The following is a 115,343-nucleotide window of genomic DNA, read 5'->3' as shown; positions in this document are numbered from 1 at the left end:
AGTAGATTTACTCATTGGAGACCCTACAAAAGCACAACAAAAACTAGGCTGGAAACCAAAATATAATTTGCAACAACTTGTTACAGATATGATTTTGGCTGATGTAGAATTATTCAAAAAAGATAAATATTTACAAGAAGGTGGACATAGAATTATGAATTACTATGAATAGTCAGTTATCAGTGAGCAGTTACCAGTAATCAGTTAAATACAGGGTTAGGTTTTATTAAGTCATATTACTTAGTAAAACGTAATTCGTAATTTTTAATTCGTAATTGATATACAAATGAAAATATACATTGCAGGACATCGTGGAATGGTCGGTTCGGCTATCAAAAAAGAGCTTGAAAAACAAGGTTATACTAATTTTGTAGAACGTACTTCGAAAGAACTTGACCTTCGAAACCAACAAGCTGTAAACGATTTTTTTGAAGCTGAAAAACCTGACTGGGTATTTTTGGCAGCAGCTAAAGTAGGTGGAATTTGGGCAAATAATACTTACCGAGGTGAGTTTATTTATGATAATTTGATGATGGAAGCAAATGTCATCGAAGCAGCACGAAAAACCAATGTCAAGAAATTGATGTTTTTGGGTTCTTCGTGTATTTATCCAAAACTTGCTCCTCAACCTCTCAAAGAAGAATATTTATTGACAGGACTTTTAGAGCAAACCAATGAACCTTATGCCATTGCTAAAATTGCAGGAATAAAAATGTGTGAAGCATACAGAAGTCAGTATGATTGCAATTTTATTTCGGTTATGCCTACTAATTTATTTGGAGAAGGCGATAATTATGATTTGATGAACTCTCATGTGTTGCCTGCACTTATCCGAAAATTCCATTTAGGAAAATGTTTGGAGCAAAACAACTGGGAAGGAATTAGAAATAATTTACGTCATTTTTTGGTAGAAGGAAAAGATATGAGTGAACTTCCTGAAAGTGAAATTTTGGAAGTTTTGAATAAATATGGCATTCGTAAATCAAAAGACGGAAATAATATTGAAGTCGAAATTTGGGGAACAGGTTCTCCAAAACGAGAATTTCTTCATGCTGATGATTTGGCAGAAGCCTGTGTTTATTTGATGCACAATTACGACGACCCAACTCTTGTAAATATCGGAACTGGCGAAGATTTGAGTATTAAGGATTTGGCTTTGCTGGTAAAGAAAACTGTCAATTTTGAAGGAGAATTAGTTTTTGATACTTCAAAACCAGACGGAACACCAAGAAAACTAATGAGTGTAGATAAACTCAATGGTTTGGGATGGAAACACAGAATTTCTTTAGAAGAAGGAATTAATAAAGTCTATCAAAATGTCTTGGCAGATATAAAAGTATAAAAAAGGAATAAACCTCGTTGAATAGTAAGTTCAATGAGGTTTGTTTTACCAATTTTCTTAGTGTTTTAGTGTGTCACATCAACAAAAACACAATAACAGAATGCAGGAAGAAAAACAACCCATAAAATTACTCCTTACAGACGACCACCAAATGCTTTTGGATGGCATTCGTTCGTTGTTGCGTAAAGAAACTGATATTGAAATTATAGCTGAGGCAACAAACGGAAAAACTGCTTTAGAGATTTTACAAAAACAATCTGATAATAATATTCCTATTGATGTTTTGCTGACTGATATTAGTATGCCTCAAATGGATGGTGTAGAACTGACACGACTAGCTAAACTTCGTTTTCCAGATTTGAAGGTATTAGTTTTGACAATGCACGACGAAAGAGCTTTAATAGAACAGATTTTGGCAGTAGAAGCAGAAGGTTATATTTTGAAAAATATTGGTAGAAAAGAACTTATAAAAGCAATCAAAAAAGTAGCAGAAGGAACTTCGCATTATAGTCCAGAAGTTTTGGAGGTTATTATGCAAAAGAAAAAAGAACAAAATCAAGAAATTCCTACAAACTCTCTTACCAAACGAGAAACTGAAATTGTACAGCTTATCTGTAAAGAATATTCAAGTGCAGAAATAGCTGAAACTCTTTTTATTAGTACAAGAACCGTAGAAACGCACCGAAAAAATATTTTGCAAAAAATCAATGTAAAAAATGTAGTCGGACTAATAAAATTTGCTTTTAAACATCAGTTGGTTTGATTTCTAAAAATTTTAATCTAATTACTTACTCAAAAATTCCTACCTTTGCAGATTAATAAATAATTGATTCTTTTATCAATTATGCAATTTGCTCAAAAAAATTATTACAATTATCTAATTGAATAGCAATTAACTGGTTATTAAATAACTGGTTACTGATGACTGTTTACTGATAACTGAAAAACTGATAACTGACAACCGATTTGGATTCTCCTAACTTCATAGATTACGTTAAATTATTTCTTCGCTCTGGTAAGGGTGGAGCTGGTTCTACACACTTTCGCAGAGAAAAACATGTTCCTTTGGGTGGTCCCGACGGTGGCGATGGTGGACGAGGTGGACATATTATAATTCGTGCCAATGCTCAACTCTGGACACTTATACATTTGCGTTATCAAAAACACGTATTTGCAGAAGATGGAGGAAATGGAAGTGGACAAAAAAGTTCGGGCAAACAAGGCGAAGATACCATTTTGGAAGTTCCATTGGGAACAGTTGTCAAAAACTCTGAAACAGGCGAAAAAGTAGCCGAAGTTTTGGAAGATGGACAAGAAGTAATTTTATTGAATGGAGGAAGAGGGGGATTAGGTAATTTTCATTTTCGTACTTCGGTTAATCAAGCTCCTGAGCATTCTCAACCTGGTGAGCCGTGTCTTGAAGATTGGTTTACACTAGAACTAAAAGTTTTGGCTGATGTTGGTTTGGTAGGTTTTCCAAATGCAGGAAAATCGACATTGCTTTCCGTGGTTTCGGCAGCCAAACCAAAGATTGCAAATTATGCTTTTACTACGCTTGTTCCTAATTTGGGAGTTGTTCCGTATCGTGATCATCGTTCGTTTGTGATGGCTGATATTCCAGGGATTATTGAAGGGGCAGCAGATGGAAAAGGCTTAGGTGTTCGTTTTTTAAGGCATATTGAAAGAAATTCTATGCTTTTGTTTGTCATTTCGGCAGATACAAAAAATATAAAAGCAGAATATGATATTTTGGTTGGCGAACTTGAAAAATACAACCCAGAATTATTAGATAAAAAACGTCTTTTAGCAATTTCAAAAATGGATCTGATAGATGACGAACTCAAAACAATGTTAGCCGATGATTTGCCAAAAGAAATTGAGCATATTTTTATTTCAGCAGTTGCTCAAATGAATTTAGATACATTGAAGGATAAAATTTGGGAAAACTTGCAGAAGTAAATTTCGTAGTTTTAATCAAAATTGTATTTGGAATACAAAACACACAGCAAGATGCCAAATATATAGCTCTCATTTGCAAGGAAGTAAATGAGAGCTTTTTTGTATTTTGTGAGACTCAGCAGGAGGTGAATCAGTTGCCAGTTAATATACTAATTTTTACTTTCATTATAAATTCTATTATGTTCTTCTTAAGCTAAATCAGCATTTTCGTTAAAAATATAACCTACATTCAGACTATCAGAATTATCAAGGTTTTGCCCAAAAGCAGTAAAAGAAATGAGTAAAAAGAAAAAACTCAATAAGATGATTTTCATAATTTTAGGTTTGAATTAATAAAAATTATAGCACTCTCAAAACTCTAATAAACCTTTTATAAGACGTTCAGTAGAAAACACAACTTTTTGTCATAAATTCTATTTATTCTTTTGATAAATTAGGCAGTTTAGTTTTATATTTCTAGTCATCATAACTTAATCTCATAAGTGCTTCTGTTGCATCACCATCTCCTTGTTGAGCAGCTTTTCGATACCATTTTATGGCTTCTGTATAATCTTTTTCTACTCCCTGTCCATCTTCATACATCATTGCAAGATTATACTGTGCATCAACATCTCCTTGTTGTGCTGCTTTTAAATACCATTCTGCTGCTTTTGTGTCATTTTTTATAAAACCTTTGCCCTCTTCATACATTATTGCAAGATTATATTGTGCATTGGCATCTCCTTGTTTTGCTGCTTTTAGATACCACTCTACGGCTTTTTTATAATCTTTTTTTACTCCTTGTCCGTGTTCGTATATATACCCAAGGCTATTTTGAGCTATAGTGTGATCTTGTTGAGCAGCTTTTCTATACCATTTTATAGCTTCTGCATAATCTTTTTTTACTTCTTCTCCATATTCATATATTTCTCCAAGGCTATATTGTGCGTTAGCATTTCCATTTTTAGCAGCTTTTAGATACCACTTTTTTGCTTCTGTATAGTCTTTTTCTACTCCTTGCCCATATTCATACATAAACCCAATATTATATTGAGCATCGATATCCCCCTGTTCGGCAGCTTTTCTATACCACTTTATAGCTTCTATGTAATCTTTTGTGATACCTATACCATCTACATACAGCATTGCAATATTATATTGAGCATCAACATTTCCCTGCTTTGCTGCTTTCAAATACCATTCTGCTGCTTTTGTGTTATCTTTTTCGATTCCCTCTCCATCTTGATACATCATAGCAAGATTATATTGAGCATTTGCATCTCCCTGTTTGGCAGCTTTCTGAGACCATTTTATGGCTTTTTTATAATCTTTTTCAACTCCTGCTCCATCATAATACATATTCGCAAGATTATGTTGTGCTTCTGCATAACCTTGTTCGGCAGCTTTTTGATACCACTTTATAGCTTTTGTATAATCTTTCTTAGTTCCTTTTCCATTATAATACATATTTCCAAGGTAATATTGTGCCTTTGCATAATCTTGTTGAGCAGCTTTTTGATACCACTTTATAGCTTTTTTATAATTTTTCTTAGTTCCTTTTCCAACATAGTACAGGTTTCCAATGTTATTCTGTGCTATTGCATAATCTTGTTGAGCAGCTTTTAAGCCCCATTTAAAGGTGTTTTTATAATTTTTCTCAGTTCCTATTCCTGCTTCATACATATATGCAAGACTATTTTGTGCAAATACATGACCTTTTTCAGCAGCTTGTTTCATTAGTGAGAAGGCAGTTTTGTATTTTCCTTCCTCATAAAACTGTTTTGCTTCTTTGTAGATGCTCTCTGCTGTGATTTCTTTCTGCCCAAAAGCAGTAAAATAAATGATTAAAAAGAAAAAACTCAATAAGGTAATTTTCATAATTTAGATTTGACTTAATAAAAACTGTAACACTCTCAAAACTCTGACAGACCTTTCACAAGGCTGTCAGTAGTTTGAAAACAACGATTTTCATGCTTAACTATTGTCAGAGTTATTTTGGATTACCAAAAAACCACTGACAAAGTTTTGATAAGTATTTTTTGATAAAACTAATCCACCACAGCCATTCCAATTTCATAAAGTTGTCTTTTGATTTTACTTTTAGCTGCTGTTTCATTATTTGCGCTTTTTAGAAGCCAAATGACATCATTTGTCATGTCATTTAGATTTTCTAACGTAATTTTTTGAGTTGTTGCAGTAAAGTCTTTTACAAAAAAAACAGTTAGTTCTTTTGCATTTTTGATGGTGTGAGAAATGGCAGAATGAAGCTGAGAATCTAGGTTTTGGATGACTTCTTCTACATTAGGCTTCAAAAGAAAAGAAACTGGAAGTTTGTATAAAATGGTTTCTTCATTTTCAACCTTTACAAATACACAAAAAGGATTTTGATTCCCTTCTGATGCTACAATATTATACTCTTTTCTTGCTTCTTCAAAGGTAGTTTCATCAAAAAAGATAGCTACTTTTTCTTTGTTGTGATAGGTCTCTTCTAAAAGCTCACTTTCTAGTTTTTTGAATACTTGTCTGAAAAAATACGGTCTTTTGGCAGTATGAACTCTACAATTTAGCGATTGATAAACCAAATAGGTCATAAAATCAGTAGGCGAAAGACCAATTTCGGCAGCCTGTCTAAAAATGAGTGAAGTAGGCGACATCCCAGGTAAGGTATTGATGTCGATGATTTCGATGGTGTTTTCATCTGTATAAAAACCGTCAATTCTTGCACAAGCATCAAACTTGAAGGTTTGAAAAATCTCCTTACACTTTTCTTGAATTTCTATGATTTTATCCGTCGGAATATCTATCGGAATGCGTTTCTGACTTGCATTTGGTAAATATTTGGCTTCAAAATCATAAACTTTTGCAATCGTGATTATTTCTGTTGGAGGAAGTGCAATAGCTTCTAAATTTTCATTTTGAATTACACCACAAGAAAATTCTTTTCCTGATAAATGCTGCTCAAACAAAACCATATCTTCACTTTCAAAAGAAAAAAGCATAGCATCTTCTTCAGAATAAGAAAAGAAATCGTTTAGTTTTTCGATGAGTTTGATAGGAGAATAAATAATTTGCTCTCCCAAATTTCCACCTAAGAGTGATTTTTCTTCAAAAATAACAGGTAAACCAATACCTTTTTCTAGGCTCATCAGTCCATTTACATATTCTTTGCGTTGTGGCTCTGTAAGCTGAGTCCATTCCTCTTTCGAAATCTGACGAGCAAAAAGGGACGTATTGACAGCCTTTATAAAAGTATCTAAGTCATCCTTTTTCAAAATAGAAACTCCAATTGAAGAACCTTGATAAGGAGCTTTTATGACAATAGGCAAACCTAATTTTGATTTTAGTTCTTCAAAAAGCTCACTTCTATCACATTTTTGCCAATCATCTTTTCGCATCATGTGATACTTTCGACTGCTTCCTAAACTCAATTTTTCATTTACAACTTGCTGCAAATGCTTATCAATAGCAAAAGAAGAAGAAAAAATTCCACAACCCGAATAAGGAATTTGTAACCACTCAAAAAGTCCTTGCAGCATACCATCTTCTGCAAATGTGCCATGTAGCATCAAGAGTGCAAAATCTATATGTTCAGATAATGTTTCGGTAGGAATTGGCGTTCCTATTTCTTCCATTATTTTTCTGTGTTTTTCTTTTGTCAAATCTTCAAGCGTTTCGATATAGACAGGCGAAAACTCGTCGTATTCTTCTGGAATAGATTCTTGCGTAGGATAAAAATGAGAAATGGCTTTATGTTCAAACTGAACAGGATTTATTTTGATAAACTTTCCCAAGCTATCTACCAAAATATAAACAGGTTCGAAAAGTGAACGATTGAGCGTTTGGGAAACCGTTTTTGCTCCTGAAAATGAAATTTCACGCTCACGAGAAACCCCACCAAAAAAAACACCTATCTTTATCATAAGTAGTGAGTTGTTGTATTAAAAAATGTGTACTTTTTGTGTGTAGAAACTAGCACTACAAACATAAATTCTGAATTAATAAGACAAATATAAATGAATTAGTATCTTATTTTGCTCAGTTTTCGAAATTAATTTTGCTCTTCTGAGTCGTTAGTTTTTTTAAGGTCTTTTTCTGCTTGTAGTTCTTTTATTAGTGCAGTTAGTTTGCGTTCTTTTTCTTCTGCTTCAATAAGCATTTGACTAATAATTTTTTCTTTGCGTTCCATTTCTTCTTGTGTAGCTTGAAGTTCTTCTACATTTTGTCGCATTTCTTCTTCTTGTGCCGAAACAGCTTCACGTTGCATTTGAGATTCTTCTAAAAGTTTTTGCGTGCGAGTAGCATTCTGAACAGAAATAATAGAAGATGTTATATTTTCACATACTTTTTCTACAAAATCTATTTCATAATTCTCTAAAGTTCTGAATGCAGCTAATTCTAAAATACCTATATTTTCATCAGAAATGGTTAGAGGGACAAATAAAAGTGAAATAGGTTTTGCACTTCCTAAAGCCGAACCAATATGCAAATAATCATTTGGCAAGTTTTCTAAATAAAGAATTCGGTTTTCTTGATAGGTTTCTCCAATTAGTCCTTCTCCTATCTGAATAGTGTTTTTTCGGTTTTTATGAGAGTCATAAGCAAACCAAGCTTTTAATTCTAACTCTTTTTCAGAATGTATATCTTGATTTAATAAATACAAACTAGCTTGTGAGACATTCAAATATTTTACTAATTCACTTACAAAAATTTGTGTTAGTTCATCAATATCTTCACTAAAATCTCTTAATATTTTGGCAAAATGAGCTTCTCCAGTTACTGCCCAGTTGAGTTGTTCGTCTTTTTCAGCAATCATTTTTAGGCTATCACGCATATTTATGAATGCTTTTCCGACTTCTCCATTTTCATTAAAAGGAATCACTTTTGTATCAAATTTCTCACTTCCCACATCTTTAGCAAATATTTTTAAACGTTCCATATCGTTTGCTAAATGATTGAGAGCTGTTTCTATTGGCGTTACTTCATCATTTTCATTTCTCTTTATTTGGTTAGATAGATTTCCTTTTGCAATCTGACGAAGAGAGTGTTTTATAACATGAAGACGAAGCAATAATTTATGATTGATAGAATAAGCCAACCAAACACAAACTAAAGTCAAGATAATCATCCAGCCTGGCAAAACAATAACCCAAAGATTTTGAGTGTGAAAATTAATAGCTGCTTTAGCTCTGTCTATTTCTTCATTTTGAATATTGATAATGAGTTCCAAAACGGCACGTACATCATCAGTTAGGAGTTCTAATTGATCGACTTGTCGTACTCTTTCTGTTTTCGAATCTTCTTTCAAATCTGCATTTCTAGCAAAATATTTTTGTTCTACATTGTTTTGTTCTTTTCTCAAACGATTTGCTTTCGTTCGGACATCATAAACAAGCGAAATAACGGCTTCATTACGCCATTGGTCAGTATAATTACTAAGTGCAGCTAATGCAACCTCACAATCTTTCCAAACAGTTTCTCGTTCGGTGCGATATTCTTCTTCGCTAGTTGCTAAATAAATAGCCGTCAGACTGGTACTACTGCTAATGCAATCTTCAATTACTTTTGAATAATACTGAGTAGGAGCTGTATTATCAATAATATGATTGTATTGATAAATAACTTGACTATTCATATACCACCATGTTCCGATAAGAGTGAGTGTTGCCAAAACTCCCATCATAGTTATGCCCATGGTAATTTTACCACGAAAGTTTTGTGGAGATAAATAGAGCCAAACGATATTTTTTTTCTTTGCACTTTGTTTCTTTGCCATCAAAAAATTTTCTTTGAAGTTTGTCTGAATTTCTTTTATTTTTCTATTTTTGAAAAATATAGGGTAAGATACTTTTTTTTATTGAATTTTTGAGGGATTTTTTGAAAATTTCGATAGATTTAGTTTTTGTAGATAAACTGTGATAGTAAAATCAAGTTTTGAAAACATCAAAATATGGAAGTATTTATATGAAAGATGAGTCAAAGTTTTGGTGAAAAATCAAGAAGTAAGTAACTGAACAAAATAAAACATATCTAAAAAAGAATTAGAAACTGGAAATTTAAACTGTCAAGACACCTTTGAGGTGTCAGACAGGTTTTGTTAACCTATAAATAATTTGCCCAGTTACTTAATGCAGAGGGATTTGCTCTTCGTTATAATTATGATAAATGTAAATATAGAAGGAAATTTATTTGTTGTTGCAACAATAGAAGAGCTAGAAAAAGAACAATTAAACATACTAACTATACACTATGAAAACTACTTTCGGTCTGCTCTAACAAAACTAACCTACTTTCATCAAGGTCAGTCCGAAAGGGCAGCACCGAAGATTAAAAAAAAAACATAATCCATTGTTAATCAATAATATATGTGCAGGTCATGTTGTTTTTTTATACTACTAGACATTTTATTAATTATTGTATAGGTCAGCTTCGTAGAACAGACTGTTTATAGTCAATCTTGCTTGTTTTTAGTTTATAGACGGTCTGCCCTCTGGGACTGACCTATTTATTTGAAAATGTCTAGTAGGATGGTTATTTTTATTGTTGAGCTTGTGGAGCTTGAGCAAATACCCTTTTCATTAGGTCAGTCGAACGAGCCGAAATATTACTACGAATATTACTTTCTTCTTGTGCCACCAATTTAAAAAGACCTTCAATGGCTTTTTCTGTTGCATAATCGTCTAATTCTGGATTTACATTCTTTACAAAAGGAAATGTATTATACTTCTTTACCAAATCGCCATAATAACGAGTTGCATTTACTTTCTTTAAGTTCCTAGACATAATGGGCTTAAATTTAGCTTTTAATTGAGCTGTTGTGGTTTTTATCAAATATTGTGTTGCTGCATCTTTATCGCCTTTCAAAATTCCATAGGCATCTTGAATAGACATTGAGGTAATGGCAGATTTGAAGATTGGAGCAGCTTCTTTGGCTGCTTCTTCTGCTCCTCTGTTTAGCGTTTTGACAAATCTATCTACTTCTGAACCCAAACCAATATCACGCAGTTTGTCTGCTACTTTTTCGGCATCTTTTGGAAATGGAATTTTGATGAGTGAATTATTAAAATATCCCCCTTCTTTTGAAGCTAGTCCTGTTCCTTTTGTAACTCCTTGAACAAGAGCGTCCTTGAGAGCCTTTGAGATTTCTTCTTTTGTGAGAGGAACACCTGTAATACTTCCCAAAACACCTGTAATTTGTTGAGTTGTACAACTGGTAGAAAAACCTACTAAGCCAATCAAGATAAATAATGATAAAATGCGAATAATTCTGCTTGTTTTTTTCATGAAAATAAGAGTTTGAAAAAATAAAATAAGTTGATGTAATAGTCAAGTTGGCATTTTTTGAGCCAAAAAGCTAAAAAAAGAGTTAAGAGTTTTAAATTAGTTCATTATAATCACAAAGAGTCTATTTTTGTTTTTACTAACTTTTAATTTTCTTAATTTATTACACAATAGAGAAAGAGAAGTAATGCTATTACTTGCAAGTTCTTTAAGTCTTTGTTACCTTAGCAAATCATTCGTAATTTACTTGTGGTAAATTGTGCATTTTTGATAAAAAGCAACACATAAACGATACTTATTTAATTATTTTTCTATAATTTCCTATGAATTCTACTCCTTCTAAAAATAAAACACAAGCAGCCATTACAGGTGTTTTTGGATATGTTCCTGATTATGTTCTTACTAATAAAGAACTCGAAACAATGGTCGATACAAATGATGAATGGATAAAATCACGTACAGGAATAGAAGAAAGACGCATTTTGAAAGGCGAAGGAATGGGAACTTCTCACATGGCGACCGAAGCTGTAAAAGGTCTTTTAGAAAAAACAAATACAAAACCTGAAGAAATTGATTTTTTAATTTGTGCTACCACTACACCTGATATGGTATTTCCTGCAACAGGGAATATAGTCGCACACAAAGCAGGACTAAACTGTTTGAGTTATGATTTGATGGCAGCTTGTTCAGGTTTTTTGTATGCACTTGTTACGGCAAGTCAGTTTATCGAAACAGGAAAATATAAAAAAATTATTGTAGTTGGAGCAGATAAAATGTCTTCAATTATAGATTATGAAGACCGTCAGACATGTATTCTTTTCGGAGATGGTGCAGGTGCTGTACTTTTAGAAGCTGATACAGATGGAAATGGAGTTATTGATTCTATCCTAAGAACAGATGGTGCAGGAGCAACAGAGCTTTACATGAAAGCAGGTGGAAGTCGTTATCCAGCAAGTAAAGAAACAGTAGAAAATAAAGAACATTATGTAATCCAACATGGATCTGTAGTTTTCAAACATGCTGTAAAAAACATGGCAGATACTTCAGCTGAGTTAGTAGAGAAAAATGGATTAGATGGTGATAGCATTGATTTTCTTGTTCCTCATCAAGCCAATTTGAGAATTATAGATGCCACAGCAAAACGTTTAGGATTAGATTCTGATAAAGTATTAGTAAATATCGAAAAATACGGAAATACAACTTCTGCAACCATTCCACTTTGCATACGAGATTTTGAACATAAATTTAAAAAAGGAGATAATCTTGTTTTGGCTGCTTTTGGTGGTGGTTTTACTTGGGGGGCTGTTTATCTAAAATGGGCTTATTAAACAGTTACCAGTAAACGGTTATCAGTAACCAATTAGTAAAATTCTATTTTTGTTTTTCTATTTTATCTACCATAACTATTTTTCCCTTGACTAAAAACCCAAAACTTCCCAACAATACAGTTTCTTCCCTTAAATCTATGAAAGAATCAAACATAAATTTTGACCTACTAAAAAAGATGTGTAACGTTTTTGCTCCTGTTGGAAATGAAGCACCCATGAAAGAATTCGTCTTGAATTATGTAAAAGAAAATCAAAAACACTGGAAAGTACAACCTCAAATTATTGAAGGTGAAGATTTTCAAGATTGTGTAATGCTTGTTTTTGGTAAGCCTAGAACGGCAGCTTTTGCTCACTTAGACTCAATCGGTTTTATGGCTCGTTATGATAATCATTTGGTCAGAATTGGTTCTCCAAAATATGAGGATGGTTATAAATTAATTGGAAAAGATTCGAAAGGAGAAATTGAAGGTACTTTGAAAGTGAAATACGATACTGAAGATAATGAAGATAAAAAGAAGAAGAAAAAAAATAAAAAGAAGAAAAAACGAGGTTCAAGACAACATCGCAAGCCGTTAGGTCAAGTTAAGTTACAATTAGATTTTGATAGAACTGTCGATGTAGGAACTGAATTTGTCTTCAAACAAAACTTTATAGAAACAGATAAATATGTACAATCGTGTTACATGGACGACCGTTTGGGGTGTTGGAATTTATTAAAAACTGCCGAAACATTAGAAAACGGAATTCTTGCTTTTTCGTGTTATGAAGAGATTGGAGGAGGAACAATGCCATTTTTACTCAAATGGATGTGGGAAAATCACAGAATCAAACAATGTTTAATTTCGGATATTACGTGGATAACAGAAGGTGTAAAACATGGAGAAGGTGTAGCCGTTTCGATGCGTGACAGAAATATCCCAAGAAGAAGTTTCTTGAATAAAGTTATTGATTTAGTAAAAGAATCAGGTGTAAAATATCAGTTGGAAGTCGAAAATGATGGAGGAAGTGATGCTAAAGAAATTCAATCTTCTGTTTATCCAATGGACTGGTGTTTTATTGGTGCTGCCGAAGCTGGTGTTCATTCGCCTGATGAAAAAGTACATAAAGACGATATAAAAGCAATGACAGATGTGTATGAATATCTAATGGAAAAACTTTAGAAGTTAATTACAAATTATGGATTGTCAATTATGACTGAAATATTTTAATTATATTGAAAAGTAATTTCTTTTTTGTTCTACATCAATAAATAATCTACAACTATATTACTTTTTTCTTGCAACTTTCTTGTCTTTTGAAACGTTGTCTTTGTCTAGTCATTTTATAAAAAGAATTAAAGAATTTATTCCTTCTATGGAATTTTTAGTTGATTGATATTCAGCATTTTTAATTCGTAATTTTTAATTCGTAATTCGTAATTGTAAATATGCACAACACCAACAGAAATAGTAATTCGAATCATCGTAGAGTAAAAGATACATCAGAAGAAAATAACCTATCAAAATTATCCAATCACAGTGGAATGAATCAAGAAAATAAACCCTATTTAGGAAAATATAATGTATTTGGCGACGGATATTTTAGCGAAGATTATTATTTACTCAATCGATATGGTCAAAAACTAATTGATTTTGGAGTTCGTGATTATTTTGAAAGTAATCAACTTGTTTCTCTCAATCAATTTTTGAAACTCTTAGAAGAAAATGATTACACACCTATTTCTATCTATCGTCGTAATACTACTTACAATAAAAAAGAAACTCGTTATTCGATAGATTGGTATTTGATGTTAGATGATGAATCAATTATCATAAATATGAATTATGATGCTGTCTTGAAATTAGATGATGTTATTTTTAGGTTTGATATGATAACAGCTATCGAAGATACTCCAGTAGAAAAACTAGAAAAAATCTTTGAGTTGGCTACAAAATGTATCATCGAAACCAAAGATGATGACAAACGTTACATCAATATTGTAGGAAATACACCAAGAACAGGACTTACATTAAGAAAGCATCAAATTAAACCTCCTACCATTCCAGATTTGGATTTGTATTATGGAGATAAATTTGAAGAAAAACACAAAGTATTAGTAAATGAGATAAATGAAAAAAATAATTCAGGTTTATTTATTTTTCATGGTGTAACAGGAAGTGGAAAAACAAACTATATTCGTTACTTGATTAGTAAAGCAAAACCAGAAATAGAATTTATTTTTTATCCAATTACGCTTTTGAGAGAAATTACAAGTCCAGATTTGATTACATTTTTGTCAGATTATCAAGATGCTGTTTTGATAATTGAAGAGTCAGAAGACTCTGTACAGGCTCGTGATTTGTTTAATACAGACAAAAGTTCGATTGCAAATCTATTGAATGTTTCGGATGGTCTTTTGTCTGATGTCTTGAATCTCAAAATTATTTGTACTTTCAATACAGACATCAAAAATTTAGATAAGGCTCTTTTACGTGAAGGACGTTTGTTAGGAATTCATCGTTTTGAAGCTCTTGCTGTCGAAAATGCCAATAAAATTGCAAAATTAAATAATATTACTAGAGAGTTTAAAGAACCTGCAACGCTTGCACAAATCTATAATGTTCCTCTGAATGAAGATTTTTCTGATTTTTCAGTTCGTCAGAAAAAAATAGGTTTTGGGAAGTAATTTGTAATCTCTATTCCAATTTGTTATTCCACAAAAAGCCTTTCTAAAAATGAATTTAGAAAGGCTTTTTTTATAGGGTTATCTTCTGTAATAATTTAAAATTGTAAACTGAAAGGTGATAAAATAAAATTAATTACTACTTTAATTTGTTAATTATATATTTTAGATATTCTTATTTCCCTTTAAAGTCAGCTTTTCTTTTCTCCAAAAATGCACTTGTTCCTTCTTTGAAATCTTCCGAACGACAACAATTAGCAAAGGCGTTAGCTTCTGTTTGATATCCATCTTCTGAACGATATACCGAATTTACACTTTCAATGATTTGTCCTAGAGCAATAGGAGCTTTTTTATTCAATTTTTGGAGCATTTCCTCTGCTTTTTCTACTACTTCGTGTGAAGCCACTACATGATTTACAAGCCCTAAAGAAAGAGCTGTTTTAGCATCAACCATATCTCCAGTCATCAATAATTCCATAGCTTTCGAACGACCAATATAGACTGTCAAACGTTGTGTTCCACCATAACCAGGGATAATTCCTAAATTAATTTCAGGCTGACCAAATTTTGCATTTTCAGAAGCAATACGAATATGACAAGCCATAGCCAACTCGCAACCACCACCTAAAGCAAAACCATTAACAGCAGCCACAACAGGTTTTGGGCAATTTTCTATTTTTAAGAATATTTCTTGTCCACGTTCAGCAAATTTACGAGCATTCATTTCATTTATCTCAGCAATTTCTGAAATATCTGCACCTGCTACAAAGGCTTTATTTCCTGCTCCAGTAACCAAGACTGATTTTACTTCCTCATCATCGTACGCACGAGTAAAGGCTTTATCTATTTCCTCCATCGTTTCGATATTGAGGGCATTTAATTTGTTTTCTCTATTAATGGTAACTTTTAGAATTCCATTAGAGAGTGTAACGAGTAAATTTTTGTATTCCATATAAATAGATTTCAAATAGTTTTATAGATTTAACTATTTATTTTTTCAAATGACTTTTTAGTGAGATTAGTTATCTTCAAAGGTAAGAAGTTTGGTACGGATTCACAATTAATTTAATCGTTTTTTGTTTTTCAGTGATGTAGGCAGTTGGTATTAATATTTTTTCATTGTTTTATTTTCCAAGCACGCTAGTTTAAAACTATGCACTTTCAGTACATAGCTCGTTTAGTTTTCTGTACCAATTGTTGTTACTGGAGAAGAAAAATTGATAACTGATTTGTTTACAGTTTATCCAAACCCAAGTACAGGAGTTTTCAATGTGCAATTTCCAGTAGCATTACAAGAAGATATGCAAGTTTCTATTTTTGATGTGATAGGAAAAGTCATCAAAATACAAACTTTTGAAAAAGGTAATCAAACCTTTACCCTTGATATTGCAGAGTTTGCAAAAGGTATGTATTTGCTTCGTTTCAATCAAGACGGAGCTACTTATTCTAAATCTATTATCTTAGAATAAGAAAAATAAGATTAAAGCAGACAAGCAAAAACCCTTCATTCTTTGAGTGAAGCGTTTTTTTGTGGTACAGACCTAGATATAAAATGATATATAACAAAAATACACACTTTGGAAAAACAAAAAACCCTGTTTAGAGTGTCTAAACAGGGTTTTTAGAAGTGTTTGTGAACCCGACAGGAGTCAAACCTGTAACCTCTACAGCCGTAATGTAGTGCTCTATTCAATTGAGCTACGAGTCCATTTGTTTAAGGAACAATTACAGATTTTTATTAATTTGTAACTACTGACAAAACTACTTAAAATAATAAATAGTTCCAAAAATAATTTACTATTAATTTTTGTGTTAATTTTATAATTTGTTGTTGATATTTCTACCAACAACAAACATAAAGTTGTGAACCCGACAGGAGTCAAACCTGTAACCTCTACAGCCGTAATGTAGTGCTCTATTCAATTGAGCTACGAGTCCAGTACAAATTAATAACATTCTTTGCTGTTATTGCGAGTGCAAAGGTAAGAATGTTTTTCTAAACTGCAAAATGATTTGAAAATTTATTTCAAAAAAAATGATTGTAACACTATGAAAAACGAAGTAGCTTGTGTATAACATTTTAATAATCAAATAATTAAGGCTTGTAATTTAGCAGAATTGCAATCAATTATTATTTTTGAAAATTATACCTTGTATCTCAAATATTATCATTGAATAATTTTAATTGTATAGTTTGAAAGACAAAGTAATGGGAGGGTTATAAAAATGAATTTCTTTACATCAAAAAGTGATTCAGAAATTCATTTTCTAAATTATTTTATCTAACTTTTGGAATAAAATCATAGCAAACAATTTTTACCAAATTACTTTTCTAATGAAAAAAAATATAACTTCTCTTTTTATTTCTGTATTGGCTTTTGCCTTTCTTATTATCTGTTTTTTATCTTGTGATACAAACAAACCTATCAAAGAAGATAATTCTTCTGATAGTACTTCTGTTTCAACTACTACAAATTCGGAAGTATCAACCACTCCAAATGAAGAAGCTACACTTTCTTACAAAAAAGACCTTCTAAAAGGCGATTATTATAATATTGACCTCAATCAAGATTTGAGTACAAAATCTTTAGAAGAACTTCGCTTGCTTCGAAATGCCTTAGTAGCCAAACAAGGTTATTTATTTATGAATGCTGATTTACGTGGTTTTTTTTCAGCTCAAGGTTGGTATGATGATTTAATGATGCAGCGTTGGGAAGTAGAAGATGAGGGTGGAGATATAAAGCCAATAGCATTAAATGCAGAAGAAAGTGCCTTTGCCGATAAAATAAAGGCTTTAGAAGAAGCCAAAAAGAAAGAAAATTATATTGAAGTTAATGGAAAAACAGTTCCAAATATTAATAATGTTGTGAATTTATGGCAATATGAAAATGTAGAGGAAGGATTTTTGAAAAAAATAGCTCAAAATGGTTTTGCGATTGTTCCGAATGATAATATTCAGTTTTTTCATGTTTATGAGGAAAATGATTATCGTCAAACACCTCATTTTGTAACAAGTGATATGTACTTGCAGCTTTTTCACATGTATTTTATGTATGTTTTGAGAACCCTAGAAGAAGAAAATTTTTCGCCTATGCTTGCTAATCTTTGTGAAGGATTATACAATGCAAACTATCAACTAGCTCAAACAGAAACCAACCCAGAACTCAAAGAAGCTGCTCAATGGAACTCTACTTATTTTGCGATTGCACTTCATTTATTAAATCAAAAAAATAAACCTATCATTGAGGCACATAAAGAATTCTATAAAAAGGAAATAGAAAATGTAATGGCTCAACGTGATAATAATTCAGATTTTTTGGATTATAAAGACACCAAATTTGCTTATAGCCTTTTCAAACCTCGTGGACATTATACACGCAAAAAAACACTACAAAATTATTTTCGTGCTATGATTTGGATTCAAACTGTTCCTCAATGCTTAGAAAAAGACGAACATTTGCGTAGAATGGCTCTCAATGCTCATTTTTTGAATACCGAAAAGTCAGCACAAGGAAAATCATTAATTCAACTCTATCAAGGAATTTTAGAACCTACTACTTTTTTGATTGGAGAGCCTGATAATCTTTCTGCCCTCAATATCGTTAACCTTTTGGGAGAAATAGGCATTCAATCTCCTCAAACACTTACCCAAAAAGCTCCCTTACAGGCTCTCAGAACCAAATTACAGACTTTAGCAAAAACACTCAATAAAATAAAACCTGAAATAGAGAGAACCTGTCCAGACAAAATTAATCTAATGCCTCAACGCTATTTAGTTGATAATGAAATTTTGCAGCGATTAGTAGAAGTCGTAGAAGGACAGCCTTCAAAACGCCCTTTTCCGAAAGGATTAGATGTTTTTGCAGCCTTTGGAAATAAAGCAGCACAAAAAAATCTACTTGAAGTGTATAATGAAAAGGAAAATTGGGACGAATATATGCCAAGACTAGAAGGTTTACAAACCAAACTCAAAGACTACAACGAATGGGACGAAGCTGTTTATAATAAATGGGTTTATACACTTTTGGGTAGTTTTGAGTATGATAAAAGAACACCTCCACACCTCAAAAGTGATGCGTGGGATTTAAAAACCTTGAATACAAGCCTAGCTTCTTGGGCAGAACTCAAACACGATGCGATTCTATATGCAGAACAACCAATGGCTGCTGAATGTGGTGGTGGTGGGCCTCCAGATCCTTATACATTGGCTTATGTTGAACCAAATGCTATTTTTTGGAAACGTCTTTTGGAATTGGTTGATTTGAATAAAAGTTTATTACAAAAACATAATTTATTCAAATCTTTTGAAGAAAAAACAACTCAAATGCGTGAACAAATAGAGTTTTTAAATAGAATTTCTGAAAAGCAATTAGCAAATCAAAAAGTAACAGAATTAGAATTTAGACAGCTAGAATATATTGGTGGAAGTGTTGAAATGTTTACGCTTTCTATTATTGATAATCAACTTTCGTATTTGGATAGTTGGGAAAATGTAACTGGAACAGATAAATCTATTGCTGTGGTAGCTGATATTTATACAAATAATATTGATGCAGAAAAGAAAGGAATCCTGCACGTAGGAGTTGGAAAAGTAAATGATATTTTTGTGATTGTAGAGATAGAAGGGTATTTGTATCTTACTCGTGGAGGAACTTTTGGGTATCACGAATTTGTAAAAGACCCAAATACAAGATTAAATGATGAAGAATGGCAAAAGATTTTGGAAACAGAGGATAAACCAAGCCTTCCAAAATTTCTGAATCCAATTTTGTATGAAGGAGAACAAAAACCAAAAACAAATGAAAAAGTAATGTATAGTTCGGGGTGTTGATTTTTTTTCTTCTATAATTTCTTATTTTTACAAAAAAAAAATAATTCTCAACTGTTTGAAACAAATAGTTGAGAATTTTGTATCTTTTGAAAAAGTAAACATTATATAACTATGGAAACTACACAGAAATCTCTTTTTGAAGAAAAAGAAAGTATTTATCCAAAAGATTTGAGAGGTTTTAAAGTAGGAATTAAAGAAGAAAAGTTTAAGGTCTATGAACTGTTGAATCAGTATTACAAAGAAGATAGAATACTTAATGTTATTTCTGAAGATAAATTGGTTTGGTCAGAAAATAAAATGAGTCGTTTTATAGAATCAGTTATTTTAGATTTGCCTATTCCTGCTCTCTTTTTTAGTCAGACGGTAGAAAATAAAAATCTTATAATAGATGGACAACAGAGAATTCTTACTTTACTTTTGTTTACAGGAAAGATAAAAGAAAAAAATGCTTACAAAAAGGTGAATTTTAGATTAACAGGCTTAAAAGGACTTCCTTATCTAAATGGAAAAAATTATCAAGACTTGAAAGAACACATTGGTTTACAAGCAAAAATTGAGAGTAAACTATTAGATATTTTTTTATTTCAGCCTTCTGTAAAAATAAATATTATTTATGATATTCTGAAACGCATAAATGCTAGACAAAATAGTTTTGAGGAACAAAAAATTAGAAATGTTATTATAAGAGGAAAAGCAACAAATTTGCTATAAGAATTAGCCCAAAATGAATGTTTTAAGATAGCTACACACAATATATTTTCAAAAAAAGCATTAAAAGCTCAAGAGATTATTTTATATATTTTATCGTTTATGTTTTTTCAATATCAAAATAATATTCATACAACAAATATGAATGATTTTTTAGAAGCAGGAATGAAGAAAATAAATAGCATAAATGAATATGAAATAGAAGTATTAAAAGAGAGATTTGAAAGAATGATGAAACTGTCTTATTCTATTTTTGGAAAAGAAAATTTCCTATTGTTATCTAATGATAAAAAAAATAATTTATCTATTATTTTTTATATTTGTTTTTTTATAGATGATATGAGAGATGATTTTATAGAAAAAAACAAAGAAAAAATAAAAGAAAATTATAAAGACTTGATTTCACAATCAACTTATACTAAAAGTCTGATTTCAAAAGCAAATACAAGTAGAGATATTCAACAGAAAATTAATAAAGCCAAAACTATTTTATCAAACGTATAGCACACCTTTTTTATGCTCAAAGAAATTTGTTTAAAAAACTTCAAATGTTTTCGTGAAGAAACTACTTTTCCTCTTTCTACCATAAACCTACTGACAGGAATAAATGGAAGAGGAAAATCTACGCTCCTACAATCTATGCTATTGATGAAACAAAGTGTAGAACACAATGAATACACAAATAAACTTATTTTGAATGGAAATTGTGTGAACTTGGGAACGTATGAAGATTTGAAAAATAGTGAAAATGCTTTGGAAGAAGAGGTGGAGATTTATTTTGATTATGAAAACAAGAGAATCGAAGGAACAACCAATACAAAATATATGGTTTCTAATATAACAAGTGAAATTTCTAGAGTGGAAATCTTATTTAAGTATGAGCTTTTAGAAGAACCAGAAGAATATAGAGACGTATTGATTAGAACAAATCCTCCAAGTCATTACAGAAATAAATTATGTTTTAGAGGTTCGTTAGTTTGGGGAACATCTTCTGAAGAAGTAGATGGATATAAGAAAACTGAATTAAATCATTTTAAGGAAAAAGTATATATAGCTCCTAATTTAATTGAACTAAAAAGTTTACTACCAAATATTTCTGATGCAGAAATAGATATTCACTCTGATTATTCGGAGGATAGTGTTACCTTTTATCAGTACATTAGATATATGAATTTCTACAATGAAATCCACTACATTGCAGCCGACCGATTAGGTTCACAAGAATATTACAAAAAAATAAATCTAAATGATTTTATAAGTGTCGATAAAAAAGGAGAAAACTTAGCAACAGTTTTATTTGAATTAAAAGAAGAATTAGTAAATGATAAATTATATTTAGGAAAGAGGATAAATAGATTGGAGGATCAAGTCGGAGAATGGTTAAGCAAAATATTTGATACAGAGGTAGAAATTAAAGTGGAAGAAGGTTCTTATATTTATGAAATTTTGTTTACTATCAAAGAAAAAGAATACAAACCGACCAATGTAGGTTTTGGCTATTCTTATATTTTGCCAATTATTGTTTCTGGTTTGATAGCAAAAGAAGGCGAAATATTGATTATAGAAAATCCAGAGGCACACCTACACCCAAAAGCACAATCTGAATTGACAAAATTTTTAGCAAAAGTAGCTTCTTGTGGTGTTCAGATTTTTATAGAAAGTCATAGTGAACATATTTTGAATGGTTTGCAGGTTACAGCAAAACAAGAAGAGTTTGAAATTACAAATGAAGATGTAAATATTCTATATTTTCACGATAATGAAGATACTTATTTTACCCAAATTCCTGTAAAACCTAATGGAAAAATAGAGGTTTGGAAAGATGGATTTTTTGATCAATCTGAAAAAGATTTAGATACTATTTTGGGGCTTTAAAAATAAATCATGCAGATAGTAGAAATATTCATTAATGAAAAATCTTGGAACAATAACAATTATCAAGACTTTGAAGATTTAAAAGATATTGTAGATGTATTCCGTCGAATGCTTTCTTTGATTATAGAGAAAAATAAATCTTATCCAAGTCTAAATTTATTTTTTGATGAAAAAGGATTAGATATTTTTTTGAACAATGAAGATGTCAAAACGTATGAAAGACAAAACCTAAAGCAGATACTTCAACGTCTGAAAAAAGCGAAAGATTGGCAAGAAACAGAATATAAACAACATTCTCAACAAGACAATTTTTATTATTTAGATTTATTGAATTATAAAATTGAGCCTGTTTATAATACGTTAGCAGAAATTACACATAGAAAACTAGAAAAAGAAGATTCAGACTAAACGCACTATTAAATGAACATTTTGGTAAAAAGTTGTTCAGCATAGCTTGTATTCCAATTAATTTTATTCATCATTTTTTTAGTGCTAAGTTTAGTTTCATACATTTTAGCAGCATTTAGTATTATTTTTCTGACTAGTGCTAAATTATGAACTGAATTGTCTTTTCGGTTTCTTTTTTCGTCTTCTTTTAAAATAACGTCTAGTTGCCAATGTAATTTATTTTCTATTGCCCAATGCCCTCTAGCTAATTTATAGGCTTGTTTTGCACTCAAATTTTTAATACTTGAGATATAATAGCGTATATGTTCTCCTCGTAATGAGCTATTTGTAGTTAATTTTATTAAAGTTACTAAACCTAACCAATTAGCTAGATTTTCTATCCATTTACAGTTTGAACTTACCTCTACTTTATATTCTACTACTTGATTAGCACTTGCTGACCAATCTTGTGTCTCAAATATATCATCAGCCTTTTCTACTTTAAAAGTAAGCTCTGTTTGCTCTAAAAGATGTTTTTGGTTTCCTTTTAGGGCTAAAAAATAATCTCCTTCTTTCTCTATAATCTGTTGAGCAATCGCTTGTTGTGTTCCCATAGCATCTAAAGAAACAACATATCCTTTCAAATAAAGCATTCCTAAAAGAGCTGGAATAGCCGTAATTTCATTACTTTTTTCTTCTACTTGAACCTGTCCTAAACTCAAACCTAGTTCACTAGCAACAGCACTAACTAAATAAATCCCCGTTTTACTACCCCGAAGAGCTTTTCCATCCACACTAATTTGCTGATAAGGTAAACCTAAATCTTTAATGCAAGCTGAAATCCAATCCATAAAACAACTATTAAAAAAAGCACTATCTAAGTGTAAAAAAACTCTACGTATAGTATCATGGGAAGGAATTCCGTTAGGCAAACGTAGAAAATTTTGTAAAAATTCCTTTTTCTCAATACCAAAATCGGCTATTTCTTCATAACCATCTGCACCATGAAAAATAGCACATACACTTAAAAGCAAAATATCCTGCAAATTGTGCAAGTAATTTTTATTTTGCCTACGAAAATCAGGAACTTCTGATAAATAAGAGCTTAAACTGACCATAAAAGAGAAAAAATTAAAAGTGAGAACGAAAATTAACTCTTTTTTATTAATTTTATAGTGCGTTTAGTCTGAAGAAGATTGTACTTTCTTGATTCTCAATTTTGGAAACTCTCCTTACGGCAGAGAAAAGTTTTTGTCTTTACTCAAAAAATCTCGTACAGAACTTCCCAAAATCACACATATTCAGCAAATTGATAATATTGAAGAGCTTAAAAAATGGCTTCGTGTTGAAATTGAATGGAAAAATTGTTTAGAGCCTTCTAAATTTGAAGAGATAAAAAAAAAATATGAAAAATCGAAACTGAATAATTTTGATTTTAATTCGTGGAATCCATCATTAAAATATTTACCCCTTACAGAAATTTCAAATCATTTAGTAGATAATGACTGGGATAAATTTAGATTATATCTTCGTTCAAATGCTTCTCAAAAAAATAGTTTAATAAGTAAAATGGCTCAAAAAGTAGCAATTATAAACGGTTACAGTTTTGATAGTAAAGTTAGTGATTTGAATAAAACTAAAGATAAAATAAGGCAGATTTATAGTGCAGGAGAAAATAGAAATAAAATATATTTATCTGTAGATTTTGAAAAGGGAGCTTATGAAATTTGTGATTTTCAAGGCACTCATTTGGGAGAATTTTTGTTTGATGAAAAACTAAATGGGAAAGCTGATAAATCACATAATATAAGGATAAAGTAAAAAAACGAACCACAAAATAAATTGTAGTTCGTTTTTTGCTTAAAAACTCTGCTTGCTGTTGTTTGTGTCCCCACAAACGATATTTATTTAAAATCTAAACCAATTCTGGCTTATAAATTTTAGCATATTGGAAGAAGAAATGAGGAATTGTATTTATTCCTTTGTAATAATTGAAAAGTCCGTAATGTTCATTTGGTGAATGAATGGCATCAGAATCTAAGCCAAAGCCCATCAAAATACTATCAATTCCGAGTTCAGATTTGAACATCGCAACGATTGGAATACTTCCACCTCCACGCATTGGAATTGGATCTTTATCAAATGTTTGCTTATAGGCAAAACTTGCAGCTTGATATGCTTGTGAATCTATTGGTGTAACTACTGGTTCGCCTCCATGATGAGGTTTTACAAGAACGCTTACAGAAGGAGGAGCAATTTTTTCAAAATGCTTCTTAAAAAGTTTTGTTATAGTTTCAGAATCTTGATTAGGAACTAAACGCATAGAAATTTTAGCATACGCTTTTGATGCGATAACTGTTTTTGCGCCTTCGCCTGTATATCCTCCCCAAATTCCGTTTACATCTAAAGTCGGACGGATAGAAGCACGTTCTAAAGTAGAATATCCCTTTTCTCCTTCTACATCTTTTAGTCCAATAGATTTTTTATATTCTTCCAAAGAGAAAGGAGCTTCTGCCATTTTTGTACGCTCTTCTTTTGAAAGGTCTTCTACATCATCATAAAAATTTTCTACTGTAATACGTCCGTCCTCATCTTTCAAAGAAGCAATCATATCACAAAGAACATTGATTGGATTCGGAACAGCACCACCATAAAGCCCTGAATGCAAATCACGATTAGGACCTGTAACCTCTACTTCTACATACGAAAGACCACGCAAACCAACTGTTACAGAAGGAATATCATTGGCAATCATTCCAGTATCAGAAATCAAAATTACATCAGCAGCTAATTTTTCTCTGTTATTTTGCACAAAAATTCCTAAGTTATCTGAGCCTACCTCTTCTTCGCCTTCTATCATAAATTTGACATTACAAGGCAAAGAATTTGTTTTCATCATAGCTTCAAATGCTTTTAAGTGCATATACATTTGTCCTTTGTCGTCGCACGCACCACGAGCATAAATTTTTTCATCTCTGATAGTTGGTTCAAAAGGAGGAGTTTCCCAAAGGTCTAATGGGTCTGGTGGCTGAACATCATAATGTCCATAAACTAAAACTGTAGGAAGAGAAGAATCAATAATTTTTTCTCCATAAACAATAGGATAACCTGCTGTTTGGCACAGTTCTACTTTATCAGCACCTGCTTCTTCTAATTTTTCTTTCAAAAAATCGCCTGCTCTAAAAACATCAGCTTTGTACTTGCTATCAGCACTTACAGAAGGGATGCGAAGTAAGTCTTTAAGTTCTTCTAAGAAGCGTTCTTTGTTTTGTTCTATATAATCGTGTGTCTTCATATATTGATTTACTAAAATTATTTAGTGAGAATTAAATGTGTTATTTACAAATTTAAGAATTTATTAGAGTTAAAATAATTTTTAGGCTTGATTTGTTTGTTTGGGTAGTCAAACCAAGCAAATTATTTTCTCTATAAGCTATCTTCAATTTGAGTGGAATATACAGTTTTTTCTTCAAAAAAAGAACCTTCATCTATTCAAAAGGTGTGATAGTCTAAAAATGGGTTCTTTTTAATTCCTTTGGTTCATGGTTTGTTATTTACTCAGAAAAACAAAACAGTTTAGGAAAACAATCTAAATCATTCTATTCCAATAATCATTTCATAATGGATTATCTTATTTTTATAGTTAGTGTCATTGTTCTTGTTAAGGGAGCAGATTGGGTAACTGACGGTGCTTCATCGATAGCCAAACGCTTTAATATTTCTGACCTTATTATTGGTCTGACGGTTGTTTCGATTGGTACTTCTGCGCCTGAGCTTGTTGTCAATCTTTTTGCCTCTTCTAGTGGAAGCTCTGACCTTGCGATTGGAAATGTTTTGGGAAGTAATATTTTTAATACATTGGCTATTTTGGGTATTTGTTCTATGATTTCGCCCATTTTTGTAAAGCGTGCTACTGTTCAGATAGAAATTCCTTTAGGACTTTTGGCTGCTTTGGTGCTTGGTATTTTGGCTAATGATATGCTTATTGATGGTTCTAGTAGCTCTATTCTGACAAGAAGTGATGGAATTATTTTACTATTTTTCTTTGTAGTTTTTATGTATTATACATTTTTCTCAGCACAGAAAGATCAAAAGTTATCTATTGAAGAGGCTGAAGAAATACAAAAGTTACCTTTAGGATTATCTGTTTTGATGCTTCTAGGTGGTTTTGCTGGTCTTATTGGAGGGGGAAAATTTATGGTAGATGCAGCCGTAGAAATTGCAAAATCATGGGGAGTAAGCGAAGGAATAATTGGACTAACCGTAGTGGCAGCAGGAACGTCTTTTCCTGAGTTAGTGGTATCTGTTTTGGCAGCAAGAAAAGGCAGTGCAGATATGGCTATTGGTAATGTAGTAGGTTCAAATGTTTTTAATATCTTTTTTGTCTTGGGAATTAGCGCAACTGTAAGACCAATTCCATTTAGTCCCAATATAAATAATTTAGATATTGTAGTTACTGCTCTAGGTTGTTTGATGGTAGTTGCTTTTGTATTTTTGGGAGAAGGACGAAAAATAAGCCGAGGTGAAGGTTCAATCCTTACTCTTGGTTATGTTGTTTATATTGCTTATTTGATTTATCAACAAGTTGGATTTGTTTAAATAAATTAGTATAAGTGTTGGTGGGGGCATAACAAATGGTCGCACAACAAAAATAAAAATAGGGGTAAAACCTATTTATGTCATAAATACAAACCATAATAAAATTTAATAAAGAAATAGCTAATTTTTGTCATAATTGAGAAAGTTTTACAAGAAACTCAATTATGGCTTTTTTTATTCAAATGTAAAATATTTTGCCAAAGGAATGATATAAATAAAAAACAAGATTTTTGTAACTTTGCATCAAATAAAATTATATGGTTATCTGACAATTTTTGTAAAATTTTGATTTTTACTCCGTTAGGAGTTTCTTTTTGGTAGAAAAATAGAAACGTTAAAACTCATCTACTCCGTAGGAGTTGCATAGCATTTTTTACTACCTATTCTAAATGCTACCAATGTGTAGTTCCTAACAGAACAGAATACAGTTTCTAGCTTCTTAACTTTGTTACCAATATCAATTTCCTATGGAACATGAAGGCAAATAAGTGTATTAATGGTAGTTGTTAACTACCCATGTTGCACGTTCCACAAAAATTGTCAGATAACCAATTATATCAATGATTATTTATGAAACAACTTTCCTTAGAAAATCTCAACAGAATTGGAGTTGAAGAATTTAAAGAACAAAAAAAGCAACCGATAGTTATTGTCTTGGATAATGTCAGAAGCGCACATAATGTAGGTGCAGCTTTCCGAACTTCTGATGCTTTTTCTATTGAAAAAATAGCTTTGTGTGGTATTACAGCCAAACCTCCACACCGAGAAATTCAGAAAACAGCTTTAGGTGCAACAGAATCCGTAGAATGGGAATATTTTGATACAACAAATGAAGCGATTGATGCTTTACGTAAAGAAGGGTATTCTATTTTTGCTATCGAACAAACGACTGAAAGTCAAAAATTAAATACATTTTTACCCAAAAAAGAAGATAAATATGCTTTTGTTTTTGGTAATGAAGCCTTTGGAGTGGATGCAGAAGTATTACAAAATTGTGATGCTGCTTTAGAAATTCCTCAATTTGGAACAAAACATTCTCTCAATGTTTCTGTAAGTTTGGGGATAATTCTTTGGCATTGTACAGAAAAAATGAATATATTTAGTTGAAATTATTTTTTAATAGGCTAATTCAATCTAATGCGAGTACTACTTTTTTTATTTCTTTTGATTCCGTTGTATTCATTTGGACAAAATATTACAGATTCTTTATTAGCTACCTTTTATAATAAGACTTTATCTATTTCATTTTTAAACAAGACAGAAAATGAGCCAAATAATCGGATTCTTATTAGAACAGAATTTGATAAAAACTTATTAATACAACAAAATAACTTAAATCAATTTATTTTTTTTGATAAAAAAACGAGTTATCATTCAGTATTAAGTAAACCCTTCAAAAAAAATGCAGGTAAAATGATTTATCATATTAGTCATAAGTTTTTTGGTAGTGATACAGTCGATATAAATATAGGAAGCTGGGTAATTAAATCTATAAGTAGAAAAAAAATTGCTTTAGCTGCTAATTGTGGAGGAACAATGGGTTATATTCCTGATGCAAGATTTATTTTTGATAGAGATACAAAAAAATGGAATTTGATAACTGGAAAAGAAATAAGAGAACAGAAAAGAGCTGAGCTAAGAAGATTTTTTAACAAGGAGATAAAAAACTAAAAATTATATTTTAAAGAAATTTTATAAAATGTCTGATTCCCTAGATAATACAACTAATTCAACGACTTTACTTTCTGATTCTGAAACAGAAATAAATACAAAGCCTAAAAAAACATCTTCTATTCTCTATGTCGATGACGAAGAAAGTAATTTGCGTATTTTTAAAAGTTCGTTTAGAAGGCATTATACTATTTTTACGGCTATTTCTGGAAAAGAAGGATTAGAGGTTTTATCAACTAATGATATTCAGCTTGTTATTTCTGACCAAAAAATGCCAGAAATGACAGGAGTAGAGTTTTTGGAAAGAGTCGCTGAAAGTTATCCAAACACAGTTCGTATTATTCTGACAGCTTATAGCGATACAGAGGATATTATGCGAGCTATCAATAAATGTGGAATTTTTAGGTATTTGGTAAAGCCTTGGAATAAAGACGAAATGCTTTTGACTATTGATAAGGCTTTAGAAACCTATTCGTTGCGTACCGAAAACAGACAATTAGTAAATGCACTCAAAAGTGCTAATGAAGATTTGGAAAGCAAAGTGAGGGAGCGCACTTCCGAACTTATGGCAACCAATGATGATTTGAAAAAGGCAAAAGAACAAGCTGAGGCTGCTACAAAAACAAAAGAACAATTTTTGTCGACGATGAGTCACGAAATTAGAACGCCTCTAAATGCTATTATTGGCATGACACATCTTTTGAAAAATGATAGTTTGGAGGGTGAAATGGCTGAAAATATAGAAATTTTGGAATTTTCGGCACAAAATTTACTTTCGCTTATTAATAGTGTTTTAGATATTTCGAAGATGGAAGCTGGTAAAATGGCTTTTGAGCAAGCAGAATTTGATTTGCCTTCTTTGATTCAGAATACAGTCGAAATTTTTAAAGCTCGTGCTGATGAAAAAAATATTCTTCTTCGTAGTAATATCGACAAAACCATTCCTAAATCATTACTTGGAGATTCGACACGCCTTTCTCAAATTTTGAATAATCTCATCGGAAATGCAATTAAATTTACCGACGAAGGAACAGTTACTATTACAGTCAGACTTTTACACCACAAAACAGAAAAAGTAGAATTATTATTTGCCGTTTCTGATACAGGAATTGGTATTTCATCAGAGAAAATAAATTCTATTTTTGAAGATTTTTCTCAAGCAGAAGAAGATACTTCTCGCAAATATGGAGGAACAGGTTTAGGATTAGCGATTACAAAACAGCTTGTAGAGCTTCAAGGAGGAACAATCAATGTGATGAGTACAATGATGGTGGGCTCTACGTTTAGTTTTCAACTTGGTTTTCAGCTTGGAAAAGTACAAGCCATTACAGCTAATCTTCCTGATGCTACTCATATCAAGAATTTGAGAGGCGTAAATATTTTGATTGTAGAAGATAATAAAGTCAATCAAATATTAGTAAAGAAGTTTTTGAATAATTGGGGTGCAAAATATCAAGTAGCTGAGAATGGAGAAATGGCAGTAGATTTATTTAAAAAGAATGATTTTGATGTTATTTTGATGGATTTGCAAATGCCTGTTATGGATGGTTATGAGTCTGCTCGTCAGATGCGAATTTTAGAGCAAGAAACAAATAAATTTACTCCAATTATTGCCCTAACAGCTTCAACACTTCTAAATGAAAGAGAGCGAATTGTTCAAGTGGGAATGAATGATTTTTTGAGTAAACCGTTTAATCCCAACGAGTTATATCAAAAAATTGCACAACATAGTTATACACAACTTCAAAAACAAGTTCCATTAATCCCACAAGAAAATGATAAAAAGGGAAGTTTGAATTATGCTTATTTCAAAAATTTAGCTGGTGCAGATAAAGAATTTTATACAGAACTTTTAGAGTTGAGTGAAACAGATTTAATTGAATTTAATCGAATTTTGGCATCTACTCATTTACCTGATTATGAAACTCAACTTGCCTTAGTTCATCATAAAATACGTGCTACATTGCGTCTTTTGGAAGTAAAAGAATTAGAAACTCAGATAAATCAACTTCGAAGAATGCTTTCACAAGGAAATCAAATAAGTAAAGTAACAGATAGAATACAAGCGATTCAGGAAAGTATCAAAACAGCCATTTCAGAAATACAAAAAGAAAGAAGATAAATCAGTTATCAGTAAAATATTAAGTTATTTAATGAGTAGCTAGATTTCCACAATATTGGATTTTCAAACCTAACTATTATGGAAAAAAGAAATTTTCAGTTGTGTTCTTTATTGTCTGATATTTTTTGTGGAAGTCGGCAGTGAAACACTGAAAACAGCAAAGGCTATTCGTATTGTTGCTTCGGCAAATGGAATTTGTCATAGAGTTATTGGAAAAGATGGAAAACTGACAGCTTATGAAGGCGAATTAGAACGCAAAAAAATGACTTTTTATAAAGAAATCAATAAGAAGGGATTACGTTTTTTCTATTGTACCCTACCTTTTTTTAAATTAAAAAATAGTTTTATTTTTTCTATCTAAATTACCATTTTGTCACTTAAAAAATCAGATTTGGTAATTAATTATCGTGCATTTATACTTTCGGTCTGCTCTAACGAGACGAACCTACTTTTAATCAAGGTCAGCCCGAAAGGGCAGTACCGATGATTGAAAAATAGCATAACTAATTGACAGTCAGTAAGTATAATACCAAGAATGCTATTGCTATCGTAGGTAAATTTTGTCTCATAATTGCAAATATCACTCATGTAATCGCAGTACTCGCTAATCAAAATAATATTTTTGATAGAATGTTGAGTTTGGAATTGGTAGAAAAGAAATAGTTATTAACGGTTAGTGATTAGTTATTAATGTTTACTTATAAATGAATTAAATAATTCAATGTATTTGTATTCCACTAATAATTAATCACTAAAAACTAATCACTATTACTAAACGAGTTTTATTTTTCCCATTCCTCCATCAACTCCTAATATTTGTCCTGTTATCCAAGTGCTTTCATCGGATAATAAAAAGGCAGCAGCAGCAGCCAAATCTTCGGCTGTTCCTACTCTTCCTAGTGGGTGGCGTTTGTCAGATGCTTCTCTTTTATCTTCTGTAGATAACAATGATTTTGCTAGTGGTGTATCTGTGAGCGAAGGAGCAAGTACGTTTACTCGTGTATTTTGTGAAGCTAATTCGGCAGCTAATGATTGTGCCAAACCTTCGACTGCAGATTTTGCTGTGGCAATGCTCGCATGAAAATTCATTCCTACTTTTGAAGCGACGGTACTAAAAAGAACAATACTACTTGTATCAGCTTTTTTCAATGCCTTCAAACTATGCTGAATTACTTTTACTGCACCAAGTACATTTACTTGAAAATCATTTTCAAAATCCTTCATTTTTAGTCGTGCAAAAGGCTTTAAATTTATACTTCCTGCACAATAAACCAGTCCGTGAAGCTCATCAGGAATCTGCAAATTATCAATTTCTCCTGTTACATCAAGCTCTGTATGAGTAGAATTTATTCCCTCTGGTTTGGTTCGTGAAGCTGTAAAAAGGGTAGCTCCTTGATTTTCAAGTTGTTTGGCAAGTGCGTGTCCGATGCCAGAACTTGCTCCAATGATTAATATATTTTTGCCTTCAAAATTTGAGGTACTTCCGTTCATTATCTATATAAAAAATAAGTTTGAAAAATTTGTTTTTGATTTTTATTTGTAATGAAATGTAGCAAGGAATTGTTTTGAGAGAATCAAAAACCCTTTAATTCCTTAAAATAAAAACAATCAGAAGAGGAAAATGGTAATTTAGAAGGATTTTAAATAACTTTTCAATACCTTTGCAAAAACTCAAAGGAATAGAATTGTTAAGATATTTTAAGAAAAATCAGACACATCAAAACTTTGAGGTTCTTTATGATTTTAGTTGCAAATGTTTAAATTAGCATTTATTTTCTCTTTATTACAAATATCATTTTTATGGATAGTGTAATTGTTTTTGATGAATTATTACATATTGTCGCTCCTTTTCATATTCGTCAAATTGATAAAGATGAATTAGCCAAAAAGGTTCATGTTTATGTTGAAGTTTGTTCTACTTACCGTCCTTCTGCTTTTGAAGACTGGCGTATTCATAGCTATAAAGATAGAGAGTGGGAGCATTTAAATATTTTTGAATATCGCTGTTTTATTCATTGTAAACTACCTATTTATCAAAACAAAATTACTAAAGAAACTTCTCAACTTAAAGTAGATTTTTCTAGAGAGTTTTCTCGTTTTACTCTACTTTATGAGCAAAAAGTAATGGATTTACTAAAAATATATCATTGTTTTCAAAAAGTAGCTAAACAACTAGGTATTTATACACAGCGAGTGGAACACATTTATCACTATTATACGCAAGACTTAAATGAAAATCCACCTCTAGGAGCAGTTAGAAAAATAGGAGCAGATGAAACTTCTACTAAAAAAGGACATGATTATATCACTTCTTTTATAGATATGGAAACTTCAAAAATAATTGCAATAGAAGATGGGAAATCAGGGGCTACTTTTGAGCAATTAGCTCTACACCATCCTAATCCTAATACAGTAAAGGAGATTTCTATTGATATGTCTCCTGCTTTCATTAGTGCAGCCAATGAATATTTTCCAAATGCAGCTCTTACTTTTGATAAATGGCATGTAATTAAGTTATTATACAAACACTTAGAAAAGTTAAAGAAAACACCAATTTATGATAGTCTAGTACTTAGTATGGAAAAACTTGAAAGTTTTTACGAGAACAAATCAATAGAAGAAGCCAAAGCACAATTACTGTTTATGGCTGATTTTGCAGAAGAAATAAAACCCAAAAATCCATTCACAAAGACAATATATCGTCATTTTGAAGGTATTATAAATTACTTTTCTTCTAAACTAACAAATGGTATTTTAGAGGGAATTAATTCAACTATACAGGTAATTAAAAGAGTAGCTAGAGGATTTAGATACACTCATAATTTCAAGAAAATGATACGATTTATTTTTAGTGATAAAGTGTATTTGCAACCGAATTCATAAAGAACCAACTTTGAAAACAAATCAAATCAACATTCAATTATGAATATTCTAAAAAAACAAAAACTCATTATTATTGGTGCAACTCTAGGCGCAATCGTTGGCTTTTTCTACTGGAAAGAAGTCGGCTGCTTGACTGGAAGTTGTGCAATAAAATCAGTTTGGTATAATATGACAGCTTACGGACTGCTCTTAGGTGGACTTTTTGGCTCAATCATTCAAGGACAATTCAAGAAGAAAAAATAGAATTTTTAATTGATTTAATCATTATATATAAAAAAGAAGAATTTTTAATTAAGGATATAATTAGGGTGCATAATGTCCCCTAGAATTTGATTTATTCAATTCGTAATTAGCTTACGCTGAATAATTATTTCGTAATTGATAATTCGTAATTAAATAAAGTATGGCAATTATAGGACTTTTTTACGGAACAGATACAGGAAATACCGAAACGGTATCAATGCAAATTAGAGAAATGCTAGGTGGCGAAGAAGTTGTCGATTTATACAATTTTGGCGAACACGACGCACAAGCAGTTATTCCTTACGAATATTTGATTTTGGGCGCACCTACTTGGTATGATGGCGAACTTCAAAGCGACTGGGAAGAAATTTTACCAGAGTTTGAAAACATTGATTTCACAGGAAAAAAAATTGCTATTTTTGGTCTTGGTGACCAATGGGGCTATGGCGAGTGGTTTTGTGATGCAATCGGAATGATAGGCGAAGTCATCGAAAGCAAAGGAGGTGAACTGGTCGGTTTTTGGTCAAAAGAAGGCTATGACTACGAAAACTCAAAAGGAGAACGTGATGGAGTATTTATGGGGCTTGCCATAGATGAGGACAATCAACCCGAAATGACACAAGAACGCTTGAATGCGTGGCTTCCTCAGATTTTACAAGAATTTGGATTAGAAGTCGAAACAGAGTAAATAAAGTTAGAAGTATGAATTTAGATTTGAATTCCTACTACTTTAATTCTAAAATTTAGGAAATCATCATAAACCGATTTTTTAACAAAGATTTTTCTTCTAACGTTATTATTTTTAGGCGAGAGTAATCTACTTTCGCCTATTTTTTTGCTATTTAGTATCAAGTTTTCACAACTTTTTGCAATGTTTATCATTTATATAACGTAAAGACTTTTAAACAGCAAAATATATTTTACTTGTAGGTTAAAGGCTTGTCTTTGACTGTATTTATAATTTTTATGAAAAAAAATATTTTTTTATCTGCCTTATCATTTTTAGTTATCCTTTTTTTAGGATTTTCTAATATAGTTTCTGCACAACAATTTCCAACTGACCAAGACCAGTTTGGAAAAAATCGTGTTCAGTATCAAAACTTTGATTGGAAATACATTACCTCGGATAATTTTGAAATTTATTATTATGAAGGAGGTTATGAAATGGCTCTTCTTACAGCTCGTTATGCCGAATCTGATTTTGGTAGAATGACGCAGTTTTTGGGCTTTGCACCTTATAATAAAACTAAGATTTTTGTCTATCGCTCTATCGGCGAACTTCAACAGAGCAATATCGGAATCAATGACCAAGATTTTAATATTGGAGGACAGACTAATTTAGGCAAATCAGTGGTAGAAATTGCTTTTTCAGACTATAGAGAAGCCTACCGAAAAGAACTTTTAAGAGAAATTTCAGCCTCATTACTTTCTGAGATGATGTATGGAGGAAGTTTGAAAGAAACCTTACAGAGTTCTTTTCTGCTTAGTTTGCCTGATTGGTTGATGTCTGGAGCTGCAGCTTATACAGCAGAAGGTTGGAATATAGAAATGGATAATTTTGTTAGAAGCAACCTAATGGCAAAAAAATTTCCTTATCCAGAGAGTTTTAGAGGCAAAAATGCTCGCCTTGTTGGTCAATCGCTTTGGAATTTTATTGTAGAAGAATATGGACAAACAACTGTTTCGAATATTCTTAATCTGACACGTATTGTAAGAAGTGAAAAAGAAGGAATTCAAGGAACTTTGGGCATTGATTATCAAACTTTTTTAAGAAGATGGGAAGCATTTTATCGCAATCAATACAAAGACATAGATAAATACTCTACTTTTGAAAAAACTAATTTGATAGCTACTTCAGCAGAATCCCAATATATTCATCATCCTCGTTTTAGTCCTGATGGAAATCTTTTGGCGTATGCAGAAAATAATCAAGGAAAATTCAGAATTTATGTAGAGGATGTAAATGGTTCTACAAAAAAGAAAAACAAGAAATTCATAAAAGGAGGACTATTTGTAATCAATCAACGTTACGATGAAAACTCACCTTTAATGTCTTGGAAAAATAGTAATGAATTAGGTGTTTTATCCTACTCAAAAAATAAATATTTCCTCACAATATATAACTTGAATGGAAAGGAAACAGGGAGTTATCAAATAAAGACACTAGAAAATATTCAAAGTTTTAGTTTTGATGAGCAAGGACAAACAATCGTTTTGAGTGCCACACAGCGAGGGAAATCAGATATTTTCACCTTTGATTTGGGGGCAAACCGTCTTTCCAAAATCACAGATGATAGCAATGATGATATTGATCCTTCCTTTTTAAAAGGAAAGAGTAATCAAATTGTCTTTAGTTCCAATCGAAGAAGTGATTCCCTCAAAACATCTCCTACTATTGAGCAATCTCCTTATTTTAATCTTTTTGTGTATAATCCTGCTGAAAAGGAAGTTTTACAACAGCTTACCAATCAGAATAGTAGTGCCACACAGCCAATTTCTATTGATGAGAATACCATTTTATATGTTACAGAAGAACTTGGAATTCGTCATCTATTTTTGCATACCTTTCCAAAAGAAGAAGGAAAAATGGGTGTAAATGCTCAAGTTTCTTCTTTTTTTATAGGAATTGAAGATTATGACTATGACTTAGAAAAAGAAAAAATTGCCTTTGTAGTTCGTGAACAAGACCAATTAAAATTATTAACTACCACAATAGCTCCCAAACACGAAATATTTACAGGAAAAACATACCGAAGTCAGCTTTTAGATGCTCGTTTTTTGAGAGAGCTAAGAAAACAAGAAAATCAAGAGGAAGACAAACAAAAGAAAGATAATAAAAATGATAATATAGATTTGGGGAATGATAACTCTCAAAACTCTTCTTCTGATACTACCAAAACACAAGACAAAAAAGAAAAAGATGGTTATGAGTTTGATACGTATGGAAATACGCAAAACGAGAACGAACCTACACGAAAAAAACGTCTTCTGAAAGATTATGATTATTTTGCACAGCGAGCAAAAGATAAAGAAAATCAAAAAATAACTGTTAGAGGACCTTTAGAGTATCATAATAAATTTGCCTTTGAAAGAAGTGTAACAACGATTGCACTTGACCCTCTACGTAATTTTGGTTTGCTTTTAGAAGTTTCGATGAGTGATGCTCTTGAAAATCATAAATTAAAAGCAGGATTATTCAATCGTGGCTTTTTCGATATTCAAAGTGGAATGCTCTTCGCTGAATATAAATATTTAAAAAATAGAATTGATTATGGCGCACGTTTTGACCGTCAAGGCTATGAACTTTTGACACCTTTTTTTATTCATAGGTATTATTTGAGTAAACTATCTGGAACAATTTCTTATCCATTAAATGTAACTACACGAGTTACTCTATCGCCATTTTTGGCACAAAAGCAATTTTTTGCTACTAGCGAAATCAACCCAGCCGTACAGGCTTTTCCAGACAAAATCACTCGTTATGGAGGTACAAGTGCAGAATTTGTATTTGATAATAGTACCATTACAGGACCCAATACATTAGAAGGTTCGAAATTTAGAGCTACCATTGACCATTATCAAGGTTTAAATTATAGTAATGAAACATTTACTAATATTTCGATTGATGCTCGTCATTATATTCCACTTGGAAGAAAAGTAACTTTAGCTGCTCGTTTTGCTTATGGAAAATCGTTTGGAAATGCACCTAAAAACTTTAGATTAGGAGGAGTAGATAATTGGATTTTCCAAAGACAGCCTAGTCCTGATGAGTTATCACAAACTGACCCTTTTTACTTGGATACTGATGATCCGACAGCGTATGAAAATGATTATAGTGATTATTTATTTTTGCGTTATGCTACACCAATGCGTGGTTTTGATTACACTAAACTTTCAGGCAACAACTTTTTACTTACAAATATAGAATTGCGTGTACCGATTGCACAGCTTTTATATAGAGGAACAATTCGTTCTACATTCTTCCAAAACTTACAGTTTATTGCCTTCAATGATATTGGTTCAGCTTGGACAGGAATTAGTCCCTTTAATAGAGAAAATGCACTTAATACAGTAGAAGTTGGAGGAGAGCAAGGAAATCCATTTTATGCCAAAGTATCTAATTTTAAAGACCCTTTTTTGTGGGGATATGGGATTGGAGTACGTAGCAAAATATTTAATTACTTTACTCGTTTTGATACAGCTTGGGGGGTAGAAGATGATGTAAGAGGACAAGCAAAGTTTTATTTGAGTATTGGATATGATTTTTAGGAATATGATTTTTATGGTTTAAAGCCAAAACACTCAATAACAAATTTTATTGAGTGTTTTTTTGTAGATAACAATTCAGATTTTAAAAATTATTCATCTCAGAGATAATAACGCTTGCCATTGCAATAACAAAAAGAATAAATATCAAAATCATTGAAATTCCAATGGATTTGAAATAAGATTTGAGATTTTGAATAGCTTTTTGTAAAACAATAGTATCTAATTCTGCTAGAGATTTTTCTGTTTTTCTAGCAAAAATAAAGAGGTAAAGTAATGGTATAATAAAGACAGACAGCATAGCCCATAAAACAATAGCATCTTCTAAAATAAACTCATTTTGTATTACCATTAATAAAAAAAGTAAAGAAAAAGTAATTACAGCTAATAACCCTGTTATTGAAATAAACTTTGACCAAAAAACTATTGTTTTTAAAAGTTCCTTTGATGGATTATTGATTCCAAATTGAGAAGAATCATCAAAAATATTTTTATCTAAATTTTCCATATTTTTAATCAAAAAATATAAACACCTTCATTATTGGAGTTCTTTTATTTTGGTAAGGAAGTGATTTTATTTAAAAAAAGAATAATAGATAAACATCCCTAGTATTTCAAGCAAAAAAACACTAAATATCAATATCATTGAAACTCCAATTGATTTGAAATAAGACCTTAGACTTTGAATGGTTTTCTGTAAAGTTGCTTCATCCGAACTTAAAAGGCATTCTTTACTTTTTTTTGAAAACTTGAATAAATAAATCAGAGGAACAAAGGAAAATAATGATAAAACCCAATAGAAAAAAACTCTACCAATAGAGGTTTGTCGATTTATTACTAATACAATTGCACCAAAAAAAATTGCACTTGTAGCTATTAGTCCCAGTATTGCTATAAACTTTGTCCAAAAACTGATACTTTTTAAAAGTTCTTTTGACTGACTATTCATTCCAAAATGAGAGGGTTCTTCAAATACATTTCTATCTAAATTTTCCATAGTTATAATTGAATGATTTTTGAGTTTTAAAAGAATCTAACGATTTGAGGAAATAAAATAATCAACGTCATCAAAAAAAGTTGGATAATGATGAATGGAATAATTCCACGGTACAAATGTCTTGTTTTGATTTCTGGAGGAGCAACACCTTTGAGATAAAATAATGAAAAACCAAAAGGAGGAGTAAGAAAAGAAGTTTGAAGATTCATCGAAACCAAAATGGCAATCCAAACCAAATCCATTCCGTAGGCTGCAAAAATAGGCGTTACGACAGGCATAAAAATAAAGACAATTTCTATAAAATCAATAAAAAATCCTGCTATAAAAACTAAAATCATCACTAAAGCCAAAAATCCATAAGGGCTAAGATTCGAACTTTCAATCAAATCTATCAAGATTTTATCGCCACCCATTCCACGAAAAACAAGACCAAAAGCTGTTGCTCCTACCAAAATAATAAAGACCATGCAGGTCAGGTACATCGTTTCTTTATTGACTTCTTTTATAATTTTGAGATTCAATTTTCCTTCAAAAGCTGTCAGAATAGTTGCGACAAGTGCGCCTACTCCAGCAGCTTCGGTAGGTGAGGCAATTCCAGAAAAAATAGAACCCAAAACAGACAAAATCAAAACCATTGGCAAAACAAACGCCTTAAAAAGTAACCCAAAAGTGAGTTTGTCATTAAATTCTTTTAGTTCTTCCTTCGAAATAGCAGGGGCAAATTTTGGGTTTTTCCACGCTGTAAAAAAGATATAAAGAATATACAGAGTTACTAACAAAATACTCGGTACAATTGCACCGATAAACAAATCGCCTACCGAAACATTCATTACACTTCCTAAAAGAACCAAAACTACACTTGGGGGAATAATTTGTCCTAAAGTTCCTGCGCTGGCTATCGTTCCTGTTGCAAGTTCGGGTTTGTAACCTCGTTTTAGCATCGTTGGAAGGCTCAAAAGCCCCATCGTTACGACAGTTGCACCCACTACGCCAGTAGAAGCAGCCAAAAGCGCACCCACAATTACAACAGCAATCGCAAGTCCACCACGCAGCCGACCCAAAAGCAAAGCCATTGTTTCTAAAAGTCGTTCTGCAATTCCTGATTTTTCAAGCATTACACCCATATAGACAAACAAGGGAACAGAAATCAAAACAAAATTTGTCATTGTTCCATAAATGCGAAGAGGCAGTAAATTGAAAAAATCCCAACCAAAAAGATAAATTCCAAACACAACTGCTACTCCTCCCAGCGTAAAAGAAACAGGATAACCTTTGAGAAGCAACACAAAAAGACAAGCGAAAAGTAGTAAGACGAGCATATAAAGTTTGGAATTTATTTTTTCTAAAATCTTACGCTAAAGCGTAGGCTATATTTATACAATAATACATTTCCCTTCTTTCACATCTTTTTCTACTTTTTTGTATTTGGTGTTTTCTATTATTTTTCCATTTTTATATCTGACTGTTACTTTGTCATTTCTTTTGTAATCAATATCATCTTTTTGATAAAAATTAGAAGGTATTTCTTGTTTTTCACTCGGTTCTTCTAATTCCTCTTTGTTTAGTAACCCTGAAAATAGGTCTTTTACTTCTTCAAAGCTATCGTTACCTAAAGAATCTTCCATCATTTTCTTATGATGTTCTTTTAATTTTTCTTCTTCCTCTTCTGTATTGGGAAGAAAAAACTCTTTTTGTTCTTTTAATCTATCAATCATTTCATAAACAGACATAGTAACATCTATTTTTTTGCTTTGTAGAGTAGAATAAAATGGCTCTTCCAGTTCTTGCAAAATATTTTCTGTGCTATTTAAGAAATTATTTACCAAACCTGCTTTATCTAGATCAAGGACTTTTTCACGCAACTCTTTTCCTTGAATAGCTTGTATGGAAAAAGTTAAATACTCTATTGTATGATGGTCTAGTATGGCTTTTTTTTGCTTGTTTTCAATAAAAAAGTCAGCTAGAGTTTCATAAAAATCTAATACTTCTTTTCTTCTATTTGGCTCATTTAAAGCAACCTGTGCTGGAATGCTTATTAAGCCTACTCTCCCTGAATATTCATTATTTTCTTCTTTTATAAAATCAAAAATGCCTTCAAAATCATCTTTGAAAAATTTATAAAAAATAAGTGCTATGTAAGAAGGTTCTAAATAAAAATCAAACCAAAATTCAAGAAAACTTTTATCTTGTCTGAATATATTGAGCATTTTGTTTACACTATCCTTAGCTTCTAAAGTGGACAGAAAAGTAAGTGCATAATAAGGTAAATTATAATTTGTTTGTTCTGCTTCATAAAAAGACTTTTTTCTCATCTGAATATCTTCCAAAATCATTTCTAAATCTTGAATGAAAGTTTCTTTAGGAAGACCTAAAAACATATCAACTTTTTCTTTTGTGAGGTTTTGGTTATAAGCTTCGTAGAGTTGGTTTGTTTCTTCATGATTGAAAGTAGGCTTTTCTGATTCTTCATTTTCTTTTACAGAACTCGTATTGGTGGGTTTTATGCTTATAATACTTCCTATACTTTTACCTAATCCTGCCATTCTAGTTTTTATAAGAATCCTAGAATATTGAGATTTGATAGCAGAAAGTTTTTGTTTTATGCTGTCATATTCTGTTGCTAAGACTTCTAAAAGATTCCAAACTTCTTTTATTTTTTTATCTTCTTCTTTGAGAGCTAAATAATTTAGATAACCAGCATAAAATGCTGTTATTTCTGAATCATGAAATAGTGTTTTTTTGGGAAAAAAATCTTGAATAGTATCTGTATCCCCAAATATAGCATCTAGCTCTTCTATATTTTCTTTATCGATATAGTAGTTAATCAAACTTATTTTAGCAAACGAATAGCTAGGGAATTTTTTGAGTGTTACTTTAATGACTTCAAGTTCTTTATCACTTTTTCCTTGCAAACGATAGAGGTTAGTCAAGTAATTGTAGAATGTATTGACATGAGAATGTCTTTGAATATAGTTTTTTATTTCTTTTACTCCTTCTTTTTTGTTTTTTTGCATAAGCATACGAGCCTTCGCCAAATCTCTTTCTATTTGAGGGGTCATGGAGAAAGAAAGAGTAATCTCTTCCGTAATATTTAGTTCTTCTACTTCTTTTTCCCTTTTTTCTGTCAAAGAAGATTTTGCTTTTGATGAAAATTTCATTTTATAGTTAGTTAGTTTTTTTGAAAAATTGATTTTATTTTGAAGTAAATTTTATTTTACGATTTCGCATTTTCCAGCTTTGACATCTTTTTCTACTTTTTTGTATTTGGTATTCTTCTATGATTTTTCCGTCTTCATATCTGACTGTTACTTTGTCGTTGCGTGAATATTGAGGCTTGTCTGTTTTTGGGTCATAATGATTTAGAAGAGAATAAAATTGATTAAATCTTCAATAAACGACTCACGAGGAAGAGCCAATCCTTCATCTATTTTTTCTTTAGGCAATTCTTCTGAATAATTTATAAGTTCGGCTACGAAGTTGTGATTGTAGGTAGGTAACGACATTTTTTAGATTGTTTTCTAATGATAATTAAATAATTATTTTTCTTTATCTTCTTTCAAATAAATAATTGGAGCATTTTCTTGTTTTGCTTTTTCTTCTGCTGCTAACATAATATCAACTCGCTGCAAAAGAATTTTTAGATTTGGTAATTCAGCTTTTATAGTAGGGAAATGAGGGGCTACATTATCTAGCATATCAAAAATGCGTGTCATTTTTTTTCTATCTCTTTTTGTTTCTAAGTATTCCACAAAGGCACTATAAAAGCCCATAAATTCATCTACATGAAAATTTTCTTTTTTGGGAGCAACATCTTTAATAGAATCTACATTTTCGAAATAAGCATCTAACGCCTCTTTATTTTCTGTTTTTAAATAAAAAGAAATCAAATTGAGCTGAGCATGAAAATAAGTAGGAAACTTTTTGATAAGCGTTTTGATAACAGGAAGTACTTTATCAAATTGATTATTGTCTTCATACGCAACACTCAAATAATTGTAAAAAGTAGGAACATGAGGATATTTATTAATCAAAACCTTTAATTGATAAGGTGTTATTTTTCCTTTCAGTAAATTTCTATTTGCAGTATCTAAGTCTTTATGCAACTTATCAGTAAGTTTGTAGTGTGCAGTAGGATCTTCTGTAATAATTATTTTTATTTTCTCACTTGCATCTTCTGAAATAGATATATTTAATTCCTTTGATCTAGCCATTTTTATTTTATTTGAAATTATTGTCAGAGTTATTTTAGATTACCAAAAAACTACTGACAAAGTTTTTATGAACATGCCCTGTTTTTTGATAGAATAGGTAAATTTATCAATTTCAAAATTAATTACGAAAAAATATTTTCAAAATGCCATTTAGGAACAGAGATTAAATAAGATACTAACTCAAAAAATGAAACCCACAAATTTATTCGTGGGTTTTTACTTATTTTTATCATATTTTTTTGGCGCATATAAAAACCCGAATGCTTCTGAATCATCTTTTTTATGCGAACGATGATGAACACCATGCGCTCTTACGATGCGTTTTAGATAAGAATTTTTTATCTTAATTTTTAGAAATGGAATTCTATTATGGGTCAGAATATCATGAAAAACAGCATACATTATTCCATAAAGTGCAATTCCTGCTCCTAAAGCTAATAAAAGATTCCATTCTGGGTATTCAATTCCTACAATAATCATAGTCATAGATTGAATCGAAAAAACAACTGCAAAAACATCATTGATTTCTAAGGCATGGTTGTGATGAGTGTGATGAGATTTGTGCAAAAACCACAAAAAACCGTGCATAATATATTTGTGTGTAAACCAAGCTACACCTTCCATACAAAAAGCTGTAAGAATACTAATAAGAATAATCTGCCAAATAGATAACATGGGATAAAGTATGAAGTATGAAGTCAGACCTGCAAAAGCAGCGAAGCTAATTCAGAAGTGAAAATAAAATACAAAGCAACGTCAAAAATCTGAACATCTGATTTATTTGTAAGAAAAAAATACTGTATCCTACTTTTTTTGTAAGGTATGATTAGTTAAGGATGAGATTAATAAGATTTAAAATACAGATAATACAAAATACTATCTGAATAAGTCAATTTAAACGAGGTATTTTTAGCTACGCTGACTTCCAGTTCATTCTCTGTGTTCTCTGTAACTCTGTGTTTAATAAAAAAGTAGGGTACAGTAAGAAAAAAAGATACACCTTTTGTGGCACATAACTTTTGATTTAAAAATAAGGTTTTGAATAATTTCAGATTTTGTGTTCTTTATAATTTTTCATTGCATTCACTTCTGACTTCTAAAATCTGATTTTTTACTTTATTTATCTTCTATCTCTCCAATTATTTCTACGATTGAGTTTCAAGTCTTGTAATAAGCTAGATTTTACACGTAAGTCTAGAGAATAACCACGACGAAAACCTACGGGTGTCCAACTTACACGAAGCTCCCAACAATGCAAATCTCTATGGATATTAAAAGTAGCATCTGAAAACTCATTTAATTCCAAATCATAACTGGCTGTATAACCTACTTTCCATTTAGGAGTAACACTTACATCTCCATTGAAAGATAAATTCTGACTTGCATTTCCTTCTATCAAACCTGTACGAGTATAATTCCAGTTATAATTTACGCTTATCGTCCAAGGAACATCAAAATCTACATACAAATCTCTATTTTGATTGATAAAATCTAAGTCGGCTTGAGAAATAGCTTGACTACTTGCTTCTTCTTCATTATCACTAGCAAAACCATCAGCTGATAAGGATGTGTTTAGAGATATTCCTAGTGTACTCAATGTACCTAATCCTCCTCCTTCTTGCCAAGCAAATCTATCAAATTTTCTTTGTGTAACTACCACGTTGGTTACAGAATCTCTTGTAATTGCTTCATACGTATAGGGGTCAATAGAACTTCTAACATTGATACCAATTTTATTTTTGAATAATGAAGTTCTTAAATTAACACTGATATTACTCAAATTAAAAGAATCAGCAGCTAGATTATAAGCAGTAGAAAAATCAAAACTATCTAGGAGTTTTCTTTTTTCATCTTTTCCTTCCTTTGTTTCTACTTTTGCTTCCAAGGTATTACGAAGTGAAAACGAAACTGTTCCAGACTCTCCAGATGATGGTGATCCATAGACACCACTCATACGTGCAATACGCTGTGTTCTTCCATCTTCACTGACTTGTACTTCTTGATAAAAACCAAAACGAGGGTCACTAAAATCAGGTTGATAGCTTAGTGAGATTGTTGGAATCATAGTATGGCGCAATGCCTTGAATTTCGGACTTTTAAATAAAAAAGTAGAATAAAAAGTAGTCGTAAAATCAACAGAAGCATTATAAGAATAAAATTGTGAAAGTCCTTGGTTGGTAGTAGTTCTGACCGTATCTTTTTGTATCCATTCATACGAATTGCTACTCCCATAGATAACTTGACTAAAATTTGCATTAGGATTCATTTTGAAATAACGCAAAAAAGTAACAGAACTAGAAAGAGGAATAGCATGCTTTAATCCCCATTGCAAATTCTCCAAAATTTCAGGTAGATTATCCATATCAAAAGTAAGTGTATCAGATGCTCGCTGTTGGTCAGAAGGAATTTTGAAATTTCCTTTTATATTATTTGTAAGAAGATTAGATATTTTTGCTTGTCCATCCAAACGATAAGAAAAACCCAGTTGAGCCAATGGGGATTGAGAATTCTTAATGAATTTTCGGAGTGGAAAAATACGATTCATACTTAGGTTGGCTTGTGGCGAAACGTCAGTAATTTTTGACTGTAAATTCTGATTATGACGAAGACTTCCCGAAAATATAAAAGGTGTTCCTGTAAAAGTTTTACTATAATTAATACCTGAATTGACAGAAGCCTGTGTATAATCATTTGGATTGAATGAATTTCGTGTATTAAACTGGGTAGTCATGACATTGACATTGGCAGAAAAAGAAGATGAACCTCTTGATTTTGGATTGTGTGACCACTGAAGACGAAAATCATTATTTGTGTCTTCATTAATTCCCCTTTCTTGCGCTCTAATCGTATTCATTCTAAAATCAAAATTTCCAGTATAATAATAACGTTTTGAATAACGACTACGCACAGAAGCACCATAAACACCCTTTGAATATGCTTCTCCCAAAAATGTAAGGTCAATATGGTCGCTTATCGCCCAATAATAACCACCATCTCTTAAATAAAAACCACGTTCTTGTGTTTCTCCATAACTAGGAATAATAATCCCTGAGCTACGAGTTTTTGGAATAGGTAAAAGTCCAAACGGAAAGCCAACAGGAGTAGGAATATCCATTATTTCTAGCTGAAAAGGACCTGTAATAATTTGCTTTTTTTCTATTACCTTTAATTTTTTCGAACGAATACGAAAGTGAGGATGTGCAGTATTTGTACAGGTGGTATAAGAGCCTTCAAGCCCATTAAAATTACCTTCAGCATCACGTTTGCCTTTTTCTAAGAGTAAAAAACCTTCTCCTTCTTTTTTTACAATTTCAGTTACGATAGCTTTTTCACTTACAAAATTATATCTAATTTTTTTGGCTTTATATTCCTCATCTCCTTGCTTAAAAATAGGAGTTTCGGATAATTTTCCTAAAGAATCTGTGAGTCCTATGGCTGTCAATTCATTGGTATTCCAGTCTAAAGTAATATTGTCTGATTTTAGATTGATATTCGTATAATCAATTTCAGATTTGGTGTAGAGAGTAATTTTTTGAGTTTTGAAATCATATTTTATCGAATCAGTAGCTGAATATTTTACAATATCCGTAAAATCACCACTTGCATTAGGGCGATTTGTAGTATCACTTTCTTCTAAGTTTATAGAATCAAGAGCAGCTTGAGTTTCCAATTCATTGAGCTTATTTAAGCTATCCAACGAAATAGTAAGAGGTTTTATATCCTGACCATAAGATAATGAGCCAAAAAATAAGGCAAAAAAGCAACAGAAAATAAATAAAATTCTAAAACGCATAAAACTATAATAAAATAATTACGAATTACGACCTGCAAAAGCAGCGAAGCTAATTAAAAATCACGAATTTAATTCGTTCATAATGAAGAGTTTGTAATTTTAAACTTTTCATTTGATTTAATTTTTGTTTATAATTCAGAAGAAAATAGAGTAATTTCTTTTGTTAGTGTGAGCTAGTCTAAATTTAGCTCTGTAAAAATACATCAAAAAGACGGTGCAAAGGTAGCAAATGCAACGGTTTTACTCTATTTTAACTGCAATTTAATAGTATTTAATGCTTAGAAAATTTCTGCTTTCGTTTTTTTACACAAAAAAGTCTTTTATTCGCTTTCTTTATGAAAAAAACAAACTCAAAGACTCGCTGAAAAATACTGAAAAATGAAAAGAGAGAATACAGGCTATCAGTTTTGTATATTTTAGTATGTACAGCAATTTTTACTTTAGTCTCATTACTTTAGCAGTAGATGTTTTTTAATTATTGTTGGTGGAGACACCGAAAATGGCAAAAACACGTATCATACTTTTTACAACACTACCGAATTTTTACATGCTAACTTCGATTTTAATGAAAGTCGTGAGGAGTTTTCTGTACAAAATGTAAAAATAATAACACTTTTCGTATCTTTTGGAGTAAAAATTACGGTTTTAGCTTATACTTTTCTCAAAAATACAAATTTTCAAAATTCTTCTGTTTCATCTTAAATTTTATCGTATTTTTGAAAATCTAAACAAGAAATTTATTTATTCACAATTTATAAAGTATGATATAGATAGCTATGAAATGACTTTCAGTTGTATTTATCTTCTGATACTTTTATTTCATAGATTTTACTTTATATTTCATACTTCTAACTTTATTAAAAATGGGATTACTTTCAGGAAAAAATGTACTCATCACAGGTGCATCTCGTGGCATAGGTAGAGCAATGGCAGAGCGTTTTGCAGAAGAAGGTGCAAACGTTGGTTTTACATATCTTTCTAGCATAGAAAAAGGTGAGGCATTACAAAAAGAACTTTCAGAAAAAGGAACAACTATAAAAGGCTATCGTTCGGATGCGTCTGATTTTAAAGCTGCTGAAGAGTTAGTAGCTGATTTTGTAAAAGACTTTGGTTCGCTTGATGTTTTAGTAAATAATGCAGGAATTACTAGAGATAATTTGTTGATGCGAATGAGTGAAGACCAATGGGACGAGGTAATGAGAGTAAATTTGAAATCTGTTTTTAACTTAGTAAAGGCTTCTACACGTACATTTTTAAAGCAAAAACAAGGTTCTATTATCAATGTAACTTCAGTAGTTGGAATAAAAGGAAATGCAGGACAGGCAAATTATGCAGCTTCGAAAGCTGGAATTATTGGTTTTACAAAATCGATTGCCTTAGAGTTAGGTTCAAGAAATATTCGTTGTAATGCCATTGCACCTGGTTTTATTGAAACTGAAATGACAGAGCAATTAGACGAAAAAATGATTGCTGAATGGAAAAGTGCAATTCCGTTGCGTCGTGCAGGTTCTTCAAAAGAAGTGGCAGATGTTACAGTTTTCTTAGCTTCGGATTATTCGAAGTATGTCACAGGACAAGTTCTTCAAGTGGATGGTGGAATGCTGACTTAATATTATTTAGACCTTGTTTAAAAACTCATTCATTTTTTCACTAGATAAAATAAAAATTTAAACAAGGTCTTAATTACCTACTCCAAGAGATAACACTTAACAATGTTAATCAGACCTAGTCATAAAATCTCCTCAGAGGCATCAAATCACATCTTTTTTCCTAACAAAAGTCATTTTTTAAGCCTAAAAAGTAGCCGTTATTTGTAAGTATAAATTTATCTATCACTTACAATTCACAAAAAAATGAATAGTTTGCTTCAAAAATACAATGTTGCTAGTCCACGCTATACCAGTTACCCAACTGTTCCATATTGGGAAAATACAGAACATAGTTTAGAAAACTGGCAAAATGCCCTCAAAAATGCCTTTTGGACAAGTGGACGAGAAGTAAGTATTTATATTCATTTGCCCTACTGTGAAAGTTTGTGTACATATTGTGGTTGTACAACTCGCATTACAACCAATCACAATGTAGAAGAACCCTATATTGATTTGATAGAAAAAGAATGGAATCTATATCTAAAAACTCTTCCACAAAAACCAATTTTGAGAGAGTTGCATTTAGGAGGAGGAACACCTACTTTTTTCTCTCCAAAAAATCTTACTCGTTTAATTACCATTTTCAAATCTTCTTGTGATATTCCTAATGATACAGAATGGGGTTTTGAAGGACATCCCAATAATACAACAAGAGAACATTTAAAGACCTTAAAAGAGTTAGGATTTAATCGTGTTAGTTTTGGAATACAGGATTTTGATGAAAATGTACAGAAAATTATTAATCGTATTCAGCCGTATCAAAAAGTAGTAGAATGCGTTGCAACTGCTAGAGAATTAGGTTTTGAATCAATTAATTTTGATTTAGTATATGGTTTGCCGTTGCAAAATACGGAAACTATCCACGATACTATTCAAAAAACATTAGAATTACGTCCTTCTCGTTTGGCTTTTTATGGTTATGCTCATGTACCTTGGCTCAAACCTTCACAAAAAAAATTAGAGTCTTTTTTACCTTCTGCTGACGAAAAAGCAAATTTGTATGCGATTGGTAAAAAAATATTGACAGATGAAGGCTACATTGATATTGGAATGGATCATTTTGCGCTGCCTACCGATTCACTTTTGAAGGCTTCTAAAAACGGAAGTTTGCACCGTAACTTTATGGGTTATACCACTCAATCGACGAGTTTGTCTATTGGCTTGGGTGTAAGTGCTATTAGTGATACATGGACGGCATTTAATCAAAATGAAAAAAACCTCAAAGTTTATAAAGAGAAAGTAGAAAACAATGAATTTCCATTTTTGAGAGGGCATTATCTCACAAAAGAAGACTTAGTTATCCGTCAGCATATTTTGGATTTGATGTGTAGGTACGAAACTTCTTGGAATGAAGAACAATTCTATGAATTTGGTTTTGGGATTAATTTTGATCTTTTAGAAACACTAAAACAAGATGGTTTGGTAGAATGGAAAGGTAATCACTTGAAAATTACAGAGAAAGGAAAGCCTTATGTAAGAAATGTTTGTATGGCTTTCGATGTTCGACTTTGGAATGAAAAATTAAATAAAGAAAAATTAGAAAATAAGCAGATGTTTAGCAAGATTGCTTAGTAAAATTTGTAGGACAAAGGATTGTCTTTGTCCTACAAATTTTTATTTATTTCTTCAAAAAGACCTCTTTTACCAGTTTTAAAATTTGTGGATGAACATTTGTGGCTGCAATAATTTGTTTTCCAAAAATATAATTATCTACGATTTCATTTCCTTCAAAATCACTTACAATTCCTCCAGCTTCTTTTACGATAAGTGCACCTGCTGCTACATCCCAAGCATTCAAGTTATATTCAAAATACCCCTCAAAACGTCCTGCTGCAACAAAAGACAAATCTACTGCTGCCGAACCTAACCTTCTAAGTCCGTGTGCTGCTTTCATCATCGTTCCCATCATAAAGAGATAATCTTCTATTCTATCAAAATCTTCATACGGAAACCCTGTTGCTATCAAAGACTTACCTAGTTGATTTTCTCCTGAAACCATTATTTTTTTTCCGTTTAATGTTGCACCTCCATTTTGATGAGCAGCAAAACATTCTTTACGGTTTACTTCATAGACAATGCCTACTAAAAGTTCAGTTTTTATTTTTTCTTCTACCTTTTTAGTATGAGCAAGTGCAATACTTATAGAATAGACAGGAATTCCATGTACAAAATTTGTTGTTCCATCTAGTGGGTCAATTATCCAGTTAAAGCCTTCTTCTTTTGGTGTTCCAGTTCCTTCTTCTGCAATAATTCCAGCTTGAGGTAAGAGTTCTCTAAGACGTTGGACTATTTTTTTTTCAGCTTCTTTATCGACATAAGAAACCAAACTATTAAAACTTTTAACTTCAATGTCGTCTTTATCAAAATCTTGAGCTTCCTTATAAATAAATTTGGCTACTTTTTCGGATAATAAACCTACTTCTTTTCTTAAAAAAGGTAAATCTAATGTGGTTGTATCTGTGAGGGAAGAATCTGATTTAGATAGCATGTTTTTTTTGATTAGTGAATAAAGTTTATTTTAATAGAGAGTTTCGCAATTCTCGTACATCATCTTTAATTTGCTTTTCCATAGATTGTCTGACAGCAGGACGTATTACTCCTAAACTTTCCAACTGACGAGCATAATTGATTAACGATGTTTCCATTTTTTTGATTTCTTCTATTGCTCCTAATATATTTTTAGTGAATAAACGGTCTTTTACAAAATCTTGATTTTTATAGCTAGTTTCTTTTTTAGCTAACTTAGATTCAGCTTGTAATTTCTGTTTGACAGCAACACTCTGTTTTGCTATTGCTGAGTCTATTTTTGCTAATGCTTCTTCTAGTTGTTGTGCTTTTTGTTTAGCAATTAAAGTTGCTTTTCTTTCTTTCTCTTCATTTTCACGTGCTATTTTTTCATTCTCTACAGCTCGTTTTTCGCTTTCTATGGCATCTGCTTTACTTCTCTCAGCTTGTCCTTTCTCTACAAAGGCATAAACACCTGCTGCTACTGAAATCAGAAGAGCTACAACAGCAATGATAAGGAATATTTTTTGGCGTTCTATTCGTTTTTTGGCCTCAGCATTTCTATCCTTTTCGAGTGTTAATAATTGCTGTTCTACTTGTTTTTTTTCTGTTTCTCTGGCTTCAATGCTTTGCTGACTGGCTTTTAAATATTCTTTTTGTAACGCATTAGGAGCTGGAATTTTCTTCTTTAAGATTGCTTCTTCATACCATGAATGTGCTAAAAAATATTCAGTTCCGACGAGTAAAAAATCATTATTTTTCCCTTGTTTTTGCCATTGTAAAGCCTCTTGATACCAATGATTGTGTGATTTTACGTGTTCTCTATCTGTATCTAATGTACGAATAAGTTCTGCAAACGAATCATGAAAATTGGTTTGGTTAGGTATAAAATTTATCCATTGTATATTTGAAAGCTCCATTGGAATTTCGAAAGTTTCGGTTGCTCTATACAAGATTGTAATAATTCTTTTTCCTAATTTGGTCGCAAATTTCACTTCATCATCACAATAAGGAGATTTGACAGAATCTGGAGAAATAATAAACACAAAATTTTCACAGGCTTCAATTCCATTATATATTTCTTGTTGAAAATCTGCGCCAGAGGCTATACTTTCTTGGTCAAACCAAGTTGTTTTGCCATTTTCTTGTAATTCATCATTCAATTTTCTTGCATAATCTCCATCTGCTCTTGAGTAAGAAATAAAAACCTCTGTGCTAAGTTGTCCACTTTTAGATTCACTTTCTCTAACAAACTCTTCATGAAGGCGTGTAGGTAAGTGTTTTTCTCTTTGCAAACCAATTTTTAACCAAATTTTGGCTTCATCCAAATTATGCCCTCTTAATAAAATACTTGCATTATGATTTTGTTCTTTCCAACGAATGGCTTTATTGAGTATTATTTTATGTTTGTGATAATAATCTCGGTCTGTATTTATTTGATTGAGTAATTCATCTATATCTTTTTCATAATCTGTTTTTTCATTCTTGGAGCGTGGAATAAAATCATAATTATTATCTGTAAAATCAATGAATTGCAAATTTCTAATTTCTATTGGAAAATTATGAACAGGAACACTATCCATTCGTAAAGGAATAATGCGTTTATTATACTTTACAGCATGTTCAAGTTCTATTTTACAATATTCCGATTTTATAGATTCATGAGTAATAAAGAAAATAAAATTATCTGCTTGTTCGATTCCATTTTCTACTTCTTTATCAAAATCACCTCCTGCTTGAATGTCCATTTGGTGTGTCCAAGTAGTAATCAAATGTTGGGAAAGAGAGCGTAATACCCTATTTCGAATTTCCTCATCTTCTTCTGCATAAGAAATAAAGGCATCTGTCATTCTATTTTCAGAATTTTTACGAGCCTCTGAAATAAATTCACAGTGAATAGAAGAAGGCAAGCAAGGTGGTTGTCCATCCTTAAAAGCTGTAAGTAACCATTGTTCTGACTCCGTTTGTCTATCTCCAAACGGCAAATAACGATTATTACGGTATTGCTTTTCCCATTCTAAGGCATTATGTAAAAGTTCTGTATGACGACGCACATAATCTTTATGAGATTCTAAAATTGATAACAGCCCCTCTTGTCCTTTTTCTCTATCATCAATATCTTTCCACTCGTGTTGTCCTTTTCCTTCTTCTATATTTTGTCGCATATACAGCCAGTTGCGTTTACTTACAGAAGGGTGCATAAATTCTGATATCATCGCACCAGAAGGCTCAATATGTAGAATTGGAATAATGCGTTTACTGTATTTTGTCGCTAACTCTATTTCTTTTTTACAATAAGGCGAGCGAATAGAATGAGGAGCAATTACAAAGATAAAATTATCTGACTTTTCTATTCCCTCATCTATTTGGTCTTGAAAATCAACAGCTAAAGGAATATCGTTTTGGTCAAACCATACTTTATATCCTTTTTCAGTCAATAAATCATAGAGTTGTGAAGCAAAGTATTTACTTTCAGCTCTTCCATAAGAAATAAAAATATCTTTATAATTAGGATTGGACATAACTTAAACTTTCAATATATTAAAATAGGAGTGGACGATCGTTTTTTACAAAAAAATCAGATAGATTATTCTTTGACAATTTAGAAAAATTTCTTTAGTAATCATACAAATAATGAATTTGACTGATTTGATAATTAAACATACTCATTTTTCATGTTAAAATAAAAACTTCAACTTCTTTTTTAAAAAAAATAAAGGTAGATGAACTTTTTTTACTTGAAGTAAGTTGAGTTAATGAATGCAAAAAAACACTTATTTTTTATTTACATCTTGAAAATGAAAGAGTTATGAGAGAAAAAGTTTATAGTATATTTTTGTAATGAAGTTTGAGAGAAAAATTTTACAAAAAAAAAACAGAAAAAGTTAATTCAATCTCTTGCAAACTTCAAATAAACCTCTTACCTTTGCATTCGTAATTACGGTACAACGGAACAATAAAACGTTCTAACATCTGTAATTTTTATATGGCGATCATAGCTCAGTTGGTTAGAGTATCGGTTTGTGGTACCGAGGGTCGTGGGTTCGAACCCCACTGTTCGCCCATTATGTATATAACAAATACAGCAAGAAAATAGCATCAAGGCTATACATTTACCAAAATGTATAGCCTTTAGCTAGTTTAATTAATCTTTCAATTACAAAAATTTCAATTTATGAGTAACTTCAAAATAGGAGATAATGTAAAACTTAAATCTGGTGGCTTAGACATTTATTATGTCAAATCAATAAACGTTTTAGAGAATACGGTTATGTGTGCTTGTTACAATCCAATAACTAAAAAAGAGGAGGAACACACTATATCTAAGTTTCTATTGAAAAAAGTAAGTAACAACCCACCTTCTTTTACTAAAACAACTATTAATATTTAAAACAATATAAGCGATGTCAGAAGAAAAAAAATTTGAAATAGGAGATGTTGTAAAATTAAAGTCAGGTAGTCCTATAATGACTGTTCAGTACACTAAAAATGCCTTTGGAAGTAGAAGCATTACCTGTCTATATTTTGATGAAGGTAATAAACCAACGACAGTAGGTGATTTAGATGATTCTATGTTAGTTGCTCACTCGGAAGAAATACCTACCCCTTATACAGACCCTATGATGTAGTAATAATTTTCTTTTTTATCAATTTTATTTTGATTACAAAACATACTTTGTTTTGAAAAAGAAAAAGAAAATATTTAAACCTTTTAGGTTTTAAACATAGACTTCAAAGGAATAAAGTATAAGCACAATGAAAAAGCCTACAAATCCAGTTTGTAGGCTTTTTCATTTTTCTAATCTAGTGTAAGAAAATCAATCAAAATTAACTACTTCAAAATTAGCTAATTTTAGAAAAGTGCATTTAAAGCAAATGAAGATAGTTTTTGAAAAATAGCATGCGTAAAGCTGCACTAGCTCCTGTATTGATGGGAGCTGCATGCAGCTTGTAAGAAACTATTAAAAACTTTACTTTTTTGATTTCGGAGTGTTGAGCAAAATAATTTCCTTCATTAATCTATCATTTCTTAAAGCATTTTCTTTGCTTTTCTGACTTCCTAATAGTTTTTTTCTGTTTTTATAAATAAATATCCCTACGGCTAATAGGGATATTATTGTGATTAGATAGCGTATTTTATTGAATACAAACATAGTTCAATTATTTATAGGTAATTCGGAAAGCTCCCTTTTCCTTCAAAGGAGTTACTTTGAAATATTCCGAAATCAAATCATTTTTTTTGAGTTTTCTGATACCTTTTTCTTTGAGTTCGGAAAGCGTCGTATTTACGTGTTTTAATGGCTTTTCTGCTAACTTGTTAGCTTTATGAATTATATCATAAAAAGCCTTTTCTACATCGTTGAGAGTATCATAAAACTTAGATTCATTGATGCCCTCAACTACTCTATTTTGTATCAACTCATTTACGCTTTTCAAATCTGACAAATCAAATTCTTTTGACTTTTCCTCCTTTGCACCATCGGAAAGTAATTGACTTTCTTCTATTTCTGTAAAGGCTTCGCTTGGTAGTGGCTGTATGGCTATCACTTCATAACAATAAGCGTATTCGTTATGTACCCTCCTAATCTCAAAAAACTTTCCTTTATAGCCGTTTAGTTTAGGGAAGTTAGACCAAAAACCTGTCTTTATTCCGAAACTTGGTAAGTCCTCAAAATTCAAAATAGGCTCAATATTTTCTTGTTCTGCAAATTTCATAATACTATAACAAGCCGTTTGAATTTTACCTATTTTCTTGCAAAATGTAGGGCATAAGACGGTTACTTTTTGAGGAAGTGTAGATTCTTCAATTTTTACTAAAACGCCTTTCTTTTCGGAAACATTCGGTATAGAAACATTCTCTATATCTTTTTCTAATAATTCTAGCTCGTTTGGCTCATTTTCTTCAAAATCGCTGTTTATTTCGGAATGATTCGGTATAGAGTTTTTTTCTATATCTTTTTCTGTATCTGTGGCTTTTTGAGGTTCATTTTCTGCCAAAATCGCCTTTGTATCAAAGCTATTCAATATTTTATCAGTTTCTATATCTTTTTCCACCTCATTTTGAGATGTTACGCTTTCTCCAGTCTGCTTTTTGGTAGAAAACCCTATTGTATTTGAATGATACGGTATAGTTACATTTTCTATACCTTTCTTTACCGTTTCTTTAGGCTCTGGACTACCTTTGGTTTCTCTTTGAGGTGTAAACCCTACTGTATGCAAATGATTAGGTATAGCTACCTTTTCTATATCATTGTATAGGTTGTCTATATCTTTTTCAATGAAATTTTCAATAGCTCTACTAATTTTTTCAGATTGAGGAACATACTTGGTATGATAGCCTTTTTCTTTGCTCATTCTCCAAACTTTTATTTGGTCTTGTATTTCAATCGGTAAATCCGAAATTTTGAGACTATTAGCTTTTAATAGTCTTTCGTGGGGATAATATCTAGTTCTCATAGTTTTTATTATTGCTGGTTGAAATTTTATAATTGGTAAGACTTTTTATTTTTTTGTCTTACGACAAAAAAACGTAATTAAGTTGTAATTGACTGCATTTTTTGATTTTAAAAAAAGTACATTTTTTATACTTTTTTTTGTTTTTATTGAATAGAAGGCGAATAGAGTTACATTTTTTACCGTATTTTCCATTTTGAAAAAGAGCTTTTTAGGCTCTTTTTCTGTTTATAAAATGGATTTTTGATAAATTTTTCTAATTACTGTATGAATAAGTAAAGCTGATTTTGCCAGTAGAAAAGACATTTTGAGTATTATCTATCTTCGTTTTCTGTGGTTGCTGATTGCGAAACACACGGTTAAATTCATCTTTTAACCCCCAAGTATCTATTACTTTAGCATAAACCCTTTGAGTTGTATTTATGCTCTTATGACCTAAAACACGGCTTACAAATTGAAGTTGGACACCTTTATTAATTAGATAAGCTCCTAATGAGTTGCGCCCATAATGTGAAACTAAATACTTCTTTATTCCTGCCCTTGATGCACAAATGCGTATTCTTTGATTATAAAGGTGTCCTAATGGTGGCTTAGTATCATAATCTAATCTCTCTAAAACCTTTATTGGTTCGGGTAACAATGGAATATATTGAGAAATGTCCGTTTTTACTCTATTCTTAAAAATCCATTTCCAGTCAAGTTTTTTAGATAAATGAAGTTCATTATTAAAGTTTCCTAAATCTGAATAGGCAAGACCAGTATAGCATTGAAGTAAAAACAAGTCCCTAGTGCGTTTTAAGTGGCTTTCTTGAGGCAAAAACTCTAATCTTTCTAGTGCTTCAATTTCACTAATTTCTAAGTAAACATATTCTTTTTTATCTGTTGGAATATGAATTTTATATTTAGCAACTGCATCTTTTTCTATAATTCCCTTTGAATAACCTAATTGAATTGTTGCACGGACTTTTGAAAGTTGATGTTTGATGTACTCGCCACTTTCTACACCTTCACTATTTAGCATCATTTCATAAATTCCCTCTAAATGTATGTGTGTGAATTGAGTAGCTAATAAATTCTCTTGCTTGATGCTTTTTAGGTATCTTTTTAACCAACATTTACGAAATGTTTCATAAGTTTCTATTGTTTTTGGCTTCTTTTTTTCTAAGATTTTCCTTTCTACAAGCATATCATAAAGTTCTAAAAATGTTATGTCTTGCTTGATTGTTCCTTTATATTTTTCTGCTATTTCTTGAATGTGAGAGAAATTACTTTTACACTCATTAAATACATTGGTAATATCTGCACGAACATTGTCTAGTGCATCATTATAAGGTTTGGCATTGTTTCCTGTTATCTTTCCTTTTCTCCAGTTTTTAGGATAAACTTTTATTTCACTAGAATAAGGTTTTGATTCTTGACCACCAAAAGACAAGTACCAGTAAATAACACCTAAGCCGTTTTTATCTGAACGATTTTTTCTTAGGTAGAAAACAACATTCATAAATCTTTTTTTCTTAAATTTGTGGTTCATAATTAATGAATATTTTGTGGATTAAAGTATGGATTTGATTATGATTTCAATGGTGGGAGCTGTAACTCCTACCATTTTTTTATGCAAAAAACTGTATAGAATAAGGCTAAATTTCTCTAAACAAGTCCTATAAAAGTTAATTTATGCGAAGTTATTTTTTAGCCTTTTCATTAGCTCGTTGTTTCTTTTTGTAGTGATTATCCCAACGACATTTTTTTGAGCAAAATTTGTGTACACTGTTATTGTATTTGAAGAGTGTACCACAATTCAAACATTCCCTATTTCCACTTTCTATACGCCTTTCCACGACTGTCGCATTGCGAGTGTCGTTGTCATTGTTGTTTGTCGTTTCTAGTGTATTTTCTGTGTTCTTTTTGGAAACATTCGCTTTTTTGTCGTTGTCGGATTCTACGACTGTCGCATTACGAGTATTTTGGTACTGAAAACCAATACTAGGCTGTGAGTAATTTTTATCGTTGCTAATTGGTCTAATTTGCTTCACACTTTGTACTCCATTTTCTAAGAGTTGTTTTAGCGTTTCGACGAGTTCTGTTAGTGGCTCACGGACTGCTGGAGCTTGTGATGTAGTAGTGTTGGTAATAACTTCAAAAGTAATCCCTTCTCTTTCCGTATTTCTCAAATAGATAAATTTGAAACGATAACAGAGAATAGTTATTAGCTCCAAAATGAACACCACAAAGGCAACTATAAAAGCCGTTTCTTTTCCTTCTTTGGCATTGTTCAAAATACTTTTTGATGCCTTTTCTGATTCAATAGCCAAACGGTTATCTAACTTTTCTAATAGGTTGTTTTTGGCTTCTGTGGCTGCTTGTAAATCTTCCCTTGCATTGTTAGCTCTCCAACCTTTAGAATATTTCTTTAGTGTTTCCTTTGAGCTACTAATACTCATTTCGTAACCTTCCAGTTGAGAAGTATAAATTCCTTTTAAGCTGTCGGATTGTGTGATGAGTTCGGATTGAATGATTTTACTCTTATCGTTCATTTCTACGGTAAGAAATGCGCCCCCTATGGCTGACAGACCAACCGAAAGTAAAAATGTTATCAATAAACCAAATTTTGCTCCTTTGCTTGCTGTTTCGCTTTTTGACAATGATTTGAATAGGTCGGTTGCTGACTGACTTTTGAACATTTCCAAACCTATCAATAAAGCTATAAGTAAAGCTCCTACAATGGTAGCCATAAGAACATTGATAATATTAATTTCTCCAGTATAAAATGCCTTTGAAACTAAAAAAACGGTGGCTATTCCTAATACGAAACTTACAAAATGGTAAGCTATGGCAAATCCTTTGGAAAAAATAAATAGATTTCTATTTTTCTTTGCATAAGGTATAGGAGCTAGTGCCTTTTGTGCTTCCAAATAATAGCCTTTTTCGGCTGTTTCATTTAGATAATCACTAAATACGTCCTGTTGGTGTATTTCGTGTGGTGCTTTTGCCATTTGTAGTTTTTTGTTTGAATTTTGCATAACTTTGTAATTAAGGTTTTATGATGTGGGAAAACTGATTGAAACCGAACGCTTGCTACCTAGTGGCAAGCGTTTTTTTTGTGGCTAAAAATTGATTGAAGTCTTTACATTCTCCAAATAGAGAAACTTTATCTATCAATGGAATAGAAGTATTTTTTAATTGATTTGTAGCTATTTTGCCAGCAGTATCATTATCTAAAAAAGTAAAGATTTTGGTAGCTCCTAACGCCTTCAATGCTACTATTCCTTTTTCTGTATTGGTTACTGAATTGAGTACCATTACGTTCCCTTTGAATGGTTTTTTGTAGTAAGTGATGGCAGAAAGAAAATCTATAAAACCTTCAAAAATTATCCATTCGGTAGAATCTTGATATAAAATAGTCGTAATGTCCGATGCACCTAAGCATTTGGGGCTTTTCATTGCCTTATTTCTGATTACATAACCCTCACTATCGTTTTTGAAGAAAATAGCATAGTACCAAATGCTACTTCCTTCATACTGGTATTGTCTATACTCAATGTATTCTTTTGAAAGTGTAGGACTGACAAAACGAATGCTTTTTAGGTAGTAGGTAAGGGAGTTTTTTTGACTTGGTGTAGCTTCTTTGTGTGTAGGTATGGAACGGTAAGAATTAGGTTTTGAAAGAAAAAAGGATTTTCCTGTGGGTTGTTCGTACTGACCATTGAAGGAAAGTAAAAACTTCATGGCTTCTACAAAATTCATTTTTTTTACTTCCATTGTGAGCTTTAGAACATTCCAGTTTTTGTTACTACTCAAATCTTTAGCTAACCATATTTTACTCACTCTATGGCGAAAAATGGAAAAGCTGCTACTCTTTTTTTCTGTCCTAAATGGATTTTCAAATAGGTTATTTGATAACTGTTTTAAGCCGAAACTTTGAAGTAATGCCCTCAAATCGGTTTGATTAGCTTGTTGTATCTGTGATGGAGAAAATGTATTATTCATAATTTTTTACGAAAATTGAATTTTTATGTACACGAAAAAAACGACTAAACCACAAAGTTTGAAAGTGGTGTAAATGCTGTAAATGCTGTAAATAGCCTAAAAATCGCTGTTTTTGATACTATCAGAGACTTTTTTGCATTTACAGTAACTTTTTAGCTGCTGTAAATGCTGTAAATGGAATTTTACACTAAAATCAGTCTTTATGAGCTTTAAATGCGTATTTAGTTATTAAATGTTAAATTAGTTACCTAAATGTTAAATTTTACTGCCAAAAAATTAACTAAAAAACTTACATTAACCTTTGATAATTATATAAAAAATTGAATTAGTGATATTTATTAGAATAATTATATAATTAATTAAATTATTGATACTGTAATATATTGCTCTTTTTTCTTTCAAAACCTGTTATTTTTTAAGGTTTTCATAACTGAAACAAAAATTTTAATTTTTATTAAAAAGTGCTTCTATTTGCTCTAATCAAAGTTTATGCTTTTTTGCATTTACAGTAGATTTTTGCATTTACAGTAGATTAAAAAGTTACTGTAAATGAAAAATCAATGTTTTTGATATATTCAAGGCTGATTTTCGGCTGCATTTACAGCATTTACAGCATTTACAGTAGTTTTTAAACTTTTTTGTTTTTTGAACTTGTAAGATTTAGTCATTATTTTTAGTTTTTATAACGGAGTAAAAGCGTTTTGTGGTAAATTTACCGTTTCGCTCCACTCGTTCGTGCCGTTGCATCAATCCGAAGTTTTGCAACCTCTGACCTAACGCATTAGGATAAATTTTTACTGATGCCCAAAAGTCTAAATATTTAGCTAATTCACTAGCCGTCATATTAATAGCTTTATCTTGTGTGTCTTCTGTCGGAACTTCCAAACAGTCTTGTATAGCTTCCATTATAGCATCTGTTTTTTCAAATTTGTAGGTGTAACGGTTGAGTAGTGCCTTATCTTCTGCACTCAATTCGTGCGTTTCTCCGTTTTTATAGCAATGGTAGGCTTCCATTAGTAAATCTTTTTTGTCTATGGAATTGTACTCTTTATGCTGAATGCTATAGACCTCAATAGGTAGCATTCGCCTGTTTCCTGTCAAATCTCCTAACAACTCATATTCATTGCTTGTACCTGCAAAAGATGCTAAACGCTTGATAGTCTGCATTAATCGCCCATAAGGCAAACGAACCCTAAAATTGTCTTTATCAGATAATGATTTGAGAGTTTTCCAATCGCTTTTATTTTTACCTCCCATTTCGTCATCTAATATGATTAGTGCCGAACCCATTTTTTGAGCTAAATCGCTTTCTTTCTCATTATCCAATTTCGTTTCTATTAGATAATTTTTTAACTCATTTGGAAGTAATCGTAAAAAGAACTGACTTTTTCCAGTTCCTTGCCCTCCTACTAAGACCAAAAATAAATTACTTTTACCACCAAAAACACTAGCTATAAGACCTATAAGCCATTTTTTTATAAAAATGTAATTGTAGTTTTCATTAGTTTGTCCATTGCTACTTACTTCTGTCGGACTAATAATTGAATCAGATAAAGCCTTAATTAATCCTTTTGGCTTTCTATGTTTATTCTCTTCGAAAAACTCTGTAAAAGGATTGTATTTTCTAATGTAATTACTATTGAGAACCGTAAAAAAAGCATTACTAGAACATTTTTTTACTCCAAAATTTTGTACTTGTATAAGGATTGTATTTAGGTCTGCATCTGTCAAAACACGTCCGTTATTTTCAAATTCATTTGTTATAACATTGAACCTTAAACCTTTTTCATAATGTTGTAGATAGGTCAAGATTTGGTCGTTTTTGGTCTTAGCGAAGAAAAAAAAGAACGCTTCATTTTCCTTATAAACTCGCTCTACAATGTTTTTTACGGTTGTGGGATTTACTGTAGGAAATTTGATGGTTAGTTCTGCTTTCGCAATATTTTCTTCTTTTCCTTCTTTGATATAATCTAATACTTGACCTTCAAACATTTTAAGAAAATCACTCTTAACTACTTCATTTTCAGTAGCTTTTGAGGTTTTCTCTTGTCCATTTTCTAATGGAATTTCTTGTATTTCTGATGTTTTTTGCATATCTTTATGCTGTTATTAGTAAGTAATCAATAAGATTTATAAACCGTCTGAAATTTGCCGTTTCAGACGGTTTTTTTGTGGTTATGTGTTTTTTCCTATCTCCAAACAAAAGAAGATATTGTAACCCAAAATATTGAAGTCTAACACCTTTTCGAAAGGCGTTTTGTACTCTTTTTCTGTTACTTCTACTTCTATTATCTGATTAGATTTTTTGCTTTCATAGACTGCTATTTGTTGGAATAGCTCATCTATATTTTTATTTCTTTCTACTTCTTCCATTGCCCAAACTTCTTTTTGTAGATTATGAAGTATATCGGCTTCGGAAAGTAGAAATTGATATTGTGGATAGAGTAGCTCCAACATTGAACGATAATACTTATACTGTTCTAAATCGGTATTTTCGCAGCCTATACAAACTGCTTGCAACTCCTTACAAGTAGTGCCTATATCTGCCAGTTTGATAATTGCCTTTGTTGAATCAAGCATAATAAAATTTGATTTTTGATGTGGGAAAATAAATCAATAAATAGATAGTTTATTACACAAAGAAAAATTTTACTGAAGACAAGGAGCTTGTCCATCTGAACGCATGGTAATTTTTTAAAAATGCGTTTAAACTATCATTAGGGCATATTCTAAAAAATAGCTACTTTTTAGGTAGTTCTTTTTAGGATAATTTCTTACTTCAAATAACTGGATAAACCGTAACAGAATCATCTGTTATTTGCCGTGCATAAGCCTTTTGTAAGTAATTGAAAGTTGCTTTAAGCGAGGTATGCCCTAAGTATTTTTGAACTTTCTTTAAGTTGTGATTATTATTCTCTAAAATCCTCAATGCCATTGTATGCCTAAAGCCGTATAAAGTATGATTTTCGGTTACATTAAGGTAGGGACGATGTTCAAAGAATTTCATCGAAAAGGCATTTTTACCTGCCATTTTCTCTCCTATTCCCTTAGACTTATTAGAAAACAAAAAGAACTTTTTAGGGTATAAATCCAAACACCATTCATTAATAGTCGGACGATACTCTGAACGGATTTTGATTATTCTTTCTTTACCAGTTTTGGCTATACTACTTCTTAGTCTAACTAGCCAGTTTTCAGTATCAATATCTCCTACTTTCATTTGTCGTATCTCATTTGGACGTAATCCAGTATGACACATAAATTCAATAAAAGACCATAAAAACGGCTCTTTCTCAATGAAATAATCTTTTATACGCTCATACTCTGTTTCGGTGTACGGAGTGTGTTTTTCGGGGTCTTCTTTTCGCCTTCTATCTACATTGATAAGTGGGTTTTTCTTTATCCAATCATTTTTAAAAAACTCTCTAAAACAAGTATTTAGAAACGAATGATAATCATTGAAACGAGTATTACTGAAACCTCTATCTTTCTTTGTTCTAACTAAAAGCTGTGTAATAACACCAGCATTTACATTTTGAATAGGCATATTATCAATACCCATTTTTTTAATCGTTCGTAACAAAATATTTGAAATTGATTTGATACGTTCATCTGTACGATAGCCGTTTGCCCTCGTTTTGAGTTTTACATACCATTTGATGCCCTCTACAAAATTTGAAGGAGCTTCTAATGTGAAAAATTGATTTTGTGCTTTAATCATAAGAACAATTTTTTTAATTGTGGATTTAGTATGGATTTAGGTTCAAAAAAAGTGAGTGCCTACGCTGTAACATAGGCAGTTCACTTGGTTTGAAGTGGGAAAACTGAATTATTGAAAGTCAAAAAAATATTTAGATAAATATTTTGTGGATTGAGTATGGATTTAATCTAAATATTTTACTGTACTCTCATGTAATTCTAAAATATGAACACCGAAGTATTCGGATAGCCTTTGCATCTCATCAAACTGCAAAGGCTTTTCATTACGGATAAGCTGATGGAAACGTCTTGAACCTATTTGAATAAAGGAATAAAAACTTCTATTAGGTTTAAATTCTGTCTTTCTATCCTTTTCATAGCTCCTAATAATTTCTTTCAGCCTGTTATTTGGTATTTTCATATCGCTAAAAAATTTATTTTATTCTACAATTATATAAACAAAATTTTTAAGTTCAAAATTTAAACACTAAAAAATTTATTTTAAATCATATAAATTTTACTTCAAACTTTTTGAGTTTAGAAAAAACAATCTTTCTTTTATAAATTTGTGTCTTAAATAATACCGTTTATATACTATGAAAGAATCTATTGGAGAGGTAATAAAACAAGCTAGAGTTAAGTTAGGATTATCTCAAGATGATATGGCTGAACAACTAGAAACTACTCAAAACGCATATAGTAAACTGGAGAGAGGTATAACGACTATGAGTATATCTCGTCTTACTGAATTGTGTAGGATTTTAGGAATAAATACAGTTCGTTTAGTAGATTATTATATAGCAAATACGGATTTAACTTATGATGATTTTTTAGAAAATATAAAAGTTGATGAGCATAATATGATTTTTCAGAATCCAGATGTACTTGACTTGTATGAAGCATACAAGGAACTATCAGAGAAAGAAGAAAAAAGAGATAAGGAGGATAAATTTTTAGAAAGTAAATATGAGGAGGTCATAAACGATAAAAATAAAATAATCAGTTTTTTAGAAGAAAAAGTTGATATGCTAAAAAAAAAATTAGCTATGCTAGAGGGTAAATAAATTTTCTCTTTTTTCTTTTCATAACCTAAATACAAAAAATACTTCTTAGTTATAAAGGTAGCTTTGAAATAAAATAACATAATAATAGCCTTATCTAAATAAGAGAGTATGAAGTTTCTTTTCAATAAAAATGGCTTATTAGTGGCTCAAACATTGTTTTTTGGTGCAAAAGTGAGGGTTTTATGTTTTGGGTTATTCCCCACTGTTCGCCCATATTTTTTAAAAGGCTTTTAAACTTATTTAGTTTGAAAGCCTTTTTTGTTGTTTCTTGATGAAGCTAATTCAAACAATGGTTTTAAAATGGATAAAATCGTATTATAAACAGATTATATCTCAAAATTTACGATATTTGTTGCTTGTACACTTTTACACTTGTGCAAAACTTTATGCGTTCTTTATCCTAAAAACTGAATGTATAATAAGAAAATTAGTAGAACTGTTCTTTTTTAAAGAGCAGTTCTCTATTTTTTTACTCTTATTCTATCCTAAAAACCGTTTTAGAGAAACTCTTTATTAAAAAATTCAATAAATAAATTATGATAAAATCAATTTCTAGATACTTCATTTTTATACTACTAATTTTTTCTACTATTTTATTTAGTTGTAATTCTAAAAACTCAACTGATATGACACTGCCAAACGGAATTTGGAGAGCAACTTTGCAACAACAAGAAGGGGCAGTTTTGCCGTTCAATTTTGAAGTAAATTACCTAGACAATGAAAATGATACTATTCCAACTTTTACGCTTATCAATGGCGAGGAAAAAATTATTTTGGATAATGTAACTAAAAAAGGAAATATATATACAATTCCGATGCATATTTTTGAGGGTGAAATAGTTGCAGAATGGAACAAAGAAAAACAACAACTTACAGGAAAATGGAATCGTCGAAGTTTTACCAATGCTAGTTCATTAGATTTTTCAGCTACTCCAAATACAAAAACTCGTTTTGAAACTAAAAAAGCACCAAAATTTGATTTAAGTGGAAAATGGGAAACCTATTTTTTGTCTGGTGGAGATTCTAGTGCAGCTTTAGGTGTTTTTGAAAAAATAGAAACAGCCGACATCAAAGGGAATTTAAAAGGAACATTTTTGACTACCACAGGAGATTATCGTTACCTTTTTGGAAGTATTTCTGATGACTCTTTATATTTATCTTGTTTTGATGGCTCTCACGCATTTTTATTTGTAGCAAAAGCAGAAAATGAAAATACACTAAAAGGAAAGTTTTGGTCGGGAAAAGGACAATCTGTTGATTTTATTTCTACTCGCAATCCAAATTTTACACTTCCAAAAGCTGACACACTTACTTATTTGAAAGAAGGGTATGAAACAATCGCTTTTGAGTTTCCAAATTTAGAAGGCAAACTTATTTCCTTGGATAATTCAAAATATGATGGTAAAGTACGTATTGTACAACTTTTAGGCTCTTGGTGTCCGAATTGTATGGATGAAACTAATTTTTTAACAGAATTATATTCAACTTATAATCCAAAAGGATTAGAAATAATTGGACTTGCTTATGAACAAACCGAAGATTTTGAAGATGCAAAAAAACGTTTGGAAAGAATGAAAAAACGTCTGAATGTAGAATATGAAATTCTATTTGCAGGACGAGCAGATAAACAATTTGCAGCCGAAACTTTACCAATGCTTAATCATGTGATGTCTTTTCCGACTACTATTTTCATAGACAAAACAGGAAAAGTAAGAAAGATACACACAGGTTTTTCAGGAAAAGGAACTGGAGAGTACTATGATAATTATGTAGAATCCACTACTAATTTTGTAGAAAAACTTTTGAGCGAGTGATTTCACTCTTTAGCTTACTCTATTTAGAGTGAGAAAATTATTTTTGATTAGTCAACTGTTTTTGAGATTTGAAATCTATGAAGTAAATACAGGAGTTATACATTATTAAGTTGTTTAACTCCTGTATTATTTAGATAGCCACCACCACTCGCTGCGAAAGATGCTGACCTTGTAGTGTTCCAGACTTCCATTTTGGGAAAGAATTTAAAACTTTTCTAGCTTCCTGTTCACAGCCTTGCGCTTCTATATCCGTAATTTGTCCTTCACTACTGACTACAAAAGCAACATATTTGGTTTCTTTTGGAGAAGCAGAGATAAGTTTACACGAATTCTTTTTATTCATTTCAGTTCTCAAAACTTGCGCTACTTGTTCTAAAGAAGCATTTTCAGGGCTTGCATTTTCTTCTAAAATGGTAGTTGTTACGGCAGTTCCATTTTTTGGAGTAGGCAAATCTATTTTTTGAGAAATCGAAGCTGTAAGTCTTTCGGCAGTTTCCAAATCTTTGTTTGTGATAGAATAAGCTAAATCAGTTTTGTTTTCAGTTTCTTTTATCGAATCTGCTACAAAATCTGATTTTTGATTTACTTCTTGAGTTATCCAAATTCCTGCTCCAATTATAAATAATAAGCAAATTGAAGCTGCAATAGAGAAATAAGGATTAGAAAAAGACATAAAAACCACTTTTTTATTTTTATGTGAATTGTTATTTTCTGCTTCATTCAACAGAGCATCAAAATCTTGATAGGATTTGATTTTTTCTGATGAAATAGGTTTCTGATTGAAATTTATATCTTGATTTTTCATAATTTTTTTAATTAAATACAAATACATTTTTGAACCACAGAGTTAAAAGAGAAAAGGCAAGAGAATGAAAATACAATTTGAAATTAACTGGTAACTGTTTACTGGTAACTGCTAACTGATTCTTTTATTTTTTCTAATATTCTATACGTTCTCATTTTGGCTGCGCTTTCTGTTGTTTCTAGGATAAAAGCAATTTCTTTGAATGATTTGTCTTCAAAAAAGCGAAGTTCTATCATCTGCATATCTTTTGTTTTTAATTTTTCTAATCCTTTTTTGAGTTTGTCTAATTGTTCTTGTTGTCTTTCGTCTGCTAATTCTTCTGAAAAGTTAGTTAGCTTTTTGGCTGTTTCTTCTTCTAATGAATAGACAGGCATTTTTTTCTGTTTTCTGTAATATTTCAAAAATTCATTAGAAGCAATCCTGTACAACCATGCCGAAAATGGAACTCCTTTGTATTCAAATTTATGAATATTTTGAAGTGCTTTTATAAATGTTTGAGAAGTCAAATCGGCTGCTAGAGCTTCGTCATTTGCTTTTCGATACAAAAAACGAAAAATAGCTTCATAATTTGCTTCATAAAGAATTCTAAAATGTTTAGAATCTCTTTGAGCTGCTAGGATTTGTTCTTCTTCACTTATTTGTGATGGTGAAGTATGTAGTTGTGATTGTGTCAAATGAAAATTGAATGAATTTTTCTCAAAAAAGAAATTATAAAAGTTAAAAGTAGTCATTTGAGAAACTCTATGAGATACTTTATTTACTCTTTACAAATAAAACCGTATTTTAGTCAAAAAGTAACATTTTTATCTTGATTTTTTATAAATTTCTATCAAAATCATAAAATAAACTCAAATTTAGTAGGTGGATTACTATTTTGCTTCGTCTTTATTTTTGTTTAATCTATTTCAATCGTATGAAAAATAATAGCTTTACGTCTTTACTTCTCTTACTATTTTTATTGTTTTGCTTTACCCAAACCTCTGCTCAAAACACAGATAGTTTGAATAATCAAGAAAATATATCAACACCTTTACATCTTGCTAAAGAAAAACTTACTGAAGCAGACCTGACCAAAACCACTTTTACAGAAAAAACTCGCCTTGTTTCGGTAAGTCGTTCGGCAAAAGAACTTAAAGATATTCCTTCTACCGTTTATGTCGTTACAAAAGAGGAAATTATGGAAAATGGATATATCACACTTGTTGATGTCTTGAAAACCGTACCTTGGATAAAAGTTTCTCAACCTGGATCGGGGGTTCTTGGAGAAATGTTTTTTATGCGTGGACAAATAGGAAATGAATATACAAAGATTTTGATAAATAATGTTCCAATTCAACCTGCTGTAAATGGAGGACTTGCCATTGGATCGCAACTTCCGATTGCTCAAGCAGAACGAATAGAGATTGTTTATGGACCTGCTTCGGCTGTTTATGGTGGCGATGCCGTGGCAGGAGTCATTAATATTATCACTCAAACTTCTGAAAAATCAGCGTATGCACAAGCTAATGCGTATTTTGGAACAAATAATTACAGACATGTAGATTTTTTGGCAGGAGGAAAAGCAGGACGAGATAGAAATGTTTTGCAATATAGTATTTATGGAAATCTTACTCAAAGAGATGATTTGGCTTTAGACAGAGATTCGGAAGCCTTCAATCCTTTTAATACATTTTTAAATTCTTTTACCAATCCTAGTGATGTACAGACTAGACGTTTACTGACTAACTTAGCTATTAATCAACCAGATTCTTTTTTCACACTTTTAGAAGAACGAGCTGGGCTTACTGCTTATGAAGGAAATGATCTTTTTAAAGCAAAAGTCAATCAATTACCAGAGTTAAATTACTTAATAGGTGTAAAATTTAATTATAGAAAATTGCAAGTTACGATAGATGAAATGTATAGCCGAAGACATAGTGTTTTGGGGCGTAACCCTGCTTTTTTCTCGTATGCTAATCCAGAAACATATATGGGAGAAACCATTCGTAGAACACATATTTCTTATCAAACAAGTAATAAAAAATCTTCTTTTTTGTTGAATGCTTCTTATTTATATTATAGATTAGATGCAAATAGTTCTTTTGGTACAAATTATAATATTGGTCGTTCGACAGGTCGCTCATATAGATATGAAGGTTCGGATGATGTTTTTTTGGAAAGTATTTATACAAGAAAAATTAATCCAAATTTTGAGCTTACAGGAGGTTTTTCGGTTACACTTTCTTCAAATTTACCTGTTACAAATGACCTTGAAAAACCTTTTGATATAAATTTATACAATGATGCTTTAAATGGTAATCTTGAGCCTGATCCTATATTAGGCAATTTTGGATATAATGGAAATGATTTTTTGAATGGAGGTGTCTTTTCACAAGCCTATTACACACATGATAAATGGGTAGGTGTTTTGGGTGCGAGAATAGATTTTCGTGATAGATTTGAGAATGATAGTACTTCTGGCAATGTTGCCATACACCCTAGAGCTTCTATTTTATATAAGTTAAATCCCAAATTATCGTTTAGAGGTTCTGTGGCAACTGCCTTTCGTGCGCCTTCTCCTTCTATTCAATTTACTTCTTTGGCTTTACCAGACCTTGAAACAGATTCAGTTATTTATCAACAAATTCCAAATCCAAATCTAAACCCAGAAACTTCTATCACAACAGAGTTTGGAGTGCGTTATTTTCCTTCTAAAAATATTACCTTAGATATTGTAGGTTATTTTACAGGAACAAGAAGCCCAATTGTTGGACGTTTTCGCCCAATAAACAGAGAGATATATCCAAATGCGTCTTATCTTTCAGGGAATAGTAATGGAACAGCACGAGTATATATAAATGATGAAGATAGTCGTTCGGCTATTTATGGAATACAAGGAATAATAAAAATAAAAAATATTATTGAACGCATTCATCTAGATACAGATATTTTTTTTAGTTATACACAAGGAAGTGAAGTTTTGCCTGATAACGGAGGAACAATAAATGATTATCGTATGCAACCCGATTTTATGGGACAGTGTCGTATTTCTTTACGTCCTTCGCCAAAGTGGTATATTAATTTTCAAAATGTAATTATGAGTAGTTGGTACAGAAGAAATGTATTTAATATAGAACAGTATGAAGAAGACAGAGCTAAAACAGATGGATACTATACATTAGATATGCTTGTTCGTCATTATTTTAATAAAAATGTAAGTGCTTATTTTAGAGTTAATAATGTTTTTGATGCAGAATATGGAGGTATAGATGCAACTGGTTTGGATGTAGATGCTACTTTTAATCCTCAACTTCAACAAAATGTACAGGCAGGAGTTAGTTTTAGGATTAATTAAATTTAGAAAAATAAAAATAAGATAATGAGAAAGATAATTTATGTAGATATGGATGGTGTTTTGTGTGATTATCAAAGTGCTTTTGAAGAAGCGATTCAATTAAATCCAAAAATTGCCTTCCCTCAAAGTCAGTTTGATTTTTATAGAAAACTAAAGCCTATTCAAAATGCAATCGAATCTGTAAAGTTATTACTACAAAAAGATAGTTTTGAGATTTATATTCTGACAGCACCATCTATTTATAATCCAATGAGTTATACTGAAAAACGAATTTGGATAGAAGATTATTTTGGAATAGAAATGGTAGAAAAACTGATTATTTCTCCTAATAAATCACTTTTGAAAGGAGATTATTTGATAGATGACTCAAAAGAAGGCAGAGGACAAGAAAACTTTGAAGGAGAACTGATTCATTTTGGTTCAGAACCCTTTCCTAATTGGAAAATGATTTTGAGTTATTTTGATCAAATGTGTTAAAACAAAAAAGGGTTTCTATATCAAAAAATGATAAAGAAACCCTTCTTTCATACAAAGATTGCTCTTTCTCTTATTCTATTACAAACTTAAAGTTTTCTACTCCAAAATCTGTTGCTACATTCAAAATATAAATTCCTTTTGAAAGCGATTTTGGTAGTTGGATTACCACTATTCCATCAACAGACATTCTAATAGGAATACTTGCTGTTACTTCTTGTCCTGTAATACTAATAATTCGCAGTTGTTTTATCAGCGAAGTATCTACCAAACCACGCATATAGAGTTCTTTTCCTGTTTGATTCGGATTTGGGTAAAGTGCTGGAGGAAGGTTATTGTTAGTACGTGTAACCGAAACAACCTTAGTGTTTGTCCATTCTCCATTATAATCTACTTGCTTTAGTCTGTAGTAAGAAGTTCCCAATAAAGGCTCATAATCATTAAATAAATAATCAGTACGCTCATTTTTAGTTCCTTTTCCTGCGACTTTTCCGATGGCTTTAAACTGTAAATCTTCCCCTGCACGCTCTACCAAGAAATAATCATTATCTAACTCACTAGCCGTAGCCCAATGAACTACTACCTTTTCAGATAGATTTTCAGCATACAAAGAAATAAGTTCTACTGGAAGAAGACAAGGACCTATGTCAGCCTCTTGATCATTATTGTTATAATCACATTCTCCAGCATCATAAGCATCATTTGACATATATTGTGGGTCTCCTATTAAAGGGTCAGCTGAGTTTACGTTTGCATCGACGTTTCCTACTGCAACCACAGTAATATTCCCTCCTCCTGCTGGAATAGTAAATGTAAGTGTTATTTCTGCTCCACTAGGAGCTAATGCCTGTCCTAAAGTAAGTACAGCCAAAACATTTGCAGGTCCAGCAAATGGATCAGCATCAAAAAATGAAATAGGTGTATTAGCAGGTAATGTAGCATCTCCTGCATTGGAAACTATAGCTGTAATAAGTATATCACCTGTTGACTCACAGTTAGAGTAATCTATACTGCCAGCATTACTTCCTGTAGTTACTACACCTCCAGAAATAGAAAGAATCTGTAAATCTCCTGTTGGAGTCAGAGAGTTATTATTTTGGTCAAATAAAGATACTTGTTTTATAAAAGAATTTAGAGGACCATTTACTCCTGCTGAATAACCTATCACTGCATGGTTTTGTTGTATTGTAGGTACTCCTAAGTCATCTTCTATATTAGTTACAAAATAGGTATGCTGATTCCATACAATTCTAGAGCTTACCCAGTCCGAACCCGAACCATAAACTACTACACTGCCTATTGCATCATCAGTTGGACCATTTACATCTTGCTCTGTTACTATAAGTTCTGTAAATCCATCTTTATCCACATCAGCTACTAAAGGATATTCACTACGAGTACCTGAGCGTGAAGTTACACTAGCAAGTTGAACTCCTGTTTCTCCATTATAAATAATTAAGTTTTCTTCATCACTATAAATAACTTCAGCATTTCCATCTCCATTGAAATCAAAGGTAGAACCACTTGTACGATCAGAGGTTTCGTCAATAGTAGCCACCCATTTTTGAGTAAGTGTAGCTCCCACTTCTATACAATAGACTCTGTTTCTTCCTCCTACGATAATTTCTAATTGTGGGTCATTATCTACATTAGCTAGGTTGGGTCTTCCTCCTATGGTAGTTACCTGTCCACCATTATTAAGTCTGAAAGTATTACCTATTCTAGCTCCTGTACGTGGATTCCAAACAAAAATAGCACCCTCTAGTGGAGTAGTTGTAAAAGCTCCACAAGTAACTATATCTACTAATCCATCATTGTCCATGTCTGCTATACTAGCTCTTCCATCAGTTATGGTTGTTCCTCCATCAGTAGCAAAAGTAGGTGCAGAAGCTACTAAAGTGAGTGTTCCTGATAATAAATCAACAGCATAAATTCTATTTCCTGTTACAAGTTCTAATCCTTGACATTCAGGACCACAATTTCCTCCTCCTGGTAATGGATCACCTGGACGAAATATGTCATAAGCAACTGGAAATGCAGCACTTTGAGCATCATTAGGATGAATACCTGCACTAAGTGAAGTGTTAGCAGGAATATAGTTTTCTAGGGTAATAGCATTGTAGATAGCATTACCTACATATACTTCAGGCACTCCATTTTGGTCAAAGTCAGCAATAGCAGGTGTCATTTCAGAAGTTTGAACTAATAAAGCCCCAGTAGCAGAAGAAACAGCAATTTGATTTCCAGTAGCAGCTTGAGAACCTCCATAAGCAATAGTAGGGTCAAACTCATAGCGATAAAGTCTTCTATCATTTCCTGTAATAAATATATCACCATACATATCATTATCTACATCAGCAAGTGCCAACATGCTAAACTTATCTGTTACAGGTGTAGGTATTTGTTGAATCAATGAACCATTATCTCCTGAGTAAATATAGATATTAGGAGAGCGAGGATCACCAGGTACAGCAACTCCCATTTCTGTTCTTGGTCCTCTAGGACCACTTGTATAAGGTGTGTTATAAGGATTTTTAGATACAATTTCTATGTGTTCATTATCATCCCCAATAGGATAATTAGGCCATGTATCAGGCACTACATCTCCTACAAAAACACCACCTCGCTGTTCTACTTCAAAATCTAAGTCTGTTCCAAATTCACGCACAGGATTTACAGTTGCTACTGGAGGCTGACTAATAGCACAGTCAGGAGGAACTTGTCCATAAAAATAATCTTCACACAAAGAGTCAGGTGTAGCTGCATTACCATTACAATCACTATCATAACAATCTACAAAGCCATCTCCATCATCATCACAACCATTATTACAGTTTCCTGTTTCATTAGCAGCAAAGGCAGCATTATCTAATCCTAAGGTAATCTCCTTTTCTGGAGTAAAAAAATTAGCATTCACATCAAATGAAATAAGTCCAGTACCAGCATTATAAGTACCTGTACCTAAACCCAGCCTTGCAGTAGGATTATTCAAGTCACGAATATAATATTCTGTAGCGTTTGAAATACATACAGGAACTACTCCTAAGCCAGTAGCTTCAAAGGTAAGTCTGATAGTGCCTGCATCACTACCTTGGTTTGTAACTCTTACAAGCCAAGCTCTATTTGAGTATTGACCAGTACCATCTGGAGAAACTCCTGTACCTGCATTATGTGCTGCAAAAGCATAATCTCCTACTGCATTTAAGAAACCTCCAGTAGTTGAATTAGACATAAATAAACCACCACTACTTTGTATATTGGCATCAATACGGTCAGTATTGGTAAGAGATGCACTAGCAGTTTCTCTACCTATGCCAATCATGTTAGCTGTATAAGTAGGATTTTGAGCAAACATATCATCAGCACCTAAAGCAAACTGATATTTTGTAGAAAAATAATTTTCGACTATTTTTCGTTCTGTATTTTTTGCGCTATTATAATAGGTAACCTCTCCTATACGTCCATTAAAATACTCTCCTGTTGCTGATACATTCACATCATTATTTGCTACTATATCATATATTTTAGTATTGTCATTAACAGCTCCTATTCCTATTTCTCCTCCGTGAGCATCAAAAGTATTTACAGGCAGTGAAGTTCTAGTAGTTGCTCCATCTAAGATACTCATAGGATTTCCATTCAAAAACCCTTTAAAAGTATTTGTGTAGTTATTGTCATATAATAATGTAACGAGGTAATCTGTATTATTTGTAATAGTAGCCGTAAAGCAACGATAATCTTCATCACTAGCAGTAGGAAAAACTGTACTACCAGTAACTCCTCCCCAGTTGACAGTACCATAATTCCAAATAGCTACATATAGAACATTTTGAAGTAAGTAAATACCCATTCCATTGGTAGTTCCCCCTTCTTCATATATCATTTGAATAGGCTGATTAACAGTATTTGCATTAAAAGTCAGAGTCAGCATTTTTTCATTGTGTGTAGCACCATTGATACTATTATCATTTCCTAAAGTAAGCCATTCAGAGTTAGTTCTCTGAAATCGTACAGAAGGGTTGCCATAAATGCCTGTATTATTATAATTTGGAGCATTTGCTTCAGGTGCAGGATTATTAAATCCACCAACAAGTAAGGCTTCATCTTCCCATAGAATTACATCGTTCCCATTTACACTTGTTGTACCTGTTGTGTATGCTTGTGTAGGTAGTAACCAAAAAGGCATTTCTCCTCCTCCAAAACCACCTGGATAAAATTGTCCATAACTCAGCGAGTTTGCTGCTAAGAAAAGACAAAAGAAAATAAGTAATAAAATTGGTTCTTCCGACAATTTAGCGATAATTTCTTAATTTAGCCTTTCTATGGATACTAACACAATAGCAATTTTATTAGGTTTTTCAGATTTTTCAGTAACGAAAATAGAATCTTCTCCACTTCGCTTAACTATTTATGGAGAAAGTAATTTAGCCGATTCTATTTGTCCTAATTGCTTGAAAAAGTGCAATAAAGTGACTTCTACTTCAGAACGTATTGTTCGTGACCGAAATATTTTAGACAAAGAGGTTTATTTACACTTAACTTCTCGTCAATTTCATTGTCAAGATTGTACTCGTTACTTTCAAGAAGTTTTTAGTTTTGTTTCTAAGCAAAAAAATCAAACTCATCGTTTGGAAAAATATCTTTATTTATGTTTGAAAGATAGCAGTTTCAAAGAAGTAGCTATCCGAGAAAACATACTTTGGGATGTTTTAGATGGTATTTTTAAAACCTATAGTAAACGTGAGATAAAAAAACACCTAGATTATTTTCCTCGACGTTTAGGTATTGATGAATTTGCTTACAAAAAAGGAAAAAAGGAATATGCTGTTGTTTTAGTAGATTTAGATACAGGTCAAGTTTGGGATATTTTAGAATACCGTAATAAAGAGTATTTAAAAGCCTATTTTTTATCCAAAGGCGAAGTTTTTTGTACTAGTATAGAAGTATTTTCTTGTGATATGTGGGAGGGATTTTCAAATACAGCAAAAGAAGTATTTCCTAACGCTGATGTAGTAATAGATCGCTTTCATTTTTTTCAGCATTGTAATAAAGTGCTAGATAGCATTCGTAAAGAATTACGACGAAAAGATGATAAAAACGTTCATTTCAAGCAAATAAAATGGCTTTTATACAAGGCATGGAAAGACCTTACTTATAAAGAAAGACGAGTTTTACTTAAAGCGTTTAGGTTTAGCTCAACGCTTAGACAGGTGTATTTTATGAAAGTGGAATTACAAAATATATTTAATACTGATTTGAGTAAACAAGAAGCTAAAAAACTACTAGACCAATGGATAGAAGAAGCTCAAAAAATAAATCATAAGGCTCTAAATAGATTTATAAATACGTTTAATTCTTGGAAAAATGATATTATTAATTTCTTCAAAGATAGATATTCTAACGGAATAGTAGAGGGAATTAATAATAAAATTAAGACCCTCAAAAGGAGTGGGTATGGGTTTAGAAACTTTCAAAATTTTAGATTGAGAATGATAGTCAAATTCATATAATCGCTAAAAAGTCGGAAGAGCCATAAAATTTTTTTCATGATAAATAATATTTTTAGTGAAAATCGTAAAAAATAATAAGATAAAAATGCTTTTATGATAGATAAGAATATGTAAAATTAAGTTAATTATTTGATTTATAGCGAATTACAATATTTTTTTTCCTTCTAATAAGAAGAGTTGTTTTATACATGTATAAAAATACAAATAACCGTCTCATTACAAAACGGTTATTTATTGATACTTATTTAGAAATGAATATCTATTCTATTACAAATTTATAATTCTGCATTCCAAATTCTGTAACAAACTGAACAATATAAACTCCTTTTGCCATTTTTTGAGGTAAATCAATAGCTACTCCATCAAAAGTGGTTTTGAGAGTAGGATTAACAAGAACTTGCTGTCCTGTAATGCTTATTATTTGAATATTTTGAATAGATGTTTTATTCGTAATTCCTCTTAAATGTAATTCTCCACCTGCTCTGTTTGGATTAGGATAAAGCGTAAACGGAAGATTTGTAAAATCACGTTCTACACTCACAACTTTGGTAAGCATTGTTTTTCCGTTGTTATCTACTTGTTGTAATCTATAATAAGCTGTTCCAGGCCAATACTCTTCATCTATAAATTCATAAGAAGATAAATTATTTGTTGTTCCTTTTCCTAGTATAAAAGTAAGGTCTTTAAAATCTTTTCCATTTATACTTCGCTGCACATAAAAGCCTTGATTCTCTTTTTCATTGGCTGTTTGCCAATCTACCAATACACTATTATCTGAATAATGACGAGCATTGAAGTCTAGCAAAGTAATTGGTAAGAGAATATCATCACATTGTACTCTAGTAGTATCACTTACATCAGCAGGACAGTCTGGAATGGTTGAACCTGTTACTCTAAAATTAAAATCTAGTTCCTCAGTTTCTGGATTAGGAACTACTTCATAAGTCACACTAATAGTACGTCTAGGCAAGCCATCAGCATCTAGTGTAGTAACTCCACTACTATCTATATCTATTAAATTTAATGTATAAGTAGGAGAGTTATTTATAGTAGTAGAAAAATTAAGCTCCCATGCCTCATACTTATTAGGATTTATAGTAACATCAAAAGTAATTTGATCAAACTCATTACTTTGTCCTACTGTACAAACACCACTTGCACCATTATCAAGAATATCAAAGTCAAGATTATCCATAATAAAAGTACTTGCCTGTTCAACACGACGAATATAAAACCAAGTATTTCTAGTATCGTTATCTTCATTTGTCCAACTGTGTGCTGGTGATGTTGCTCCATTTAAATTTCTTGTATCTCCTAAAAGAGTTTGATCATCCCAAAATAAAGCTGGGTCTGCTACAGGGTTACCTCCAATATCAAAACTGGGTCTTACTAAACTTACTGTATATCCATTTGGATGATTTTCGGCATCGTACATAGGAATATGTGTAAGTCCTGATTGAACATAGGCAATAAAATTAACTGTTTCACCTTGGGGTACAGCCACACCATTACCATCTAAACCATTCCAAGGAATATAAACAATGCTTGTAGTAGCAGGAGCAACAGGCTCAGGAACAAACCCCCCATTCAAAAGAACATCTCTAGTACCTAGCTCATATTCACCTGTTGGATTCAAATCTAAGAGAGCTTCTACAAACCCTGCTGCATTTATCTCTATTCTGACTACATACTCTCCACAATCTCTTGCTTCTACTTCAGAGATAGTTAGGTCAGGGATTCTGCCTGTCGGATAAATGAGAGAATCAGGGTTATTTAAAAAAATAGGATATTCAGGTGCGCTAAAATTACCTCCTCTTGAAAGTCTATCAGTAGCTGAATTACCCGTATTTATTGTTCCATAAGAGTTCATATTTACCACAAATCCAATAGGACGAATACCATTAAAATCAACACCTAGAGTTATTCTATCTGGTGTGTAAGGAAACATAGTTGCTAAGAATGGATTATTACCATTAGATGCATTCAAATCCCAAGAAGGGGAAAACAATCTACCCAAAACAATTCCTGTAACAGGGTCTCTGTTTGTAGCAGTAGGACTAAATACAGTAACATCAAAAAAGCGAATTATACGTCTAGCATTATTTTGAATAACATTCTGATCTGCACCTCTATTAAATTCTATCCAGTAATCTCCTGCTGCTGTGGCAGCAAATGAAATATCATTATAACCTGTAGCATTTCCTACCAAAGTTCTAGGACCAGCTACTGCTCTATCATAATTGGTAATATACCCTGCTCCAGCAGTTGGCATAGCTGTATTTGCTACGACATCTACCACTGTGGAAGTCAAAGTATCAAAACGACGAATTCTATAATACAAATCATTACCATCATCTTGATTTCCAAAGCCATAATAAACTGTTTCTCCTGCTTCAGCATGAACATACAATCTTCTATCTGGAGGAGCATTATAAGTAAACGAAAGTCTATTTGTTCTGTCCCAAATTTGAATAGAAACACGATTAGGTTGTCCTGGTGTTCCTGCATCACCAATAGGCATAAGCTGTGCAGTCCCTTCTCCAAAAGAAGAAAAACTAAGTAAAAATAAAAGGGGTAATATAAAGAGTGTGATTTTTTTCATAACATTATTTTTTATCAAAAATGACAAGGAGGATGGGGTATTGTATAAAAAAACAAAATCTAAGCCATTAATTAGTTAAACTAACTAAAACTCCAAAAGGTTGTCGTTGTATGATGTGCTTTTTATAGTGAAGTATATTCTTTTTAAGTTAGAAGTAAGCAGAGTTACAAAGATTTTCTGTATTTCCACCTTTTTTTAGTAGCTTCGTAGGAACTTGCAGAAATTATTTTGTTTTAAGCCAAACTCTCTTTATTAAAAATACAAAAAAAATCGATGAAAAGCCGTATTATAGACAAACGCCTTCAAAAATTTCGTCTTCGTTTAGACGAAACAATCAAAAATCTACATAATCTCACTCAAAATATTGAGAGTAAGGAACTTTCTGGTACAGTTAGCGAACTACGTCAGCGCATTAACGAACCCTATATGTTTGTGGTTGTGGGGGAAGTAAAGGCAGGAAAGAGCAGTTTTGTCAATGCACTTTTAGAAACTGAAAAAGATATTTGTAAAGTTGCGCCAGACCCTTGTACAGATACAGTTCAGCAGATTTTATATGGTGAAGAAGAACAGATTTTGGTAATGAATCCACATCTAAAAAAAATTTTATTACCTGTTGATATTTTAAAGGAAATTGCCATTGTGGATACCCCTGGTACGAATGCCATTTCGGAAGGACACCAAAAAATTACAGAAGATTTTATTCCGTCATCAGATTTGATTGTTTTTGTCTTTGAAGCTAAGAATCCCTATCGTCAGTCTAGTTGGGATTTTTTTGATTTTATTCATAAAGATTGGAGAAAGAAAATTATTTTTGTTCTTCAACAGTCTGATTTGTTAAATGAGTCTGATTTGAACACAAATATTGAAGGGGTAAGAAAACATGCAGAAAAAAAGGGATTATTAGAGCCACAAATTTTTGCTGTTTCTGCCAAACTAGAAAAAGAAGGAAATCATGAGGCAAGTAATTTTGCAGGAATAAGAGAATACATAAAAGACAATATCACAGGAGGACGTGCGCCACTTTTGAAGCTCAAAAATAACATAGACACTTCAAAAACAATTCTTGCAAGAATAAAAGAAGGCGTAAATCTTAGAGACAAACAACTAGAAGCTGATAATAAATTTAGATTAGACGTAAAGAAAACACTAAACGACCAAGAAAAAAAATCATTGTACCAAGTTGATGTTTTGATAGAAAATATTTTGGGTGCCTATGAAAATATAACACGAGAAACCGAACAAGAAATCAGTAAAGGTTTGAATCCCTTTAATTTATTGGGTAAATCTTTCAAATCAATGCTTTCCGATAAAGAATCTGTAAAAGTGTGGTTTGAGCGTGTAGCACAAGATTTGGAACGCAATCTTACCAAAACTTTAACCGACAAACTTGGAGAAGGAATTACAGCCATTGCAGATACAATTCAGCAAATGGCAAAAATGATTGATTTGCAGCTCAATAATAGTCCAAAAATTCTGAAAGAAAATCACGCTATTTTTGGAGATATTGCTGACCGTAGAAGTAGAGTTTTGCAAGATTTACAAACTGAGTTTCATGAGTTTACCAAAGAAACTGAAAATTTTGTACAGAAAGATTTATTTCCAAAAGAAACGAGTTTTGCAACTGATTTTTTGGCCGGAGGAGGAATGGCAATTATTGGAACAGCTTTAGCAATACTAACACAGGGAATTGTTTTTGATGTTACAGGTGGACTTATTACGGCTGTTGGTGTAGTTTTTACTGGTGTTACGGTAATAGTCAAAAAGCAAAAGATTATGCAAAAATATAGAGAACAAGTTAGTCAAGGAAAACAAGCTCTCAAAGAAGAAATTTACCTAAAACTTTCTACTTACATCGCTAATCTAAAAAATCAAATCGACGCTAACTTCAAAGACTTTGATTTATTGATGGAAATGGAACAAAAACAAATCCTAGAACTCAAAAATCAATATGAAACGATTGATAGAGAATTGGAAAAAATTTTAGATGAGTTGATTTAGAATTTTAATTATGAAAAAAGTACTTTTATATATCTAGTTTAATTGCAATTTTCGTCGGCTTGTTTTTGTTGTATCAAAATAATAGCAATAAAGAATATGCTAGAATAACTGTAATTAATGAACTACAACTTTGTGAAGAATCAAACATTTTTTATAAAATTATTAAGATTGACAGAAAAATAGATTTCATTAAAAATAGTAGAGATTCGCTAGTTCTTTTGAATTAAGTAGTTAGACAAAATTATTAAATATTTTTTTATCTTTGTTTTATGAGAGGAAAAAAACGTTTTATTAGTTTGAGTATAGAGGAAGTATCTTCCTTAGAGCAAGGTTGGAAAGAAGGTAAATCATCAACTTTCCGTACTCGTTGTCATTACATTCTTTTAAGCCATCAAGGAAAAAAGGTTAGTGAGATAATGGATTTTTATCAAGTTACTCGCCAATTAGTTATTCGTTGGTTTAATCGGTATGAAAAAGAGGGCATAGCAGGATTAGAGACGAGTAAAGGACAAGGTCGTCGCCCTATTCTTCGTATAGATAATGAAGAAGAAATGAATAAAGTAGAATCTCTAGTTGAAGCCAGTCCTCAAAGTTTGAAAGTAGTTGTTTCTCAATTGGAAGAGGAATTGGGTAAATCTATGTCAGTCAAGACTTTAAAAAGGTTGCTTAAAAAAAAAATGGTGTTGGAAACGCTTCAGAAAAGTAACTGTTAAGAAACCTGACCCTGTTGTATATGAAGAAAAAAAACGTAGTTTAGAATTTCTCATTCTTTTATTTTTAGCAGGCTGTATAGATTTGCGTTTTTGTGATGAGTCTTCCTTCAATTTAGAACCCAATGTTCCTTATGGTTGGTGTAGAATAGGAGAACAAGTAGGCATTAAAAGTAGTAAGGGAGGTAATTTAAATGTATTTGGATTGCTTAACTTGCGTGGAGAACTAAGCAGTTTTGTAAGCACCCAAAACATTAATTCTAAAGTTATCATTGATTGTATAGATCAGTTTGTAGAAACAATTGAAAAAACGACTGTTCTAGTGTTAGATAATGGACCTTGGCATATTTCTAAAGAAATAGAAGAGAAAATAGAGGAATGGGAAGAGAAAGGAGTACTTATTTTCTACTTACCTTCTTACAGTCCACATTTGAATCCCATAGAAACACTATGGAGAAAAATCAAAATAGAGTGGTTAAGACCTCAAGATTTCACGAGTAAAGAAGACTTACATCAAGCTGTAAAAAATATTCTAAAAAAATACAATAGTAAAAAGTATAAAATTGATTTTACTATATATAAAGGAAAATTGTTACGATAATTATGTCTAACTACTTATAGTAAAAAAAATGACCCAAAAACCTACAAATTAGTATATTCTCCTCAATTAGTAAAAAGAGTGGAAATACAAATTGAAGGTTATTTTTATGGCAAAATATCTAATTATTCTGCAAATAACTATGGTTGTCCTGAAAGTCGTGATTTTGAGGTTGAAAGAATTATATCCATTAAAGATGTAAATGAAAGCCGTAAATTTTTAATTCGTAATTAAGACAAAACAGACTACTTCATTTGCACAAGACTTTCACAAACTCAATATTTTGCCAAGTTAATTACATCTAGGAATATTTTTTTTACTAAAAAAAGTCTTTTGTTTGCTTTATTTATAAAAAACAAACTAAAAGACTCGTTGAAAAATACTAAAAAAAATGAAGATGGAGAAGAGATAAACTTTATATATTTTGAATAATAAGTAACTGAGCAAAATAAAATTAATTTATCTTTACTGTATTTACAATAAATAATATAAAAAAGCATTAGAAAATATGTATTTCCTAATGCCTCTTAAAAAATTAATATTTTGCCACTTATGATTTTTTATCATTTTCATCTTCGTCTTCGTCTTCTATATCTTGCATAAACGGAACAGGTACATAAGCTCCCATTGGAATAATATTTCTATGTTTTTGAGTTCCTTTACGCACACGCATATTTATAATTTCGACAACACAAGCAAATGCCATCGCTACATAAACATACGATTTTTCGACATGAACATCTAAAGATTCTAATACCAAAAGGAAACCAATCAAAATCAAAAATGAAAGTGCAAGCATTTTGAAAGTAGGGTTATTATTAATAAAATCACTGATTTTTCCTGCAAAAAGCATCATCACAATCATTGAAATAATAACAGCTACAATCATAACCGAAACCTCTTTTACAATTCCTACAGCCGTAAGAATAGAATCAAATGAAAATACAATATCTATCAAAACAATCTGAAAAATAGCTGCTGCAACTGCATTACTACCTACTTTTGGAGTTTCTTCTTCTTCGGTAAGTTCCATTTTATCATGAATTTCTGTCGTACTTTTATACACTAAAAACAAACCTCCCAAAAGTAAAATAATATCTTTCCAAGAAAGTTGCCCTCCTTCACCCAAATCTTTTTCTATTCCTAACATGTGTATAAATGCAGTAGCATCAATAACTGTAGCCGTCAGACCAATAAGCCACGTAATACCAAATAAAAGCCCAATACGAACTACAAGAGCCATAGCCAAACCTATCAAACGAGTAGAGTTTTGCTTTTCTGGTGGAACTTTTCCCGCAATAATACTGATAAAAATAATATTGTCTATCCCTAATACAATTTCTAAAAGGGCAAGGATAAGGAGGCTGGTAAGTCCTTGTGTTGTCAATAAATACTCAAAATTCATAAAAAAATAGGTAGTTTGGTTGAGTTATGATAAATTAAATTAAAAGCAGTTTTTTGAACTAATTTTGTTAATGGATTATAAATATACTACAAAGCTATACAGAAAATCCAAAAATGAAACCTTTAAATTGAACTTTTACGTATAAATAGTATAACTTTGTTGCAAAGAATCAAAAATTCTTTCAAAAACCTAAAAATTTCAATCCAACCAAACACTTGATTTTCCAACAATTCCATATTACAATAACTTGCCTTTGGCTTTCTCTCCAACTTATTTTGGGTTCGGTGGGCTTGCCTATTATTGAGCATTATTGTCAGATGAGTGGAAAAAGTAGTGTTTCTATTATCACAGAAAAAAAATGTTGTTGTGAAATTTCAGTAGCTAATTTTTCAAAATTGATTGACAAAAAAAATAATCTAAAAGATACAAATCATTTAGAAAATGTAGAAGATAAAGATGATTGTTGTGATACAGAAACTTCTTACGAAAAAGCAAACTTTGAAGCTATTTCTTTAGAAAAAACAGTTTTTGATTTTGGTCATTTTGTAGCTATTATTCCTTCTCAAAATCATGTCAAACATTTTACAGAAAAGACATTTTTCAACTCTTTTCGTATTCTTCATTTTGCAGACCTTCCCCCTCCCAATTGGAAGATAGGCAAACTTTTTATTGTTTTTATTCAAGTTTTTCGACTGTAGAAACTGTATTTAACCCTAAGGATCTTCAATGACCCTTAGGGTTTTGATACATTTTTATTTTTCAAAATCTTAATAAATTCAATAACAATGAAAAAATATAATTTTATTGGTTGTAGTCTGTCTTTAGTAATTTTGATGTTTTTATCATTTACTAATAGAGTTACTGCACAAAATAATTCCTTCATAACAGGAACAATTTCAGAAATTAGTCAGTCTAATTCTGATACAAATTCAGATTCTCTTTCTGCCTTACCTTTTGCCAATTTGGTATGGAAAGGAACAAGTTTGGGAACAACTACCAACGAAAACGGAAGTTTCAAACTCAGAAAAACACCTCAAACCGATGAATTAATCATAAGTTATACAGGCTATAAAAGTGATACTATTTCTACAAAAGGAAAAACTTTTATTGAAATCACTTTACAATCTTCTTCTTTAGCAAGCGTAACAGTAGAATCTGGTTTGAGTGATTTAATTGTCAATCAAAATGAAAAAATTACGACTAGCGACCTCAAAAAAGCTGCTTGTTGTACACTTTCAGAGAGTTTTGAAACCAATGCTTCTGTCGATGCCACTACTGCTGATGCTGTCACAGGTTCTCGTCAGATAAAAATGTTAGGTCTTGATGGCGTTTACTCTCAACTTTTAGTGGAAGGAATGCCGATGATGAGAGGGTTGAATGTTCGTTCTGGACTTCAATTTATTTCGGGTACTTGGGTTTCTTCGATTGACATCAACAAAGGTGCTGGCTCGGTTGTCAATGGTTATGAATCTATTACAGGACAAATAAATACACAGTTAATTAGTCCAAAAAGTAAAAAAGAGAAAAATGAAAATCTTTTAAATCTTTATTTTAATCCAAATGGAAGATTAGAAGCTAATCTAAATCTTATTCATCATATCAATTCAAAATGGAGTTCTGCTACACTTTTGCATGCAAGTGGCTCTGTAATGGAAAACGATAGAAACAATGATGGATTTTTAGATTTACCAAAATATCGACAATTCAATGCGCTCAATCGTTGGAAATATGAAGGTAAAAAGTTTGAAACACAATTCGGAATTCGTGTTTTAGATGAAAATCGTTTTGGGGGGCAGCTTGATTACAAACCTACTACAAAAGAAGATATATTAAATAGTGATATTTCTCAACAATCGTATGGTGTAGAAATGAATACTCGTAGAATTGAAGGTTGGGCAAAATTAGGCTTTTTCTTAGGGAAAAATTTAAGTTTTGGCAATCAAATTACGGCAAATTATCATCAATTAAATCAAGTTTGGGGTCAAAAATTCTATGAAGGAGAAGAAGATTATTTTTTTTATAATGGAATTTTGGATTGGACTATTTCTAAGAAACATTTACTTCGTAGTGGTGTAAGTATGGTATTTAATCATACTTATCAAAACTATTATGATTATCAAAATACAGGTAATGAACTAATAAATTTTGTTAGAGAAGAATCTATTCCTGCTGTTTTTGCAGAATATACATTTAATCAAGATGGAGATTTTACGGCTGTGGCTGGTCTTCGTTCTGATTTTCATAATCTGTACGGAACACAAATTTCTCCTCGTCTGAATCTAAAATGGAATCCTGCCAAAAACACAGTTTTTCGTGCTTCTGCTGGGCGTGGTTTTCGTGTAGCCAATCCGATTGTAGAAAATAGTCGCTTCTTTGCTAGTTCAAGACAGTTATTTATAAATCCTAATTTGCAACCAGAAATTGCTTGGAATACAGGAGCAAGTTTTGTTCAAGGTTTTAGACTTGGAAATAGAAAAGGAAAAGTTACAGTAGATTTTTATAGAACCAATTTTGAAAATCAAGTCGTTTTGAATGTAGAAAATCCATCTGAAACTCGTTTTGATAATCTAAACGGAAAATCTTTTGCAAATAGCTTTCAAATTCAAGCCGAATACGAAATTTTCAAAGGTTTAGAAGCTATCTTTGCTTACAAATATTATGATGTCAAAACAACCATCGAAAACGAATTAATAACTGTTCCTTATACAACAAAGAATCGTTTTTTTACAAATTTGGAATATCAGACCAAAAACAAAAAATGGGCATTTGACTGGACTGGGCAGTTTATAGGTTCGCAGCGTTTGCCTGCTTCTTATGATGAAACAACTAATAATCAAATTATTGAGAGTTCTCAAAGTCCTGCTTATTTCTTGATGAACGCACAAATTACACGCAACTTCAAAATCTCAAACAAACCTTTAGAGGTTTATATTGGAGGAGAAAACCTAACTAATTATTCTCAACCTAATCCAATCATAAATGCTCAAAATCCGTTTGGAGAAAGATTTGATACCAGTAATGTATATGCACCGATTATGGGTGCTATGGGTTATATGGGACTTCGTTTTTACTTTTAAATAACTCTTTTTAACCGTCGTTGAGGTTAGAATGCAACCGTCAACGAGGTTTTAAATTTCAATAAATAAACTTTCATTTTTAATAAATTATTCATTTAATCAATTCTCAATTTTATGAAATCTATCATTTTTTCATTAGCTCTTATCTTTTTTGCCTTTGCAGGAACATCAAATACATTTGCTCCTACAAAAAAGGAAACTATTGTTATCAAAACCGAATCTATTCAATGTGGAATGTGCAAAGAACGTATTGAAGAAGCCTTAATTCAAGAAAAAGGTGTGAAATCTGTAACTGTTGATGTTGATAAAAAAGAAACAACAGTTGTTTTTAATCCTAAAAAAATCAATGCAGATGCTATCAAAAAAGCAATTTCGAATGTAGGTTATGATGCTGACGATGTAGAAGCAGAATCTGGTGCTTACAATGATTTACCTGCTTGTTGTCAAAAAGGAGGTCATTAATTTTGTAGCTTTTTAATAAATTAACCCTAAGAGTTTGAAAAATTCTTAGGGTTAATTTTTGCCTAAAATATTTATGGAAATCTAAAAATTGAATGGCAAGAAACAGGAAATGCTTCTCAAATTGATGATATTTTGGTAATGGGATTTAAAATATAAATTTATAACAAATAAGACCATCAGATAATTTGTAATTTTGTGTATAAAAATATCAATCCACCATAAAAAATTATCAATATGACTCAAACCAAATTAAGCGTAAACATCAATAAATTTGCAACTTTGCGTAATGCACGAGGAGGAAATAATCCAAATCTAATACAAGTAGCACAAGATTGTGAACGTTTTGGAGCGCAAGGAATTACAATTCATCCACGTCCAGATGAACGTCATATTCGTTATGATGATGCGTATGAACTTTCAAAAATCGTCAAGACAGAATTTAATATTGAAGGAAATCCACAAAAAGGACGTTATTTGGAAATTGTAAAGGAAATAAAACCTACACAAGCTACTTTAGTTCCTGATTCTGATGGAGTTTTGACTTCAAATGCAGGCTGGGATACTATCAAACACCAAGATTATTTAAAAGAAATTATTACAGATTTGAAGGCATTGGGTATTCGTGTTTCTATTTTTATTGACCCAATAGACCAATTTATCGAAGCTGCTGCCAGTACAGGTGCAGACAGAATAGAATTTTATACAGAAAGTTATGCTAAAAACTTTCAAGAAAATCCAGAAAAAGCAATCCGAAAATATGCTCATTGTGCAGAGTTTGCTCACAAATTAGGTTTAGGAATCAATGCAGGACACGATTTGGATTTAGATAATCTAAATTATTTAGCCAAACATTTACCTTATCTACAAGAAGTTTCAATTGGTCATGCACTCGTTTGTGATGCACTTTATTTGGGACTTGAAAACACAATTGGACTTTATAAAAGAGCTTTGAAAGTTTAGTTTTAGTTATTAAAAAAAAGGAATTTGAATGATAATATTCAAATTCCTTTTTTTAGTTTTCGTATTTACTTCTTACTTCTAAAATCTGACCTCTAACTTTATTATAAAGTCTCCAATATTATAATCTAGCAAAATTAATCGTTTAGAATTTTATCAAATAAACTTTCCATTTCCTCAAACCTAAAGTACAAATTATTCACATTAATAGAATCATAAGAAGAATTACAAATTCCACTACATTCAAAGCAAACCTCTATAATATGAGTTGCTTTTTCTCCTTCATAAAAAACGAGTGAGTGACGAGGTTTGAAACAATCTGCTGACATAAATATAGAATCAGTTTCTTTTAAAGGAGTAAAAACTAAATCCTCAAATTTTTGAATTTGTCTTTTGCTTAAACCTTTTTTCTTTTCTAAAGAATCTACATCAAAAACTCCATTTTTAATCAAGTTACCACAAGCTGGCATAGTTCCATACGAACGTACACTATGGGGATAATAAACCAATTCTATTTTATCAAATTTCTTGAAATAATCTTTATCAATAATAGAATGGTCTTGTTGTGGTGTTCCTCTCGCTTCTATCATTTCCATATCATCTAAATTTGCTTTTGTAATTTCTACTTGTTTTCTGTCTTGATTATCTAGAGTTTGATTCTGACAAGAAAAAAATAAAATAACAAATCCTATAAAAACGATATGAGTAAGAAATATTGGTTTCATAAAAATAGAATTGTGATTAGTAAAAATTGAACACGTAAAATTATGTAATTTTGGTGTAATTATTGAGCTTAATAAAACTAAAATTTCACCATTTTTTTTATCACTAATTTTCAATAATTTAATCTTTTAGTATAATGACTTTTAATTTCAAATCTCTACCTGTGGTAATAGTTATTTTTGCCACGTTACTTTTTTTTAGTGCATTCAAAACAAAAAATACGAATTCTATATCTACTCTTGAAAAAGATAGAATTATCACACTTGATAAACTTCCAACAACTATAGAAGAATTCTTAGAAATGAGAAATAGGATTAGTAAAACTCCAGAAGGAGGAGCAACTACAATGATTGTTGCTTTAATGTTGTATAGCCAAAATACAGAATTAGGTTTGGCTTGCCTTACCATTGCAGTCGATAAAAAAAGAGTCTCAAAAACTACTAAGAAAGAAGGATACAAAGGCTATATCGTTTCAAGAAATGATTTGAATTTAATCCAATCTCAAATCAAACGTTCTCCTTATGTTCCTTTTTCGTATGTACAAGGCACAAATGTAGATAATGGTTACAAACTTCCAAAAGGAAAATTAGTATTTGACTTTTCTACTAATAAATATAGTGGTGATGAAAAAGACGGAGAGATAAAATTATTTATTCCATCTTCGGGTGCAGATTCTGCTCGTCCTGTTCGTCTTCATAAAAATGATGCTGGAATTTGGAAAGCAACTGAATGGAGCAGTCTTATAGTAGGAATTCGTGCGCCAAAAGTAGCTGATGACGATGATTTATAGGATTTTTAATTTTCATTCAAAATAAACAAAGAAAGGAATTTGAATATACTTCAAATTCCTTTTTCTATTTTTTTACTAAGAAGATGCGTATTTTTCACTATTGTAATTCATAAAAATGCGAGCCTCTACAATCTGATTTCTGACTTTATTTTTCTCCTTTTGGTTTAGAATAACCACGAATAGCAAGAGGAATCCAACCTAAAACAGGAATAAAATAAGAAATTGTAATTAAATTTTTAAGAAGTAAAGGAAAAAAATCTCTTCTACGCATTTTTAAAGTAAATTCTCCTTTTCTGCCTTCTTGTTCGTATTTTCTGTATTTTCTATCAAACTCTCCAAAAAGCATTGGCCAACCAATTGGTGTTAGGTAAGGAAAAAAACGAATTTTACTTCCTCGTTTTTCTTTTCCTTTGTTGGCTGCTCTCAAATCTTTCCAATTGAATGGTTTTTTTCCATATTTTTCTACTGACTCATCAAGCAGTTTTTGAAATTCATCTCTGACATAATCTCTAATTTTGACGACATCTTCTTGTGTTGCTTCTTCGGCTGGTTTGTCCAAAAGCTCAGAAGGATTTATTCTTTCTCCTTTTACATAATACATTTTAGCAGGAAAACCTGTATAAAAAAGCCAAGGAAAAATTGGAACAAGTGCTGTAATAATCCCCATTGGTAAAAATGGAATTCCAATCTTATTTACTAATGTATTTACCCACGGAATACTATATGTATGAGGATTTATATATTCTCCATTGACAGTAGCAAAAGGCACAATATCTGTTTTGTATTTAAGAGCCATTCGGATAAAAGAAGTAGAAAAACGCTGTGCTTCATATTTTCTATTAAATCCTTTTCCAATCCCTGGAACTCCCTCTGGATAAACCATAATATTATAATCATTACAATTCATCATCGTTTCAAAATTGATAGTTGTTGCGTCAATTCCACCTACTTTTTTCCATAAATTATACGCTCCAAAAGGATTCATGAGAGCAGATTGTGAAAGCATAGGAGCAACCAAAGGACGAATACTTTTCTTCTGAAAACCAAACTGTCTAAAAATTTCTGCCAAAAAAATCATTCCATCCCAAGGAAAAGCCATTCCAGAGTGATTGCTATAATAAATTAATGGGCGTTCGGGATTATTTCTTTTTTCTTGCTCATCAAATCCTATAAAAACGGGACGATAATAATAATCTGACATAGGAGCAATGACATGTTCGATTAACGCTTCTGTATATTTTTGGTCAAAATGTTTGTAATAAACTTCAATATTTTTTTGAACATCTTTTGGGACTTCTCTCTCTTTAGCAAGCTCTAAACTTTTCAACCATGCAGAAGATACTTCTTGAGGTAAATCTTTGGGAACAGTAAGTGTAGTATTCGTACTCATAAATAATTTATAATTTCTTAGTTGATTTGTATGCAAGTCTATTAAAAAAATAAAAGCAACTTCAATTTGCTCATTTATTTTTCATTCTATTATCTCACAAAATACATTATTATTAATAAATAAACAATAGTTTCTCCATAGATTCAATTAAAGACATAGGAGGTGTAAAATTTAAAGTAGGTTAATATAAGTCAAAAAATTCAATCATACTGCTTACTTTTTGTATCTTTTTAGAACTAATTCAAATTATTTATTTTATTTCCTTTAAAAAATCAATTATGAAAACAATCTTTACACTTATTTTTATTTTCTCTCTCATTTCATTTTCTACTTTTTCTCAAAATGATTCCACAACTATTGAAAAACCCTGTGCTTGTTGTACTGAAAATTACAAACAATTTGATTTTTGGGTGGGTGATTGGACAGTTTATGACACAACAGGAACAGAAGTAGGAAAAAATACAATTATAAAATTAGAAGATGATTGTATCTTAAACGAACATTGGAGAGGTGCATCAGGCTCAACAGGAAGAAGTTATAATTACTTCAATAAAAAAGATTCTACTTGGAATCAAGTTTGGTTAGATAACTCTGGTGGAAATTTGATTTTGAAAGGAAGTCTCAAAAAAGAAGGTGTAATGACTTTGAGAAGTGAACTTTTGCAAGGACAAAAAGGCAAATATTATCATCAAATTACGTGGACAAAAAATGATGATAATACTGTTACTCAGCGTTGGGATATACTAAACGAAGAATACCAAACTGTAAATACTCTTTTTATAGGAATTTATAAAAAAGAATAGCTAGTTTCAAAAACTGATTATCTCACTTTCAAAAACTGTTTGGCTACTTTCAGACCATTTAATTGTCCTTCCGTATAGGCTTGTAATTCTTCGTAACTTCCTCTAGCATGTTTCAAAAATCCTGATGCTTGTCCATAAATTGCGTCAAAATTTATTTTTTCTGTTAGATAATAACCATCTAAAAATGTTTTTATTCCCCCCGAAATAATAATTTGATTACATTTTATTGTTCTACTTGAATATTTTACTTTGTTTTTGATGTTTTCATCATAATCAGACTTTATTTGATTACAAAAATCTACCATTTCTTCTGCACTATGTCCAATATGTGCCAAAGGTTCGAAAAGATTTTGAGAAAGTTCACTACTTCGTTTTAGTTCTAAAAGAGCAAAATTTGTTCCTCCACTAGCTGCAAAATCCACAGCAGCAAGAGGTAAGTTTAAAAGTTCTTCTAGGCTCTGCTTTCCAAATCCTTGTCCTACTTCTTTTACAATAATTGAGTATTTAGCCGTCTCTAAAAGTTCTTTTATTGTTTCTAAAGGAGCTTTTTTAAATATATCACCTTCAGGTTGTAACCATTCTTGTAGAGGGTTTATATGGATGATAAGTCCGTCGGCTTCTAATTTTTTTAATAATTCATCTATTTTCTTTGTCTGTTTGGTTTCAATGAGTTTTTCTAGCTGTGCAATTCCAAGATTTGCATAAAGAGGCTGGTCTCCCATAAACTTTCTAACATCAAAATCAGGCAAGCAATCGTCGTCAGTAAGTAATGCTCTACACGAACCCAAACCCATTCCAAGTTTGTATTCTCCACATACTTTAGCCAAGTTTTGATTAATAATTTTTGCCCATTCTGTTCCTCCTGTCATACTAGAAACCCACAAAGGCGCATTCATTTGTTTCCCCAAAAATTCAAAAGATTCTGTTTCTGTTTTGGGATGTGCTGCCAAAACAGGCTCATAATAAAAACGATTATCTAATTGATTTTTGAATACCTGTGCATCAAATGCAAGTTCGATATGGTCTTGTTTGCGTGAAGCTGCATTCTTATCAGAATCAGTATAATTAATTGATGGGCTAGATAAATTTTCCAATAGTTTTTTCTTTTTTTGGAATTGCTCGTGGGGACACGAGCAATGGTAAGGTTCAATTGATTAGGTAGAGTATTTTTTGTTGCTCGTATCCCCACAAGCGACATGCAAAAGCAAAAATACTAAATCTTAATTTCTGACAAACCATGTGTTTTAAAAAATTGTTAGAAATGATTTGAATAAGAATATTACTTTTTTGCTTTTTATTGAAAAATCATTTTAATTCATTTTGTAGAATAACAAAAAACCACGTTCTTTACTGTTTGAAAAGAGAATATTTTCTCTTACTTTATTCTTTTCTTTTTTCACTAAAATAAATTACTTTGGCAGCTTTTGGTTTTTCAGATAGTGGTACGCCTGTGCGTATTGCTGTATTGGGTGGAGGCAGTTGGGCAACTGCAATAGTAAAAATGCTCTCCGAAAATAATGTTCGTATAAATTGGTGGATGCGTTCGAAAGATGATATTGATTTTATTCGCAAAAATCATCGTAACCCACGTTATTTGAGTTCGGCTTTGCTCAATATTGACAAAATTACACCCTTAAATGATGTAAAAGCTGTTATTGCAGATTCTAAGTATATTGTTTTGGCTGTTCCTTCAGCTTTTATTACTGATGTTTTTGAAAAATTAGACCCTGCTATTTTTAAAGATAAAGTCATTGTTTCGGCTATCAAAGGAATGATTTTGGAAGAAGATGTATTGGTAACTGAATATGTCCAAACAAAATTTAATGTTCCTGCTGACAAACTTCTTTGTATTGCAGGTCCTTGTCATGCCGAAGAAGTAGCGCAAGAAAGACAAGCCTACCTCACTATTGGAGGAGATGAAGATGAAGGTGATAAGTTTGCTCGGCTTATGCGAGGACATTATATAAAATGTAAAACAAATCCCGATTTGAATGGAATTCAGTATTGTGCCGTAATTAAAAATGTTGTTGCTGTGGCGTGTGGAATGGCTCGTGGTCTGAATTATGGAGATAATTTTCAAGCTGTGTTAGTTTCGAATGCTGTACAAGAAGCAAAAAAGTTTTTAGATAAAGCGTACCCATTGAAAGAAAGAGACATAAATGCGTCAGCTTATTTGGGAGATTTGCTCGTAACTTCTTACTCTCAATTTAGTAGAAATCGTACTTTTGGAAATATGGTAGGGCGTGGCTATACTGTGAAATCAGCACAAATTGAAATGGGGATGGTTGCAGAAGGTTATTATGCAGTAAAAGGCTTATATGAAGTTACCAAAAGACACAAAGTAGATATGCCAATTATTAAAGCTGTTTATAATACACTTTATGAAAAAATTTCTCCAGCTATTGAATTTAGAATTTTGAAAGACTCTTTACAATAAACGAATTACGAATTAAAAATTACGTATTTGTATTCTTTATTATTGTGATTATTTTTTATTTAAAATCATAATTATAACATAATTCCTGAAATGAAAAGTATTAGATTATTTCTTTTAGTTCTCTTATTCTCCATATATTTTCCTGTATTAGCTCAAGAAAAAGGTCAAGCAAATGACATTTCGGAAGAAGAAGAAAAATTAGAACTTCCACGTAAGAGTTCGATTTCTACATTGATGCAAGAAATTGGTCTTACAGAGTTTTTTGTTCGTTATAGTCGTCCGAGTGTAAAAGGAAGAAAAAAACATATTTGGGGAGAACTCGTTCCTTATGGGAAAGTTTGGAGAGCAGGTGCAAATGAAGCTACTACAATAGAATTTTCTAGTGATGTAAAAATAAATGGCAGACCACTTAAAAAGGGAAAATATGCCATTTTTGTTATTCCTCAAAAAAGAGGAGATTGGACTTTTATTTTTAATACTGCCGTAGATTCGTGGGGAAAAGAAGCCTACAATGAAGCAAATGATGTTTTGCGTGTAAGTGCAACCGTTGAAAAATCAAAATTTCAAGAAACGTTAGCGTATGATTTTGATAAAATATTGGAAAATGAAGGTACTTTTATTTTGCGTTGGGAATGCAAGTTAGCACGAATCACCATTCAAGTAAATACAGTAGAAGAAGCTAAGAAAAATATTGCAGAAGCCATTTCAAAATATCCAAACGATTGGCAAGTGCTTGTACGAAGTGCAGCCTATTACAAAAACGAAAAGATAGAACTTCGTCAAGCCTTAGAGTGGGCAAACCAAGCCATCAAACTCAAAAATGACCATTATTTACCTCATTGGGTAAAATCTGAAATTCTAGCTTTAGAAAATGACTACAAAGGGGCAGTAGAAAGCGCACAAAAAGCCTTAGAAGTAGGACAAGATGATGCTAATTTTATCTATGCTCAGACCATTCAATCACAAATTGACAACTGGCTTTCAAAAATTAATTAACTTTCATTCCCCTAATTCCAATGAAAACTTACAAAAGTAAATATGTAGAGCGTTTTTTTTATGAAGAAAAACAAATGGTAACTTCAACATGGTTGACAACAACTGAAAGTATGAATGCCAAAGAGTTTAAAGAAGAAATGCAAAGTTTAGCAGACATGATAACTGAAGAAAATGTAAAATTCATTTTATCTATCACTAAAGATTTGCGTTTTCCGATTGTTCCAGAATTACAAGAATGGATTTTAGAAGTGATTGTTCCACAATTTACAGATGCAAAGATTGAAAAACAAGCCATGATTGTTCCAGAAGAATTCATAGCCCAGTTATCAATGGAACAAACAGTTGATGATGTAGAACTAAGTAAACATACACATGAATCAAAGTTTTTTACTGAAGTTGAAGAAGCTCAGGCTTGGTTTTTTGACAACAAACAAACCTAGTAAGTAACTGAGCAAAATAAAACATATCTAAAAAAGAATTAGAAAATGGAAATCTAAACTGTCAAGACACCTTCAAGGTGTCAGACAGATTTCATTAACCTATAAATAATTTTGCCCAGTTACTTATCCAACCACATTTCACTAGATTCTACTCTATTTTTAATTGTTTTATCTGATTTTTTTACCAAAATTTGTATTTACAAAATGAAAAAAAAACTATCCAATATGATGTGTTTAGATATTTATCTTGCTCGTTTGGAAACAAAAGAACTCAATAAAATTAAAAAACACATTGAATTTTCAGTAGTAGAATCAAAACCTCTTTTAAGTTGGGATATTGCTAATGTACGTTACTATGAAAAAACGAAAAGAGAAATTGACATTCAAAAAATTTATTCTTTTGCTAAAATATACAACTGGAAAAATGATATTGATAAAATACTTTTAAATAATAATTTTGAAGCTATCATACTTACTGATTCTTTAGAAAAAATTATATGGGTAAACGACGGTTTTACCGAAATGACAGGCTATTCTAAAAAATTTGCTACTAATAAATACCCTTCCTTCTTACAAGGAAAACTGACTTCAAAAGAATCAAAAAAAGAAATTAGAATGAACCTTCAAAAAGAAAAACCTTTTGAATTGTCGGTTATCAATTATAAAAAAGATAAAACACCTTATACTTGTCAAATTCAAATATTTCCACTTTATTCTAATAAAATTACTCATTATATAGCATTAGAAACACAAATAAATTAGGTAGGGTTGTAAAAAGTATGATATGTGCTTTTGTCGTTGGTGGAGAAACCTACAATAATTTAAACTACAAAAAGAAAAAAAAGAACATGAGAAAAAGAAATAGCATACTTTGTGTGACACCTCCAATTCATATTACAAACTCCTTTCAATGCCTTATAAAAAATCAATTATTTTAATAGCTTCTTTCAGTCGTTTTTCATTTAGCTCTGTAATTTCAGAGTATTCAATATTTCGATTTTCTAATTCTTCTTTCATTTTTTTATAAAAAAATTGTCTGCCTTCTTCTCCTCCTCGCTGTTTGTCAAACTCCCATTTTGTATTTGGTTTTAATAACAGATAATGAGAGTAATTTTGATTTTGAATAGCTTTTTCTAACCAAAAAGGAATATTTTTATAGATAAATTTTGAATAAATATAAGTCGTTAGCAAATTTGTATCTAAAAAATAAAACGAATGAGTATGAGCAATGGCAAGTTTTTTTACTTGATTTTCACTGCAAAGTTGTCCTATTGCAATCGGTTCTACATCATCAAAAGTAAGTGAATTTGTATCATCATAATTTGCATATTTCATCTTTGTATCTAAATAAAGTCTTGAAAATTCAGGGTTTGAAAAGACATTATAGTAGTTTGCCAATTCATTTGTCAATGTAGATTTTCCAGAAGATTCTGACCCAAAAACAACTATACTTTTAGGATTTTCGTTAGTAATAGGATTAATTATTGTACTTTTTTGTGTAAATTGATTATCTTTCATGTAAATTGTTGAATCTTTTTTATTTTATTGAGTTTATAGTTAAATGAAATCTCAATAAAAACACTAAATTATTTTTATGGATTTTTCTCAAAAAAGCATCTTTCTTTAAAGAGTCAAACCAAATTAACAAAAAACAAAACTGATAGTATTCATTTATCGTATTTGTTTGTTCCTTAGCCATTCACTAAATAAAACTATAAATTTAAGTCTTATGCAGTATTATTTTTTTAAAAACTCATATAAAAGTAAGGTATTATTTTTTTCATTATTGATTACTTTTTTATGTATTCCTATTTTTTCTTGGGCTTTTTCTCCTGTTTTTTCTCCATTAGATACAACTTTAGTAATTGAAAAAGATATTTATCCCAAAATAGTAGATAGACAAGAACGCCTCATCGAAGGTAAAAAATATGCTTTTGCTACCATCAACGAACGCAAAGGAATGATTGCTCTTTCTGGAAATTTTTTGAGTGAAATGGCTCGTGCTGCTGGCATAGAAGTTACTGATTTTTTGGATTGGAATGATATGAAACCTACCGATGCTATCAAAACAGGACAAGTATATTATCTTCAAGAAAAAGGAAACCGAGCAAAAGATGTTGCTACACATGTATTGCTAGATAAAGAAACGCTTTGGGATGTTTCTCAAAAATACGCAATGCGCTATAAATATTTATTAAAATATAATCGTTTGGATGAAGAAGATAAAGTAAAAGTAGGACGAGTATTATGGATTCAGACCAAAAGACCTAAAAGAATTCCTGTAGAAGTAAGAAATGTAACTCCAATCGTAGCTAATTTTGAAGAAGAGGAAGCCGAAACAGCAGCCGACCCAGAATTGATGGCAGAATGGGAAGAACTCAAAAAAACAGAATTGGCAGGAATAGATAATAAAGAAACAACTACCACAACCATTGCAAAAAATGAAAAAGATGATAATTCAACTACTTCTACTGATGCAAAACAAGGTTCATTTGCAGAATTTGATGATAAAAAAACAGATGGTGTCGTAGTTACGGAAAAAACAGACACTAAAACAGACACTAAAACAGATACAAAAGTGGCTACCAATGTAGTAAAATATCATACTGTAGCTGAAGCCGAAAGTCTGTATGATATTTCTAAAAAATACAATGTGGTAATGTCAAAATTGAAAGAATGGAATAGTTTAGCTGATTATACTACTTATACAGGACAAAAATTAATTGTCAGTCAGCCAAATATTTCTAAAGAAGATAAAGTATATGATGGAAGTTTGGTTACAGAAAAAACAGATACAAAAGCAGCTACTTCATCAGAGAAAAAAGTAGTCGTCAAAAAAAATGTAAATGGAGAGTTTGTAACATTTGTAGATTCTTCTGGCACGCTTCTGCCTATTCCTCAACAAGATTTCCGTCCTATTCAACCTACTATTGATATAAAAAATGCTGATTATCATATTGTAGAAAAAGATGAAACACTTTGGTCTATTGCTAGAAAATATAATCTAAACCCAAAAGATGTAATTCGTTGGAACGGTTTTGTTACAGGAGATAATATTGATGTAGGCGACAAAATTATCTTAAAATCTAGTTTGGCAGTAGAAGCAGGTTCTAGAAGTGAAGTTATTAATACTGATAATTCGTCCTCATCATCTTCTACTAACTCAAATAATAATGGAACAACAGGAGGAACAGGATTTAAAGATACTGCCTTGATTGACCCAGCAATTAGTAATGGAGTAAATGGAAGTAATTCTAATGAAAGTAAAACAAATGCTTCTACTATAACAATGGAGGAATTTCTTCAAATGGGTGGTGAAGAAAAAGATTTTAAAAATGTAGGTAAAGAAGGGTACGATCCATTAGGAATGCCTATTCTTGGTTATGTATTTCCAAATAAAAAAACAGATACAACAAAAACAACAGTCGTAGAAACTGAAACAAAGGCTGAAACATATATTGTTAAAACACAAGATGCACTAGGAAAGATTGCTCAGAAACACAATGTAACTACTAAAGAATTAATGGCTTGGAATCCAAAAATCCCTGCAACTGGAACAATCTATAAAGGAGATACACTTTTTGTTTCGAAACCTCAAACTACGAAAACAGTTACAGAGCAAACAGCAACCGTTTATCCAGTAGGATATTATGGAGTAGGTTTTCATGCCGTTCAGCCGAATGAAACAGTGTATCATCTAGGAGAAAAATATACTGTTCCTGTTGATAAAATTCGTTCTTGGAATAATTTACCTAATGATATAATTGACCTTCCTGTTGGTAAAAAAATGATTATTAATGAAGAAGGTTTGAAAATGACAAGTACTAATGATGCTTCAAAAACAGACAACAATCAAACTACGGATGCTACAGCAAAAGTAAATTATGAATATCACAGTGTAGCAAAAGGCGAAACTCTTTTTTCTATTGCTCAAAAATACAATCTCTCAACAGCACAAGTAAGAGAGTGGAATAATCGTCAAGGCGATTTAGTATATGAAGGAGAAAAACTGATTGTAGGAGTAAAATAGAAATATTTGGTTCTTTATGATTTTAGTTGCAAATGTTTAAATTAGCATTTATTTTCTCTTTATTACAAATATCATTTTTATGGATAGTGTAATTGTTTTTGATGAATTATTACATATTGTCGCTCCTTTTCATATTCGTCAAATTGATAAAGATGAATTAGCCAAAAAGGTTCATGTTTATGTTGAAGTTTGTTCTACTTACCGTCCTTCTGCTTTTGAAGACTGGCGTATTCATAGCTATAAAGATAGAGAGTGGGAGCATTTAAATATTTTTGAATATCGCTGTTTTATTCATTGTAAACTACCTATTTATCAAAACAAAATTACTAAAGAAACTTCTCAACTTAAAGTAGATTTTTCTAGAGAGTTTTCTCGTTTTACTCTACTTTATGAGCAAAAAGTAATGGATTTACTAAAAATATATCATTGTTTTCAAAAAGTAGCTAAACAACTAGGTATTTATACACAGCGAGTGGAACACATTTATCACTATTATACGCAAGACTTAAATGAAAATCCACCTCTAGGAGCAGTTAGAAAAATAGGAGCAGATGAAACTTCTACTAAAAAAGGACATGATTATATCACTTCTTTTATAGATATGGAAACTTCAAAAATAATTGCAATAGAAGATGGGAAATCAGGGGCTACTTTTGAGCAATTAGCTCTACACCATCCTAATCCTAATACAGTAAAGGAGATTTCTATTGATATGTCTCCTGCTTTCATTAGTGCAGCCAATGAATATTTTCCAAATGCAGCTCTTACTTTTGATAAATGGCATGTAATTAAGTTATTATACAAACACTTAGAAAAGTTAAAGAAAACACCAATTTATGATAGTCTAGTACTTAGTATGGAAAAACTTGAAAGTTTTTACGAGAACAAATCAATAGAAGAAGCCAAAGCACAATTACTGTTTATGGCTGATTTTGCAGAAGAAATAAAACCCAAAAATCCATTCACAAAGACAATATATCGTCATTTTGAAGGTATTATAAATTACTTTTCTTCTAAACTAACAAATGGTATTTTAGAGGGAATTAATTCAACTATACAGGTAATTAAAAGAGTAGCTAGAGGATTTAGATACACTCATAATTTCAAGAAAATGATACGATTTATTTTTAGTGATAAAGTGTATTTGCAACCGAATTCATAAAGAACCAAATATTTAAGTTTTTTATAATCAAATATCAAAACCCTGTTTAGGAATTCTAAACAGGGTTTATTATTTTTCTAAAATGTGTAACTTTCTATAAAATCAGCAAGAAAAACTCTATTCTTTTTCAGCCCAATGTTCTTTTTCTTCTTCTGTCCAAAGAGTAGGAAAAAATTTACGTTGTTGGAATTTTGGGTGTAAGTATTTTTTCCATGCAGAACCTCCAGTAGCTGCTTTATTTTCGCCTTTACTATCCAAATAATGCTTTGCAGTATTGAGATGAACAAGTGGAAAAGTAACATTATAAAGTGTATCAAACTCTCTCAGTAAATTTTGCAAATCAACTGAGATAGACGAATCAGCATTCAGTTTTATCAATTTGTCTTCTACTGTATTGCCTTCTAATTCTTTAGCAAGATGAATAAATTTATCTAAATATTTTTCTTCAAACTGCCTTAAAGTAAGTGACTTAGTTCCTGTTTTTCGGTTTTGTCCTGCATCTTTCCAATAAATATGTTCAAAATAATCTTCAATGGTAGGGTTTTCATTTTCTTTCAAACGCTCTATCCCTTTTTGATTGACTAAGTTTTCTACACGAGTACAATAAATTTCAATAAAACGAAATTGTGCACTCTGAAAACCACTTGCAGGAGTCAAAGTACTTCTAAACGTATTGTAATCATCATAATCCATTCCTTCACTCATTACTGAAAAAGAATTGATAAGCATAGAAGTATAACGATTCAGACGATGAATTTTGGTACTAATAAACTTTTCCGTAATATTTTCCTCTTCAATAATTTGTTCTAATTCGTGAACCATTAATTTGAGTGTCAGTTCTGTAATTTGATGATAAATAATAAATATTTCTTCATCTTTAAAGTCTGTACGAGGTTTTTGAAGAGAAAGTAAAGAATCTACTTCTATATAATCCCAATAATTAATTGGTTTGGCTTGCAATAATCCCTTCAAATAGGTATCTGGGTTTTCACCTAAATTGTGATATTTTTCATTGATGGCTTTTATGATTTCTTCTTGTGTCATTGTTTTTTGATTAATTATAAATAATTGTGGCAAAGTTAATCATTTGAATAGAATGATTTAGTAAGTGAGTGAGGTTCTAAAGTCAGTTTTAAGAAAAATTCTTTGCCATTTTGACAACCAAACCCTTATTTTTAGAGTAAGAAATACTATAACAACCTTACAACATGGCTATAACTGTCCTATTAAAATGAAAAATGCACTAACACTTACCGAAAAAGAAACTTTTTTTCTAAAAGAAAACCGTCAAGACCCAGTAACAGGAGATAAGTTTGATATTGGAGATGAAATTGTTTTTTGTGCTTCATGTAAATCTGCTTTTTTGAAGGAAAGTTGGGAATACATGAACTCAAAACATTGTGGACAGATATTTACACTCAAAAAATTTCCTGTTCATTCGAAACTAAAACTCTCAAAACCGATTGTTTATGATTTTAAAAAGGCTGATAGTGGAAATCGTATTTTAGCTTATTTGATAGATAACTTTATCGCTATTGGTTTAGCCATTATTATTTTCTTCATTTTTAGGGATTTTAATAATGATTTTGATGCGTTACCTTCAATAATCGGTTTTTTGTATATGCTCTTTAGAGATGTTATGGGAGTCAAGTCTAGCATAGGAAAACGAATAATGGGACTTTATTTTATACATACACAAACTCAAAAAAAGGCTTCTCCTCTTGTTCTTCTATTTAGAAATGTATTTTATTGGATTTGTCTTTTTGTTGTAATTGCTTTTATTGCATTTTTAGAGGCAGTTACAGGAGCAAGTGGAGTTATAGGAAGTCTGTTAGGTTTTGGGTTGTTGATTGCAAATATTGTCCATGTGATTATCGTCCTTGCCAATCAAAACCATATTTTTGATAGAATATTAAAAATAGAATTAGTAGAGAAAAAGAGATAATAGTAAAATAAAAAATGCCCTAACACTTACTGAAAAAGAAACTTTTTTTCTAAAAGAAAGCCGTCAAGACCCAGTTACAGGCGATGAGTTTAATTTAGGAGATGAGATTGTTTTTTGTGCTTCCTGTAAATCTGCTTTTTTGAAAGAAAGTTGGGAATATATGAATTCAAAACATTGTGGACAGACTTTTACACTCAAAAAATTTCCTACTGCTTCAAACCTAAAGTTATCAAAAGCGATTGTTTATGATTTTCAAAAACCTAATATTGGAAGCCGTAGTGTAGCTTACTTAATAGATAATATCATAGGCATTATTTGTGGTTTTATTGCATATACATTTTTTACTGAATTAAGAGATTTCTTCAGATTTGATGCCGAATTCTCTGGTTATGTTGCAGGAAGTTTATACATGCTTTTTAGAGATATTTTTGGAATTAAATCAAGCATCGAAAAACGAATAATGGGACTCTATTTTATTGACTATGAACTCAAAAAGAAGGCTCACATTGTTAGTTTATTATTCAGAAATCTAGTTTATTGGGTTTTTCTTTGTATGATAATAAGCATAATAATCATTTTAGAATTAAAGATTGATGCTGGGTTGTGTAGTAAAATTGTGTTTGGCTTTAAATCCATTTTTTAATTGAATAATACCAATTTTAAAATGTATTTTTCCTAGCTCTTCTTTCATTAGCATCCATCATAACTTTATACATCACTTTTTCATGATAAATCAACTCTTTTGAGAAGCAAGTTGTTCTACGATTTGTCCTTCTATTTTGTGTTCTAATCATGGTATTATTTCCTTCTATTGCTTTAGTAAATTCTTTGCCTTCTTTATGCTTTTCCTTGGGAAAAACCTTAGCAAAACCTTTAAATTTATCTGTGCAAACGTAGTCTATTTCAATAGGTAAATTTTTTAACTCTCTTTCTAAATGAGCGACTGTCTCCCAATCTCTTTCACCTTTTACGCAAGCTAAAACCGCTCTTGTTTTTTACAATAAGCTATAAACCAACAAATTACATTGGCTTTACTTCCTACAAAAGTCCAACCGAGCTTGCGAGTTCAGCGTAGCTAAAATTCATCTACTTCAACTTCTTTATAATGAGAAGAAACAGGAGTAACATTGAACTGACTAGGAAAGTAACGAAGTATCCAACAAAGGACTGTTTTACTGTTTACTTGGAGAACTTCGCTCGTTTGACGAATACCTCCATTGTTACTTAGAAGCCGAAGCCCTAATGTAATTATAGCAGGATTTGAACCATTGTAAGTGTAAGAATTTTGAAAACTTTTTTTACAATGTTTACAACGAAAACGCTGTACTTTTAGCTTGCCAGAGAACCCATTTTTTATTACTTTTGAGGACTGGCAATAAGGGCAAATTTGTGATTTTTCATTCATTTTACAAATTTCGGCTCTTATTGCCTTTTTTCAAAATGTATCAAACACAATTTTACCACACAACCTGATTTCTACGTGATGTTCACAGCATTTTACATCCATCTTTTGATTAGAATCAATAATTTTTTCTTTTGTATAAGAAACTAAAGAAATTAGAACAATAAATAAAATGAGTATTTTCATAAAAGGAATGGTAAGTTTTTACAACTAGGTTATTTGCAAAATAGGAAGACATAATAAAGATACAAAACTTAAAACTTAGTTTACTTTTTGATGTTTTTGAGTTTGTACCTATCTTTGAGTATTCTTACAAATTAAACAGTAAGAAATTTTTTTATCAAAATCCTATTTTTACCCAACTGAACTTTATCAAAAATTATGGCTTCATCATCAAAAACGGCTGTCTATGCTTCCTTAGCAGCTAATTTAGGAATTGCAATTACAAAATTTATTGCTGCTTATTTTACGGCAAGTTCGGCAATGATTTCGGAAGGAATTCATTCCGTAGTTGATTCTGGAAATGCAATTTTGATTCTTTTGGGGCTGAAATGGAGTCAGAAACCAGCCGATGAAGAACATCCTTTTGGATATGGAAAAGAACTTTATTTTTGGACACTCATTGTAGCCATTCTTATTTTTGCGATTGGTGGAGGAATGTCTATTTATGAAGGAATAGCGCATCTCAAACATCCGACTGAATCTTCTGACCCTACTGTAAACTATATTGTTTTGGTTATTGCTGCAATTTTTGAGGGGGCAGCGTGGTTTTTGGCATATCGTAAAATAAATATGGGAAGAGGAAAGAAAAGTCTTTGGCAGACTGTAAAAGACAGTAAAGACCCAGCTACTTTTGCTGTTTTATTTGAAGATACGGCTGCTATTTTGGGTTTGATAATCGCTTTTATTGGTGTTTTTTTAAGTCATACATTTGATGAGCCTCGTTTTGATGGTGCTGCTTCCGTTCTTATTGGAGTTGTCTTATCGATTGTTTCTATTATGTTGGCGTATGAAAGCAAGGGACTTTTGGTAGGAGAAGGTGCAGATCCTCGTTTAGTTAAAAAAATTCATGCTATTGTCAATGCAGATAAAGAAGTAAAAGACTGTGCAAAACCTCTTACAATGCACTTAGGACCTGAAGAAGTATTTTTAGCTTTAGATGTGAAATTTAGCCCAACACTTACCGTAGCCCAACTTTCGAAGGCGATTGTACGATTGGAATCTACAATTAGAGCAGCACATCCAGAAGTAAAACGGATTTTTGTAGAAGCAAAATCTGCCTTTAATCCTGATGATATTTTTATTGATAATGTAGAAGATGATGATGAAATTGAAGGAGGATTTGTAGGAGAATAATAATAAATTCAGAGGTACATTAAATACACTTTGTAGCGAGAATTAGTCAGCTTTTTCCTATAAGTAGAATGCTTTCAAAAAAAAGGAGTTTCAATTATGAAACCCCTTTTTTTGTTTTAAATCAATCCAAACTGTGTATAATGATGTTTGAAGTGTTTGTAATGAAAAAGCAAAGTTTCTTGTGCCTGTAAATCTCCCAAAAAAGGATTAAAACTATAAGCATCATCTTTTCCTTCATAGATTTCAAAAAATCGTTCTAAAGAAGATAGTAATTTTGCTTTTGCTTCTATAATCGTAGGGTTTGTGTAATCTGGCAAACCAAAACGAAATGCAGGATTATCCAAATTTTTAGGCATATCAGCAAGTGAGTAAATTAATGCTTTTTTAGCTTCCTCTTGATTAGAATTAGGAGGAATAGGAGGTGTTTTTTTGATAATTGTTGAGCTAATAACAGCCGTGTAAAGATGTTCTATCATGTGTTGAGGAGTCATTTTTCCCCACTGAGGTTTTGTTATTGCCAAAAGTTTTGATGTAGCTGCTGGAATAGTTGTTTGTAAAAAGCGTTTGGCTTCTATAAGTCTATAAGGTTCTATAGTAAGTGTAGAATCAGCGTTCATTATAATTATTTTTTTGAGTAAAAGAATAGTCTAAATTTCTATTTTTGCATACGCAAACAAAAAAATAAAGTTTTTTATATTTGTGCTATATAGGGCAAATACTACCATTTATGACCATGGAATTTCGGCAGAAGTGGATTAAATAGTGATTAGTTTTTAGTGATAAACTATTAGTGGAATGGCAATTATCACTTTATCGTTTTTCTGTCTATTGAATAGCTTTCAAAATTATTTTTGTGAGCCTTTTTTTATCTACTTTAATAATAGTTTTATATTTTTGTGTCTATCATCCAATTTGAAAGCAATCTAATAAAAATGAAATTCTTTTACCTATTTCTTGCTTTTTTTCTAATTTCTTGTCATAATGATAATGAAAAAAAACTATTACTGATGAAGAGATAGTCAATATAATTATTAGAGATTATGTTGATTCAGATTATCCTTGTAGATTACCTTCTCCTCCAAAAGAAGGGTTTACAAATTATGATAGTTTGGAAATAGAGTTTAGAAAAAATAGTGTTTGTATGTTATGTTTTAGTTCCAAACCTAATATTGAGTTAAATAAGATAAATTCTGCAAACTACCTTATAAATTTAGAATCTTGTTTAGATACTGAAGATATGCATCTAAAAATATGGAAGATATTTAGATGTGATTACAGTAATGAAGTGTTTGTATCTTTTAGTGTTACAAAACGATATTCTTATACATTTGAAGTTGAGTGTGTTTTTAAGGGAAAAGAATATACATCAGAAGTTATTTATTCTGCCGTACATTAAACATTTAATGCTATTGTTTTTCTTCCGTCAATCGAATAGCCTCTAAAATAATCCCACACGCCTTTTTTATTTCTTTTTTTGTAATGATAAGAGGAGGAGCAATTCGCATTGAATTATCGCAATACAAAAACCAATCAGAAAGCAAACCTAAGTCAAGACAATGAGCAATTACTTTTTGTAAGAAATCAAAACTCTCAAATTCTACTGCCAGCATCAAACCAATTCCACGAAATTCTTTTATTGCTGTTGTCTTAGTTGGATTTAATAATTGCTTGAATAATTCGTGTTTTTCCTCCACATTTTCTAATAATTTTTCTTCTTGAATTACTTTTAAAGTTGCCAAAGAAGCCACACAACTTACAGGATGCCCTCCAAAAGTAGAAATATGCCCCAAAATTGGATTATCAGAAAGGCAAGACATCATCTTTTGAGAAGCCATAAAAGAACCAATCGGCATTCCTCCTCCCATTCCTTTTGCAGCCACAACAATATCTGGAATTATATCAAAATGTTCGAAAGCCCAAAGTTTACCCGTTCTGCCAAATCCACATTGAATTTCATCACAAATCAAAATCGTTCCTGTTTCAGTACATTTTTTTCGTAAGGCTTGTAAATATTCTTTTCTTGGGATTCTAACTCCTGCTTCTCCTTGTACAGTTTCTATAATTACGGCTGCTGTTTTTTCTGTAATTTTGGAAAGATGAGTTTCATCGTTAAAATTAATATGGTCAATATTTGGGAGCAAAGGTAAAAAAGGCTCTTTCCATTGCTCACTTGTTCCTAATGAAAGTGCTGCGTGTGTAGAACCGTGATAAGCATTATGACAACCTATTAATTGTGTTCTTCCTGTAAATCGTTTGGCTAATTTTATAGCTCCCTCAACGGCTTCACTTCCAGAGTTTACAAAATAAGTGGCATTCTGAGGTGTATTTTCGTGATTTGTTATATCAGAATTTTTATCACTTTCATTATTTAGAAAATCTTGCCCTAAAGTAGCATTAAAGGTTTTTGAAAGAGCCGTAGCAAGCTGAACTTGTGGCGTTTGTATAAACTCTCCATAAACCATCAAGTGCATATATTTTCGAAGTTGTTTCTGGATTGCCTTTATTACTTTTGGGTGGCGATGACCCACATTACTCACTCCAATTCCTGAAATAATATCAATCCATTTTTTATTTTTGCTGCCAAACATATAAATTCCTTTTGCATTATGAACTTCTAAGGCAAGAGGAAAAGGTGATGTTTGAGCGACATGATTTAGGAAAAGTTGGCGAGATGAAAGCATATATCAATTACGAATTAAAGATTACGAATGAAATGACATACAAAACTACTAAATTTTTTAAAACCTCGTTGACGGTGAAGTCTCAACGACGGTTATTGTATGCTATACAAAACAGGTTTTGAAGGAACAGCATCAATTTCTAAAGACGGAATTTGGATATTTAATAAATACATTCCATCTTTTATTTGATTATCTACAAAGATGAGTTCGGTAATCGTGGCGTTTTTTCTAACTTCTGAAAAGTCACTTTCGCTATTTTTATCATTTGTATTTTTAGTGAGAATATTCCAAAAACCTTTATGAACTGATAGTTTTCCTTTGTCCCATTCTTTATCCACAGAAGGCAAATCTAAAAGTAAATGATTGATATTTTTTTGTGCTAAAAATTCGCCTATACTTGGTTCTAAATACGGAGGGTTTTGTCCTGAATAATTTCTAGTTTTTTTATCATCAGAATTTGGAAGTGTACGAATGATTAGAGCTTCATAAGGAATAGAATTATTATCTTCTTTTTCTAATTCATTCAATTTTTTCTCAAGATGTTTTTTCAGAATTACTTCATCGTCTATTTCTGCTATTTCTTTTAACTGACCAAACTCCCCATTTTCTAATTCTTTTTCTGTAATTTTTTTAGGTTCTAAAGTGATTAAGCGAGCCACAAACCAAAATGTTTTCAAACATTGATTTATAGTTACATTATTTTTTTCTTGATTATTCAAATGTCCATAACATTCTGTATGTGTGCCGTTTCCGTGTGGGGTAAGACTTACTCTTTGATAATTACAGACTCCTCCTTCTGCGACGCTTCCAATAAAAACACCTTCAAAACGAATGGTTTCAAAAGTAGGTTCTTCGGCATGATAACAATTTGCATTGTGATTGCCTGCTTGTAATGGAATCGAAATATCTAAAGGTTTGGATAAATCAGCAGTATAATTTTGATTATTTATTGAATAATTGATTTTCATAGAAAAAGATAAAATGTATTTTTTGATTAGTAGTATTAGCTTAAAATTAGTATTTTTAACTTTTGCAAACAATAGTAACACAAAAACTATTTATTTCAAAATCATTACTATTTCCAAATATGTCAAAGGCAAGCCTTTGCCCTACAAAATTAAATTTTGTTTGTCTTTATTTCTTAATTCTAACTTCTGACTTCATACTTTATTTCTATGGATTTATTCCACGCCTTTACTGTTCTTATTGTGCTTTCTGCTGCTTTTGCTTATATCAATTATCGATATTTGAAACTTCCTACTACGATTGGTTTGATGCTTATTGCGTTACTTATGTCATTGGTTATTGTTGGGTTGGGGCAGTTTAATCCTGTTATTTTTCAGAAAGCACAAGAGCTTGTCAGAAGTGTAGATTTTTCTAAAGTATTGATGGAAGTAATGCTTAGTTTCTTGCTTTTTGCTGGTGCGCTTCACGTAGATACGCCCACACTTGCCAAAGAACGAACACCTATTATTATTTTTGCTACGATTGGAGTTACGGCTTCTACTTTTATTATCGGAACGGCAATGTATTTTATTTTGGGCTGGTTAGGACTTGGCGTAGATTATATTTATTGCTTACTTTTTGGTTCTTTGATTTCGCCTACTGACCCTATTGCTGTTTTATCGATTCTGAAAAGCGCAAAAGTTCCCAAAAATTTAGAAGTAAAGATTGCAGGAGAATCACTTTTTAATGATGGTGTTGCTGTGGTTGTTTTTCTAACAATTTTTCAAATGGCTCAACAAGGTGTAGAAAATACTACCTTTTTAGATATTTTAGAACTCTTTGCTGTTGAGGCGATTGGAGGAATTGCTTTTGGTTTGGCTTTGGGTTGGGTGTGTTACAAACTGATGTATTCGATTGATAATTATGTAGTTGAAGTCTTGATTTCTTTAGCGATTGTGATGGGTGGATATGCTTTAGCTGCTTATTTGCATACTTCAGGTCCTTTGGCTGTTGTGGTGGCTGGTCTTGTAATGAGTGCAAAAGGAAGAGAATTTGCGATGTCAGATTTGACAAGAGATTATGTAGATAAATTTTGGGAACTGATAGATGAAGTGCTGAATGCCGTTTTGTTTGTTTTGATTGGTTTGGAAGTTTTGGTGCTGACTTTTGATGGTAAATATTTGATTGCTGGTGTTATTGCGATTGTGGTAGCTCTTTTATCTCGTCTTATTTCGGTGGGTTTGCCTATTTCTTTTATGAAATTGAAGAGAGATTTTATTCCAAATACAATTCTGATTCTGACTTGGGGAGGTCTTCGTGGAGGGATTTCGGTAGCTCTTGCGCTTTCTCTTACGCCAGATATGGGAAGAGATTTATTTGTAACAATTACTTATGTGGTTGTCGTATTTTCTATTGTGGTTCAAGGTCTTACTGTTAAGAAATTGGTAAAGAAAGAGATTGTGAAGGAAGATAGATAAACAACAGAGCATAAAATAAAAGACATTATTGAAACCTAATGAAATTTTTCTTGTTTTGTTTTTTGAGAAAAAAAATATTTATATTTGGTTGTTAATAATAACATAAAAAATAATAACTAAGAAAATGAAAACTATTTTTTCTGTATCTCTGCTGATAGTCATAAGTTTATTTTACATTCAAACTTCTTTTGCCTGTCTAAATTTGGAAACAAAACGATTGAAAAACGGAGAGTATATTTATGAAGATGTTGGAGATCTTGTTCCTTACGGTCATATGTTTGTTGTGGAAGAGGATGATTACAAAGAAATAATAAAAGATTTAGATAAATTGTACAAGAAAACAAAAGATGTCGATTATCTTTCTGACAAAGGCTATATTTTGATTTTACAGAGAAAATATGAAGAAGCTGTAAAACTTTATATTGAGTTAGAAAAAATAAAACCAAATCGTTATTCTACTGCATCCAATCTAGGAACTGCTTATGAGCTTTTGGGGGAAAATGAAAAAGCACTTTTTTGGATAAAAAAATCAGTTGAAATTGACCCATTATCACATAATAATTCAGAATGGTTACACGTAAATATTTTAGAAGCGAAAATAAAAGGAGAGAAATATGTAAATAGTAATTTTCTGATAAATACGAACTTTGGGCAAGAAAAAGAACCTAAAACAGATTTGTCTAGAAAAGAATTATTAAAACTTCGAACAGAATTGTTTTTTCAACTTAATGAACGTGTATCATTTATCAAAGATAAAAATGAAATTGTGGCACTTCTTTTATTCGAACTTGGTAATCTACACATTTTGGTAAATTCTCCTTACGAAGCGAGTTTAACTTATGAATCTGCAATAAATTATGGTCTAGAAAGCTCTATTATAAAAGAGCGTTTGAAGTTATCAGAAGAAAGAATGAGGCAACCAAAGATTAAAAAAACTGATATAGAAAGAGTTGAAGAAAAGATAGAAAATTATTATCTTGAAATTACAGCAAGTGTATTATTTTTATTGTTTGTTACTTTTCTTGGAATAAAATATATTCGAAATAGAAAATCTAAAAGTAAATTTTAATCATTTCTTCAATTCTATTTTATGCAGCCTAGAAATAATTGCATCTTTATCTCTGTCCATTATTTTGGTTATTTCTTTTATGGTGTGTCCCAAATGAAATAAATCTTTGAGTTTTTGCTCTTCTTTTATCGTCCAACGTTTGTAGTTTTGTTGAGTTTCTTTATTTTGATTTATTTTTTGAGAAGGTGTGTTTTTTTGGTTGATTGATGGATAAACTTCTTCTTGCTGCTCTTTTTTCTTTTCTTCTATTTTTGATTCTGCTTTTACTTCATTTTTTTCTTGAATAGGTTGAGGTGCAGTCAGTTTTTCTGCCCAAAATAAAAAGTGTGTTCTAAATTCTTCTGTCTTTATATCATTCCGAAATTCAAGTGCATTTATAAAGTTATCATAAACACCTTCAAAGTCTTTGTTTTTGGCTGCTTGTCTTGTTTTTTTGTAATAAAAATCTGCTTTTCCATCATTTATTTGTTGTGAAATGGCAGCTTTTGAAGTTTCTGTTTTGGCAAATGCCATCACTCTTTTATCGGTTTTGATAGCTCTATGAGGAATGGGAGAAGCCAAAATCAAGCCTTCAAACGAAGTACAACGACTCAACGCAACATAAACTTGACCTGCTGCAAAGGCATTTCCTACATCTGCAATTATTTTTTCAAAGGTAAGTCCTTGACTTTTATGAACCGTAATTGCCCAAGCTAATTTTAGAGGAAACTGCGTAAATGAACCCAGTTCTTCTTCTTCTATTTTTCCTTTTTCATCGTTCCAGACATATTTTATATTTTTCCAAACTTCCTGTTCTACTTCAATTTCATTTTTAAAATCATCTTCTACAATTATTTTTTCACTTTCCAGTCGGATTATTTTTCCAATTTTTCCGTTATAATATTTTTTTTCTTTGTCTGAATCATTCTTTACAAACATCACTTGTGCATCAAGTTTTAATTCAAGACTTTGATTCGTAGGAAAATTTCTCTCTGGAAACTCTCCTTCTATTTTTGCTTCAAATTTTTGCAGAGGGGCAGTCAGACGAATTAATTTTTCAGAATTTATTTCACTCACTTTTTCATTATGCGTACAGAGCATAATACAATTTGTGTGTTTTTCGAAGTCAAATTTAGGGTCATATTTTTTATTTAGTCCCTGCAACTGGTCATAAGTAAGATTGCTATTTCTTATTTTATTGAGAAGATTGATAAAACGTTGGTCTTTCTGACGATATATTTTTTTGAGTTCTATATAAATGGGTTCTATTTGCTGAATTACCTTTGAACTAAAGAAGAATTCACTCTCATAATATTCCATCAAAATTTCTTTGTGTTCCTCTTTCATAACTGGAGGAAGCTGAAAAGTATCGCCAATCAAAAGAACTTGTACACCACCAAAAGGAACAGTTTCTTTTTTGCGAAAAATACGTAAAAGTCTATCTATCACATCCAATAAATCACAACGCACCATCGAAACTTCATCAATAACCAAAATTTCTAGGCTAGTAATAATTTTCCGTTTTTCTTTAGAATACACAAAATGTTCGAAAATAGTGCTTTTATCATCATCACCCATCTTGGAATCTTTGCGAAGGCGTTTATCATTCGGAACATACAAACTGGGAGCTATTTGAAAAAATGAATGTATCGTTTGACCACCTGCATTGATAGCAGCTACACCCGTAGGTGCAACAATAACCATTTTTTTGTCGATAGTCGTTTTGAGATATTTCAAAAAAGTAGTTTTTCCTGTTCCTGCTTTTCCAGTTAGGTAAATGGTTTTTTCGGTATGCTTGATAAGGTCTAAAGCATTATTAAACTCTATATTATCTTTATCTAATTTTATGTTATCTACAATCATTGTTTTACACCTTTCAATTTTATTTGATATAACTTTCCTCAAAATAAAAGTACTAAAAATTTGATTATAAATTCTCATATATTTGGTTTTTTACTCAAAAAAATAGCACACAAAATCCTAAACAGAATTTTATGTGCTACTTTGAAGAGGAATAAAATAAATAATTTAAAACAATGGACTCAGAAAGCAATTTCCACTTATCACTTATCACTTATCACTTATCACTTTATTCAACTGTTACATCAAATTCTACTTCAATATCAGTTTCTCCACCTGCGTTAGCGATATTTCCATCTTTTACACCTTCTGCATTTTTGTTTGGTTCGTGGCGAAGTGTAATTTTTAATTTTCCTGTTGAGGGTTGGTTTGTTGTTACCATTGTTTCGATTCCTACTGGATTATTTTCTGTAGAATTATCAATATCAGCATAAAAAGTTGAAATTTGTACGCCAGTCGCTTCAAAGAAAAATTGGTGGTCTGCACTTTCTTCTTTTACTTCTGTTGTGATATTCTCTCCATTTATTTCATTTAATAGCTCAATTTTTCCTTCATAAATTGTATTTGCTGCAAGTGTTCCTCCTGTAATGACAGGGTTATTTCCACCATCTCCATCCAA

The 115,343-nt window shown here is 31.4% G+C and carries 94 protein-coding genes, 3 tRNA genes and 2 pseudogenes (2 of these 99 cut by a window edge); 53 read left to right on the top strand and 46 right to left on the bottom strand.

What is annotated here, in order from left to right:
- The 4 genes from gmd to obgE all read left to right on the top strand — a co-directional run.
- On the top strand, positions 1 to 172 hold the 3' portion of the coding sequence (gene gmd, locus ACE193_RS01620) for a GDP-mannose 4,6-dehydratase (protein WP_375561276.1). The gene continues 941 nt to the left of window position 1, outside the view; only the last 172 of its 1,113 coding nucleotides appear in the window; the start codon falls outside the window, past its left edge; its stop codon occupies positions 170 to 172.
- Positions 173 to 286: 114 nt separating this feature from the next.
- Entirely contained in the window at positions 287 to 1,342 is a 1,056-nt protein-coding gene (locus ACE193_RS01615) for a GDP-L-fucose synthase family protein (RefSeq protein ID WP_375561275.1), read from the top strand.
- Positions 1,343 to 1,442: 100 nt separating this feature from the next.
- Complete coding sequence (locus ACE193_RS01610) at positions 1,443 to 2,105, top strand: response regulator (protein WP_375561274.1); 663 nt, start codon at positions 1,443 to 1,445, stop codon at positions 2,103 to 2,105.
- 203 nt (positions 2,106 to 2,308) lie between these two features.
- A complete protein-coding gene (gene obgE, locus ACE193_RS01605; protein ID WP_375561273.1) occupies positions 2,309 to 3,301 on the top strand; it encodes a GTPase ObgE in 993 nt (330 codons plus the stop codon).
- A gap of 188 nt (positions 3,302 to 3,489) precedes the next feature.
- Here obgE and ACE193_RS01600 read toward each other — a convergent pair whose 3' ends face one another.
- The 5 genes from ACE193_RS01600 to ACE193_RS01580 form a co-directional block, all read right to left on the bottom strand.
- A complete protein-coding gene (locus ACE193_RS01600) occupies positions 3,490 to 3,615 on the bottom strand; it encodes a hypothetical protein (protein ID WP_375561272.1) in 126 nt (41 codons plus the stop codon).
- Between the two features lie 142 nt (positions 3,616 to 3,757).
- Positions 3,758 to 5,158, bottom strand: a complete 1,401-nt coding sequence (locus ACE193_RS01595; protein WP_375561271.1) for a tetratricopeptide repeat protein — start codon at positions 5,156 to 5,158, stop codon at positions 3,758 to 3,760.
- Positions 5,159 to 5,328: 170 nt separating this feature from the next.
- Complete coding sequence (locus ACE193_RS01590; RefSeq protein WP_375561270.1) at positions 5,329 to 7,200, bottom strand: D-alanine--D-alanine ligase; 1,872 nt, start codon at positions 7,198 to 7,200, stop codon at positions 5,329 to 5,331.
- A 128-nt stretch (positions 7,201 to 7,328) separates the two neighbouring features.
- Positions 7,329 to 9,053, bottom strand: coding sequence for a GAF domain-containing protein (locus ACE193_RS01585; protein ID WP_375561269.1), 1,725 nt, complete (start codon positions 9,051 to 9,053; stop codon positions 7,329 to 7,331).
- A gap of 761 nt (positions 9,054 to 9,814) precedes the next feature.
- Positions 9,815 to 10,561, bottom strand: coding sequence for a DUF4197 family protein (locus tag ACE193_RS01580; protein ID WP_375561268.1), 747 nt, complete (start codon positions 10,559 to 10,561; stop codon positions 9,815 to 9,817).
- A 320-nt stretch (positions 10,562 to 10,881) separates the two neighbouring features.
- Between ACE193_RS01580 and ACE193_RS01575 the strand changes: the two genes are divergently transcribed.
- From ACE193_RS01575 to ACE193_RS01565, 3 genes are all read left to right on the top strand, one after another.
- Positions 10,882 to 11,886 (top strand): beta-ketoacyl-ACP synthase III, encoded by a 1,005-nt coding sequence (locus ACE193_RS01575; protein ID WP_375561267.1) that lies wholly within the window; start codon positions 10,882 to 10,884, stop codon positions 11,884 to 11,886.
- 176 nt (positions 11,887 to 12,062) lie between these two features.
- Positions 12,063 to 13,046 carry a M20/M25/M40 family metallo-hydrolase gene (locus tag ACE193_RS01570; RefSeq protein ID WP_375561266.1) on the top strand — a complete coding sequence of 328 codons (984 nt, stop codon included), beginning with the start codon at positions 12,063 to 12,065 and terminating at the stop codon, positions 13,044 to 13,046.
- Positions 13,047 to 13,312: 266 nt separating this feature from the next.
- Positions 13,313 to 14,551, top strand: coding sequence for an AAA family ATPase (locus ACE193_RS01565; RefSeq protein ID WP_375561265.1), 1,239 nt, complete (start codon positions 13,313 to 13,315; stop codon positions 14,549 to 14,551).
- A 172-nt stretch (positions 14,552 to 14,723) separates the two neighbouring features.
- Here ACE193_RS01565 and ACE193_RS01560 read toward each other — a convergent pair whose 3' ends face one another.
- Positions 14,724 to 15,500 carry an enoyl-CoA hydratase/isomerase family protein gene (locus ACE193_RS01560; protein WP_375561264.1) on the bottom strand — a complete coding sequence of 259 codons (777 nt, stop codon included), beginning with the start codon at positions 15,498 to 15,500 and terminating at the stop codon, positions 14,724 to 14,726.
- Positions 15,501 to 15,765: 265 nt separating this feature from the next.
- Between ACE193_RS01560 and ACE193_RS01555 the strand changes: the two genes are divergently transcribed.
- Positions 15,766 to 16,017 (top strand): T9SS type A sorting domain-containing protein, encoded by a 252-nt coding sequence (locus ACE193_RS01555; RefSeq protein WP_375561263.1) that lies wholly within the window; start codon positions 15,766 to 15,768, stop codon positions 16,015 to 16,017.
- 165 nt (positions 16,018 to 16,182) lie between these two features.
- Here the strand turns inward: ACE193_RS01555 and ACE193_RS01550 are convergent.
- Both ACE193_RS01550 and ACE193_RS01545 read right to left on the bottom strand, forming a co-directional pair.
- Positions 16,183 to 16,256: transfer RNA gene (locus ACE193_RS01550), tRNA-Arg, on the bottom strand.
- Between the two features lie 156 nt (positions 16,257 to 16,412).
- Positions 16,413 to 16,486 (bottom strand) — tRNA-Arg (locus ACE193_RS01545).
- 397 nt (positions 16,487 to 16,883) lie between these two features.
- Between ACE193_RS01545 and ACE193_RS01540 the strand changes: the two genes are divergently transcribed.
- The 5 genes from ACE193_RS01540 (at position 16,884) to ACE193_RS01520 (ending at position 22,370) form a co-directional block, all read left to right on the top strand.
- Entirely contained in the window at positions 16,884 to 19,379 is a 2,496-nt protein-coding gene (locus ACE193_RS01540; RefSeq protein ID WP_375561262.1) for a DUF3160 domain-containing protein, read from the top strand.
- 111 nt (positions 19,380 to 19,490) lie between these two features.
- Positions 19,491 to 20,090, top strand: a complete 600-nt coding sequence (locus tag ACE193_RS01535) for a DUF262 domain-containing protein (protein ID WP_375561261.1) — start codon at positions 19,491 to 19,493, stop codon at positions 20,088 to 20,090.
- A 138-nt stretch (positions 20,091 to 20,228) separates the two neighbouring features.
- Positions 20,229 to 20,591, top strand: coding sequence for a hypothetical protein (locus ACE193_RS01530; RefSeq protein ID WP_375561260.1), 363 nt, complete (start codon positions 20,229 to 20,231; stop codon positions 20,589 to 20,591).
- Positions 20,592 to 20,603: 12 nt separating this feature from the next.
- The gene (locus ACE193_RS01525) at positions 20,604 to 21,962 is read left to right on the top strand and encodes a DUF3696 domain-containing protein (RefSeq protein ID WP_375561259.1); all 1,359 of its coding nucleotides are present in this window, start codon (positions 20,604 to 20,606) and stop codon (positions 21,960 to 21,962) included.
- Positions 21,963 to 21,971: 9 nt separating this feature from the next.
- A complete protein-coding gene (locus ACE193_RS01520; protein ID WP_375561258.1) occupies positions 21,972 to 22,370 on the top strand; it encodes a hypothetical protein in 399 nt (132 codons plus the stop codon).
- An 8-nt stretch (positions 22,371 to 22,378) separates the two neighbouring features.
- On the opposite strand, the gene ACE193_RS01515 is transcribed toward ACE193_RS01520, so the two are convergent.
- Positions 22,379 to 23,467 carry an ISAs1 family transposase gene (locus ACE193_RS01515; protein WP_375558711.1) on the bottom strand — a complete coding sequence of 363 codons (1,089 nt, stop codon included), beginning with the start codon at positions 23,465 to 23,467 and terminating at the stop codon, positions 22,379 to 22,381.
- Between the two features lie 88 nt (positions 23,468 to 23,555).
- Between ACE193_RS01515 and ACE193_RS01510 the strand changes: the two genes are divergently transcribed.
- Entirely contained in the window at positions 23,556 to 24,170 is a 615-nt protein-coding gene (locus tag ACE193_RS01510) for a hypothetical protein (protein WP_375561257.1), read from the top strand.
- Between the two features lie 94 nt (positions 24,171 to 24,264).
- On the opposite strand, the gene ACE193_RS01505 is transcribed toward ACE193_RS01510, so the two are convergent.
- Positions 24,265 to 25,644 (bottom strand): dipeptidase, encoded by a 1,380-nt coding sequence (locus tag ACE193_RS01505; RefSeq protein WP_375561256.1) that lies wholly within the window; start codon positions 25,642 to 25,644, stop codon positions 24,265 to 24,267.
- 326 nt (positions 25,645 to 25,970) lie between these two features.
- Here ACE193_RS01505 and ACE193_RS01500 point away from each other — a divergent pair, with 326 nt between their 5' ends.
- The 5 genes from ACE193_RS01500 to ACE193_RS01480 all read left to right on the top strand — a co-directional run bounded on the left by ACE193_RS01500 (position 25,971) and on the right by ACE193_RS01480 (position 31,102).
- The gene (locus ACE193_RS01500; protein ID WP_375561255.1) at positions 25,971 to 26,948 is read left to right on the top strand and encodes a calcium/sodium antiporter; all 978 of its coding nucleotides are present in this window, start codon (positions 25,971 to 25,973) and stop codon (positions 26,946 to 26,948) included.
- A 570-nt stretch (positions 26,949 to 27,518) separates the two neighbouring features.
- Entirely contained in the window at positions 27,519 to 28,055 is a 537-nt protein-coding gene (locus ACE193_RS01495) for an RNA methyltransferase (RefSeq protein WP_375561254.1), read from the top strand.
- Between the two features lie 30 nt (positions 28,056 to 28,085).
- Positions 28,086 to 28,619, top strand: a complete 534-nt coding sequence (locus ACE193_RS01490) for a hypothetical protein (RefSeq protein WP_375561253.1) — start codon at positions 28,086 to 28,088, stop codon at positions 28,617 to 28,619.
- Positions 28,620 to 28,647: 28 nt separating this feature from the next.
- The gene (locus ACE193_RS01485) at positions 28,648 to 30,741 is read left to right on the top strand and encodes a response regulator (RefSeq protein WP_375561252.1); all 2,094 of its coding nucleotides are present in this window, start codon (positions 28,648 to 28,650) and stop codon (positions 30,739 to 30,741) included.
- A gap of 127 nt (positions 30,742 to 30,868) precedes the next feature.
- Positions 30,869 to 31,102, top strand: coding sequence for an MGMT family protein (locus tag ACE193_RS01480; RefSeq protein ID WP_375561251.1), 234 nt, complete (start codon positions 30,869 to 30,871; stop codon positions 31,100 to 31,102).
- 410 nt (positions 31,103 to 31,512) lie between these two features.
- Here the strand turns inward: ACE193_RS01480 and ACE193_RS01475 are convergent, their stop codons facing one another.
- Positions 31,513 to 32,232, bottom strand: coding sequence for an SDR family NAD(P)-dependent oxidoreductase (locus ACE193_RS01475; RefSeq protein ID WP_375561250.1), 720 nt, complete (start codon positions 32,230 to 32,232; stop codon positions 31,513 to 31,515).
- A gap of 309 nt (positions 32,233 to 32,541) precedes the next feature.
- Between ACE193_RS01475 and ACE193_RS01470 the strand changes: the two genes are divergently transcribed.
- From ACE193_RS01470 to ACE193_RS01455, 4 genes are all read left to right on the top strand, one after another.
- Positions 32,542 to 33,624, top strand: a complete 1,083-nt coding sequence (locus tag ACE193_RS01470) for a transposase (RefSeq protein ID WP_375558860.1) — start codon at positions 32,542 to 32,544, stop codon at positions 33,622 to 33,624.
- A 39-nt stretch (positions 33,625 to 33,663) separates the two neighbouring features.
- Positions 33,664 to 33,867 (top strand): DUF6132 family protein, encoded by a 204-nt coding sequence (locus ACE193_RS01465; protein ID WP_375561249.1) that lies wholly within the window; start codon positions 33,664 to 33,666, stop codon positions 33,865 to 33,867.
- A 160-nt stretch (positions 33,868 to 34,027) separates the two neighbouring features.
- Positions 34,028 to 34,555 (top strand): flavodoxin, encoded by a 528-nt coding sequence (locus ACE193_RS01460; protein WP_375561248.1) that lies wholly within the window; start codon positions 34,028 to 34,030, stop codon positions 34,553 to 34,555.
- Positions 34,556 to 34,833: 278 nt separating this feature from the next.
- Positions 34,834 to 38,136, top strand: a complete 3,303-nt coding sequence (locus ACE193_RS01455) for a hypothetical protein (RefSeq protein ID WP_375561247.1) — start codon at positions 34,834 to 34,836, stop codon at positions 38,134 to 38,136.
- A gap of 82 nt (positions 38,137 to 38,218) precedes the next feature.
- Here ACE193_RS01455 and ACE193_RS01450 read toward each other — a convergent pair whose 3' ends face one another.
- The 8 genes from ACE193_RS01450 to ACE193_RS01415 all read right to left on the bottom strand — a co-directional run bounded on the left by ACE193_RS01450 (position 38,219) and on the right by ACE193_RS01415 (position 47,134).
- Positions 38,219 to 38,641 carry a hypothetical protein gene (locus ACE193_RS01450; RefSeq protein WP_375561246.1) on the bottom strand — a complete coding sequence of 141 codons (423 nt, stop codon included), beginning with the start codon at positions 38,639 to 38,641 and terminating at the stop codon, positions 38,219 to 38,221.
- Positions 38,642 to 38,707: 66 nt separating this feature from the next.
- On the bottom strand, positions 38,708 to 39,130 hold the full coding sequence (locus tag ACE193_RS01445; protein WP_375561245.1) for a hypothetical protein: 423 nt from the start codon (positions 39,128 to 39,130) through the stop codon (positions 38,708 to 38,710).
- A 26-nt stretch (positions 39,131 to 39,156) separates the two neighbouring features.
- A complete protein-coding gene (locus ACE193_RS01440) occupies positions 39,157 to 40,449 on the bottom strand; it encodes a TRAP transporter large permease subunit (protein ID WP_375561244.1) in 1,293 nt (430 codons plus the stop codon).
- Between the two features lie 54 nt (positions 40,450 to 40,503).
- Positions 40,504 to 42,288, bottom strand: a complete 1,785-nt coding sequence (locus ACE193_RS01435) for a hypothetical protein (protein WP_375561243.1) — start codon at positions 42,286 to 42,288, stop codon at positions 40,504 to 40,506.
- Between the two features lie 201 nt (positions 42,289 to 42,489).
- Entirely contained in the window at positions 42,490 to 42,633 is a 144-nt protein-coding gene (locus ACE193_RS01430; RefSeq protein ID WP_375561242.1) for a hypothetical protein, read from the bottom strand.
- 33 nt (positions 42,634 to 42,666) lie between these two features.
- On the bottom strand, positions 42,667 to 43,341 hold the full coding sequence (locus ACE193_RS01425; RefSeq protein ID WP_375561241.1) for a tetratricopeptide repeat protein: 675 nt from the start codon (positions 43,339 to 43,341) through the stop codon (positions 42,667 to 42,669).
- A 216-nt stretch (positions 43,342 to 43,557) separates the two neighbouring features.
- A complete protein-coding gene (locus tag ACE193_RS01420; RefSeq protein ID WP_375561240.1) occupies positions 43,558 to 44,016 on the bottom strand; it encodes a sterol desaturase family protein in 459 nt (152 codons plus the stop codon).
- Between the two features lie 445 nt (positions 44,017 to 44,461).
- A complete protein-coding gene (locus ACE193_RS01415; RefSeq protein ID WP_375561239.1) occupies positions 44,462 to 47,134 on the bottom strand; it encodes a putative LPS assembly protein LptD in 2,673 nt (890 codons plus the stop codon).
- A gap of 863 nt (positions 47,135 to 47,997) precedes the next feature.
- Between ACE193_RS01415 and fabG the strand changes: the two genes are divergently transcribed.
- Both fabG and hemN read left to right on the top strand, forming a co-directional pair.
- A complete protein-coding gene (gene fabG, locus ACE193_RS01410) occupies positions 47,998 to 48,744 on the top strand; it encodes a 3-oxoacyl-[acyl-carrier-protein] reductase (protein WP_375561238.1) in 747 nt (248 codons plus the stop codon).
- A 243-nt stretch (positions 48,745 to 48,987) separates the two neighbouring features.
- On the top strand, positions 48,988 to 50,355 hold the full coding sequence (hemN, locus tag ACE193_RS01405; RefSeq protein ID WP_375561237.1) for an oxygen-independent coproporphyrinogen III oxidase: 1,368 nt from the start codon (positions 48,988 to 48,990) through the stop codon (positions 50,353 to 50,355).
- Between the two features lie 46 nt (positions 50,356 to 50,401).
- Here hemN and ACE193_RS01400 read toward each other — a convergent pair whose 3' ends face one another.
- The gene (locus tag ACE193_RS01400; RefSeq protein ID WP_375561236.1) at positions 50,402 to 51,271 is read right to left on the bottom strand and encodes an inositol monophosphatase family protein; all 870 of its coding nucleotides are present in this window, start codon (positions 51,269 to 51,271) and stop codon (positions 50,402 to 50,404) included.
- A 25-nt stretch (positions 51,272 to 51,296) separates the two neighbouring features.
- Positions 51,297 to 53,810, bottom strand: a complete 2,514-nt coding sequence (locus ACE193_RS01395) for a TIR domain-containing protein (protein ID WP_375561235.1) — start codon at positions 53,808 to 53,810, stop codon at positions 51,297 to 51,299.
- Positions 53,811 to 54,277: 467 nt separating this feature from the next.
- On the opposite strand from ACE193_RS01395, the gene ACE193_RS01390 reads away from it, so the two are divergent.
- The 3 genes from ACE193_RS01390 (at position 54,278) to ACE193_RS01380 (ending at position 54,917) form a co-directional block, all read left to right on the top strand.
- A tRNA-His gene (locus tag ACE193_RS01390) sits at positions 54,278 to 54,351 on the top strand.
- Between the two features lie 112 nt (positions 54,352 to 54,463).
- On the top strand, positions 54,464 to 54,679 hold the full coding sequence (locus tag ACE193_RS01385; RefSeq protein WP_375561234.1) for a hypothetical protein: 216 nt from the start codon (positions 54,464 to 54,466) through the stop codon (positions 54,677 to 54,679).
- A 13-nt stretch (positions 54,680 to 54,692) separates the two neighbouring features.
- Entirely contained in the window at positions 54,693 to 54,917 is a 225-nt protein-coding gene (locus tag ACE193_RS01380) for a DUF2158 domain-containing protein (RefSeq protein WP_375561233.1), read from the top strand.
- A 532-nt stretch (positions 54,918 to 55,449) separates the two neighbouring features.
- On the opposite strand, the gene ACE193_RS01375 is transcribed toward ACE193_RS01380, so the two are convergent.
- The 8 genes from ACE193_RS01375 to ACE193_RS01340 all read right to left on the bottom strand — a co-directional run bounded on the left by ACE193_RS01375 (position 55,450) and on the right by ACE193_RS01340 (position 64,849).
- A complete protein-coding gene (locus ACE193_RS01375; RefSeq protein ID WP_375561232.1) occupies positions 55,450 to 56,745 on the bottom strand; it encodes a hypothetical protein in 1,296 nt (431 codons plus the stop codon).
- Between the two features lie 253 nt (positions 56,746 to 56,998).
- Complete coding sequence (locus ACE193_RS01370) at positions 56,999 to 58,273, bottom strand: site-specific integrase (RefSeq protein ID WP_375561231.1); 1,275 nt, start codon at positions 58,271 to 58,273, stop codon at positions 56,999 to 57,001.
- Between the two features lie 151 nt (positions 58,274 to 58,424).
- Entirely contained in the window at positions 58,425 to 59,762 is a 1,338-nt protein-coding gene (locus ACE193_RS01365) for a hypothetical protein (RefSeq protein WP_375561230.1), read from the bottom strand.
- A gap of 55 nt (positions 59,763 to 59,817) precedes the next feature.
- Positions 59,818 to 60,729, bottom strand: a complete 912-nt coding sequence (locus tag ACE193_RS01360; RefSeq protein WP_375561229.1) for a toprim domain-containing protein — start codon at positions 60,727 to 60,729, stop codon at positions 59,818 to 59,820.
- Positions 60,730 to 61,389: 660 nt separating this feature from the next.
- On the bottom strand, positions 61,390 to 62,823 hold the full coding sequence (locus ACE193_RS01355) for a VapE domain-containing protein (protein ID WP_375561228.1): 1,434 nt from the start codon (positions 62,821 to 62,823) through the stop codon (positions 61,390 to 61,392).
- 81 nt (positions 62,824 to 62,904) lie between these two features.
- Positions 62,905 to 63,309, bottom strand: coding sequence for a hypothetical protein (locus ACE193_RS01350; RefSeq protein ID WP_375561227.1), 405 nt, complete (start codon positions 63,307 to 63,309; stop codon positions 62,905 to 62,907).
- A gap of 199 nt (positions 63,310 to 63,508) precedes the next feature.
- Positions 63,509 to 64,450, bottom strand: a complete 942-nt coding sequence (locus tag ACE193_RS01345; RefSeq protein WP_375561226.1) for a tyrosine-type recombinase/integrase — start codon at positions 64,448 to 64,450, stop codon at positions 63,509 to 63,511.
- Between the two features lie 162 nt (positions 64,451 to 64,612).
- On the bottom strand, positions 64,613 to 64,849 hold the full coding sequence (locus ACE193_RS01340) for a hypothetical protein (RefSeq protein WP_375561225.1): 237 nt from the start codon (positions 64,847 to 64,849) through the stop codon (positions 64,613 to 64,615).
- 175 nt (positions 64,850 to 65,024) lie between these two features.
- Here ACE193_RS01340 and ACE193_RS01335 point away from each other — a divergent pair, with 175 nt between their 5' ends.
- Together ACE193_RS01335 and ACE193_RS01330 are read left to right on the top strand one after the other, a co-directional pair.
- Positions 65,025 to 65,492 carry a helix-turn-helix domain-containing protein gene (locus tag ACE193_RS01335; RefSeq protein ID WP_375561224.1) on the top strand — a complete coding sequence of 156 codons (468 nt, stop codon included), beginning with the start codon at positions 65,025 to 65,027 and terminating at the stop codon, positions 65,490 to 65,492.
- Positions 65,493 to 66,118: 626 nt separating this feature from the next.
- A complete protein-coding gene (locus ACE193_RS01330; protein ID WP_375561223.1) occupies positions 66,119 to 67,306 on the top strand; it encodes a TlpA disulfide reductase family protein in 1,188 nt (395 codons plus the stop codon).
- 130 nt (positions 67,307 to 67,436) lie between these two features.
- Here ACE193_RS01330 and ACE193_RS01325 read toward each other — a convergent pair whose 3' ends face one another.
- Together ACE193_RS01325 and ACE193_RS01320 are read right to left on the bottom strand one after the other, a co-directional pair.
- Positions 67,437 to 68,111: a hypothetical protein gene (locus tag ACE193_RS01325; protein WP_375561222.1), complete on the bottom strand. Its 675-nt coding sequence runs from the start codon at positions 68,109 to 68,111 to the stop codon at positions 67,437 to 67,439.
- 98 nt (positions 68,112 to 68,209) lie between these two features.
- Positions 68,210 to 68,842 (bottom strand): RNA polymerase sigma factor, encoded by a 633-nt coding sequence (locus tag ACE193_RS01320; RefSeq protein WP_375561221.1) that lies wholly within the window; start codon positions 68,840 to 68,842, stop codon positions 68,210 to 68,212.
- Positions 68,843 to 69,024: 182 nt separating this feature from the next.
- Between ACE193_RS01320 and ACE193_RS01315 the strand changes: the two genes are divergently transcribed.
- Both ACE193_RS01315 and ACE193_RS01310 read left to right on the top strand, forming a co-directional pair.
- Positions 69,025 to 71,445 carry a TonB-dependent receptor gene (locus tag ACE193_RS01315; RefSeq protein ID WP_375561220.1) on the top strand — a complete coding sequence of 807 codons (2,421 nt, stop codon included), beginning with the start codon at positions 69,025 to 69,027 and terminating at the stop codon, positions 71,443 to 71,445.
- Positions 71,446 to 71,469: 24 nt separating this feature from the next.
- Positions 71,470 to 71,922 (top strand): hypothetical protein, encoded by a 453-nt coding sequence (locus tag ACE193_RS01310; RefSeq protein WP_375561219.1) that lies wholly within the window; start codon positions 71,470 to 71,472, stop codon positions 71,920 to 71,922.
- A 70-nt stretch (positions 71,923 to 71,992) separates the two neighbouring features.
- On the opposite strand, the gene ACE193_RS01305 is transcribed toward ACE193_RS01310, so the two are convergent.
- Positions 71,993 to 76,210 carry an FG-GAP-like repeat-containing protein gene (locus tag ACE193_RS01305; protein ID WP_375561218.1) on the bottom strand — a complete coding sequence of 1,406 codons (4,218 nt, stop codon included), beginning with the start codon at positions 76,208 to 76,210 and terminating at the stop codon, positions 71,993 to 71,995.
- Between the two features lie 31 nt (positions 76,211 to 76,241).
- Between ACE193_RS01305 and ACE193_RS01300 the strand changes: the two genes are divergently transcribed.
- The gene (locus ACE193_RS01300; protein WP_375558606.1) at positions 76,242 to 77,429 is read left to right on the top strand and encodes an ISL3 family transposase; all 1,188 of its coding nucleotides are present in this window, start codon (positions 76,242 to 76,244) and stop codon (positions 77,427 to 77,429) included.
- 259 nt (positions 77,430 to 77,688) lie between these two features.
- Here ACE193_RS01300 and ACE193_RS01295 read toward each other — a convergent pair whose 3' ends face one another.
- A complete protein-coding gene (locus ACE193_RS01295) occupies positions 77,689 to 80,031 on the bottom strand; it encodes a T9SS type A sorting domain-containing protein (protein WP_375561217.1) in 2,343 nt (780 codons plus the stop codon).
- Between the two features lie 273 nt (positions 80,032 to 80,304).
- Between ACE193_RS01295 and ACE193_RS01290 the strand changes: the two genes are divergently transcribed.
- The 3 genes and pseudogenes from ACE193_RS01290 to ACE193_RS01280 form a co-directional block, all read left to right on the top strand.
- Positions 80,305 to 82,029 carry a dynamin family protein gene (locus ACE193_RS01290; RefSeq protein ID WP_375561216.1) on the top strand — a complete coding sequence of 575 codons (1,725 nt, stop codon included), beginning with the start codon at positions 80,305 to 80,307 and terminating at the stop codon, positions 82,027 to 82,029.
- 269 nt (positions 82,030 to 82,298) lie between these two features.
- Positions 82,299 to 82,742: a helix-turn-helix domain-containing protein gene (locus ACE193_RS01285; protein WP_375558679.1), complete on the top strand. Its 444-nt coding sequence runs from the start codon at positions 82,299 to 82,301 to the stop codon at positions 82,740 to 82,742.
- A 31-nt stretch (positions 82,743 to 82,773) separates the two neighbouring features.
- Positions 82,774 to 83,340, top strand: a pseudogene (locus ACE193_RS01280) (IS630 family transposase); the annotation flags it as partial.
- 547 nt (positions 83,341 to 83,887) lie between these two features.
- Here ACE193_RS01280 and ACE193_RS01275 read toward each other — a convergent pair.
- A complete protein-coding gene (locus ACE193_RS01275; RefSeq protein WP_375561215.1) occupies positions 83,888 to 84,742 on the bottom strand; it encodes a TerC family protein in 855 nt (284 codons plus the stop codon).
- A gap of 215 nt (positions 84,743 to 84,957) precedes the next feature.
- On the opposite strand from ACE193_RS01275, the gene ACE193_RS01270 reads away from it, so the two are divergent.
- The 4 genes from ACE193_RS01270 to ACE193_RS01255 all read left to right on the top strand — a co-directional run bounded on the left by ACE193_RS01270 (position 84,958) and on the right by ACE193_RS01255 (position 89,241).
- Positions 84,958 to 85,440, top strand: coding sequence for a hypothetical protein (locus tag ACE193_RS01270; RefSeq protein WP_375561214.1), 483 nt, complete (start codon positions 84,958 to 84,960; stop codon positions 85,438 to 85,440).
- An 87-nt stretch (positions 85,441 to 85,527) separates the two neighbouring features.
- The gene (locus ACE193_RS01265) at positions 85,528 to 87,819 is read left to right on the top strand and encodes a TonB-dependent receptor domain-containing protein (RefSeq protein WP_375561213.1); all 2,292 of its coding nucleotides are present in this window, start codon (positions 85,528 to 85,530) and stop codon (positions 87,817 to 87,819) included.
- 114 nt (positions 87,820 to 87,933) lie between these two features.
- Positions 87,934 to 88,281 (top strand): heavy-metal-associated domain-containing protein, encoded by a 348-nt coding sequence (locus ACE193_RS01260; RefSeq protein ID WP_375561212.1) that lies wholly within the window; start codon positions 87,934 to 87,936, stop codon positions 88,279 to 88,281.
- A gap of 234 nt (positions 88,282 to 88,515) precedes the next feature.
- A complete protein-coding gene (locus ACE193_RS01255; protein ID WP_375561211.1) occupies positions 88,516 to 89,241 on the top strand; it encodes a pyridoxine 5'-phosphate synthase in 726 nt (241 codons plus the stop codon).
- A gap of 134 nt (positions 89,242 to 89,375) precedes the next feature.
- Here ACE193_RS01255 and ACE193_RS01250 read toward each other — a convergent pair whose 3' ends face one another.
- Positions 89,376 to 89,963, bottom strand: a complete 588-nt coding sequence (locus ACE193_RS01250) for a hypothetical protein (protein WP_375561210.1) — start codon at positions 89,961 to 89,963, stop codon at positions 89,376 to 89,378.
- A gap of 134 nt (positions 89,964 to 90,097) precedes the next feature.
- Between ACE193_RS01250 and ACE193_RS01245 the strand changes: the two genes are divergently transcribed.
- The gene (locus tag ACE193_RS01245; protein WP_375561209.1) at positions 90,098 to 90,751 is read left to right on the top strand and encodes a DUF6935 domain-containing protein; all 654 of its coding nucleotides are present in this window, start codon (positions 90,098 to 90,100) and stop codon (positions 90,749 to 90,751) included.
- Positions 90,752 to 90,896: 145 nt separating this feature from the next.
- Here ACE193_RS01245 and ACE193_RS01240 read toward each other — a convergent pair whose 3' ends face one another.
- Positions 90,897 to 92,141 carry a hypothetical protein gene (locus ACE193_RS01240; RefSeq protein WP_375561208.1) on the bottom strand — a complete coding sequence of 415 codons (1,245 nt, stop codon included), beginning with the start codon at positions 92,139 to 92,141 and terminating at the stop codon, positions 90,897 to 90,899.
- A 278-nt stretch (positions 92,142 to 92,419) separates the two neighbouring features.
- Between ACE193_RS01240 and ACE193_RS01235 the strand changes: the two genes are divergently transcribed.
- Positions 92,420 to 92,944: a hypothetical protein gene (locus ACE193_RS01235; protein WP_375561207.1), complete on the top strand. Its 525-nt coding sequence runs from the start codon at positions 92,420 to 92,422 to the stop codon at positions 92,942 to 92,944.
- A 17-nt stretch (positions 92,945 to 92,961) separates the two neighbouring features.
- Here ACE193_RS01235 and ACE193_RS01230 read toward each other — a convergent pair whose 3' ends face one another.
- The gene (locus tag ACE193_RS01230) at positions 92,962 to 94,038 is read right to left on the bottom strand and encodes an isopentenyl-diphosphate delta-isomerase (RefSeq protein WP_375561206.1); all 1,077 of its coding nucleotides are present in this window, start codon (positions 94,036 to 94,038) and stop codon (positions 92,962 to 92,964) included.
- 320 nt (positions 94,039 to 94,358) lie between these two features.
- Here ACE193_RS01230 and ACE193_RS01225 point away from each other — a divergent pair, with 320 nt between their 5' ends.
- From ACE193_RS01225 to ACE193_RS01210, 4 genes are all read left to right on the top strand, one after another.
- On the top strand, positions 94,359 to 95,381 hold the full coding sequence (locus ACE193_RS01225) for an NAD(P)H-dependent glycerol-3-phosphate dehydrogenase (RefSeq protein WP_375561205.1): 1,023 nt from the start codon (positions 94,359 to 94,361) through the stop codon (positions 95,379 to 95,381).
- Positions 95,382 to 95,471: 90 nt separating this feature from the next.
- The gene (locus ACE193_RS01220; RefSeq protein WP_375561204.1) at positions 95,472 to 96,377 is read left to right on the top strand and encodes a DUF2911 domain-containing protein; all 906 of its coding nucleotides are present in this window, start codon (positions 95,472 to 95,474) and stop codon (positions 96,375 to 96,377) included.
- 20 nt (positions 96,378 to 96,397) lie between these two features.
- Positions 96,398 to 96,817: a hypothetical protein gene (locus ACE193_RS01215; RefSeq protein WP_375561203.1), complete on the top strand. Its 420-nt coding sequence runs from the start codon at positions 96,398 to 96,400 to the stop codon at positions 96,815 to 96,817.
- Positions 96,818 to 97,021: 204 nt separating this feature from the next.
- Positions 97,022 to 97,579, top strand: a complete 558-nt coding sequence (locus ACE193_RS01210) for a PAS domain-containing protein (RefSeq protein ID WP_375561202.1) — start codon at positions 97,022 to 97,024, stop codon at positions 97,577 to 97,579.
- A 153-nt stretch (positions 97,580 to 97,732) separates the two neighbouring features.
- Here the strand turns inward: ACE193_RS01210 and ACE193_RS01205 are convergent, their stop codons facing one another.
- Entirely contained in the window at positions 97,733 to 98,335 is a 603-nt protein-coding gene (locus ACE193_RS01205; RefSeq protein ID WP_375561201.1) for an AAA family ATPase, read from the bottom strand.
- A 211-nt stretch (positions 98,336 to 98,546) separates the two neighbouring features.
- Here ACE193_RS01205 and ACE193_RS01200 point away from each other — a divergent pair, with 211 nt between their 5' ends.
- Both ACE193_RS01200 and ACE193_RS01195 read left to right on the top strand, forming a co-directional pair.
- Complete coding sequence (locus ACE193_RS01200) at positions 98,547 to 100,847, top strand: LysM peptidoglycan-binding domain-containing protein (protein ID WP_375561200.1); 2,301 nt, start codon at positions 98,547 to 98,549, stop codon at positions 100,845 to 100,847.
- Positions 100,848 to 100,926: 79 nt separating this feature from the next.
- Positions 100,927 to 102,009: a transposase gene (locus ACE193_RS01195; protein ID WP_375558860.1), complete on the top strand. Its 1,083-nt coding sequence runs from the start codon at positions 100,927 to 100,929 to the stop codon at positions 102,007 to 102,009.
- Between the two features lie 117 nt (positions 102,010 to 102,126).
- Here ACE193_RS01195 and ACE193_RS01190 read toward each other — a convergent pair whose 3' ends face one another.
- A complete protein-coding gene (locus tag ACE193_RS01190; protein WP_375561199.1) occupies positions 102,127 to 103,053 on the bottom strand; it encodes a tryptophan 2,3-dioxygenase family protein in 927 nt (308 codons plus the stop codon).
- A gap of 187 nt (positions 103,054 to 103,240) precedes the next feature.
- Here ACE193_RS01190 and ACE193_RS01185 point away from each other — a divergent pair, with 187 nt between their 5' ends.
- Positions 103,241 to 103,954, top strand: a complete 714-nt coding sequence (locus ACE193_RS01185; RefSeq protein ID WP_375561198.1) for an RDD family protein — start codon at positions 103,241 to 103,243, stop codon at positions 103,952 to 103,954.
- A 160-nt stretch (positions 103,955 to 104,114) separates the two neighbouring features.
- Positions 104,115 to 104,597 carry an RDD family protein gene (locus tag ACE193_RS01180; protein ID WP_375561197.1) on the top strand — a complete coding sequence of 161 codons (483 nt, stop codon included), beginning with the start codon at positions 104,115 to 104,117 and terminating at the stop codon, positions 104,595 to 104,597.
- 16 nt (positions 104,598 to 104,613) lie between these two features.
- Here the strand turns inward: ACE193_RS01180 and ACE193_RS01175 are convergent.
- Positions 104,614 to 104,937: pseudogene (locus ACE193_RS01175) on the bottom strand (IS1 family transposase); the annotation flags it as partial.
- A 92-nt stretch (positions 104,938 to 105,029) separates the two neighbouring features.
- Positions 105,030 to 105,359 carry an IS1 family transposase gene (locus ACE193_RS01170; RefSeq protein WP_375560418.1) on the bottom strand — a complete coding sequence of 110 codons (330 nt, stop codon included), beginning with the start codon at positions 105,357 to 105,359 and terminating at the stop codon, positions 105,030 to 105,032.
- Between the two features lie 378 nt (positions 105,360 to 105,737).
- On the opposite strand from ACE193_RS01170, the gene ACE193_RS01165 reads away from it, so the two are divergent.
- Positions 105,738 to 106,712, top strand: coding sequence for a cation diffusion facilitator family transporter (locus ACE193_RS01165; protein ID WP_375561196.1), 975 nt, complete (start codon positions 105,738 to 105,740; stop codon positions 106,710 to 106,712).
- 116 nt (positions 106,713 to 106,828) lie between these two features.
- Here the strand turns inward: ACE193_RS01165 and ACE193_RS01160 are convergent, their stop codons facing one another.
- From ACE193_RS01160 to ACE193_RS01150, 3 genes are all read right to left on the bottom strand, one after another.
- Positions 106,829 to 107,329: a hypothetical protein gene (locus ACE193_RS01160; RefSeq protein ID WP_375561195.1), complete on the bottom strand. Its 501-nt coding sequence runs from the start codon at positions 107,327 to 107,329 to the stop codon at positions 106,829 to 106,831.
- Between the two features lie 789 nt (positions 107,330 to 108,118).
- Positions 108,119 to 109,393: an aspartate aminotransferase family protein gene (locus ACE193_RS01155; RefSeq protein ID WP_375561194.1), complete on the bottom strand. Its 1,275-nt coding sequence runs from the start codon at positions 109,391 to 109,393 to the stop codon at positions 108,119 to 108,121.
- A gap of 92 nt (positions 109,394 to 109,485) precedes the next feature.
- On the bottom strand, positions 109,486 to 110,361 hold the full coding sequence (locus tag ACE193_RS01150) for a cyclase family protein (protein ID WP_375561193.1): 876 nt from the start codon (positions 110,359 to 110,361) through the stop codon (positions 109,486 to 109,488).
- Between the two features lie 207 nt (positions 110,362 to 110,568).
- Here ACE193_RS01150 and ACE193_RS01145 point away from each other — a divergent pair, with 207 nt between their 5' ends.
- Positions 110,569 to 111,816, top strand: a complete 1,248-nt coding sequence (locus ACE193_RS01145; protein ID WP_375561192.1) for a cation:proton antiporter — start codon at positions 110,569 to 110,571, stop codon at positions 111,814 to 111,816.
- A 124-nt stretch (positions 111,817 to 111,940) separates the two neighbouring features.
- Positions 111,941 to 112,885 carry a tetratricopeptide repeat protein gene (locus ACE193_RS01140; protein WP_375561191.1) on the top strand — a complete coding sequence of 315 codons (945 nt, stop codon included), beginning with the start codon at positions 111,941 to 111,943 and terminating at the stop codon, positions 112,883 to 112,885.
- Here ACE193_RS01140 and ACE193_RS01135 read toward each other — a convergent pair whose 3' ends face one another.
- Together ACE193_RS01135 and ACE193_RS01130 are read right to left on the bottom strand one after the other, a co-directional pair.
- Positions 112,886 to 114,727, bottom strand: a complete 1,842-nt coding sequence (locus tag ACE193_RS01135) for an ATP-dependent RecD-like DNA helicase (protein ID WP_375561190.1) — start codon at positions 114,725 to 114,727, stop codon at positions 112,886 to 112,888.
- 226 nt (positions 114,728 to 114,953) lie between these two features.
- On the bottom strand, positions 114,954 to 115,343 hold the 3' portion of the coding sequence (locus tag ACE193_RS01130; RefSeq protein ID WP_375561189.1) for a hypothetical protein. 186 nt of this gene lie beyond the right edge of the window; the window shows 390 of its 576 coding nt (coding positions 187-576); its start codon lies beyond the right edge, outside the window; it ends in the stop codon at positions 114,954 to 114,956.

The sequence above is a fragment of the Bernardetia aquimarina genome (assembly GCF_042180575.1).
Lineage (GTDB): Bacteria > Bacteroidota > Bacteroidia > Cytophagales > Bernardetiaceae > Bernardetia.
The sequence above is the reverse complement of the archived record's forward strand: the minus strand, read 5'-3'. Positions and strand labels throughout refer to the sequence as shown.

Excerpts from the sequence above, each read along its gene's own strand:
- ACE193_RS01380 (WP_375561233.1), top strand. The coding sequence starts at position 54,693 with ATGTCAGAAGAAAAAAAATTTGAAATAGGAGATGTTGTAAAATTAAAG.
- ACE193_RS01600 (WP_375561272.1), bottom strand. The coding sequence starts at position 3,615 with ATGAAAATCATCTTATTGAGTTTTTTCTTTTTACTCATTTCTTTTACT.
- ACE193_RS01325 (WP_375561222.1), bottom strand. The coding sequence starts at position 68,111 with ATGAAAAATCAAGATATAAATTTCAATCAGAAACCTATTTCATCAGAA.
- ACE193_RS01535 (WP_375561261.1), top strand. The coding sequence starts at position 19,491 with ATGGAAACTACACAGAAATCTCTTTTTGAAGAAAAAGAAAGTATTTAT.
- ACE193_RS01315 (WP_375561220.1), top strand. The coding sequence starts at position 69,025 with ATGAAAAATAATAGCTTTACGTCTTTACTTCTCTTACTATTTTTATTG.
- ACE193_RS01395 (WP_375561235.1), bottom strand. The coding sequence starts at position 53,810 with ATGTCCAATCCTAATTATAAAGATATTTTTATTTCTTATGGAAGAGCT.
- ACE193_RS01350 (WP_375561227.1), bottom strand. The coding sequence starts at position 63,309 with ATGCTTGATTCAACAAAGGCAATTATCAAACTGGCAGATATAGGCACT.
- fabG (WP_375561238.1), top strand. The coding sequence starts at position 47,998 with ATGGGATTACTTTCAGGAAAAAATGTACTCATCACAGGTGCATCTCGT.
- ACE193_RS01255 (WP_375561211.1), top strand. The coding sequence starts at position 88,516 with ATGACTCAAACCAAATTAAGCGTAAACATCAATAAATTTGCAACTTTG.
- ACE193_RS01460 (WP_375561248.1), top strand. The coding sequence starts at position 34,028 with ATGGCAATTATAGGACTTTTTTACGGAACAGATACAGGAAATACCGAA.
- ACE193_RS01370 (WP_375561231.1), bottom strand. The coding sequence starts at position 58,273 with ATGAACCACAAATTTAAGAAAAAAAGATTTATGAATGTTGTTTTCTAC.
- ACE193_RS01200 (WP_375561200.1), top strand. The coding sequence starts at position 98,547 with ATGCAGTATTATTTTTTTAAAAACTCATATAAAAGTAAGGTATTATTT.
- ACE193_RS01385 (WP_375561234.1), top strand. The coding sequence starts at position 54,464 with ATGAGTAACTTCAAAATAGGAGATAATGTAAAACTTAAATCTGGTGGC.
- ACE193_RS01185 (WP_375561198.1), top strand. The coding sequence starts at position 103,241 with ATGAAAAATGCACTAACACTTACCGAAAAAGAAACTTTTTTTCTAAAA.
- ACE193_RS01565 (WP_375561265.1), top strand. The coding sequence starts at position 13,313 with ATGCACAACACCAACAGAAATAGTAATTCGAATCATCGTAGAGTAAAA.
- ACE193_RS01415 (WP_375561239.1), bottom strand. The coding sequence starts at position 47,134 with ATGCGTTTTAGAATTTTATTTATTTTCTGTTGCTTTTTTGCCTTATTT.
- ACE193_RS01360 (WP_375561229.1), bottom strand. The coding sequence starts at position 60,729 with ATGAATAATACATTTTCTCCATCACAGATACAACAAGCTAATCAAACC.
- ACE193_RS01205 (WP_375561201.1), bottom strand. The coding sequence starts at position 98,335 with ATGAAAGATAATCAATTTACACAAAAAAGTACAATAATTAATCCTATT.
- ACE193_RS01140 (WP_375561191.1), top strand. The coding sequence starts at position 111,941 with ATGAAAACTATTTTTTCTGTATCTCTGCTGATAGTCATAAGTTTATTT.
- ACE193_RS01490 (WP_375561253.1), top strand. The coding sequence starts at position 28,086 with ATGCGAGTACTACTTTTTTTATTTCTTTTGATTCCGTTGTATTCATTT.
- ACE193_RS01180 (WP_375561197.1), top strand. The coding sequence starts at position 104,115 with ATGAATTCAAAACATTGTGGACAGACTTTTACACTCAAAAAATTTCCT.
- ACE193_RS01515 (WP_375558711.1), bottom strand. The coding sequence starts at position 23,467 with ATGGTCAGTTTAAGCTCTTATTTATCAGAAGTTCCTGATTTTCGTAGG.
- ACE193_RS01295 (WP_375561217.1), bottom strand. The coding sequence starts at position 80,031 with ATGAAAAAAATCACACTCTTTATATTACCCCTTTTATTTTTACTTAGT.
- ACE193_RS01165 (WP_375561196.1), top strand. The coding sequence starts at position 105,738 with ATGGCTTCATCATCAAAAACGGCTGTCTATGCTTCCTTAGCAGCTAAT.
- ACE193_RS01335 (WP_375561224.1), top strand. The coding sequence starts at position 65,025 with ATGAAAGAATCTATTGGAGAGGTAATAAAACAAGCTAGAGTTAAGTTA.
- ACE193_RS01310 (WP_375561219.1), top strand. The coding sequence starts at position 71,470 with ATGAGAAAGATAATTTATGTAGATATGGATGGTGTTTTGTGTGATTAT.
- ACE193_RS01245 (WP_375561209.1), top strand. The coding sequence starts at position 90,098 with ATGACTTTTAATTTCAAATCTCTACCTGTGGTAATAGTTATTTTTGCC.
- ACE193_RS01570 (WP_375561266.1), top strand. The coding sequence starts at position 12,063 with ATGTGTAACGTTTTTGCTCCTGTTGGAAATGAAGCACCCATGAAAGAA.
- ACE193_RS01430 (WP_375561242.1), bottom strand. The coding sequence starts at position 42,633 with ATGTCGTTACCTACCTACAATCACAACTTCGTAGCCGAACTTATAAAT.
- ACE193_RS01135 (WP_375561190.1), bottom strand. The coding sequence starts at position 114,727 with ATGATTGTAGATAACATAAAATTAGATAAAGATAATATAGAGTTTAAT.
- ACE193_RS01150 (WP_375561193.1), bottom strand. The coding sequence starts at position 110,361 with ATGAAAATCAATTATTCAATAAATAATCAAAATTATACTGCTGATTTA.
- ACE193_RS01330 (WP_375561223.1), top strand. The coding sequence starts at position 66,119 with ATGACACTGCCAAACGGAATTTGGAGAGCAACTTTGCAACAACAAGAA.
- ACE193_RS01595 (WP_375561271.1), bottom strand. The coding sequence starts at position 5,158 with ATGAAAATTACCTTATTGAGTTTTTTCTTTTTAATCATTTATTTTACT.
- ACE193_RS01580 (WP_375561268.1), bottom strand. The coding sequence starts at position 10,561 with ATGAAAAAAACAAGCAGAATTATTCGCATTTTATCATTATTTATCTTG.
- ACE193_RS01475 (WP_375561250.1), bottom strand. The coding sequence starts at position 32,232 with ATGAACGGAAGTACCTCAAATTTTGAAGGCAAAAATATATTAATCATT.
- ACE193_RS01250 (WP_375561210.1), bottom strand. The coding sequence starts at position 89,963 with ATGAAACCAATATTTCTTACTCATATCGTTTTTATAGGATTTGTTATT.
- ACE193_RS01240 (WP_375561208.1), bottom strand. The coding sequence starts at position 92,141 with ATGAGTACGAATACTACACTTACTGTTCCCAAAGATTTACCTCAAGAA.
- ACE193_RS01235 (WP_375561207.1), top strand. The coding sequence starts at position 92,420 with ATGAAAACAATCTTTACACTTATTTTTATTTTCTCTCTCATTTCATTT.
- ACE193_RS01355 (WP_375561228.1), bottom strand. The coding sequence starts at position 62,823 with ATGCAAAAAACATCAGAAATACAAGAAATTCCATTAGAAAATGGACAA.
- ACE193_RS01420 (WP_375561240.1), bottom strand. The coding sequence starts at position 44,016 with ATGTTATCTATTTGGCAGATTATTCTTATTAGTATTCTTACAGCTTTT.
- ACE193_RS01485 (WP_375561252.1), top strand. The coding sequence starts at position 28,648 with ATGTCTGATTCCCTAGATAATACAACTAATTCAACGACTTTACTTTCT.
- ACE193_RS01300 (WP_375558606.1), top strand. The coding sequence starts at position 76,242 with ATGGATACTAACACAATAGCAATTTTATTAGGTTTTTCAGATTTTTCA.
- ACE193_RS01195 (WP_375558860.1), top strand. The coding sequence starts at position 100,927 with ATGGATAGTGTAATTGTTTTTGATGAATTATTACATATTGTCGCTCCT.
- ACE193_RS01345 (WP_375561226.1), bottom strand. The coding sequence starts at position 64,450 with ATGATTAAAGCACAAAATCAATTTTTCACATTAGAAGCTCCTTCAAAT.
- ACE193_RS01170 (WP_375560418.1), bottom strand. The coding sequence starts at position 105,359 with ATGAATGAAAAATCACAAATTTGCCCTTATTGCCAGTCCTCAAAAGTA.
- ACE193_RS01440 (WP_375561244.1), bottom strand. The coding sequence starts at position 40,449 with ATGCTCGTCTTACTACTTTTCGCTTGTCTTTTTGTGTTGCTTCTCAAA.
- ACE193_RS01500 (WP_375561255.1), top strand. The coding sequence starts at position 25,971 with ATGGATTATCTTATTTTTATAGTTAGTGTCATTGTTCTTGTTAAGGGA.
- ACE193_RS01260 (WP_375561212.1), top strand. The coding sequence starts at position 87,934 with ATGAAATCTATCATTTTTTCATTAGCTCTTATCTTTTTTGCCTTTGCA.
- ACE193_RS01450 (WP_375561246.1), bottom strand. The coding sequence starts at position 38,641 with ATGGAAAATTTAGATAAAAATATTTTTGATGATTCTTCTCAATTTGGA.
- ACE193_RS01465 (WP_375561249.1), top strand. The coding sequence starts at position 33,664 with ATGAATATTCTAAAAAAACAAAAACTCATTATTATTGGTGCAACTCTA.
- ACE193_RS01275 (WP_375561215.1), bottom strand. The coding sequence starts at position 84,742 with ATGAATTTTGAGTATTTATTGACAACACAAGGACTTACCAGCCTCCTT.
- ACE193_RS01495 (WP_375561254.1), top strand. The coding sequence starts at position 27,519 with ATGAAACAACTTTCCTTAGAAAATCTCAACAGAATTGGAGTTGAAGAA.
- ACE193_RS01215 (WP_375561203.1), top strand. The coding sequence starts at position 96,398 with ATGAAAACTTACAAAAGTAAATATGTAGAGCGTTTTTTTTATGAAGAA.
- ACE193_RS01155 (WP_375561194.1), bottom strand. The coding sequence starts at position 109,393 with ATGCTTTCATCTCGCCAACTTTTCCTAAATCATGTCGCTCAAACATCA.
- ACE193_RS01540 (WP_375561262.1), top strand. The coding sequence starts at position 16,884 with ATGAAAAAAAATATAACTTCTCTTTTTATTTCTGTATTGGCTTTTGCC.
- ACE193_RS01520 (WP_375561258.1), top strand. The coding sequence starts at position 21,972 with ATGCAGATAGTAGAAATATTCATTAATGAAAAATCTTGGAACAATAAC.
- ACE193_RS01160 (WP_375561195.1), bottom strand. The coding sequence starts at position 107,329 with ATGAACGCTGATTCTACACTTACTATAGAACCTTATAGACTTATAGAA.
- ACE193_RS01560 (WP_375561264.1), bottom strand. The coding sequence starts at position 15,500 with ATGGAATACAAAAATTTACTCGTTACACTCTCTAATGGAATTCTAAAA.
- ACE193_RS01505 (WP_375561256.1), bottom strand. The coding sequence starts at position 25,644 with ATGAAGACACACGATTATATAGAACAAAACAAAGAACGCTTCTTAGAA.
- ACE193_RS01425 (WP_375561241.1), bottom strand. The coding sequence starts at position 43,341 with ATGGCTAGATCAAAGGAATTAAATATATCTATTTCAGAAGATGCAAGT.
- ACE193_RS01525 (WP_375561259.1), top strand. The coding sequence starts at position 20,604 with ATGCTCAAAGAAATTTGTTTAAAAAACTTCAAATGTTTTCGTGAAGAA.
- ACE193_RS01145 (WP_375561192.1), top strand. The coding sequence starts at position 110,569 with ATGGATTTATTCCACGCCTTTACTGTTCTTATTGTGCTTTCTGCTGCT.
- ACE193_RS01455 (WP_375561247.1), top strand. The coding sequence starts at position 34,834 with ATGAAAAAAAATATTTTTTTATCTGCCTTATCATTTTTAGTTATCCTT.
- hemN (WP_375561237.1), top strand. The coding sequence starts at position 48,988 with ATGAATAGTTTGCTTCAAAAATACAATGTTGCTAGTCCACGCTATACC.
- ACE193_RS01585 (WP_375561269.1), bottom strand. The coding sequence starts at position 9,053 with ATGGCAAAGAAACAAAGTGCAAAGAAAAAAAATATCGTTTGGCTCTAT.
- ACE193_RS01320 (WP_375561221.1), bottom strand. The coding sequence starts at position 68,842 with ATGACTACTTTTAACTTTTATAATTTCTTTTTTGAGAAAAATTCATTC.
- ACE193_RS01210 (WP_375561202.1), top strand. The coding sequence starts at position 97,022 with ATGAAAAAAAAACTATCCAATATGATGTGTTTAGATATTTATCTTGCT.
- ACE193_RS01375 (WP_375561232.1), bottom strand. The coding sequence starts at position 56,745 with ATGAGAACTAGATATTATCCCCACGAAAGACTATTAAAAGCTAATAGT.
- ACE193_RS01220 (WP_375561204.1), top strand. The coding sequence starts at position 95,472 with ATGAAAAGTATTAGATTATTTCTTTTAGTTCTCTTATTCTCCATATAT.
- ACE193_RS01340 (WP_375561225.1), bottom strand. The coding sequence starts at position 64,849 with ATGAAAATACCAAATAACAGGCTGAAAGAAATTATTAGGAGCTATGAA.
- ACE193_RS01400 (WP_375561236.1), bottom strand. The coding sequence starts at position 51,271 with ATGCTATCTAAATCAGATTCTTCCCTCACAGATACAACCACATTAGAT.
- ACE193_RS01615 (WP_375561275.1), top strand. The coding sequence starts at position 287 with ATGAAAATATACATTGCAGGACATCGTGGAATGGTCGGTTCGGCTATC.
- ACE193_RS01530 (WP_375561260.1), top strand. The coding sequence starts at position 20,229 with ATGAATGATTTTTTAGAAGCAGGAATGAAGAAAATAAATAGCATAAAT.
- ACE193_RS01610 (WP_375561274.1), top strand. The coding sequence starts at position 1,443 with ATGCAGGAAGAAAAACAACCCATAAAATTACTCCTTACAGACGACCAC.
- ACE193_RS01290 (WP_375561216.1), top strand. The coding sequence starts at position 80,305 with ATGAAAAGCCGTATTATAGACAAACGCCTTCAAAAATTTCGTCTTCGT.
- ACE193_RS01190 (WP_375561199.1), bottom strand. The coding sequence starts at position 103,053 with ATGACACAAGAAGAAATCATAAAAGCCATCAATGAAAAATATCACAAT.
- ACE193_RS01435 (WP_375561243.1), bottom strand. The coding sequence starts at position 42,288 with ATGAAATTTTCATCAAAAGCAAAATCTTCTTTGACAGAAAAAAGGGAA.
- ACE193_RS01285 (WP_375558679.1), top strand. The coding sequence starts at position 82,299 with ATGAGAGGAAAAAAACGTTTTATTAGTTTGAGTATAGAGGAAGTATCT.
- ACE193_RS01575 (WP_375561267.1), top strand. The coding sequence starts at position 10,882 with ATGAATTCTACTCCTTCTAAAAATAAAACACAAGCAGCCATTACAGGT.
- ACE193_RS01470 (WP_375558860.1), top strand. The coding sequence starts at position 32,542 with ATGGATAGTGTAATTGTTTTTGATGAATTATTACATATTGTCGCTCCT.
- ACE193_RS01445 (WP_375561245.1), bottom strand. The coding sequence starts at position 39,130 with ATGGAAAATTTAGATAGAAATGTATTTGAAGAACCCTCTCATTTTGGA.
- ACE193_RS01590 (WP_375561270.1), bottom strand. The coding sequence starts at position 7,200 with ATGATAAAGATAGGTGTTTTTTTTGGTGGGGTTTCTCGTGAGCGTGAA.
- ACE193_RS01265 (WP_375561213.1), top strand. The coding sequence starts at position 85,528 with ATGAAAAAATATAATTTTATTGGTTGTAGTCTGTCTTTAGTAATTTTG.
- ACE193_RS01365 (WP_375561230.1), bottom strand. The coding sequence starts at position 59,762 with ATGCAAAATTCAAACAAAAAACTACAAATGGCAAAAGCACCACACGAA.